The sequence below is a fragment of the Exiguobacterium sp. s21 genome, assembly GCF_018617975.1.
Lineage (GTDB): Bacteria > Bacillota > Bacilli > Exiguobacteriales > Exiguobacteriaceae > Exiguobacterium > Exiguobacterium mexicanum_A.
In genome coordinates, this window is record NZ_JACSLF010000008.1 from 1 (window position 1) to 115,343 (window position 115,343).

114 protein-coding genes, 1 riboswitch and 2 other annotated features (1 of these 117 running past the window's edge) are annotated in these 115,343 nt (G+C 52.3%); of the genes, 28 read left to right on the forward strand and 86 right to left on the reverse strand.

What is annotated here, in order from left to right; translation table 11 throughout:
- The first annotated feature begins 399 nt into the window (after window positions 1-399).
- Window positions 400-1,422 (forward strand): PTS sugar transporter subunit IIC, encoded by a 1,023-nt coding sequence (locus tag KNP06_RS10060; protein WP_034778182.1) that lies wholly within the window; start codon window positions 400-402, stop codon window positions 1,420-1,422.
- Window positions 1,423-1,464: 42 nt separating this feature from the next.
- On the opposite strand, the gene pheT is transcribed toward KNP06_RS10060, so the two are convergent.
- The 9 genes from pheT to infC form a co-directional block, all read right to left on the reverse strand.
- Entirely contained in the window at window positions 1,465-3,840 is a 2,376-nt protein-coding gene (pheT, locus tag KNP06_RS10065) for a phenylalanine--tRNA ligase subunit beta (protein ID WP_214763246.1), read from the reverse strand.
- A 12-nt stretch (window positions 3,841-3,852) separates the two neighbouring features.
- Complete coding sequence (gene pheS / locus KNP06_RS10070) at window positions 3,853-4,875, reverse strand: phenylalanine--tRNA ligase subunit alpha (RefSeq protein WP_034778187.1); 1,023 nt, start codon at window positions 4,873-4,875, stop codon at window positions 3,853-3,855.
- Window positions 4,876-5,176: 301 nt separating this feature from the next.
- A complete protein-coding gene (locus tag KNP06_RS10075; RefSeq protein ID WP_214788772.1) occupies window positions 5,177-5,923 on the reverse strand; it encodes a TrmH family RNA methyltransferase in 747 nt (248 codons plus the stop codon).
- Between the two features lies 1 nt (window position 5,924).
- On the reverse strand, window positions 5,925-7,004 hold the full coding sequence (locus KNP06_RS10080) for a M42 family metallopeptidase (protein WP_034778191.1): 1,080 nt from the start codon (window positions 7,002-7,004) through the stop codon (window positions 5,925-5,927).
- A gap of 25 nt (window positions 7,005-7,029) precedes the next feature.
- Window positions 7,030-7,512, reverse strand: a complete 483-nt coding sequence (locus tag KNP06_RS10085) for a dUTP diphosphatase (RefSeq protein WP_138859204.1) — start codon at window positions 7,510-7,512, stop codon at window positions 7,030-7,032.
- Window positions 7,513-7,535: 23 nt separating this feature from the next.
- Entirely contained in the window at window positions 7,536-7,790 is a 255-nt protein-coding gene (locus tag KNP06_RS10090; protein ID WP_034778195.1) for a hypothetical protein, read from the reverse strand.
- Window positions 7,791-7,876: 86 nt separating this feature from the next.
- On the reverse strand, window positions 7,877-8,236 hold the full coding sequence (gene rplT, locus KNP06_RS10095) for a 50S ribosomal protein L20 (RefSeq protein ID WP_021065642.1): 360 nt from the start codon (window positions 8,234-8,236) through the stop codon (window positions 7,877-7,879).
- A 28-nt stretch (window positions 8,237-8,264) separates the two neighbouring features.
- Window positions 8,265-8,459, reverse strand: a complete 195-nt coding sequence (gene rpmI / locus KNP06_RS10100; RefSeq protein WP_021065641.1) for a 50S ribosomal protein L35 — start codon at window positions 8,457-8,459, stop codon at window positions 8,265-8,267.
- Between the two features lie 30 nt (window positions 8,460-8,489).
- Window positions 8,490-9,020: a translation initiation factor IF-3 gene (infC, locus tag KNP06_RS10105; protein ID WP_021065640.1), complete on the reverse strand. Its 531-nt coding sequence runs from the start codon at window positions 9,018-9,020 to the stop codon at window positions 8,490-8,492.
- Between the two features lie 338 nt (window positions 9,021-9,358).
- On the opposite strand from infC, the gene KNP06_RS10110 reads away from it, so the two are divergent.
- Window positions 9,359-9,568 carry a hypothetical protein gene (locus KNP06_RS10110; RefSeq protein ID WP_034778198.1) on the forward strand — a complete coding sequence of 70 codons (210 nt, stop codon included), beginning with the start codon at window positions 9,359-9,361 and terminating at the stop codon, window positions 9,566-9,568.
- 53 nt (window positions 9,569-9,621) lie between these two features.
- Here KNP06_RS10110 and KNP06_RS10115 read toward each other — a convergent pair whose 3' ends face one another.
- From KNP06_RS10115 to KNP06_RS10150, 8 genes are all read right to left on the reverse strand, one after another.
- On the reverse strand, window positions 9,622-10,485 hold the full coding sequence (locus KNP06_RS10115) for a DUF1002 domain-containing protein (protein ID WP_034779979.1): 864 nt from the start codon (window positions 10,483-10,485) through the stop codon (window positions 9,622-9,624).
- A 113-nt stretch (window positions 10,486-10,598) separates the two neighbouring features.
- Window positions 10,599-12,536, reverse strand: coding sequence for a threonine--tRNA ligase (gene thrS / locus KNP06_RS10120; RefSeq protein ID WP_034778201.1), 1,938 nt, complete (start codon window positions 12,534-12,536; stop codon window positions 10,599-10,601).
- 312 nt (window positions 12,537-12,848) lie between these two features.
- Complete coding sequence (gene dnaI / locus KNP06_RS10125) at window positions 12,849-13,763, reverse strand: primosomal protein DnaI (protein WP_214788775.1); 915 nt, start codon at window positions 13,761-13,763, stop codon at window positions 12,849-12,851.
- A gap of 5 nt (window positions 13,764-13,768) precedes the next feature.
- On the reverse strand, window positions 13,769-15,121 hold the full coding sequence (locus tag KNP06_RS10130) for a DnaD domain protein (RefSeq protein ID WP_214788778.1): 1,353 nt from the start codon (window positions 15,119-15,121) through the stop codon (window positions 13,769-13,771).
- A gap of 42 nt (window positions 15,122-15,163) precedes the next feature.
- The gene (gene nrdR / locus KNP06_RS10135; RefSeq protein ID WP_214788781.1) at window positions 15,164-15,631 is read right to left on the reverse strand and encodes a transcriptional regulator NrdR; all 468 of its coding nucleotides are present in this window, start codon (window positions 15,629-15,631) and stop codon (window positions 15,164-15,166) included.
- Between the two features lie 12 nt (window positions 15,632-15,643).
- Complete coding sequence (locus tag KNP06_RS10140) at window positions 15,644-16,015, reverse strand: hypothetical protein (protein ID WP_034778204.1); 372 nt, start codon at window positions 16,013-16,015, stop codon at window positions 15,644-15,646.
- A gap of 111 nt (window positions 16,016-16,126) precedes the next feature.
- Window positions 16,127-16,513, reverse strand: a complete 387-nt coding sequence (gene speD / locus KNP06_RS10145; protein WP_029595188.1) for an adenosylmethionine decarboxylase — start codon at window positions 16,511-16,513, stop codon at window positions 16,127-16,129.
- 231 nt (window positions 16,514-16,744) lie between these two features.
- Entirely contained in the window at window positions 16,745-17,776 is a 1,032-nt protein-coding gene (locus KNP06_RS10150; protein ID WP_214788784.1) for a glyceraldehyde-3-phosphate dehydrogenase, read from the reverse strand.
- A gap of 156 nt (window positions 17,777-17,932) precedes the next feature.
- On the opposite strand from KNP06_RS10150, the gene KNP06_RS10155 reads away from it, so the two are divergent.
- A complete protein-coding gene (locus KNP06_RS10155; RefSeq protein WP_138859201.1) occupies window positions 17,933-18,415 on the forward strand; it encodes a site-2 protease family protein in 483 nt (160 codons plus the stop codon).
- 20 nt (window positions 18,416-18,435) lie between these two features.
- On the opposite strand, the gene coaE is transcribed toward KNP06_RS10155, so the two are convergent.
- The 15 genes from coaE to dnaE all read right to left on the reverse strand — a co-directional run bounded on the left by coaE (window position 18,436) and on the right by dnaE (window position 38,075).
- Window positions 18,436-19,041: a dephospho-CoA kinase gene (gene coaE / locus KNP06_RS10160; RefSeq protein ID WP_138859200.1), complete on the reverse strand. Its 606-nt coding sequence runs from the start codon at window positions 19,039-19,041 to the stop codon at window positions 18,436-18,438.
- Between the two features lie 12 nt (window positions 19,042-19,053).
- Window positions 19,054-19,878 (reverse strand): DNA-formamidopyrimidine glycosylase, encoded by an 825-nt coding sequence (mutM, locus tag KNP06_RS10165; protein ID WP_138859199.1) that lies wholly within the window; start codon window positions 19,876-19,878, stop codon window positions 19,054-19,056.
- 20 nt (window positions 19,879-19,898) lie between these two features.
- On the reverse strand, window positions 19,899-22,496 hold the full coding sequence (gene polA, locus KNP06_RS10170) for a DNA polymerase I (RefSeq protein ID WP_214711703.1): 2,598 nt from the start codon (window positions 22,494-22,496) through the stop codon (window positions 19,899-19,901).
- A 208-nt stretch (window positions 22,497-22,704) separates the two neighbouring features.
- The gene (gene pnpS / locus KNP06_RS10175; protein WP_214711705.1) at window positions 22,705-24,432 is read right to left on the reverse strand and encodes a two-component system histidine kinase PnpS; all 1,728 of its coding nucleotides are present in this window, start codon (window positions 24,430-24,432) and stop codon (window positions 22,705-22,707) included.
- Entirely contained in the window at window positions 24,429-25,133 is a 705-nt protein-coding gene (locus tag KNP06_RS10180; protein ID WP_034778217.1) for a response regulator transcription factor, read from the reverse strand. Before KNP06_RS10180 ends, pnpS begins: the two co-directional genes overlap by 4 nt.
- 195 nt (window positions 25,134-25,328) lie before the next feature.
- On the reverse strand, window positions 25,329-26,264 hold the full coding sequence (gene mdh, locus KNP06_RS10185; protein WP_214711707.1) for a malate dehydrogenase: 936 nt from the start codon (window positions 26,262-26,264) through the stop codon (window positions 25,329-25,331).
- A gap of 30 nt (window positions 26,265-26,294) precedes the next feature.
- Window positions 26,295-27,563 (reverse strand): NADP-dependent isocitrate dehydrogenase, encoded by a 1,269-nt coding sequence (gene icd / locus KNP06_RS10190; RefSeq protein WP_034779982.1) that lies wholly within the window; start codon window positions 27,561-27,563, stop codon window positions 26,295-26,297.
- A 118-nt stretch (window positions 27,564-27,681) separates the two neighbouring features.
- Complete coding sequence (gene citZ, locus KNP06_RS10195; protein WP_214711709.1) at window positions 27,682-28,794, reverse strand: citrate synthase; 1,113 nt, start codon at window positions 28,792-28,794, stop codon at window positions 27,682-27,684.
- A gap of 185 nt (window positions 28,795-28,979) precedes the next feature.
- Window positions 28,980-29,444, reverse strand: a complete 465-nt coding sequence (locus KNP06_RS10200; protein WP_214711711.1) for a DUF441 domain-containing protein — start codon at window positions 29,442-29,444, stop codon at window positions 28,980-28,982.
- 66 nt (window positions 29,445-29,510) lie between these two features.
- A complete protein-coding gene (gene pyk, locus KNP06_RS10205; RefSeq protein WP_138859194.1) occupies window positions 29,511-31,253 on the reverse strand; it encodes a pyruvate kinase in 1,743 nt (580 codons plus the stop codon).
- A gap of 95 nt (window positions 31,254-31,348) precedes the next feature.
- Window positions 31,349-32,317 (reverse strand): 6-phosphofructokinase, encoded by a 969-nt coding sequence (gene pfkA / locus KNP06_RS10210; RefSeq protein WP_214706362.1) that lies wholly within the window; start codon window positions 32,315-32,317, stop codon window positions 31,349-31,351.
- 160 nt (window positions 32,318-32,477) lie between these two features.
- Window positions 32,478-33,413: an acetyl-CoA carboxylase carboxyltransferase subunit alpha gene (locus KNP06_RS10215; RefSeq protein ID WP_214711713.1), complete on the reverse strand. Its 936-nt coding sequence runs from the start codon at window positions 33,411-33,413 to the stop codon at window positions 32,478-32,480.
- Window positions 33,406-34,260 (reverse strand): acetyl-CoA carboxylase, carboxyltransferase subunit beta, encoded by an 855-nt coding sequence (accD, locus tag KNP06_RS10220; protein WP_214711715.1) that lies wholly within the window; start codon window positions 34,258-34,260, stop codon window positions 33,406-33,408. Before accD ends, KNP06_RS10215 begins: the two co-directional genes overlap by 8 nt.
- Before the next feature lie 14 nt (window positions 34,261-34,274).
- Window positions 34,275-34,829, reverse strand: coding sequence for a FadR/GntR family transcriptional regulator (locus KNP06_RS10225; protein WP_214711717.1), 555 nt, complete (start codon window positions 34,827-34,829; stop codon window positions 34,275-34,277).
- 75 nt (window positions 34,830-34,904) lie between these two features.
- A complete protein-coding gene (gene dnaE, locus KNP06_RS10230) occupies window positions 34,905-38,075 on the reverse strand; it encodes a DNA polymerase III subunit alpha (RefSeq protein ID WP_214788787.1) in 3,171 nt (1,056 codons plus the stop codon).
- Window positions 38,076-38,178: 103 nt separating this feature from the next.
- On the opposite strand from dnaE, the gene KNP06_RS10235 reads away from it, so the two are divergent.
- Window positions 38,179-38,370, forward strand: a complete 192-nt coding sequence (locus KNP06_RS10235) for a YtzJ family protein (RefSeq protein ID WP_034778236.1) — start codon at window positions 38,179-38,181, stop codon at window positions 38,368-38,370.
- Between the two features lie 18 nt (window positions 38,371-38,388).
- Here KNP06_RS10235 and KNP06_RS10240 read toward each other — a convergent pair whose 3' ends face one another.
- Window positions 38,389-39,354: a DHH family phosphoesterase gene (locus KNP06_RS10240; RefSeq protein WP_214711722.1), complete on the reverse strand. Its 966-nt coding sequence runs from the start codon at window positions 39,352-39,354 to the stop codon at window positions 38,389-38,391.
- A gap of 77 nt (window positions 39,355-39,431) precedes the next feature.
- On the opposite strand from KNP06_RS10240, the gene KNP06_RS10245 reads away from it, so the two are divergent.
- Window positions 39,432-39,746, forward strand: coding sequence for a YtpI family protein (locus tag KNP06_RS10245; protein ID WP_233004412.1), 315 nt, complete (start codon window positions 39,432-39,434; stop codon window positions 39,744-39,746).
- A gap of 46 nt (window positions 39,747-39,792) precedes the next feature.
- Here the strand turns inward: KNP06_RS10245 and KNP06_RS10250 are convergent, their stop codons facing one another.
- Window positions 39,793-41,103, reverse strand: a complete 1,311-nt coding sequence (locus KNP06_RS10250) for a DRTGG domain-containing protein (protein ID WP_214711724.1) — start codon at window positions 41,101-41,103, stop codon at window positions 39,793-39,795.
- A gap of 161 nt (window positions 41,104-41,264) precedes the next feature.
- Between KNP06_RS10250 and KNP06_RS10255 the strand changes: the two genes are divergently transcribed.
- Complete coding sequence (locus KNP06_RS10255) at window positions 41,265-42,362, forward strand: M24 family metallopeptidase (protein WP_138859189.1); 1,098 nt, start codon at window positions 41,265-41,267, stop codon at window positions 42,360-42,362.
- Between the two features lie 44 nt (window positions 42,363-42,406).
- On the opposite strand, the gene KNP06_RS10260 is transcribed toward KNP06_RS10255, so the two are convergent.
- Both KNP06_RS10260 and KNP06_RS10265 read right to left on the reverse strand, forming a co-directional pair.
- Window positions 42,407-43,129 carry a metallophosphoesterase family protein gene (locus tag KNP06_RS10260; protein ID WP_138859188.1) on the reverse strand — a complete coding sequence of 241 codons (723 nt, stop codon included), beginning with the start codon at window positions 43,127-43,129 and terminating at the stop codon, window positions 42,407-42,409.
- A 12-nt stretch (window positions 43,130-43,141) separates the two neighbouring features.
- The gene (locus tag KNP06_RS10265) at window positions 43,142-43,867 is read right to left on the reverse strand and encodes an SDR family oxidoreductase (RefSeq protein WP_138859187.1); all 726 of its coding nucleotides are present in this window, start codon (window positions 43,865-43,867) and stop codon (window positions 43,142-43,144) included.
- A 183-nt stretch (window positions 43,868-44,050) separates the two neighbouring features.
- On the opposite strand from KNP06_RS10265, the gene KNP06_RS10270 reads away from it, so the two are divergent.
- A complete protein-coding gene (locus tag KNP06_RS10270) occupies window positions 44,051-44,488 on the forward strand; it encodes a universal stress protein (protein ID WP_021065608.1) in 438 nt (145 codons plus the stop codon).
- A 159-nt stretch (window positions 44,489-44,647) separates the two neighbouring features.
- Here the strand turns inward: KNP06_RS10270 and KNP06_RS10275 are convergent, their stop codons facing one another.
- From KNP06_RS10275 to tpx, 4 genes are all read right to left on the reverse strand, one after another.
- On the reverse strand, window positions 44,648-45,256 hold the full coding sequence (locus KNP06_RS10275) for a 3D domain-containing protein (protein ID WP_214706393.1): 609 nt from the start codon (window positions 45,254-45,256) through the stop codon (window positions 44,648-44,650).
- Window positions 45,257-45,687: 431 nt separating this feature from the next.
- Window positions 45,688-46,899: an acetate kinase gene (locus KNP06_RS10280; protein WP_214706401.1), complete on the reverse strand. Its 1,212-nt coding sequence runs from the start codon at window positions 46,897-46,899 to the stop codon at window positions 45,688-45,690.
- Window positions 46,900-47,025: 126 nt separating this feature from the next.
- Window positions 47,026-47,913 (reverse strand): class I SAM-dependent methyltransferase, encoded by an 888-nt coding sequence (locus KNP06_RS10285; protein ID WP_214706403.1) that lies wholly within the window; start codon window positions 47,911-47,913, stop codon window positions 47,026-47,028.
- Window positions 47,914-48,012: 99 nt separating this feature from the next.
- Window positions 48,013-48,501, reverse strand: coding sequence for a thiol peroxidase (gene tpx, locus KNP06_RS10290; RefSeq protein ID WP_214706405.1), 489 nt, complete (start codon window positions 48,499-48,501; stop codon window positions 48,013-48,015).
- A 155-nt stretch (window positions 48,502-48,656) separates the two neighbouring features.
- Here tpx and KNP06_RS10295 point away from each other — a divergent pair, with 155 nt between their 5' ends.
- Complete coding sequence (locus KNP06_RS10295) at window positions 48,657-49,475, forward strand: NAD kinase (RefSeq protein WP_034778250.1); 819 nt, start codon at window positions 48,657-48,659, stop codon at window positions 49,473-49,475.
- Window positions 49,476-49,523: 48 nt separating this feature from the next.
- Here KNP06_RS10295 and KNP06_RS10300 read toward each other — a convergent pair whose 3' ends face one another.
- Window positions 49,524-51,104, reverse strand: coding sequence for an amidohydrolase (locus tag KNP06_RS10300; protein WP_214711726.1), 1,581 nt, complete (start codon window positions 51,102-51,104; stop codon window positions 49,524-49,526).
- 74 nt (window positions 51,105-51,178) lie between these two features.
- Window positions 51,179-52,909: a septation ring formation regulator EzrA gene (gene ezrA / locus KNP06_RS10305; RefSeq protein ID WP_214711728.1), complete on the reverse strand. Its 1,731-nt coding sequence runs from the start codon at window positions 52,907-52,909 to the stop codon at window positions 51,179-51,181.
- Window positions 52,910-53,146: 237 nt separating this feature from the next.
- Between ezrA and KNP06_RS10310 the strand changes: the two genes are divergently transcribed.
- Together KNP06_RS10310 and rpsD are read left to right on the forward strand one after the other, a co-directional pair.
- Window positions 53,147-53,629 (forward strand): GAF domain-containing protein, encoded by a 483-nt coding sequence (locus KNP06_RS10310; RefSeq protein ID WP_138859180.1) that lies wholly within the window; start codon window positions 53,147-53,149, stop codon window positions 53,627-53,629.
- Window positions 53,630-53,852: 223 nt separating this feature from the next.
- The gene (gene rpsD / locus KNP06_RS10315; protein ID WP_029595169.1) at window positions 53,853-54,452 is read left to right on the forward strand and encodes a 30S ribosomal protein S4; all 600 of its coding nucleotides are present in this window, start codon (window positions 53,853-53,855) and stop codon (window positions 54,450-54,452) included.
- 45 nt (window positions 54,453-54,497) lie between these two features.
- Here rpsD and KNP06_RS10320 read toward each other — a convergent pair whose 3' ends face one another.
- Entirely contained in the window at window positions 54,498-55,121 is a 624-nt protein-coding gene (locus KNP06_RS10320; protein ID WP_214711730.1) for a GTP pyrophosphokinase, read from the reverse strand.
- A gap of 107 nt (window positions 55,122-55,228) precedes the next feature.
- The gene (tyrS, locus tag KNP06_RS10325) at window positions 55,229-56,476 is read right to left on the reverse strand and encodes a tyrosine--tRNA ligase (RefSeq protein ID WP_214711732.1); all 1,248 of its coding nucleotides are present in this window, start codon (window positions 56,474-56,476) and stop codon (window positions 55,229-55,231) included.
- Window positions 56,477-56,523: 47 nt separating this feature from the next.
- Window positions 56,524-56,721 (reverse strand) — a binding site (T-box leader).
- A 168-nt stretch (window positions 56,722-56,889) separates the two neighbouring features.
- On the opposite strand from tyrS, the gene KNP06_RS10330 reads away from it, so the two are divergent.
- Window positions 56,890-59,412, forward strand: a complete 2,523-nt coding sequence (locus KNP06_RS10330; protein ID WP_214788789.1) for a transglycosylase domain-containing protein — start codon at window positions 56,890-56,892, stop codon at window positions 59,410-59,412.
- 44 nt (window positions 59,413-59,456) lie between these two features.
- On the opposite strand, the gene acsA is transcribed toward KNP06_RS10330, so the two are convergent.
- Complete coding sequence (gene acsA, locus KNP06_RS10335; RefSeq protein WP_214711736.1) at window positions 59,457-61,163, reverse strand: acetate--CoA ligase; 1,707 nt, start codon at window positions 61,161-61,163, stop codon at window positions 59,457-59,459.
- Between the two features lie 155 nt (window positions 61,164-61,318).
- Here acsA and KNP06_RS10340 point away from each other — a divergent pair, with 155 nt between their 5' ends.
- Genes KNP06_RS10340 through KNP06_RS10350 form a run of 3 tightly spaced genes read left to right on the forward strand, consistent with a single transcriptional unit; the run spans window position 61,319 to window position 63,759 of the window.
- Window positions 61,319-61,948 (forward strand): GNAT family N-acetyltransferase, encoded by a 630-nt coding sequence (locus KNP06_RS10340; RefSeq protein ID WP_214706431.1) that lies wholly within the window; start codon window positions 61,319-61,321, stop codon window positions 61,946-61,948.
- Window positions 61,949-61,960: 12 nt separating this feature from the next.
- Window positions 61,961-62,593, forward strand: coding sequence for an acetoin utilization AcuB family protein (locus KNP06_RS10345; RefSeq protein WP_138859175.1), 633 nt, complete (start codon window positions 61,961-61,963; stop codon window positions 62,591-62,593).
- Entirely contained in the window at window positions 62,590-63,759 is a 1,170-nt protein-coding gene (locus KNP06_RS10350; protein ID WP_214788791.1) for an acetoin utilization protein AcuC, read from the forward strand. Before KNP06_RS10345 ends, KNP06_RS10350 begins: the two co-directional genes overlap by 4 nt.
- Window positions 63,760-63,809: 50 nt before the next feature.
- Here KNP06_RS10350 and ccpA read toward each other — a convergent pair whose 3' ends face one another.
- From ccpA to KNP06_RS10370, 4 genes are all read right to left on the reverse strand, one after another.
- The gene (gene ccpA, locus KNP06_RS10355; protein ID WP_034778263.1) at window positions 63,810-64,823 is read right to left on the reverse strand and encodes a catabolite control protein A; all 1,014 of its coding nucleotides are present in this window, start codon (window positions 64,821-64,823) and stop codon (window positions 63,810-63,812) included.
- A 126-nt stretch (window positions 64,824-64,949) separates the two neighbouring features.
- Window positions 64,950-66,041, reverse strand: a complete 1,092-nt coding sequence (locus KNP06_RS10360) for a bifunctional 3-deoxy-7-phosphoheptulonate synthase/chorismate mutase (RefSeq protein WP_214788794.1) — start codon at window positions 66,039-66,041, stop codon at window positions 64,950-64,952.
- Between the two features lie 137 nt (window positions 66,042-66,178).
- The gene (locus KNP06_RS10365; RefSeq protein ID WP_214788797.1) at window positions 66,179-66,889 is read right to left on the reverse strand and encodes a YtxH domain-containing protein; all 711 of its coding nucleotides are present in this window, start codon (window positions 66,887-66,889) and stop codon (window positions 66,179-66,181) included.
- 22 nt (window positions 66,890-66,911) lie between these two features.
- Complete coding sequence (locus tag KNP06_RS10370) at window positions 66,912-67,436, reverse strand: DUF948 domain-containing protein (protein ID WP_034778266.1); 525 nt, start codon at window positions 67,434-67,436, stop codon at window positions 66,912-66,914.
- A 172-nt stretch (window positions 67,437-67,608) separates the two neighbouring features.
- Between KNP06_RS10370 and KNP06_RS10375 the strand changes: the two genes are divergently transcribed.
- Entirely contained in the window at window positions 67,609-68,721 is a 1,113-nt protein-coding gene (locus KNP06_RS10375) for an aminopeptidase (RefSeq protein ID WP_214788800.1), read from the forward strand.
- Window positions 68,722-68,760: 39 nt separating this feature from the next.
- On the opposite strand, the gene KNP06_RS10380 is transcribed toward KNP06_RS10375, so the two are convergent.
- From KNP06_RS10380 to KNP06_RS10405, 6 genes are all read right to left on the reverse strand, one after another.
- Complete coding sequence (locus tag KNP06_RS10380; protein ID WP_034778268.1) at window positions 68,761-69,213, reverse strand: Dps family protein; 453 nt, start codon at window positions 69,211-69,213, stop codon at window positions 68,761-68,763.
- Between the two features lie 102 nt (window positions 69,214-69,315).
- Entirely contained in the window at window positions 69,316-70,623 is a 1,308-nt protein-coding gene (gene murC / locus KNP06_RS10385; protein WP_214711755.1) for a UDP-N-acetylmuramate--L-alanine ligase, read from the reverse strand.
- A gap of 88 nt (window positions 70,624-70,711) precedes the next feature.
- Window positions 70,712-71,662 (reverse strand): hypothetical protein, encoded by a 951-nt coding sequence (locus tag KNP06_RS10390; RefSeq protein ID WP_214788803.1) that lies wholly within the window; start codon window positions 71,660-71,662, stop codon window positions 70,712-70,714.
- Between the two features lie 53 nt (window positions 71,663-71,715).
- Window positions 71,716-72,336, reverse strand: a complete 621-nt coding sequence (gene ytpR / locus KNP06_RS10395) for a YtpR family tRNA-binding protein (protein WP_214788806.1) — start codon at window positions 72,334-72,336, stop codon at window positions 71,716-71,718.
- A 48-nt stretch (window positions 72,337-72,384) separates the two neighbouring features.
- The gene (locus KNP06_RS10400; RefSeq protein WP_138859167.1) at window positions 72,385-73,176 is read right to left on the reverse strand and encodes a DUF1444 family protein; all 792 of its coding nucleotides are present in this window, start codon (window positions 73,174-73,176) and stop codon (window positions 72,385-72,387) included.
- A gap of 5 nt (window positions 73,177-73,181) precedes the next feature.
- On the reverse strand, window positions 73,182-73,493 hold the full coding sequence (locus KNP06_RS10405) for a thioredoxin family protein (RefSeq protein ID WP_034778277.1): 312 nt from the start codon (window positions 73,491-73,493) through the stop codon (window positions 73,182-73,184).
- A 114-nt stretch (window positions 73,494-73,607) separates the two neighbouring features.
- Between KNP06_RS10405 and KNP06_RS10410 the strand changes: the two genes are divergently transcribed.
- A complete protein-coding gene (locus KNP06_RS10410) occupies window positions 73,608-73,940 on the forward strand; it encodes a hypothetical protein (protein WP_138859166.1) in 333 nt (110 codons plus the stop codon).
- A 50-nt stretch (window positions 73,941-73,990) separates the two neighbouring features.
- On the opposite strand, the gene KNP06_RS10415 is transcribed toward KNP06_RS10410, so the two are convergent.
- Window positions 73,991-75,007, reverse strand: a complete 1,017-nt coding sequence (locus KNP06_RS10415; protein ID WP_214788808.1) for a PTS sugar transporter subunit IIC — start codon at window positions 75,005-75,007, stop codon at window positions 73,991-73,993.
- 125 nt (window positions 75,008-75,132) lie between these two features.
- Window positions 75,133-76,206, reverse strand: a complete 1,074-nt coding sequence (locus KNP06_RS10420; protein ID WP_214788811.1) for a M42 family metallopeptidase — start codon at window positions 76,204-76,206, stop codon at window positions 75,133-75,135.
- A gap of 136 nt (window positions 76,207-76,342) precedes the next feature.
- Here KNP06_RS10420 and KNP06_RS10425 point away from each other — a divergent pair, with 136 nt between their 5' ends.
- The 4 genes from KNP06_RS10425 (at window position 76,343) to dhaM (ending at window position 78,703) form a co-directional block, all read left to right on the forward strand.
- On the forward strand, window positions 76,343-76,645 hold the full coding sequence (locus KNP06_RS10425; protein ID WP_214706457.1) for a PepSY domain-containing protein: 303 nt from the start codon (window positions 76,343-76,345) through the stop codon (window positions 76,643-76,645).
- 104 nt (window positions 76,646-76,749) lie between these two features.
- A complete protein-coding gene (dhaK, locus tag KNP06_RS10430) occupies window positions 76,750-77,727 on the forward strand; it encodes a dihydroxyacetone kinase subunit DhaK (RefSeq protein ID WP_214788814.1) in 978 nt (325 codons plus the stop codon).
- A gap of 24 nt (window positions 77,728-77,751) precedes the next feature.
- Window positions 77,752-78,342 carry a dihydroxyacetone kinase subunit DhaL gene (gene dhaL / locus KNP06_RS10435; RefSeq protein ID WP_214788817.1) on the forward strand — a complete coding sequence of 197 codons (591 nt, stop codon included), beginning with the start codon at window positions 77,752-77,754 and terminating at the stop codon, window positions 78,340-78,342.
- A complete protein-coding gene (gene dhaM / locus KNP06_RS10440) occupies window positions 78,335-78,703 on the forward strand; it encodes a dihydroxyacetone kinase phosphoryl donor subunit DhaM (protein ID WP_256440833.1) in 369 nt (122 codons plus the stop codon). Before dhaL ends, dhaM begins: the two co-directional genes overlap by 8 nt.
- Window positions 78,704-78,727: 24 nt before the next feature.
- On the opposite strand, the gene KNP06_RS10445 is transcribed toward dhaM, so the two are convergent.
- A complete protein-coding gene (locus KNP06_RS10445) occupies window positions 78,728-79,237 on the reverse strand; it encodes a hypothetical protein (protein ID WP_233004420.1) in 510 nt (169 codons plus the stop codon).
- Between the two features lie 105 nt (window positions 79,238-79,342).
- Complete coding sequence (gene trmB, locus KNP06_RS10450) at window positions 79,343-79,990, reverse strand: tRNA (guanosine(46)-N7)-methyltransferase TrmB (RefSeq protein WP_138859161.1); 648 nt, start codon at window positions 79,988-79,990, stop codon at window positions 79,343-79,345.
- Between the two features lie 135 nt (window positions 79,991-80,125).
- On the opposite strand from trmB, the gene cydS reads away from it, so the two are divergent.
- Window positions 80,126-80,236, forward strand: coding sequence for a cytochrome bd oxidase small subunit CydS family protein (gene cydS / locus KNP06_RS15520; RefSeq protein ID WP_021065570.1), 111 nt, complete (start codon window positions 80,126-80,128; stop codon window positions 80,234-80,236).
- A gap of 45 nt (window positions 80,237-80,281) precedes the next feature.
- Here cydS and KNP06_RS10455 read toward each other — a convergent pair whose 3' ends face one another.
- Genes KNP06_RS10455 through pepV form a run of 6 tightly spaced genes read right to left on the reverse strand, consistent with a single transcriptional unit; the run spans window position 80,282 to window position 87,300 of the window.
- Window positions 80,282-81,076 (reverse strand): phosphotransferase family protein, encoded by a 795-nt coding sequence (locus KNP06_RS10455; protein WP_034779996.1) that lies wholly within the window; start codon window positions 81,074-81,076, stop codon window positions 80,282-80,284.
- A 50-nt stretch (window positions 81,077-81,126) separates the two neighbouring features.
- Window positions 81,127-83,292 carry a type I pullulanase gene (gene pulA / locus KNP06_RS10460; RefSeq protein ID WP_214706461.1) on the reverse strand — a complete coding sequence of 722 codons (2,166 nt, stop codon included), beginning with the start codon at window positions 83,290-83,292 and terminating at the stop codon, window positions 81,127-81,129.
- Window positions 83,293-83,313: 21 nt separating this feature from the next.
- On the reverse strand, window positions 83,314-84,153 hold the full coding sequence (locus KNP06_RS10465; RefSeq protein WP_214706463.1) for an NERD domain-containing protein: 840 nt from the start codon (window positions 84,151-84,153) through the stop codon (window positions 83,314-83,316).
- Window positions 84,123-84,698 carry an RNA 2',3'-cyclic phosphodiesterase gene (gene thpR / locus KNP06_RS10470; RefSeq protein WP_214706465.1) on the reverse strand — a complete coding sequence of 192 codons (576 nt, stop codon included), beginning with the start codon at window positions 84,696-84,698 and terminating at the stop codon, window positions 84,123-84,125. The genes KNP06_RS10465 and thpR overlap by 31 nt, the downstream gene beginning before the upstream one ends.
- 5 nt (window positions 84,699-84,703) lie before the next feature.
- Window positions 84,704-85,855 carry an MFS transporter gene (locus KNP06_RS10475; RefSeq protein ID WP_084592834.1) on the reverse strand — a complete coding sequence of 384 codons (1,152 nt, stop codon included), beginning with the start codon at window positions 85,853-85,855 and terminating at the stop codon, window positions 84,704-84,706.
- A 59-nt stretch (window positions 85,856-85,914) separates the two neighbouring features.
- Window positions 85,915-87,300 carry a dipeptidase PepV gene (pepV, locus tag KNP06_RS10480; protein WP_138859158.1) on the reverse strand — a complete coding sequence of 462 codons (1,386 nt, stop codon included), beginning with the start codon at window positions 87,298-87,300 and terminating at the stop codon, window positions 85,915-85,917.
- 306 nt (window positions 87,301-87,606) lie between these two features.
- Between pepV and KNP06_RS10485 the strand changes: the two genes are divergently transcribed.
- Window positions 87,607-87,828, forward strand: a complete 222-nt coding sequence (locus tag KNP06_RS10485; RefSeq protein WP_081637897.1) for a DeoR family transcriptional regulator — start codon at window positions 87,607-87,609, stop codon at window positions 87,826-87,828.
- 82 nt (window positions 87,829-87,910) lie between these two features.
- Here KNP06_RS10485 and KNP06_RS10490 read toward each other — a convergent pair whose 3' ends face one another.
- Together KNP06_RS10490 and KNP06_RS10495 are read right to left on the reverse strand one after the other, a co-directional pair.
- Entirely contained in the window at window positions 87,911-88,621 is a 711-nt protein-coding gene (locus KNP06_RS10490; protein ID WP_214788820.1) for a pseudouridine synthase, read from the reverse strand.
- Complete coding sequence (locus tag KNP06_RS10495) at window positions 88,621-90,318, reverse strand: putative polysaccharide biosynthesis protein (RefSeq protein ID WP_214763271.1); 1,698 nt, start codon at window positions 90,316-90,318, stop codon at window positions 88,621-88,623. The genes KNP06_RS10490 and KNP06_RS10495 overlap by 1 nt, the downstream gene beginning before the upstream one ends.
- A 138-nt stretch (window positions 90,319-90,456) precedes the next feature.
- On the opposite strand from KNP06_RS10495, the gene KNP06_RS10500 reads away from it, so the two are divergent.
- The gene (locus KNP06_RS10500; RefSeq protein WP_034778302.1) at window positions 90,457-91,731 is read left to right on the forward strand and encodes a BaiN/RdsA family NAD(P)/FAD-dependent oxidoreductase; all 1,275 of its coding nucleotides are present in this window, start codon (window positions 90,457-90,459) and stop codon (window positions 91,729-91,731) included.
- A gap of 41 nt (window positions 91,732-91,772) precedes the next feature.
- Here KNP06_RS10500 and KNP06_RS10505 read toward each other — a convergent pair whose 3' ends face one another.
- The 4 genes from KNP06_RS10505 to KNP06_RS10520 all read right to left on the reverse strand — a co-directional run bounded on the left by KNP06_RS10505 (window position 91,773) and on the right by KNP06_RS10520 (window position 97,386).
- A complete protein-coding gene (locus KNP06_RS10505; RefSeq protein WP_214706495.1) occupies window positions 91,773-92,285 on the reverse strand; it encodes a pyrophosphohydrolase domain-containing protein in 513 nt (170 codons plus the stop codon).
- A 14-nt stretch (window positions 92,286-92,299) separates the two neighbouring features.
- Window positions 92,300-93,373: a hypothetical protein gene (locus tag KNP06_RS10510; RefSeq protein WP_214788823.1), complete on the reverse strand. Its 1,074-nt coding sequence runs from the start codon at window positions 93,371-93,373 to the stop codon at window positions 92,300-92,302.
- 117 nt (window positions 93,374-93,490) lie between these two features.
- Window positions 93,491-95,893 carry a leucine--tRNA ligase gene (gene leuS, locus KNP06_RS10515; RefSeq protein WP_214788826.1) on the reverse strand — a complete coding sequence of 801 codons (2,403 nt, stop codon included), beginning with the start codon at window positions 95,891-95,893 and terminating at the stop codon, window positions 93,491-93,493.
- 41 nt (window positions 95,894-95,934) lie between these two features.
- Window positions 95,935-96,153, reverse strand: a binding site (T-box leader).
- A 42-nt stretch (window positions 96,154-96,195) separates the two neighbouring features.
- The gene (locus KNP06_RS10520) at window positions 96,196-97,386 is read right to left on the reverse strand and encodes an MDR family MFS transporter (protein ID WP_052090142.1); all 1,191 of its coding nucleotides are present in this window, start codon (window positions 97,384-97,386) and stop codon (window positions 96,196-96,198) included.
- Window positions 97,387-97,562: 176 nt separating this feature from the next.
- Between KNP06_RS10520 and mnmL the strand changes: the two genes are divergently transcribed.
- Both mnmL and mnmM read left to right on the forward strand, forming a co-directional pair.
- Window positions 97,563-98,540, forward strand: a complete 978-nt coding sequence (mnmL, locus tag KNP06_RS10525) for a tRNA modification radical SAM protein MnmL/YtqA (protein WP_138859150.1) — start codon at window positions 97,563-97,565, stop codon at window positions 98,538-98,540.
- Window positions 98,494-99,066 (forward strand): tRNA 5-(aminomethyl)-2-thiouridylate-methyltransferase MnmM, encoded by a 573-nt coding sequence (mnmM, locus tag KNP06_RS10530; protein ID WP_034778311.1) that lies wholly within the window; start codon window positions 98,494-98,496, stop codon window positions 99,064-99,066. Before mnmL ends, mnmM begins: the two co-directional genes overlap by 47 nt.
- A 32-nt stretch (window positions 99,067-99,098) precedes the next feature.
- Here the strand turns inward: mnmM and KNP06_RS10535 are convergent, their stop codons facing one another.
- Together KNP06_RS10535 and KNP06_RS10540 are read right to left on the reverse strand one after the other, a co-directional pair.
- The gene (locus KNP06_RS10535) at window positions 99,099-99,815 is read right to left on the reverse strand and encodes an alpha/beta fold hydrolase (RefSeq protein WP_034778316.1); all 717 of its coding nucleotides are present in this window, start codon (window positions 99,813-99,815) and stop codon (window positions 99,099-99,101) included.
- 90 nt (window positions 99,816-99,905) lie between these two features.
- The gene (locus KNP06_RS10540) at window positions 99,906-100,376 is read right to left on the reverse strand and encodes a GNAT family N-acetyltransferase (protein WP_214788829.1); all 471 of its coding nucleotides are present in this window, start codon (window positions 100,374-100,376) and stop codon (window positions 99,906-99,908) included.
- A gap of 165 nt (window positions 100,377-100,541) precedes the next feature.
- Between KNP06_RS10540 and KNP06_RS10545 the strand changes: the two genes are divergently transcribed.
- Window positions 100,542-101,078, forward strand: a complete 537-nt coding sequence (locus KNP06_RS10545; RefSeq protein WP_214788830.1) for a hypothetical protein — start codon at window positions 100,542-100,544, stop codon at window positions 101,076-101,078.
- A 44-nt stretch (window positions 101,079-101,122) separates the two neighbouring features.
- On the opposite strand, the gene metK is transcribed toward KNP06_RS10545, so the two are convergent.
- Entirely contained in the window at window positions 101,123-102,331 is a 1,209-nt protein-coding gene (gene metK / locus KNP06_RS10550; protein ID WP_138859148.1) for a methionine adenosyltransferase, read from the reverse strand.
- A gap of 130 nt (window positions 102,332-102,461) precedes the next feature.
- Window positions 102,462-102,581: riboswitch (SAM riboswitch) on the reverse strand.
- Between the two features lie 314 nt (window positions 102,582-102,895).
- Here metK and pckA point away from each other — a divergent pair.
- A complete protein-coding gene (gene pckA / locus KNP06_RS10555) occupies window positions 102,896-104,467 on the forward strand; it encodes a phosphoenolpyruvate carboxykinase (ATP) (RefSeq protein WP_214788833.1) in 1,572 nt (523 codons plus the stop codon).
- Window positions 104,468-104,496: 29 nt separating this feature from the next.
- Here pckA and KNP06_RS10560 read toward each other — a convergent pair whose 3' ends face one another.
- The 12 genes from KNP06_RS10560 to KNP06_RS10615 form a co-directional block, all read right to left on the reverse strand.
- Entirely contained in the window at window positions 104,497-105,258 is a 762-nt protein-coding gene (locus KNP06_RS10560) for an alpha/beta hydrolase family protein (protein WP_214788836.1), read from the reverse strand.
- A complete protein-coding gene (ytkD, locus tag KNP06_RS10565; protein ID WP_034778327.1) occupies window positions 105,239-105,712 on the reverse strand; it encodes an RNA deprotection pyrophosphohydrolase in 474 nt (157 codons plus the stop codon). The genes KNP06_RS10560 and ytkD overlap by 20 nt, the downstream gene beginning before the upstream one ends.
- Window positions 105,713-105,810: 98 nt before the next feature.
- Window positions 105,811-107,163: a glucose-6-phosphate isomerase gene (locus tag KNP06_RS10570; protein WP_214788839.1), complete on the reverse strand. Its 1,353-nt coding sequence runs from the start codon at window positions 107,161-107,163 to the stop codon at window positions 105,811-105,813.
- A 106-nt stretch (window positions 107,164-107,269) separates the two neighbouring features.
- Window positions 107,270-108,433: an iron-containing alcohol dehydrogenase gene (locus KNP06_RS10575; RefSeq protein WP_214706507.1), complete on the reverse strand. Its 1,164-nt coding sequence runs from the start codon at window positions 108,431-108,433 to the stop codon at window positions 107,270-107,272.
- A 68-nt stretch (window positions 108,434-108,501) separates the two neighbouring features.
- Complete coding sequence (locus tag KNP06_RS10580) at window positions 108,502-109,500, reverse strand: Gfo/Idh/MocA family protein (protein WP_214788842.1); 999 nt, start codon at window positions 109,498-109,500, stop codon at window positions 108,502-108,504.
- A 95-nt stretch (window positions 109,501-109,595) separates the two neighbouring features.
- Window positions 109,596-109,988 (reverse strand): S1 domain-containing post-transcriptional regulator GSP13, encoded by a 393-nt coding sequence (gene yugI / locus KNP06_RS10585; RefSeq protein WP_214788845.1) that lies wholly within the window; start codon window positions 109,986-109,988, stop codon window positions 109,596-109,598.
- 194 nt (window positions 109,989-110,182) lie between these two features.
- The gene (locus tag KNP06_RS10590) at window positions 110,183-111,418 is read right to left on the reverse strand and encodes a lysine N(6)-hydroxylase/L-ornithine N(5)-oxygenase family protein (RefSeq protein WP_353048609.1); all 1,236 of its coding nucleotides are present in this window, start codon (window positions 111,416-111,418) and stop codon (window positions 110,183-110,185) included.
- Between the two features lie 68 nt (window positions 111,419-111,486).
- Window positions 111,487-112,674 (reverse strand): aminotransferase, encoded by a 1,188-nt coding sequence (locus KNP06_RS10595; protein ID WP_214711818.1) that lies wholly within the window; start codon window positions 112,672-112,674, stop codon window positions 111,487-111,489.
- A complete protein-coding gene (locus KNP06_RS10600) occupies window positions 112,671-113,165 on the reverse strand; it encodes an Lrp/AsnC family transcriptional regulator (RefSeq protein WP_214711820.1) in 495 nt (164 codons plus the stop codon). Before KNP06_RS10600 ends, KNP06_RS10595 begins: the two co-directional genes overlap by 4 nt.
- A 2-nt stretch (window positions 113,166-113,167) precedes the next feature.
- The gene (locus KNP06_RS10605) at window positions 113,168-113,968 is read right to left on the reverse strand and encodes a glycosyltransferase family 2 protein (RefSeq protein WP_214788851.1); all 801 of its coding nucleotides are present in this window, start codon (window positions 113,966-113,968) and stop codon (window positions 113,168-113,170) included.
- Window positions 113,965-114,213, reverse strand: coding sequence for a NifU N-terminal domain-containing protein (locus KNP06_RS10610; RefSeq protein WP_034778343.1), 249 nt, complete (start codon window positions 114,211-114,213; stop codon window positions 113,965-113,967). The genes KNP06_RS10605 and KNP06_RS10610 overlap by 4 nt, the downstream gene beginning before the upstream one ends.
- Window positions 114,214-114,225: 12 nt before the next feature.
- Window positions 114,226-114,459, reverse strand: a complete 234-nt coding sequence (locus KNP06_RS10615) for a DUF1871 family protein (RefSeq protein ID WP_034778345.1) — start codon at window positions 114,457-114,459, stop codon at window positions 114,226-114,228.
- A 508-nt stretch (window positions 114,460-114,967) separates the two neighbouring features.
- On the opposite strand from KNP06_RS10615, the gene KNP06_RS10620 reads away from it, so the two are divergent.
- Window positions 114,968-115,343: the start of a ribonucleoside-diphosphate reductase subunit alpha gene (locus tag KNP06_RS10620; protein WP_214788854.1), read on the forward strand. The gene runs 1,892 nt beyond the window's last position; only the first 376 of its 2,268 coding nucleotides appear in the window; the start codon lies at window positions 114,968-114,970; the stop codon falls past the right edge of the window.

Here is a 115,343-nt window from a genome sequence, read left to right on the forward strand (position 1 = left end):
ATTCACTCCCAATATGATTTAGTCCAGTGTACACAAAAACCCTGAGCAGTAGACTTTTTTTTAGTGTCTACTACTCAGGGTACAGTTTAAGGGGCCGTCTTTCTTTTTGAGCGGTTTTCAATTTTTTTCAAATGAATTTTCAGAAAATATTGATTATTGAAAAATATCATGTTACTCTTAGACAAATCTTAACAAACGGAGGAGCTGGCACTGATGAAAACCCATGCACAACACGGCCTACTGATTATTATTCGACTGAGGGACTGAAAATCGACTCGATGACCGAGACGAATTTTTGGGCCCTTGTTTCGATGGTTTCGGACGAGGCGCTCATGGTTTGACCGACGCGCCTATCCAATCTGGATAGGTTTTTTTATTGGAACGATACACATAGAGGAGATGATGGAAGTGAAACAGTACGCAATGGATCGGATGATCAAAATATCAGCAGGAATGGCAAGCGCCGTCCTTGTCACGCTCGGGGTCGGCCTCTTGATTGAAACGATTGGGAAGATGGCCGGAATCGAGACACTCGTCTTGATCGGCCAAGTCGCGAAATCGTTGCTCGCCCCGGCACTCGGTGCCGGTGTCGCCTACCAGCTCGGCGGCAATACCCTCGTTTTGTTCAGTGCGATGATTGCGGCAACCGTCGGTGGTGCAGCGCTCCAACCGACCGAGAGCGGGCTCGTGCTCGTACCTGGTCAACCGATCAGTGCTTTAATCGCGGCCGCGGCTGCAGTTTGGCTTGGTAAACGTGTCCTCGGCAAGACGAAGTTCGACATGATGGTCGTCCCGGTCACAGCCGTCCTCGGCGGCGGGATCGTCGGGGTCGGGGCAGCAGCCGTCACGACACCGCTCATCAACTCGATTAGTGCGAGCATCACCGCTTCGGTCAATACATCGCCAATCGCGACATCGCTCGTCATCGCGCTCGTCTTCAGTGTCATGCTCATGTCTCCGGCTTCATCGGCCGCACTCGCCATCGCGCTCCAGCTCGACCCGGTCGCCAGCGCCGCCGCGTTGATTGGATGTACGGCCCAGTTCGTCGGCTTCACCCTCATGGCGTATCGCCAAACGGATCCGGGCGGGTTGGTCGCCTCGTTTTTCGTCACACCGAAAGTGCAGTTCCCGAACGTCGTCAAAAACCCTCGCGTCGTCATGCCACCTTTTATCGCGGCGATGATCAGCGCTCCGATCGCGACGCTCGTCTTCTCGCTCGAGGTCCCATATGAGATCGCAGGGCTCGGCCTCAACTCGTTGATCGCCCCGCTCAACATCCTTGCCGCGCAAGGAATGGACGCGTTCCTCATCTTCGTCGGAACGGGTGTCGTCCTCCCGGCCGTCATCACGCTCCTGTTGTATAAAGTGACATGCCTCGTCGGTTGGACGAAGTTCGGCGACTTGGCTCTCGAGGTCCAGTAAACTCAAAAAAGGTGTCCACACGGGGTGGACACCTTTTTTAGGTTAGGCGCGAACTTCTGCGCCGTGGGCCGCTTGAACGGCCGCAAGGATTGCTTCATACGACGCGGTCACTTCTTCATCCTGAAGCGTGCGCGTCGGGTCTTGATATTTGAGCGAGAAGGCGATCGATTTTTCATCGTCTCCTACGTTCTCCCCGACATAGACATCGAACACGGCGAGGTCGATCAAGAGCGGTCCGGCAGCCTGTTTGATCGTTGCTTCGACTTGCCCCGCCGGGATATCCCGCTTCAAGACGAGTGCCAAGTCGCGTGAGATCGATGGGAAACGTGGCACATCTTCGTAGACGAGTTGTGCCGTCTGATGCAACACATCCAAGTCGAGCTCGAATACGTACACTTCTTTCAAACCGTACGCTTCTTTTGACACGCCCGGATGGACTTGTCCGACATAGCCGATGACGCGTCCGTCCACGAGGACGTTCGCAGTCCGGCCCGGATGCATATCCGCAATCGTCGCCGCCTCATACGTCGCGTCGATGCGAAGTGCATGCAACAGCGTATCGACGATGCCTTTGGCGACAAAATAGTCGACCGGGACACGTGTGCCTTGCGAGCGATGGTCGTACCAAAGCCCCGTCAATACACCGGCGACGCGTTCCGTTTCGCGTGGTAACGTCTCGCCTTCTTCCACGTAGACGCGCCCTGTTTCATACAAGCGCACATTCGCTTGTTGGCGTGACGTGTTGTATCGCGCCGCTTCGAGGAGACCTGGGACGAGTGAGGTCCGGAGCACTGAGCGCTCTTCGCTCATCGGCATCGCCAAGTTAACTTTGTCCGAGCCTTCCCCACTGAAGCGTGCGGCGTGTCCGACGCTCGTGAGCGAGTACGTGATCGCTTGCGACAATCCTGTCCCTTGAAGGACACGACGAACTCGGCGACGTAACACGTTCTCTCGTGGGAGGTACCCTTTTGAACGCGACGCCGGGAGTGTCGACGGCAGACTGTCATACCCATAGAGGCGCGCCACTTCTTCCGTGATGTCGGCCGGTAGTTCCAAGTCAGGCCGGCGTGACGGTACGTGGACCGTCAACGTCTCGTCTCCGGTCACGTCGAGACCGAGCCGCTCCAAAATGCGGACGATCGTCGCTTGTTCAAGGTCCATCCCGAGGCGATGGTTGATATAGGCGACCGAGACATCGATCGTCCGGGCCGCTGAAGCTTTGTCCCCAGCGACGACGATGTCGCTGATCGTGCCACCGCTCACTTCGACGATGAGCTCGGCGGCACGGTCGAGGGCCAGTTGCAACCGTTCCGGGTCGACTCCTTTTTCAAAGCGGGCACTCGAATCCGAACGCAATCCGAGCGTACGGCTCGTCTTCCGGACCGATGCCGGTGCGAAGTAGGCCGACTCGAGGATGATACTCGACGTCGTCGCATCGACTTCTGTGTTTGCACCGCCCATGACGCCGGCAATGGCGACAGGACGTTCACCGTCCGTGATGACCATCATCGAGGCATCGAGCGTGCGCGTCACGTCATCGAGCGTGACGATTTCTTCGCCGTCATGCGCTTGACGGACAGCAATCGTCGTCCCGAGTTTTGCCGTATCGAACGCATGTAGCGGCTGGCCGAGCTCGAGCATGACATAGTTCGTCACATCGACGACGTTGTTGATCGGCCGGACACCTTCGGCAATCAAGACGTTCTTCAGCCATTGTGGCGAATCTCCGATTGTGACACCATCGACGCAACGTGTCGCGTAGTACGGGCAGTTGTCTGTCTCGAGACGGACACTGACCGCGTTTGGTGCGTCAGTCGTCACATCTGCCGACGGAAGCGTGTAAGGGCGCTCGAGAATGGCCGCGACTTCATGGATGATTCCGTATAGGCTCAAGCAATCCGAGCGGTTCGGTGTCAACCCGAGCTCGATCACTTCGTCGTCAAGGTCGAGTAAGCTGATGACGTCCGCACCGACCTCGACCGATTCACGGAACGTATGGATGCCGTCCTGTTCATCTTCACGAATCTGCTTCTTCTCAAAACCGAGTTCCTCGAGTGAGCAGATCATGCCTTGTGACTCGACACCACGAAGTTTCGCTTTCTTAATTTTGAGTCCTGGGAGACGAGCTCCGACCGTCGCCACGATGACGTGCTGTCCGGTCGCGACGTTCGGTGCGCCGCAGACGATTTGCACCGGGCTGTCCGCACCGATATCGACCGTCGTCACGTTCAACTTGTCCGCTTCGGGATGCTTCTCGCACGAGAGGACGTGACCGACGACGAGTCCTGACAATCCTTCAGCGCGGCTGATGACGCTCTCGACTTCGATTCCGTTCTTCGTGATCAAGTCTCCGAGTTCTTGCCCGCTCAAGTCTGATACATCAATATATTGATTCAACCATTTTTTCGATAATAACATATGTGTTCCCCCTTAGAATTGCTCGATGAAACGTAGATCGTTTGTATAGAAGTGACGGATATCGTCTACTCCATGTTTTAACATCGCCATCCGTTCGACGCCGATCCCGAATGCGAATCCAGACATCTTCGTGGCGTCATAGCCAGCCATCTCGAGTACGCGTGGATGGACCATGCCGCCTCCGAGAATCTCGATCCAGCCTGTTCCCTTACAGACGTTGCAGCCTTTGCCTCCGCATTTGAAGCAAGAGATATCAACTTCGACTGATGGTTCCGTGAACGGGAAGAAGCTCGGGCGAAGACGAATCTCACGCGTCTCACCGAACAATTGCTTGACGAACACTTCGAGTGTGCCTTTCAAATCAGCCATCGAGATGTGCTCATCGACGACAAGCCCCTCGATTTGCATGAACTGGTGTGAGTGTGTCGCGTCGTCTTCGTCGCGGCGGTACACTTTCCCCGGGCAGATGATTCGAATCGGTTTCCCGTCGGCTTGGAGCATCGTCCGGGCCTGAACTGGTGACGTGTGTGTCCGGAGAAGCGTCTCATCCGTGATATAGAACGAGTCTTGCATATCACGTGCCGGATGGTCTTTCGGCAAGTTGAGCATCTCAAAGTTGTACAGGTCTGTCTCGACTTCCGGGCCTTCGGCGATTGTATAGCCGAGCCCGACGAACAAGTCTTCCATCTCATCGACGATTTGTTGAAGTAAATGGGTATGGCCCGGCAGCGCCGTCCGACCCGGTAGTGTGACGTCGATTGTCTCAGCCGCGAGTTTCGCTTCAAGTTCGACCGCCTTCACTTCCTCGATCCGTGCCTCTAACGTGTCTTGGATCGTCGTCCGGACCGTGTTGACCAACTCTCCGACGACCGGACGTTCTTCAGGAGAAAGTTTCCCCATCCCACGAAGCACCTCGGTCATCGGACCTTTCTTCCCTAAATATTTGATGCGGACATCGTTCAATTCTTTTTGCGACGAAGCCGCCTGAATCTCATGCAATGCCTCTTGCTGTAATTGTTCTAACTGTTCTTTCATCCTTATTTCCTCCTCTACAAAAAAAGTCCCTCCAGTCAATGACTGAAGGGACGAATAATCGCGGTACCACCCTACTTGGCCGAAATCGGCCCACTTGAGAGCATCGATATCGGGATGCTACCCCGGTGTTGTCTCCAACACGACTCGAGAGTGAATTCGGCGCCGACCAAGGCATCGGCTCGCAGTCTCGGCCCATGCTCCCTGTACTCGTTCGGTAGTTCGCGTACTATGCTCTTTCAACGTCTATTCGGTATGTTGTTCGATGTTATAAACCTATCACGATTTTTCAGTGCTGACAAGATTATTGTAATGCGATCCGGTACATGAGGATGCCCGCCGCAACAGCCGCGTTCAATGATTCGGCATCACCGAGAACCGGGATATGAACGCACGTGTCACATAAATCAAGTACGTCGTTATGGACGCCTTGCGCCTCATTGCCGATGACGAGCGCGACTTTGTCCTTGAAGTCGACTTGTTCGTAAGACGTCGCTTTCGCGAGTGCGGTCCCATACACATGGAAGCCTTCGCTCTTCAGTTCTGGCAGCGTCTCGAGCAAATCGACCGAGCGCACGTTCACGTGGAACAACGAACCTTGCGTCGCCCGGACGACCTTGGCGTTGAACGGGTCGACCGTCCCTTTGCCGAGGAGGACCGTGTCAAATCCGGCCGCATCGGCCGTGCGAATCATCGTCCCGAGGTTACCCGGGTCTTGAATCCGGTCGAGGATGAGGACGTGCTTCATCTTCCGTTCGACCGGGGCCATCTTGACGACGGCGAAGACGCCTTGCGTCTTCTCCGTTTCAGATAACAGGTCGGCCACATGGTCCGATAGTTCGAGGACCGGCATCTCATCGAGGCGCCACGATCCTTTCGGGGTATACGATTCCCCCATAATCAGCTGAACGAGTCGTCCGGCACGAATCGCCTCGTCGACCAAATGCTCCCCTTCGACTAAAAATTGCCCGGACTCTTGTCTGCCTTTTTTTGTCATCAATCGCTTTAAGCGTTTGATCGTCTCACTTTTCGTAGACGTGATTTTCGTCATATTATCCCTCTTTCAACCATTGAACCGTTTCTTGGTCGAGTCGTTTCGTGAGCGCTACGACCAAATCGACGGCTGCTTCATAATCTGCTTTGTGAATGATCGAGACATTCGTATGCAAATAACGGACCGGCACCGTGAGCGCGACGGCCGGCATCCCGACTCCAGACAAATGGAACCGACCTGCGTCTGTCCCGCCGCCCGGCGTCAAATCCAATTGGTACTTGATGTCGTTCTCTTTGGCCACGTCGACAATCAAATCGATGAGGCGTGGGTTCGTGACGGTCGTCGCATCAAAGAAGATGACTTGGACCCCTTCCCCGAGTTTCGACAATCCTTCTGCCGGTGTCATTCCTGGCGTATCTCCAGGAATGCCTGTATCGACGGCGATGGCGACGTCTGGTTTGACCAAGTTGGCGGCCGTGACGGCGCCACGCAACCCGACTTCTTCTTGGACCGTCGCTCCAGTGTAGACGACACCTGGTACTTGTTCGTTCTTCAAACGTTTCGCCGCCTCGATCGCGATGGCACAACCGATTCGGTTATCCCATGCTTTCGCCATCAAGAAATCTTCGTTCTTCATGACCGTGAACTCACAATGCGGGACGACCGTATCGCCCGGACGAATGCCCCACTCGGCCACTTGTTCTTTCGACGTTGCACCGATATCAAGGAACATGTCTTTGATCTCAACCGGCTTCTTGCGTGCCTCGACCGGAAGGACGTGAGGTGGTTTGGCACCGATGACGCCTGGGATTTTCTCTCCCGAGCGTGTGACGACGTCCATGCGCTGTGCGAGGAGAACTTGGTTCCACCAGCCGCCGAGTGCTTGGAAGCGGAGGAAACCGCCCTCTTCAACGCGCGTGACCATGAACCCGACTTCGTCCATATGACCGGCAATCATGACACGCGGACCTTCCGCATCGCCCGTCACTCGACCAAACAGACTGCCGAGCCCATCCTGTTCGAATGTTTCGACGTGAGGTTCTAAATACTCACGCATGAGTGAGCGGACTTCACCTTCATTTCCAGGGACACCTGTGGCATCCGTCAAGCGTTTCAACATATGTAATGATTCGTTCATGGGGCATCGCTCCTTCGATTTTTGATTAGTAACCTTGATTTTGTCGCTCATGGTTCTTTTCATTTTTCGCCATATACGCCATCGCCATCAACTCTTCATTGATCCCGAGCGTATAGCCAAGTTCGAGATAAGCCGCCATCAGCGTCTCGTACATCGGTTCCGTTTTCGACAAACCAAAGTTCGTCACTTTGCGGAACACGTCTAAAAAAGCGTCAGTCGCGTCAAGATACGAGCTACCTGCCGGGAACGAATCACGTTCATACCCGAGGGCAAGTCCGAGCGACAATAAGAAATGAATGCCGTCGACATACTCTTCTAAGATCACGTCTTGAGGCGACGGGCCCTTCGTTGACCAAAATTTAAAACTACGGGTCTCATTGGCGAGTTCACCAAGCTCGACGAGCAAAGCAAGCAAACGCTCATCAAATTGGTTCCCGGATAATTGATGTTCTTCTTTGATCCGCTCATCTAATTCACGCTGCCGATCAAACAATGTTGTCCAGTTCACCGGTTGCTCCTCCTATTCTCCATTCAAAGCAGTACTAAAATCATTAAAGACCAGCCGACTGCCAAAATCAATACTTGTATTTGAACACGTTTTGGGGCATGAACCGCCTTTTTACGCGTCAAATGAAGTCCGAACAGAGCACCGATCGCACCGCCTGCGTACGCGTACAAGACGTTAAAATCACCTTCTCCGAGCGTATAACGTTTCGCCTGCAAATAGGTGTAGACGTTCAAGACGATGAGCGCCAATGCGACGATGGCTAAGACTGATTGATCCATGGGACGTCCTCCTTATCTTAAGTTTAAGGAATAAATCAGAAAAAAGAAAGCGCCGAGATAAGGTCTCGGCGCTGTCGATTGAACGATTACGCGTTCAATTTTGATTTAGCTGTATCAGCAAGTGACGCGAATGCTTGTGCATCTGTCACAGCAAGCTCAGCAAGCATCTTACGGTTGATGTCGATCCCTGCGAGCTTGAGTCCGTGCATCATACGGCTGTATGAGAGGCCGTTTGTGCGTGCTGCCGCATTGATACGTGTGATCCAAAGACGACGGAAATCACGTTTCTTTTGACGACGGTCACGGTAAGCGTACATGAGTGACTTCATGACTTGTTGTTTTGCTACTTTAAATAGAATGTGTTTCGAGCCAAAATAACCTTTGGCAAGCTTGATTTGCTTTTTACGACGTTGACGAGTCGTATAACCGCCTTTTACGCGTGGCATATGGTTTCCCTCCTAAATTCTTTCTGTATTACTTCGCGATCATGTTGCGAATGCGTTTGAAGTCTCCAGCTGATACGATAGCACCTTTACGGAGCTTACGTTTCGCTTTAGTCGATTTGTTACCAAACAAGTGACTTGTGTAAGCGTGTGAACGCTTGAGTTTACCTGATGCAGTACGTTTGAAACGTTTAGAAGCACCACGGTGCGATTTCATTTTCGGCATGAGTATTTCCTCCCCACTATGACTCGATGATTAATCTTCTTTCTTCGGAGCCAGCACTAAGAACATGCTGCGTCCTTCCATCTTCGGCTTTTGCTCAACTGTTGCCAAGTCGGCACATTCCGCCGCCAATTTTTCCATAACGCGTCGGCCGATTTCCGAGTGTGTGATGGCGCGTCCGCGGAAACGGATCGACGCTTTCACTTTGTTTCCATTTTCAAGGAATTTGCGAGCGTTACGCAATTTCGTTTGGAAATCGTTTTCCTCGATTGTCGGGCTGAGGCGTACTTCTTTCAATTGGATGACTTTTTGGTTTTTACGCGCTTCTTTCTCCTTTTTCTGGAGTTCGAAACGGTATTTCCCATAGTCCATGATTTTAGCGACCGGTGGGTTAGCTTTATCGGCGACCAAGACGAGATCGAGTTCAGCCTCTTCTGCTAAACGTAATGCTTCATTACGCGATTGCACACCGAGTTGTGCACCGTCCGCTCCAATTAAGCGAACTTCACGGGCACGAATGTTTTCGTTGATAAAGAGCTCTTTGCTAATGGTTAGCACCTCCATCGTGCGATTGCACGAGTTTTAGATTGATAAGACAACATGGCAATAAAAAAAGCGTCGGCAGTTTCCCGCCCACACATCATTTCGGAGTCAGCAGAGACCAAGGCTCGACTGCTTCACGTACATGATGGACCTGACCGAAGCTGTTCGGACGAGGTGAGAAGCGGGCGCTTCTGCTTTGTTGTATTTAATCACTATGTCATCTTAACACCAATAGGATTAAGATGTCAAGAATTCGCGCATGAATAATTGGTAGCTCACACTTTTATGATGATAACAGTCATTTCGTTGTTTCGCAATACCTTTTCCGAGGGAATAAAATAAAAAAGGAGGGATGGGCCGTGTCTTGGAGACAGCAAGTGAAAGGTGACCATGATTATCACGACCAAATCAAACACATCGTACAAGAGACGATGCGCCACCATGACGTGAGTGATGCCAAGCTCGAAGCGGTATTGACAGACCTTTTAGAAGAGATGAACCGAATCACGTTGAAGATTGTGGACGACCACGAGTCTGCTCGCGACTATATCCATAAACGATGGTATTGAAAAAGGGCCGAGGCCCTTTTTTCAATACCATTTGTCATGTACTCAAAGCCCGTTCAATTCGTCAACGACTTGAAGAAGTTGCTGAGCGCTTCGAACAAACGGGCGAAGAAGCCTTGGACTTCCTCGGTCTCGAGAAACGCCTGAACGTCTTGACCGGCCCCTTGTAACCCATTGCTGATTGCACCCCAGTCGAGGTTCGCCTGCTGCATGTTCTCGAACAACGTCGTCAATTGCGTCAACTGCGTATCAGACAGTTGGACGTTGTTTTGATTCAACACTTGGATGACGATATCTCGAATCTCGATGTTCGTCTCCGGTGCCTTATTCGCAATTTCTGCTTTGATCTCGTTCATGAGTCCGGCCACATCTTCTTGCCCGACCGTCTTCCCGATCTCAGACGTGACCGCGAGCTCTTCTTGCGCCAAGTCTTTCCGTTCCTCGCTCAATTGAATGCCCGTCTCCGCGGCCGTCTGATCATAGGCTTTCATGATGCCCGTCAAAGCCGACGTCCCGGTGACGCGAATCGGCGACGTGATATAAATATCGGCATCCGTGACGCCTGCCGTCACGAGAGCATTCGCATACATATCTTCGGTCACCCATGTGACATTCTCCGTTTTGATATCGAGCCCGGTCCCGTCGGTCAGTTTGATGCGGGCTGATGAATACATCCCCCCGCCGCGCTGCGCTTGCGGGACGGCATCCCCTAAGTATTTATCTTCATCGGCTGCGGTCGTGATGATCGGCTCAATCCCCGCCGGTGCCTCAACCCGTTCGAGCACCCAGTCCCGTTGGCTCGCCGATAACGACTCTCCGAGTGTGACAATCGTATCATCGACGATGGCTTCTGCGTTTACTTTTGGAATCATGCTTGTCGCGACGACCGAACCGATCGTCAACGCCACTAATGGTTTCATATAATTCAAAATGAATCACTCCTTTCTTCTACCATACGTGTTTGATGAAGTCTTCCGCATCCGTCTCAAGACCGAAAAAACGACCACCCTTCCAATGAAGGATGGTCGACATATTAACGTGAACGGTTGGCGATCTCTGCTGTAAGTGACGACAAGAATTCATCGAGCGTGGCCGATACTTGTTCTTGTTGTCCATAACGACGGATGTTGACTGCACGCTCATCACGTTCTTTATCTCCGAGGACAAGCGTCATCGGGATTTTCTTCATCTGTGCTTCCCGAATCTTGTAGCCGAGTTTCTCGTCCCGAAGGTCCGTTTCGACGCGGACACCGCGCTTGACGAGCTCTGCTTTCACTTCCGCGACGTATTCGTCGTGGACGTGTGAGACCGGGATCAATTTGACTTGGACCGGGGCGAGCCATGTCGGGAACGCGCCTTTATATTCTTCAATCAAGTATGCGACGAAACGCTCCATCGTCGAGACGACCCCACGGTGAAGGACGATTGGGCGATGGTCTTTGCCGTCTGGTCCTGTGTACGTCAAGTCGAACCGCTCAGGGAGCAAGAAGTCGAGTTGGACCGTCGACAACGTCTCTTCTTTGCCGAGCGCCGTCCGGACTTGGACGTCGAGTTTCGGTCCGTAAAATGCCGCTTCACCTTCCGCTTCGAAATACGGGAGACCGAGCTCATCCATCGTCTCTTTCAACTGGCGTTGGGCTGTTTCCCAAATTGCGTCGTTGTCGAAGTATTTCTCTTTGTCGGCCGGGTCACGGTACGACAAGCGGAAACGATAGTCTTTGATGCCGAAGTCAGCGTACACTTCTTGAATCAAGTGGACGATATCTTTGAACTCTTGCTTCATCTGTTCCGGTGTGACGAACGTGTGCCCGTCGTTCAACACCATGTAACGGACGCGTTGGAGGCCTGTGAGCGCACCTGACATCTCGTAACGGTGCATACCGCCGAGCTCGGCGATGCGAAGCGGGAGTTCGCGATATGAGCGCGGCTCATGTTTATAAATCGTCATGTGGTGCGGACAGTTCATCGGACGAAGGACGAGTTCCTCGTTGTCCATCTCCATTTTCGGGAACATGTCGTCTTGATAGTGATCCCAGTGACCAGACGTCTTATACAAGTCGACCGAACCGAGGACCGGTGTGTAGACGTGCTGATACCCGAGCTCGAGCTCTTTGTCGACGATATAACGTTCGACCGTCCGACGGATCGAGGCACCTTTCGGGAGCCACATCGGCAAACCTTGGCCGACTTCTTGCGACACGAAGAAGAGATCGAGTTCTTTCCCGAGCTTGCGGTGATCGCGCTCTTTCGCTTCTTCCAATAGACGCAAGTGTTCCGCGAGTTGTTCTTTCGTCGCGAACGCCGTTCCGTAAATGCGTTGGAGCATCTTATTGTCCGAGTCGCCGCGCCAGTATGCCCCGGCCACGCTCATCAACTTGAACACTTTCAACTTCGATGTCGACGGAACGTGCGGCCCACGGCATAAGTCGAAAAATTCGCCTTGATGGTAAATCGTGAGCGTCTCGCTCGACGGGATATCTTCAATCAATTCGATTTTGAGCGGGTCTCCGAGCGCCTTGTAGCGTTCGAGCGCCTCGTCGCGCGACACGACTTCACGTGTGATGTCCAAGTTCTCGTCGACGATCCGCTTCATCATTTTCTCGATTTCAGGGAGATCTTCTTCGTTGATGCGGCGATCCATCTCGATATCATAATAAAAACCGTTCTCGATCGTCGGTCCGATCCCGAGGTAGATGCTGCCTTCTTCCCCGTATAACCGTTTGATGGCTTGGGCCATCAAGTGGGCTGACGAGTGGCGCATCAAATCGATGCCCTCTTCCGAATCCGGCATGACGAGCTCGATTTTACCGTCCTGTTCAATCGGACGACGATAATCGATCATCTCACCATCGATTTTGGCGGCGATTGCTTTTTTTCGGAGTCCTGGACTAATCGAACCTGCTACTTCTTCTGCTGTGATGCCGGCCTCAAACTCTTTGACGGCCCCATCTGGAAATGTCAATTGAATCATGTGTCAACTTCCCCTCTCTACATTTAAAAATAAATAAAAAAAGCCCATCCCTATGAAAGGGACGAGCTTTGATTCTCGTGGTACCACCCTCGTTCCCAAGCGTAACGCTTGGCTCGAACACACGATAACGAGTGTGAATCGCCGCACGATTGGCCCGTACGGTGCTCTGAGGGAGTAAGGCGATCGGCGTGTTTAGGAAGCTCTCACCAGTCTTCCCTCGCTTTGAAACCCGTGACGACGTCTCATGTCCTCTTCGATGCATCGGTTATATGATTATTAGTATAGTCAACTCGTTCAAGAAATACAATCCCTTTACCGACGTCGGTTCTCACCTTTTAATTCGATTTGTGTCGTCGTCGTCGAGATGCGCTGCATGAGCCGCTGGGCTTTCATTTTGTTCTGAGGCGAACCGTCGATCGAGAAGTGCGTCTCGAGCTCTTCTCCGCTAAAGTTCGAGCTGTAAAGCGTCGGCAAGCGATGCATCATGCGATATTGTAAGATGATTCCGAACAGTTCGTCCCGTACCCATGGACTGATCGCCTCGGCCCCAATGTCATCAATCAACAAGACGGGCACGTGTTGGAACGACGTCAGAAACGAATCGAACGAGTCGGTCCGGATCTTCCGTTTCGCTTCCGAGACAAATCCCGGGGCGTGGACGAGAATCGTCTCGATGTCCGCCACTTTCAGTTCGTTGGCGATCGCCGCAAGTAAATACGTCTTCCCGACCCCGAAGCTGCCGTGAAGGTATAAGCCGTTCACTTTTTGCTTCGTCTTCATGCCTGAGACGAACCGCATCGATTCACGGAGTGCGATTTTACGGGCGTCATCCGACCAGTCGAACGATTCAAAGCTCGCCTCTCGCACTTCTTCCGGCAAGAATAAGCTCTTAAACTTCCGGTCCATCTCTTTTTGGCGCCGTGATTGACGATGCTTGACCGTCTCTTCATAACGGATCGCGATTTGACCGAGGTCGACATAGAGTACCGGCTGATGGCCCGGGATGACGGCTTGCTCCTCGACGAGCTTCTTGCCGTCCATCTGTTCTGCATATTCACTGAGCTTCGTAAAGCCGACCTCGACCGCCGTCTCGTCTAACTCCGGATGCGCCTTTAAAAAGGCGACGACTTCTGGATGTTCAAGGGTGCGCCGGCGAATCGATTCGTACGCTTCCCGCACTTCTTTCCGGTTCATCATTTGGGCGAGCGTTTGATTGATGCGTTCCATGTCCCTCATCCTTTCTCTTTCAATTCATTCAACAGCTTGACGAGTTCCGCGTCGTCTGGAACCGATGCCTCGAGCTCTTGTTTTCGTTTTTGATCGTACGTCCGTTGCTCTTTCGCCTCGTCCTCGAGCCATTTTGGCATCTCGGTCTTGTCTTTGCGTCTCGAGCCGACGGTCGTCCGCTGTTGCACGTTCTCCCGCTTCTGCTGTTTCTTCTCGATGAGCGCGTCTTGTGTCGCTTCTTGTTCCAACGCGTCTTTGGCGTTCAAATAGCCTGCCGTCTTCCAACTCGTCGCGATCCGCATGACGTAGTTCTCACTGAGCCGGGTCTGCTTCTTCACTTCGATACAGTAATAGAACAATGCGTTAATGACACTTGGCGCGAGTCCGAGCGTATCGACGAGGTCGATGATGAGTTGCTCGTCGCTCTTCGACAGTTGTAGCGTCTTCCGTAACGTCGACACGTACTGATGCGGATGCGCTTCTTCCATGACTGTCACGTCATGCAAATCACCGATTTCTGCCTTCTCCGACTCATCCGACTTCACTTTCCGATGGCGCGTCTGTTTTTTCTTCAACTGCAACACCATCTGACGGCAGCCGTCGCGTTTCTCTTGCTCGCTGAGCGGTAGATACGCCTCGTGGACGAAGTACTCCTTCAACATCTCGGCCATCGTCTCTTCATCGATTTGGGAGACGTAGGCAAGCTTCGTGATCGTCTCATCGAGTTTCTTCGTGAAGAAGCCGACGGGAAAGTTCGTCAACTTTTTGACGATTTCCATATCGAACGTATAGTTGATCTCGATTTTGGCGCGGTCAGGTTTCTCGTAGTTCTTTTGTGTGAACGCCATATGATTGACCCCTTTGACGTCGAACACTTCATTAAAGTCTTTCGTCACTTCAATGATTCCGGCCGGCAACGGATCAATCGTGAATCGACCTTGTAACTGTTTGAAGCGGACTTCTCCGACTTTATAGAAGAGAAAACTTGACAATAGTCCGTCGTTCAAGAACGTATGGGGTGCGAGCGGGACCCGCAGTTGATACACGTACTGGGTCAAGCGCTCGTCTTTCGTCTTATACGTCCGGACGAGACCGATCGCTTCGAGCCGGAACAGACAGTCCGTCAGCTCGTTGATCGAGTAATCGAGCATCTCACAAAGCGCGCTGTGTGACATATAGTTCGATTTCATTTTCCCGGGCTTCAGCTCGCTCCAAAGCGTCTGATACATCGCGAGCGCCTTCACTCCGATGACCGGCTGATATAAATGGTACAACGACTGATATGACTCACGATCGATGAGTCCGGTGCTCATGATCAACAGTTCATCAGTCCCGTACAGAATTCGTTCTTTTTCCATGATAGGTCTCCCTTGAAAAAAGGCGACCAGTAGGCCGCCCGTTTAGTTGGTCGAATTTTCTTGCTTCATTAAATCTTCTAGTTCTTTAAAGAACACAGAGATATCTTTGAACTGGCGATAGACGGACGCGAAGCGGACGTATGCCACTTCGTCGACCCGCGCGAGCTCGTTCATGACGAGCTCCCCAACCTGTTCACTCGGAATCTCGGACTGGCCGAGGGCGCGTAACTGTTGTTCGACTTTCGTGACCACACCTTCAAGTTGCTCCAGCGTGACCGGACGTTTCTCGCACGCCCGAATAATCCCGCGAAGCACTTTCTCACGGCTGAACTCTTCCCGATTCCCGTCTTTTTTGACGATGATGAGCGGTGTCTGTTCGACCGTTTCAAACGTGGTGAAGCGATAGCCGCACTCCTCGCATTCGCGACGGCGACGAATCGAATAGAAATCTTGTACTGGCCGGGAGTCGAGCACTCTCGTTCCATTATGATCGCATTTAGGACAACGCATGCTCAGCCCTCCTTATCGTTCGACAGATTGATTCCCGATGGCGCGGAGCGGGAACTTCACGGATAGCGCCTCATAATATGTGGTGACGATTTGACCGAGGTCTGGTCCGAGCATCTGGTCACGGTTCAATGTAAAATCGACGGCCGTGCGTCCGCCGTCCACTTGGACGATGGTCGCCAATGCGTCCCATCCGTCTCCATGAAACGCCACTTCGCCCCGGTCTGCATCGACCCGGCGAACCGTTTGACCTTCTGCTTGAATCCGTTCGCGGAGCCATGTGAGCACGGCGCTTGGCGATGCCGCCACGTAACGCGTCCGTAACGCCTCATTTTTATGCGAATCGTCCGTTTGGACATGTGTTTGAAACTTATCAAATAATCCCATTATCCACCTCGACACCTTATTTATATAGGTTAAGCATATCAAAATTAAGCGGTTAACAAAACAATTAAAAGGGCTGACCGAAAATCGGCCAGCCTCATAAGGTCAATCTGATTATTTGCTGATTGCCACTTGCGCTTCAGGAACACGAATCGGTCCCATCCCACGGTCAAGTTTCACATCTTCACGAACTTTTGCTTCCAAGCCTTCTGCAATGTATTGCGAGGCTGTAGCTGGATCGATTCGATCCCCACATGTGAACACATCGACTGATGCGTAGCCATGCTCTGGGAAACTGTGAATCGTTAAGTGTGATTCTGAAATGATAACGACTCCACTTACACCGTGCGGCGCAAATTTGTGGAAAGCGACTTCGCGGACTTCAGCGCCCGAACGAAGTGCTGCATCGACGAACAAGCGCTCGATGTAGTCGATATCGTTTAATTTGTCGGGATTGCACTCCCAAAGTTCTGTAATAATGTGACGTCCCATAGTATCCATATTAGTGGATCCCCCTTTACATCAATGGTCTCAAAGTAGTTGATGATCACTCACTTTGTGCCTGAATCGCCCACAACCACGGGGGCAAGTTAGTCCTAAGAGGTCCTAACCCTTTAAGTTGCGTTTGTCAGACCAATTGAAGTTCACGAGTTAGAGTGTATCTTGTTTAGGACGTCGTTACAAGACATTTGTTTCAATTCTTTAAAAATATTTTTAGATAAATATATTTTTTCAGACGTGGGTTTCTTGTTGTCCGATTTGCAGGTAGCTCGCGACCATGTCCAACAAGTCGACGACGCGGCACGAATAGCCCCATTCGTTGTCGTACCAAGCGAGCACTTTGACATGGTTGCCCCCGAGCACCATCGTCGAATCGGCATCGATGATTGACGAACGCTCATCTCCATTGAAGTCGATCGAGACGAGCGGTTCGTTCGAGACGCCGAGAACGCCCGTCATTTCCCCGTGTGCAGCACGCTCGAACGCCTGATTCACTTCATCGACCGTCACATCTAGACGCAACTCGACGACGAGATCGACGAGCGAGACGTTCGGCGTCGGCACTCGTAGCGCCATCCCGTTCAATTTGCCCTGAAGTTCCGGCAAGACGAGCCCGATGGCTTTCGCAGCACCAGTCGAAGTCGGTATAATGGAACTGCCACAAGCACGGGCACGACGCAAATCTTTATGCGGATTGTCGATATTGTTTTGATCGTTCGTATAGGCATGCACCGTCGTCACGAGCCCCGTTTCAATCCCGAACGTCGAATCCAATACTTTGACGACCGGGCCGAGACAGTTCGTCGTACACGAGGCGTTCGAAATGACGTGATCGTGCTCCGGTAAATAATCCCGATCGTTCACCCCCATGACAATCGTCCGCAACTCGCCTTTTCCCGGTGCCGTCAAAATGACTTTTTTCGCACCGGCCGTCAAATGTTTTTTCGCCCCGACATCAGAATTGAATTTCCCCGTCGCCTCGATGACGATCTCGACACCGAGTTCAGCCCACGGCAACCGCTCCGGGTCTCGCTCGGATACGATCATGATGCGTTTACCATCGACTTCGAGTGCATCCCCATGCGCTCGGACCGTCAGTGTGAACGGTCCGTGGACCGTGTCGTGTTTGATCAAGTGCGCGAGCGTTTCCGCCGGATAACTCGCATTGATGGCGACCACGTCGTGACGCCCTTCGAGCATCAACTTCCGAAATACCATTCTGCCGATTCGACCAAATCCATTGATTGCAACTTTCGTCCCCATTCTGAATCCCCCTTTTTTCTGCGTTACGACACCATTATAACGGAAAAATGGAAGCGTTTTCACTATGAATCGTCACATTTTTTTCACTTTTTTTACAGTTTCAGATTTGAAAAAGAGGGAAATTTGGTGTAGAGCTTGGAAAGGAGCTAAGACCATATGTTTGATTGGACAGACCTAGATAAATTTGTCATCTCATTTTTCATCATCTTACCGATTGTGACGATTATCCATCAATTCGGTCATTTCTTCTTCGCGAAATTATTTGGGGGTTCGCTCGACATGGAGATTGGGACCGGGAAAAAATTGTTTAAAATCGGACGCCTTCAATTTAACCGCGTTTATTTTTATGACGCCTGGTGCCAATTCAGTGACTTGAAGTACAGCAATCGCCTGACGCGGAGTCTCGTCTACGCGGGCGGTTCAATTTTTAACTTATCGAGCATCTTGCTCGTGAACGCCTTCATCTTGATGCGAGAGATCGAGCCGACAATTTACACGTATCAGTTTGCATACTTCTCGTTCTATTATGTCTTCTTCTCACTCTATCCGATTTACTATTCGAACGGCCATCCGAGCGACGGACGCGCCATCTTCGACACGTGGAAAAAAGGGAAGCCTGACTCAGACCCACTCAACTGAACAAAAAAAAGAAGGCGTCGTCAGTCGCCTTCTTTTTTCATGTCTTCAAATTGTTCGACGAGGCGGATCACTTGGGCCGACAAGTCGCCTAACGCACCGTTGTTGTTGATTAAAAAATCAGCCTGTTGTTTCTTCTCCTCGATTGGCATTTGCGCATGAATCCGAGCGAGCGCTTCTTCTTTCGTCAACCCGTTGCGCTCCATGAGACGCATCAGCTGAATCTCTTCACGGCAATAGACGACGACCGTATAATCGACGAGGTCCCGCATCGTTCCCTCGAACAAGAGCGGGATATCGAATATGACGACCGTCTCCCCTGCAGCCTCGTATCCGTGCATCTCCTCGAGCATCTCTTCTCGGATGGCCGGATGCATGAGCTGATTCAGTAACTGACGTTTTGTGTCATCATGAAAGATTTCTCGTCCGAGCGCCTGCCGGTTCAACTCGTCGCCCGTGAAACATTGCGGGAACGCCTCGCGGACGCCCGCGAACGCTTTGCCGCCAGGCTCGATGACGATCCGTGCCATCTTGTCGGCGTCGATGATCGGGATGCCCTGCTTTCGAAACAGTCTGGATACGGTCGACTTCCCTGTCGCAATCCCACCTGTCAAACCAATTTTCAACATCATGTCCACCTCTTACTGTTGGCAGTGCGGACAGTAATGTGTGCCCCGTCCGCCTAATTTCATCTTTTCAATCGGTCGGCCGCATCGCTTACACGGCTCCCCGGTCTGTCCATATACGTACAGTGTCTCTTGATACGTCCCGCTCGCCCCATCCGGATTCGTATAGCTCCGAATCGTGCTTCCGCCTCGTTCAATCGCTTCCGTCAATACGGCCACAGCCTCTTGATGCACCCGACGGACCTCGTCAAGCGAGAGTGTCGCTGCCGGACGGGTCGGATGGACACCGGACCGATATAACGTCTCATCGACATAAATATTGCCGAGCCCGACGAAAATCGATTGATCGAGCAGCGCCGTCTTGATTGCACGAACGTTCATCCGCTTCAGACGGCTGTGAAGCGTCTCCGCTGTCACTTCAGGATCGAACGGTTCGAGGGCGAGCAGCGACAATGGCGGTGTCACAAACAACTCTTCATTCGTCTTCAACTCCATCGTCCCGAACTTCCTGACATCGTTATAATGAAGCGTAGTCCCGTCCGTGAAGGTGAAGACGACATGCGTATGCTTGACCGGACTGACCATTTCGTCATGCGGGAAGAATTTTCCTTCCATTCGCAGATGCGAAACGAGATAGCCGTTCGTCAATTTGAACAAAATGAACTTACCGCGTCGCTCCACGTCTTGAATCGTCTCGTCGAGCAACTGTTGTTTCCAAATCTCCGGTTCGTGACCTCGAATGATTTTTGCGTCGAGCACCTCGACATTTGCAATTGTTTTTCCCGAGACGAATGGCCGCAATCGGCGACAGACCGTCTCCACTTCTGGTAATTCTGGCATATCAAGTTCCTTTCTCGTCTTTATTTCGTATCAAACCATGTCTCACCGAACGAACCGTCCGCGCGAAGCGGCACGTCCAAGGTGACCGTGTGTTCCATCGCTTGTTTGACGATCGTCTCGAGCGAGTCCATTTCTTCTTTAGGTCCTTCAAAGATAAGTTCGTCGTGGACTTGAAGCAATAACTTCGACTGAAGTCCTGACTCACGGAGTGCCACGTCGACATCAATCATCGCTTTTTTGATAATATCGGCGGCCGTCCCTTGAATCGGCGTGTTGATCGCTGTGCGTTCCGCAAAACCGCGCAAGTTGAAGTTTCGAGAATGGATGTCCGGGATATTGCGGCGACGCTTCAGCATCGTTTCAACATAGCCGTGTTCCCGCGCTCGTTCGATCGCGGCATCCATGAACCGTTTCACACCCGGGAACTGCTCGAAATACGTATCGATGAACGTCTGTGCTTCTTTTCGGCTAATGCCGAGGTTTTGCGACAGCCCATAGTCGCTAATGCCGTAAATGATGCCGAAGTTGACGGCTTTGGCTTGGCGACGCATGAGCGATGTCACTTCTTCTTTCGCGACTCGGAACACGTTGGCAGCCGTCGACGTATGGATATCCTCATCATGGAGGAACGCCTCGAGCATCTTCTCATCTTGCGACATGTGGGCCATGATCCGAAGCTCGATTTGCGAATAGTCGACCGCATACAGCATCCAGTCGGCCTCACTCGCGGTGAACGCCTTGCGAATGCGCCGCCCTTCTTCCAAGCGGATCGGGATGTTCTGTAAGTTCGGGTTGACCGAGGACAACCGTCCGGTCTGCGTCAACGTCTGCGTATAGCGGGTATGGATCTTCCCGTCGTCTTTGATGACTTTTTGCAAGCCTTCGACATATGTCGATTGCAACTTGCCGAGCTCACGGTAATGCATAATATGTTCGACGATCGGATGCAGCGGCGCGAGTTTCTCGAGCACGTCCGCTGCCGTCGAGTAACCGGTCTTCGTCTTTTTGACCGGTGGCAACGCCAACTTCTCGAATAGAATGACGCCGAGCTGTTTCGGCGAGTTGATATTGAACGTCTCACCGGCGAGACTATGAATCTCCGCCTCGAGTTGAAGCAACCGTTCCCGCAAATCGTCTTCCATCACTTTCAGCGTCGCCACGTCGACGTGAATCCCGGCCCACTCCATCTCTGCAAGCACCGAGGCGAGCGGACGTTCCAAATCTTCATAGAGCGACGTCTGTTCGTTTTGGTCGAGTTCTTTGCCGACGTTTACGAACAGCGTCAAGATCGCCATCGCCTTCTCGCCGAGATGTTGCTCGAGCACGTCCTGTTCCGGGACGTGCAGCTTCGCACCCTTGCCATAAACCGCCTCGTCTTCCGGTAACGTGTAATCGAAATGAGCGGCAATCGAATCGAGTGTCGTCCCGCCCGACAGGTTCAGCAAATATCCGGCGACGAGCAAATCGTCATAGCCTCGGAGCGTCACACCATGTCGCTTCAATTGGACGATCGTCTGTTTCGCATCGAGACAAATCGTGGCTCGGTTCTCGTCGGCCAACCAGTCTCGTACTGCCGGGACGTCTAAAAGCGACACATCGCCGACCGTCACGCCGGCTTTCGAGGCGATGGCCACACCGATGACCGGTTCTTCGAAATAGTCGTCACGGAGTTGCTCGAGGATGAGGACCGCTTCTGTCAAATCTTGCTTGTCGATCGCGATATGATTCACCTCACGCGCTTCGACCGCTTCCTCGCTCGACGCTTCAAGGTTCAGTTTGCTCAGAAGCGATTTGAACTGAAGGCTCATGAACAACGACTTCACTTTTCCAGCGTCATACGGATGGAACGTAAGGTCGTCCGTGCTTATATCGATTGGGACGTCCGTATAGATCGTCGCCAATTGTTTCGACATGAGTGCTTCCCGCTCGTTCGCCTCGACTTTCTCTTTTTGTTTCCCTTTTAATTCATGCGTATGTTCATATAGTCCTTCGACAGATCCGTAAGCCGTGAGCAGTTTAAGCGCCGTCTTCTCACCAACCCCCGGGATTCCGGGGATATTATCGGACTTATCCCCCATTAAGCCTTTCAAATCGATCATTTGGAGCGGGGTGAGACCGTCATAGCGCTCTTTGAACGCCTTCGCGTCCATCGTCTCCACATCGGTGATCCCACGCTTCGTCAAATAGACGGTGACGCGATCGTCAATCAGTTGCAGTAAATCTTTATCCCCAGTGACGACCGTCACTTGATCGAACGCCTCATTTTTTGAGAGCGTCCCGATAATATCGTCGGCCTCGTACTGGTCGAGTTCGAGCACTTTGATCCCGAACGCCTCACAAATCTCGCGGACAATCGGGAATTGCTCCCGGAGTTCCCCTGGGGTCTTCTGCCGTCCCCCCTTATAGTCAGCATACGTGTCGTGCCGGAACGTCTTCTTCGACGCATCAAATGCGACCGCGAAATGCGTCGGTTGCTCGTCTTCCATCAATTTTAACAACATCATGGTGAACCCGTACACGGCGTTCGTATTTCGACCGCTCGCATCCGTCATCGGAGGCAGCGCGAAAAACGCACGATATGTGAGTGAGTTTCCATCAAGAAGTAGTAGTTTATTCATTGGTCAACCTCCATTCTATCTGATTCCATCATATCATACGGGCACATGCGTTCGAAAAAAAAGACCCTTTTCTAGTAGCTAGAAAAAGGGTCAATCTTCCTGACCGAGTGGAGATGAGCACCGGCCGGGACACGAGATGATGAAGAGGTCTCATCTATAGAGTAGCATCGCTTTGTAAAGCCGGTATGAACCCGACATGAATTCCATGTTAAGCGATTGGGAATTTGATTGTGAACATTGTCCCAGCACCTTCGACACTATCCACGTGAATCGTCGCGTGATGAAGGTCGATGATATGTTTGACGATGGCAAGACCGAGACCTGTCCCGCCGGAGTTCCGGCTCCGCGCTTTATCGACCCGGTAGAATCGTTCAAAGATTCGGCTCACTTCTTTCGGCGCGATGCCAATCCCGTTGTCTTTGACAATCAAATATGATCCGTCCGTTCTCTTTTCGACCGCGATTTCGACACGGCTGTCTTCCGGCGAGTAGTTGATGGCGTTGGCGACAAGGTTCAAGATGACTTGCTTGATTCGGTTCATGTCCGCCTGCAAGATGACTTCCCCGTCGTGGCGCGACTCCAAATGAATCGATTTCTGCTCCGCTTTCTGGCTCAACACGAGACACACTTCCTCAACGAGATGATTGAGCTGGACCGGGGTGAAGTCCAAATGGAAATCTTCACGTTCAAGCCGTGACAGCTCGAGTAAGTCCTCAACGAGCATTTGCATGCGCGTCGCTTCTTTTTGAATGATATCCAAAAATTGATCGCGCAACTCGGGCACTTCTTTTGCCCCGTCAAGGAGTGTCTCACTGAAACCTCGGATCGATGTGAGCGGCGTCTTCAACTCATGGCTGACGTTCGCGACGAAATCTTTCCGCATCTTCTCGAGTCTTTTCAATTCCGAAATATCGTTAAACAGGAGCGTCGTCCCGCGCAACATGCCTGTATCACTGAAGATCGGTGCGGCCGACACCATATACGTCTTTTGGTTGAATCCAGTTCGAATCGACAATTGACGACGGTGGGGTTCTTCGGTCAAATAGACGTCCTCGATCAACGTCTCGACGTCCGGACTCGGTAAAATGCCGTGATAAAATTGACCAATCATCAAGTCGTCGTATTGGAACATGTCACGATACGAGCGGTTGACGAGCGTCACGATGCCACGTTCGTCGACCAAAAGCAACCCTGCCCCCATGTATTCGATGAGTGACTCGAGCCTTGCCCGTTGCACGGATTCACCAAGTGAGATCGTCTCCAAGTTACGGGCGAGAACGTTGATCGACCCGGCCAGACTGCCCGTTTCTTCATCATTGCGCAATTCGTACACACGGGCCCGATAGTTTCCGTCGGCAAGTTCACGTAATACAATCGTCGCCTCATCGATTGGTCGGATAAACTGATTCGTCAAATTATGCAACACGAACAAAATCAAGAAGAATGAGAAAATCAAGGCCAAGGCAATCGTCAGCCAAATCCGGTCATATACCCCTTCTAGATCGGAGACGTAGCGGATGAAACTGAGATACACCGTATCACCCGAGGAGAGTTCGATCGGTTTTGTGAACTGAATCAAATCATCGCGCGTCTCGTTCCCAAACGTCCCGTCGTCTGGGATTGAAGCAGCGTCCATCCGAAAATCGAACGAACCGACCCGAAACGGTGTCCCGGCAATCACTTCCATCCGGCGATTGAGGAGCAGAATGTCGAAACTGCTCTCGTCATCGATTTGCCGGACATAGTCTTGAATCGCCTCGAGGTCGCCCCCTTCTAAATATAAGGCGGCGAGCTCCGTGTCCTCTTTCAAACGATCGCGTTCGGAGTCCAAATAGAAGTCTTTGAACAATTGACCAAGCACGATCCCGAGGGTCAACAAGACGCCCGTCACGAGCAGGATGAGCGTCGTCAAAAAACGCGAGCGGTACGTCTTCATTCGGGCATCGGCTCTTCCATCTTATAGCCGAGACCGCGAATCGTTTTGATATATGTCGGTTTTTTCGTCACCGGTTCAATCTTTTCCCGAAGGTGGCTAATATGGACATCGACGATGCGCGTATCGCCGACGAAATCGTAATTCCAAATAGCCGATAAGAGTTGATCACGCGTCAAGACACGGCCTTTGTTTTTAGCAAGATAGGCCAACAGTTCGAACTCTTTTGGGGTCAACTCAAGCCGCTCCCCGTTTTTGAACACTTCATAGTTCGAAGCGATAATTTTCACGTCACCGATTTCAATGACGTCCGCGTCCACCGCCGGCACCTCTTGTGGAGCCGAACGCCGTAAGATCGCTTTGACCCGGGCCACAACTTCACGCGGACTGAACGGTTTCGTCAAATAATCATCTGCCCCTAGTTCGAGTCCGAGCACTTTATCGAACTCATCGTCTTTTGCCGTCAACATCAGGATCGGCGTGTTCACTTTCTGTTGGCGGAGTCGCTTACAAACTTCGAGACCATCCATCTCGGGCAACATCAAATCGAGGACGATCAATACCGCATCCTGCTTCTCGGCGAGTTCGAGACCGGTCTTCCCATCATGGGCCGTCTCAACCTCAAAACCGGCTTGCTCCAAATTGAATTTCAATAACGTCGCAATCGACACCTCGTCATCGACAACAATCACTTTTTCGGCCACGCTTAGTTCCTCCTCTAATCTATCTGTTCTGTCACGTACACTACCTATTTTACAAATCAATGCCACGTCCGACCAACATCAAAGCAAATCTTTACAAAAACAAAACAAATCCACGTTCTTCTTTCAGTGTAGCACGCGACCCTCAAAAACCAAGCGTACAAAAAACCTCGCCTGCTCAGCAGACGAGGTGACGAATCAGTTAAGGACGTTCAAGACGGAGCGGACCGATTCAGCCGAGCGCTCAAGCGCGGCCGTCTCCTCTTCCGTCAATTCAAGTTCGAGCACACGTTCAATCCCGTTCGCGCCAAGTATCGTCGGGACACCGAGATACAAGTCGTGGAAGCCGTACTCACCGTCGAGATACGCGATGGCCGGTAAAATACGTCGTTGATCTTTCAAGATCGCTTCAACCATCTCGACGATGGCCGCTGCCGGCGCATAGTAGGCCGATCCGTTCCCGAGTAGCTGGACGATTTCGCCGCCACCTTTACGGGTCCGATTGACGATCGCATCGATTCGGTCGCTCGGCAATAGCTTCTCGAGTGGGATGCCTCCCGCGTACGAGTAACGAATGAGCGGGACCATGTCATCCCCGTGCCCGCCGAGCACGAATCCAGAGACGTCCTTCACGGAGATATTCAACTCCGCAGCGACGAACGTCCGGAACCGGGCCGTATCAAGCACGCCGGATTGACCAATGACCCGCTCTTTCGGGAAGCCTGACTCTTTGAAGGCGGTATATGTCATCGCATCGACCGGGTTCGTCAAGACGATTAAAATCGCATCGGGTGAATAGCGGGCCACTTCTTTCGTGACGGCCCGCATCACTTTGGCGTTCGTCGAGACGAGGTCGTCCCGGCTCATGCCAGGTTTCCGGGCAATCCCGGCCGTGATAACGACGATATCCGAATCAGCCGTGTCGGCGTAATCCGACGTCCCCGTGATCCACGAGTCAAACCCTTGAATCGGCGCCGTCTCTTGCATATCGAGCGCTTTCCCTTTCGTCGGGCTCTCGTTTTCTTTGATATCGAGCAGGACGACGTTACCGAGCTCTTTTTGAGCCAGATACAGTGCAGTCGTGGCTCCCGTGAATCCGCTACCGATCACCGAAATTTTATTGCGACGAATCATTGTGCTCTCCCCCTTGGTTTAACTGATGAATTACATGTTTTTGATTAGTTCATCTGCAAACTCTGAACACTTCACTTCTGTCGCGCCGTCCATAAGGCGGGCGAAATCGTATGTGACGACTTTCGAGGCAATCGTCTTCTCCATCGAGTTGATGATGAGGTCAGCCGCTTCGTTCCAGTTCATATGACGAAGCATCATCTCACCTGACAAGATGACTGATGACGGGTTGACCTTGTCAAGACCTGCATATTTTGGTGCCGTACCGTGTGTCGCTTCAAAGATCGCATGGCCCGTCACGTAGTTGATGTTCGCTCCTGGCGCGATCCCGATTCCGCCGACTTGGGCAGCGAGTGCATCCGAGATGTAGTCCCCGTTCAAGTTCATTGTTGCCACGACATCGAATTCACGTGGACGTGTCAAAATCTGTTGCAAGAAGATATCGGCGATCGAATCTTTTACGATGATTTTGCCTTCCGCTTCTGCTTTCGATTGAGCTTCGTTTGCAGCCGCTTCGCCTGACTCTTCTTTGATGCGGTCGTACTGTGCCCATGTGAAGACTTTGTCGCCGTATTCTTCTTCTGCGAGCTCATAACCCCAGTTTTTGAAGGCGCCTTCTGTGAACTTCATGATGTTCCCTTTATGGACGAGCGTGAGCGATTTACGGTTGTTCGCGATCGCGTACTCGAGAGCCGCGCGAACAAGGCGTTTTGTTCCTTCAGACGAGATCGGTTTGATGCCGATTCCAGACGTTTCTGGGAAACGGATTTTGTTGACGTTCATCTCTTCTTTTAAGAATGAGATCAATTTTTTCACTTCGTCGCTGCCTGACGCGTACTCAATCCCAGCGTAGATATCTTCTGTGTTCTCACGGAAAATGACCATGTCTGTATCTTCTGGGCGCTTGACCGGTGATGGGACGCCTGTGAAGTAACGGACCGGACGCAAGCACGTGTACAAGTCAAGTTCTTGACGGAGTGCTACGTTGAGTGAACGGATTCCGCCGCCGACCGGTGTCGTCAATGGACCTTTGATGGCAATCAAATATTCACGGATTTGATCGAGTGTCTCGTTTGGAAGCCATTCGCCTTTTTGGTTGAAGGCCTTCTCCCCAGCGTACACTTCCATCCATTCGATTTTCTTCTCGCCGCCGTATGCTTTTTCGACAGCCGCATCAAAGACGCGCACCGATGCGTTCCAGATGTCTGGTCCTGTGCCGTCACCGATGATAAATGGAATCGTCGGTACGTTCGGTACGTTTAATACACCGTTTTCAACTGTGATTTTTTCGTTTTGTGTCAACATAATGAATCCCCCTAAGTACATTTATGTAGGCCGACGCGAACGCCGACCTACGTCAATTGTTAGTTTACCAAAGTTTATGTCTAAATTGTGACTCGATCTTCTCGTGTCGCGTCAATTAACGCTCATTCACCGGGACGTATGACCGGTTCGTCTCGCCAACGTACTCGGCGCGCGGACGAATCAAGCGGTTGTCCGCATACTGTTCGAGAATGTGGGCGATCCAGCCCGACATGCGTGAGACGGCGAAAATCGGTGTGAACAACTCTTCATCGAGACCGAGCGCATAATAAGTCGATGCTGAATAGAAATCAACGTTCGGCTTCAAGCCTTTCTCTGTCTCGACGAGGTGATCGATCTTCTCAGACATCTCGTACCATTCCGGCTCGCCGATTTGGGCCGTCAGTTGGCGGCTCATCTCTTTCAAATGTTTCGCACGCGGGTCGCCGTCCTTATAGACACGGTGACCGAAGCCCATGATCTTCTCACGACGCTCGAACTTGCCGCGAACGTACTCTTCGACTTTGTCGACCGAACCGATCTCGTGGAGCATTTTCATGACCGCCTCATTCGCACCGCCGTGAAGCGGGCCTTTGAGCGCTCCCATCGCTGCCGTCACGCCTGAGTAAATATCAGACAACGTGGCAACGCAGACGCGGGCCGTGAACGTCGAAGCGTTCAATTCATGGTCGGCGTGAAGGATGAGTGCCTTATCAATCGTCTTCTCGGCTACCTCACTTGGTTCTTCTCCGTTCAACATGTATAGGAAATTGGCCGCATACGACAAGCCAGGTTTCGGCGCAACCGGTTGTTCGCCTTTACGAAGACGAGCGAACGCCGTTACAATCGTAGCAATTTGAGCTTGGAGACGAATCGCTTTGCGCATGTTCGCTTCTGTACTCATATCTTCAGCCTCTTCATCATAAAGCGCGAGCTGTGAAAGGGCCGTCCGAATCGTCGCCATCGCATTGGCCGATTTCGGCGCCCGTTCGAGCGTCGTGATGACTTCTTCTGGTAATTTGGCTTCTTTCACGAGCGCTTCAGAGAGCTCAGTTAATTCATCTGCTTTTGGAAGACGGTCGTTCCATAATAGGAAAACAACCTCTTCAAAAGTGGCGTGGTCCGCCAAATCGTCGATTGTGTATCCTCCGTAAGTCAATTGTCCGTCGATGATCGAACTGACTTTTGAGGCCGCTGCCACAATTCCTTCTAATCCTTTTGTCGTTGACATCAATAACTCCCCCTCAGTCTTTAAAAGTGATCGACCGCATCATACAGTCTGTTGTGTAGGGAATAAGGGCGGGAAGTCGAACACTTTCCCCAATCCGTTTCGAGCTCGCTCCACCCTGTCCTTTATCTAGTATAAACAATTTACTGAAAAAAAGAAATGTAAGCGTATCCATCCGTCAAAAAATGTCAGAACCATTTTTCTAACAGGCTAAATCCACCTAAAATCAAAGCGGCGATCCCGGCTCCAATCAGCGGTCCAACCGGCACACCTTTCATGAAACCGACGGCTAGGATGGTGCCCGCGAGGAGTGCCGTCGTCACGACAGGGTCCACACGCATCAGTTGAACGCCTTGCGCCGCGGCGAGCGCGACGAAGATTCCTGACCCGAAAGCGATGATGCCGACCGGCCCTTTAATACTATTCCACAATTCCCTAAACCCGATGTCACCGGTCGCAATCGGGACGAGCACGGCAATCGTGATAATCGTCACGCCCCAATGGATGCCTTTTGAGGCGAGCGTTGGAAACAGTTGATCACCGAATCCGATTGCTTTAATAATCAATAGGACGCTGCTGGCGATGATGATCGATTGGTTATGGGCAATGACACCGATCAACACGAGCAGCAATAAGAATAAATACGCACTCATCATAGACTCTCTTTCTGAATGGAAAAAGAACCGACTCATGAGAGAGTCGGTTCGATTGGCATTCGATTACGCGTTGTAGATTTTACCAGTAAGTGGGTCGATCGAAATCATCTGTCCGTCACGGAACGTTGATGTCGCTGATTCGACACCGACGATGACCGGTTTACGGAGTGATGGCCCGACGATACCAGCATGGCTCGTCAATCCGCCGTCTTCAGTGATGATTCCAGCCGCTTTTTCAATCGCTGGCATCATTTCTTTATCTGTGAATGGTGCGACGAGGATCATGCCGTCTTTCGCTTTCGCATTCGCTTCGTCTGCATTGTTCGCAATGACGACTTCACCGACGAGACCGCGCTCACCGATCCCGCGTCCGTTTGCGAGGGCGTGACCGACGATATGAACTTTCATCATGTTTGTCGTACCCGCAGTCGCAGCCGGGATACCTGCCGAGATGACGACGAGGTCACCGTCTGTGACGAATCCAGCGTGACGAGCCGCTTCTGAAGCTTGTACCAACATCTCATCCGTGTTGTTCGGCATTGTGTCAGCGACGATCGGGTACACGCCCCAAACGAGGTTCAATTGACGTGCCACACGCTCTGACTCTGTGACCGCGATGATGTTCGCCTCTGGACGATACTTCGCTGTACGAGCAGCCGTGTAACCTGATTGTGTCGGTGTCAAGATCGCTTTCGCGTTCAAGTTGATTGCCGTGTGGGCAACCGCTTGTGAGATTGCATCCGTTACCGTGTGCTCACTGCGCTTCTGACGATCTTTGAGCAAGTTTTTGTAGTCGAGCATTTGCTCAGTACGAACAGCGATTGCTGCTTGCATTTGAACTGACTCGATTGGGTAGTCCCCTGCTGCCGTCTCACCTGAAAGCATGACCGCATCCGTACCATCGAGGATGGCGTTGGCAACGTCAGATGCTTCCGCACGTGTTGGACGCGGGTTGCGTTGCATTGAATCAAGCATTTGTGTAGCCGTGATGACCGGTTTCCCGAGGTCGTTACACTTCTTGATCAATTCTTTTTGAACTGGTGTGACTTCTTCCGTTGGGATCTCGATTCCGAGGTCACCACGAGCGACCATCAAACCGTCAGAAATCGCCAAGATTTCGTCGATATTGTCGACACCTTCTTGGTTCTCGATTTTCGGATAGATTTTGATGTGTGACGCGTTGTTGCGTTCAAGAAGTTGACGAATCTCAACGACGTCAGACGCACGGCGGACGAACGATGCCGCGATGACATCGATGTCTTGTGAAATCCCGAACTCGATGTCGGCGATGTCTTTGTCTGTAAGGGCAGGAAGGTTTACCTTGACGTTAGGCAAGTTGACACCTTTCTTCGTCTTGATAACGCCTTCGTTTTCGATGACGCAGCGAAGATCACGGTTCGGGAGTTTCTCAACGACAAGGAGACCGATGAGTCCGTCATCGAGCATGATGCGTGACCCGACTTCAACGTCTTCGTAGAGACCTTCGTACGTGACCGAGAAACGATCTTTCGTTCCGACGATTTCTTCTGTCGAGACGATGATGACTTCTTTGCCTTTTTCGAGGAGTGCTTTTCCGTCTTCAAACGTATGTGTACGGATTTCAGGACCTTTCGTGTCAAGAAGAACCGTCACGACTTTGCCGGCAGCTTTTGCTGCTTCGCGGATGTCGCGGATACGTGCGCCGTGCTCTTCATAGTCACCGTGTGAGAAGTTGAGACGGGCGACGTTCATACCGGCTTCAATCATTTCCGGAAGACGTTTCTCTGAAGCTGGTCCAATCGTACATACAATTTTCGTTCTACGCATAAATAAAAACCTCCTAGGGGATGTATTACATTTACACACAGAAAACGGGGGGTCAACCGACCTGATCCCGTCTCTGTGGAGTTCACTGGTACTCGTTAAATCGAAAGTTGGTTCGAAAGATCGATCAACTGCATATCGAGCGTGTGCTTGTTGTGGTCGAGCGCTTCGTCGATATCGAGATCTATCATCTTACCGGCACGAATACCGACGACACGTCCTGCCTTGCCTTCGAGTAAAATCTCGACAGCGTAAGCACCCATGCGGCTCGCAAGCACGCGGTCCGCAGCAGTCGGGGAACCGCCACGTTGAATGTGTCCAAGAATCGTCACGCGTGTATCTGAGTTTGTCTTCTCAGCGATCATTTTTCCGATCTCTTCCGCACTGCCGGCGCCTTCAGCGACGACGACGATCGAGTGTTTCTTACCGCGAGCCACACCATGGTTGATGCGTTCCACGATCGCACTCAAGTCTTCTGGACGTTCTGGGACAAGGATTGACTCGGCACCACCGGCAAGACCGGCATAAAGTGCGATATCACCAGCGTCACGGCCCATCACTTCAATGACATACGTCCGTTCATGCGACGACGCCGTGTCACGGATTTTGTCAATCGCGTCAAGCGCCGTGTTGAGCGCTGTGTCGAATCCGATTGTCGCATCTGTACCCGGGATATCGTTGTCGATCGTTCCCGGCAGACCAATTGTTGGGAAACCGAGTTCTGTCAACTTTTGGGCGCCACGGTATGAACCGTCTCCACCAATTACTACGAGCGCGTCGATGTCGAATTTCTTCAACTGCTCGACCGCTTTCGCACGACCCTCTTCCGTTCTAAACTCAGGGCAACGGGCCGAACGTAAGAATGTTCCTCCGCGTTGAATGATATCGCCGACCGAACCGAGGTTCAATTCGACAAGATCTCCTTCGATTAGACCTTGATAGCCGTTATACACACCGTACACTTCTAGACCTTCGAAAATTGCTTTTCGGGTCACGGCACGGACTGCAGCGTTCATTCCAGGGGCGTCTCCCCCACTTGTCAATACCGCAATACGTTTTAAATTCACGTCACTCACCTCTTATGTGTTTTAACGAAATCTGAAAATAAAATACCATGTATGACCTTTGTTTTACAACACAAGTATGTGAAAAAAAAGCATGGGGTGTGCTCAAAACCAGTCATCTCGTGAGTGAATGAACGTGAACCCGAAGCGGTTGTTAACGTTTTCACGAGCCAATTGTGCCAATTTGATGATATTTGGCGGCCCGCCCTTGCAACAACTCATTTAGAGTCCGGCCTCGCAACTCTGTCATGTGTTGTGCTAATACAGGCTTTAAGAGTGATGACTGTAATGACACATCGATGTGGGCGCCGCCGAATACCTCGGTGACGACTTCATCGACAATCCCTAAATTCAGCAAATCTTGTGCTGTGATCTTCATCGTTTCCGCTGCGCGTTCTGCGAGCTTCGCGTCTTTCCACAAGAGCGCGGCGGCGCCTTCTGGTGAAATGACCGAATACGTGCTGTTCTCTAACATGAGCAGACGGTCACAGACACCAATCCCGAGCGCTCCGCCCGACCCGCCTTCTCCGATGACGATCGAGATAATCGGCACTTTCAACGTCGCCATCTCGAACAAGTTGCGCGCAATCGCCTCGCTTTGTCCACGCTCTTCGGCGGCTTTCCCAGGGTAAGCGCCTTTCGTATCGATGAACGTGATGACAGGACGATTGAACTTTTCCGCTTGCTTCATAAAGCGAAGCGCTTTGCGATAGCCTTCTGGATGCGGCATTCCAAAGTTACGTTTCATGTTCTCTTTCGTGTTACGACCTCGTTGATGGCCGATAATTGTCACCGCTGTCCCGTCGAGTGTGGCCAATCCCGTTACGATGGCAGCATCATCATAGCCGTGACGGTCACCGTGCAACTCGATGAAATCTGGAAACAGTTGGGTGATATAATCGAGCGTCGTCGGCCGTTTCGGGTTACGCGCCAGTTGCACGCGATCCCACGGTTTCATATTCCCATAAATGTCTTTTTCTAATCGATGAAGCTTTGCTTCAAGATTACGGATTTCTCGAGATAAGTCGATGCCTTTCGTCTCTGCCGTCTCGCGCAGCTTCCCGAGCTGTTCGTTTACTTCTTTGATCGGATCAAACATGATGGACCTCCCCGCCGTGTAACTCGATCATCTTCTTCAAGAACGAACGCATCTGTTCACGGTGAACGACGGCGTCTAGTTGCCCCGCTTCTAACAAGAACTCGGCAGTTTGGAAGTTGTCTGGCAATTTCTCACGAATCGTCTGTTCGATGATGCGGCGCCCGGCGAAGCCGATCAACGCCCCAGGTTCGGCGACGTTCACATCCCCGAGCATCGCGAAACTGGCTGATACGCCACCTGTCGTCGGGTGCGTCAAGTAGGCGACGTACAAGAGACCGGCTTCGTCATGTTGTTTCAACGCAATCGACGTATTGGCCATCTGCATCAAGCTGACCATGCCTTCTTGCATGCGCGCTCCGCCTGAAGCGGTGAACAGGACGACCGGCAATCGTTCTTTCGTCGCGGTCCGGACGGCCGAGGCGATCGCTTCTCCGACATACGCCCCCATCGATCCCATACGGAAGCGGGCGTCCATGACGCAGACGACGACCGGGAGCCCATCGATTGTGGCGCGGCCACAGACGATGGCTTCTTCAATCCTAGTTCGCTCCCTGTCTTTTTTCAATTTATCTTCATAATCTGGAAAATCAAGCGGGTTCTCTTTGACGAGCGGTCCCGCAAATTTTTCAAACGATTGACCGTCGACCAACATGTGAATCCGCTCATCTGCACTGAGCGGGAAATGGTAGCCGCAATCACACACTTTATGATTTTCGTTTAACTGTTTCGTGTAATGCATATATTTACAGGATGGACATTTTGTCATCAAGCCTTGTGGTGCGTCAATTTTTGGTTCTCGTTGACGCAAAGGCATATATCGTTTCGGTTTCTTGAAAAAAGCAGTCATCGCTTCCCCCTCGTTCATTCCGGCATCCCCGCCTCACGCCACATCTCCAACAATCGTCTACGTTCATCTTCAGTATACAAGTCGCCCGCGTCCGTCCCGTCATAAAATCGGTTTACTTCACTCCAAATTCGAATGAACAGTTCATTCTTCAACCCGAAGATGAGATGCTGCCGGAAGGCACGGTCCGTCTCCACACTCCCCTCGAGCAACGCGATGCGTTCCGGGGTCGGTTCGACTTCCGTCAACGCCAAGCGTTCGAGCAGTCGCAACATATCGACAATGTTTGACGCCTTCGTCTGTTTCGTGACGATAAATTCAGACAAAATCTCAATATACCGATGGCGATCTTGCTCACATAAAAACGTGCCGCCGCCGTGTCTCGTCTCAACGATTCCAAGGAAGCTGAGTGCCCGTAACGCTTCACGGACCGAGGCACGGCTGATGGATAGCGTCTCGGCGAGTTCCCGTTCTGACGGGAGACGGTCGCCTGGCTCGAGTGAGGCCTGGACGATCAACGTTCTAATTTTAGAAATGTTTTCATGAAATGAGGATGCGTGTTTTCCATGCATCTGACCGTTCAACTCCCTTTTTGGATGGCATTTTCTCTAAAGTGGTCAGACCAATTAATCAGATTATACCACTTTTTATGACTTGGTACTAGTTTTCGTACCGGGCAATTTCGAGTCGACCCGCTTCAACACGACATCCGTTTCACCAAACCGTTGTTTCAACGCCAAGAGCAATGTCTCCGTCGGATTGACCGCATACGCCGAGGCAAGTTGCTTCACTTCCTTTGAATCCGAGAACCGACAAATAACCGGCACATCCCCTTTGGACGTATGGAGCAACTCTTCGAGGTCGGCGAACGACTCTAAGCGCAGACGGACAAAGAGCGCTTGTCCATGGAGCGGCCGGACCCGCTCGACGACGAGTTGACGCCGTCCGTCCCGTTCATTTGGATGCACCTCGAGCAAGAGGACGTTCCCGACGTAAAGCGAGCGCGAAAATTGCGCGAACACCCGCGGGAAGATGACGACCTCATCTTGCGACACACCGTCATCGACCATGACGACACCCATCTCTTCGTTCTTCTTCGTCTTGAACGTACGAATCGCGTCCACATAGACGACGATGAATCCGCGTTCGCCATGGAGCACTTCATCAATCGTCACCGTCTCGATCGAGAGCGGCGCGACCGTCGTCAATGGCGAATGGACGATCCACGTCCCGAGCGCCTCTCGTTCTTCCTCGGACCAATTCGGCTCAATCGGCGCGGATCGTTTTAATCCGAGCGCGGACAATTCGTCCGGGAGCAGATGCGTCTCCGTCTCCTCGCGAAGCCGTTCGACCGCTTCAAAGGCACGTCGACGCTCACCGTGGTACATCCGATCCAACGCCCCAGCACCGAGCAGGCGTCGCAGTTTCATATGGTCTTTCGTTCCCCAGTCCATGAGTTCAAGCAGACGCTTCACATCCGTGAACTCGGCATGATGCTCAATCAACCGCTCGACATCGCGTTTCGTCAACCCTTGGACCGCCTTCAGTCCGAGACGCACGCCGGGCCCTTCTAAAAAGGCGGCGGCTTGTCCGTGCAGAACGTCGGGCGGATAGACAGGGATTTTTCCTTTCCGCAACATGCGGACGAGCTGATTCGTCTTGTCGTACGTCACGAGGTAGAAGATTCGTTCAAAGTGCGCCTTCACATAAGCTAGACGGTAACTGATCAAACTGTAGGCGACGGCGTGGGAACGGTTGAAGCCGTAACCAGCGAACTTCTCGATCCACGAGAACACTTGCCGCATCGAGTCACTGTCGAACCGCTCCGACGAACGTTCTAAGAAGCGGGCTTTCTCGACGTCAATCGCTGCCACGTCTTTTTTAGCGATGGCGCGGCGTATCAAATCCGCCTCGGCGTATGAATACCCCGCAAGCTCCCGCAACAAGCGCATGACTTGTTCCTGATAGACGAGCACGCCGTTCGTCGTCCGCATGATGTCGCCGACGACCGGATGGACCGCTTGATAAGGCATCCCATGCTTGCGCTTCGCATACGTATCGATGAACTGCATCGGCCCCGGACGATAGAGCGACATCGTGACAACGATATCCTCGAACTCGGTCGGCTTCACTTGCCGAAGCGCTTGTTTCATCCCTTCCGACTCAAATTGGAAAATCCCATCCGTGTCACCCCGGGCGAGCACGCGGAACGTCTTGGCGTCATTCAATGGGATCGTCTTCAGCGAAAACAGTTCATCCGTCTCCCGAATCAGCGCCTCCATCTGCCGGAGCCTCGTCAAGTTGCGCAGGCCGAGCAAATCGATTTTCAACAGACCGAGCGCTTCGAGATCCTTCATATTATATTGGGTCACTTGCTCCCCTGTCGTCGGCTGCAACGGTGTGATCGCATCAAGTGCCTCCCGGCTGAGCACAAGGCCGGCCGCATGGACCGAAGCTTGGCGCGGTAACCCTTCCAACTCGGAGGCAATTTTCAAGAGCTGCGAGCGCTTTTGACTGCCGGCGAACCATTTCACTTTCGAAGGGTTGGCCAAAATCCCGGCCAGCCCGTCATCTTTTACTTGTTTGCTGGCCGCTTGTCCTTCTTCAAGCGTCAGACCGAGCGCCCGCGCGACATCCCGTAACGCCGCCTTTGCACCGAACGTGGCGAGCGTACCGATTTGGGCCGCATGATTTTCACCATACTTCTCCAACACGTAGCGAACGACCTCATCGCGTCGTTCATCCTCGAAGTCCAAGTCGATATCCGGCATCGTGATTCGTTCCGGATTCAAAAATCGTTCGAACAAGAGACCGAACCGGACTGGGTCGACCTCGGTGATGTGAAGCGCGAAACTGACGAGCGACCCGGCCGCGGAACCACGACCCGGACCGACCTCGATCCCTTGTTCCTTCGCATAGCGAACGATATCCTCGACGATGAGGAAGTAAGAGGCGAAACCCGTCCGCGCGATGATATCGAGTTCATAGCGGGCCCGTTCGATATAATCTTCTTGGAATAGGTCGAGCGCCTTTAAGCGGTCGGCAACGAGTCGCTTCAACCGGTCGATGGCACCTTCGAATTCTGGGATGGATGTTGTCGCTTGCGGCAACCGAGTGACGGACACGAGAGATTCGAATCGGTCGAGTGCCTCGAGTTCGATCGGTTCAAACCAATCGTTCATCTCACTCGGTAGGCGGACGTATTTCCCTTTCTGGTGAACGTCTTCTTGCGAGGTGAGCTCTCCTTCGCCGATGGCGACGATGGCACGATACGCCTCGAAATCTTCTGGGCGCATGTAACACGTCTCGGGGGCCGGCACGAGCTTCGTGCCGAGCTCCTCCCGCATCTCGCGGAGCTGTCTGAGCATCAACGTCTGCTCCGTCGTTTGGGGCGCCGGCAATCCGAGCCATAGTTTCTCCTCGTTCACGTAACCGAGCAGATGGTTATACAAGCGCCTGCGGTGAACTGGGTCGTTCGTCTTCCAATTCTCCGGTAAGACGACTACCGCCAGTTCGGTCGTCTCGGTCACTCCATCGGCCTGCACAAGGCGATACAGTTCCGGCAACTGCTCCTCGGTCAACGCGTAGACGAGGACAGACACGTCAAACCCGTCCATCCGCAACGTGGTCCGCAACCCGATGACAGGTTTGACTGCATAGCGTTCGCACAATCGGACGAACTGCGGCAAGCCGTATAATGCATCGTCAGCGAGCGCGACGGCCCGACTCCCTCTCTCAGCCATCAGCGCGACGTATTGTTCAAGTCGAATCGTGCTCTGCATCAAACTAAAAGCCGATCGTACATTCAAGTGGATCACAAGATCCCCCCTTTCTTTTTTTCACAATTGTCAAACTCATTCCGGCACTTGTCTGATACAATAATTATAGACAAAACTTCTCCTAAAAGGGGGTATAAACCGTATGATTATTAATCGGGGCAAAATCGCACGTGACAAGCTCGAAAATTTACAGAACGGCCAGACCGTCTTCGCCGATAGCCCGGAGATTATCGACCGACTCCGCCGCTATATCGCCGAGTATCAACTCGACGTCGTCGAGGACGTGACCGACCGCGGCACATGGTTCATCCCACAAGATCAGGACAAAAGCTGAAGAGAGCTGACCAACGGGTCAGCTCTCTTCTGTTTCGAACGTGAACGGTGCCGCGACTTCATCGAGTGCCGCGATCACTTCGTCCATCTCTTCCCATGTATCGATCGTGGCACCGGCTGCCATCGGATGGCCGCCACCGCGATAGCGTTTCGCCACTTCATTGATAACCGGCCCTTTCGAACGGATTCGCACCCGAATCTCATCTTTGTTCTCGACGAACATGACCCAGCACTTCAATCCTTCGAGTCCTGAGAAACTGTTGACGAGCAACGATGCCGCTTCCGGTGTCGCGTGGAACGTCCGCAAGACGTTCGCATCGATTTTGACGTAGCCGACACCCGCTTCTGTCACGTTGACGTTTTGAAGCACATATCCTTGGAGTTGTAACGTCGCCAAGTTCGTCTTATACATTTGACGATACAACCGATTCGTATCGATGCCGTAGTTGATCAATTCGGCGGCGACCTCAAACGTGCGCGGCGTCGCATTGCGGAACTGGAACCGTCCCGTGTCGCCGACAATCCCGGCGAACAACAAGAATGCGGACGCCTCGTCAAGGGCAAGCCCCCAGATTCCCGCAAGTTCAGCAATCATCTCCGACGTCGAACTGACCGTCGTGTCGACGATTTGATGGGTCGCATACGCGTCCTCATCAGGGTGGTGATCGATTTTGACGACCGTCTTGCCTGTTAAGGCGTGCGGCCCATCGATTCGTTCGTGGTTAGCCGTGTCGAGCACGATGACGAGCGCGTCTTTGTACATGTCGGCTTCAACATGCTCCATCTTGCCTAAAAATTCTAAGTCGTGGACGATGCCGCCGACGACGTAAATCCGTTTTTCCGGATAAGCGACCTCTAACATCCGCTTCAACCCTAGCTGACTGCCGAGCGCGTCAGGGTCAGGACGGACGTGTCGGTGGATCATGATCGTATCCGCCGCTTCAATCAATTTCAATATCGTTGCTGCCTCTGGCCAGTGTGCCATCGCCATTCCTCGCTTTCTTGAACACTATTCTATGGTATGATGATAACAGATTACACGTCTGAAAGGGGTTTCTTCACTTGGGTCAATTAATTATGATCGGACTCATTTTGTTTTCGTTAGGTGCCTATTTCGTTTCTAAACGACGCGCCTATTTGACGAAGACACCATACCGGAAAGCGCTCTTTAACACGCAAGCGCTCATCTGGTTGAGCCTGTTCCTCGCACTTTTCGCCGTCAACCAAATGATCGGCGGCCTCGGGCTCGGCTCGACGATCGGTTGGATCGTCAGCATCGCCATGCTCGTCCTAGGGCTAGGCAATGCCGTCGTCGGGTTCATCCGGTACCGTAAAATCTATCCGCTCGCGAACGAAGAGCCGATCAAACAAGCATAAGGGCAGACAGAAACGAGCTGATGACATCATCAGCTCGTTTTTTTAGTTAACGGTCGATCAATTGCGCCGTAACGAGCGCTTTGGCAACGAGTTGCGTGCCTTGCGTCATCTCGACGTCGACTTTCCCGAACTTCCGGCCAAGGTCGAACACATTGGCCGAGACTCGGATTTGGCTCTCGATTTGAATCGGTTTCATGAAATAGACCGTGATATTCTCGACGACGAGGTCGCCTTTTTTCATATGACGCAGACTCCGGGTCGCCCCTTCGACAAGTAACGTCGTCAAGACACCTGACGACGCCGTCCCCATGTGGCTCGTCATTTGCGGCGCGACCTCGACGGTGAACGCGGTCCCGTTCGAGTTCGGATCTTCTTTCAATTGGTTCGTGATCATATTGTCGAACGTCTCGCCGACTTGCGGTTGGCGGTTGGCGAGTTGGAGCGCCTTCAAGACGTCTTGGCGGCTGATGATTCCGAGCAGACGGCCGTAGTTGTCGACAACCGGCAACATCTCGATACCTTCCCATACCATTTGATGGGCGGCATTGGTGACGCTTGTCTGAACGCCGACCGTGATCGGGTTCTTCGTCATCACTTTCTCGATTTCGGTGTCATGCGGGCGGTCAATCAAGTCTTTCGCCGTGATGACCCCGACGACTTTCATCTGTTCGTCGATGACGGGATAGCGATTATGTTTCGTCCGTTCATTGAGCTCGTGCCAACGTTTGACCGTATCGTCCACTTTTAAATAGAACGTGTCGTGGAGCGGAATGACGATATCCGATACGAGTAGAATCTCTTTTTTGATTAAACGGTCATAGATGGCACGGTTGATCATCGTCGCGACGGTGAAACTATCATAGGAAGTCGAGATGACCGGCATGTGGTATTTATCCGCCATCCGCTTCACTTCGTCGGTCGTATCGAATCCACCTGTGATCAAGACGGCACCGCCAGACTGGAGCACGAGCTCATGCGCCTTTTCCCGGTTTCCGATGATGACGAGCGAGTCGACATCGATGTAACGCATCATCGCTTCGAGCTTCATCGCCCCGATGACGAACTTCGAGAGCGTCTTATGCAGCCCGTCACGGCCGCCGAGCACTTGTCCGTCCACGATATTGACGACTTCAGCGAACGTCAGTTTTTCGATATTCTCTTTGTGCTTACGTTTGATCCGGATCGTCCCGACCCGTTCGATCGTCGACACAAATCCTAAGTTCTCTGCTTCTTTGATGGCCCGATACGCCGTTCCTTCTGATACCGCCAACTCTTTTGCGATTTGGCGGACCGAAATTTTGGACCCGACATCGAGCGACTCGATATGTGCTATGATCTGTTCATGTTTTGTTGTCATGTCACGAGTCCCTTTCCTCAATACATTTTCTGTCATCCTCAGTATACTGTATCAGTCGTTCTTCTTCAAACTGTACTACTGAAATGGTGACATTTCCTTTCCGTTTTGGAAAACGTTATAATGAGAAAGAACGCCAATGAACGAGAAGGAAGGGAAACGAGTTGAATCAACGAACCAACCATATTGCACAATCTTTGGCCACGAAAGGGTTAGACGCCGCTTTCGTCACATCGAAAGCATCGGTCTTCTACTTTTCAGGAGTATACGCCGAGGCTCATGAGCGGCTCATCGCCATTCTTGTCTTGAAGAACGGCACGACCGCGATCGTCTGTCCAGCACTTGAAAAAGGAATCGTCGAAGCGAGCGAGTGGAACGGCGATATCGTCACGTACATGGATCATGAAAACCCATGGGACAAAGTCGTCAAACTGTTCCTCGACCAACAGATCATCCCCGAGCGAATCGGAGTAGAAGGCGAGCATTTGACGTACAATCGCGCCGAGCAACTCCGCGCCGGTTTCGCGGGACTGTCAATCATCGACTTGACGGAAGAGTTGCAGGCACTTCGCATGATCAAGTCACCGGACGAGGTCCGCTTGATGAAGCGCGCCGCCGAACTCGCCGATATGGCGATCGAGGCAGGGATTCGCGCATTGCGTGAAGGCGTGACCGAGCTCGAGGTCATCGCGGAAATCGAGTATGCGATGAAGAAGCACGGCGTCCGGGAGATGTCGTTCGACACACTTGTGTTGTTCGGTGAGAATAGCGCCGACCCGCACGGTGTACCCGGTAACAATCGCTTGAAGAAAGGCGATTTCGCTTTGTTCGACCTCGGTGTCATTTGGCAAGGATACGCCTCTGACATCACTCGCACCGTCGTCTATGGAGAAGCGAGCACGAAACAACGAGAGATTTACGAGACCGTCCTCAAGGCCGAAGAAGCTGCGATCGAGATGGCAAACGTCGGGACGACGCTCGGCTCGATCGATATCGCGGCCCGTCAAGTCATCACGACGGCCGGCTACGGGGAATACTTCACGCATCGTGTCGGACACGGTATCGGCATCGAAGTACACGAATTCCCGTCAATGGCCGCCAATAACGACATGACGGCCCAAGTCGGGATGACGTTCACCGTCGAACCGGGGATTTATCTCCCTGGCGTCGGCGGCGTCCGCATCGAGGACGACATCGTCATGACCGAGAGTGGCCCGATTCTGTTGACGAGTTATCCGAAAACGCTCCAAGAAATCGATTGAGTCACAAAGAAAGACCAGCCGCGCGCGGCTGGTCTTTTTCACGGTCAATAAAAGAGTCGGAACATGACGTCTCGTTGTGGCACGTCACGGCGTTCCATCGTCTCAAGGAACGAGCGTTTGTCATACGGCACGGCTTGTGGGTGAATCGAGAAGCCGGCCTCACCCCACTCGAGGATGCCGTAACGGGCCAAGTCGTCACGGGCGACACCGAGCGCTCCCGGATTGAAATAATGTTTCACGTCATCCCGAAACATGTGCTCCGGATGATGATGCCCGAAGCAGATGACATCCGCCTCATACGCCGCGTAAAGCGACTGCATGTTCGAAAGTGTCGCCTCGACGATGTCGTGGAACGGTTCCTCTGTGATCGGCGTCTCCCGTTTCTCGGTCGGGATATGGTAATGGATGCCGTATACGCGAGTCCCTTCGACAACACGTTCAATCGTGCGCGGCAGCTTGAAGAGCGCCTCCGCATAGGCAGGTTTCAACGTACGCGCCACCCACTCATGATGCGGGCGCGTGTGTGCGTAGCTTTCGGGATGCCCTGTCCCAGCCATGAGCGACAACACGGCCTCGTCATGGTTGCCCGTAATCATGTGCACGCCGCGGTCGAGCAGTCGCGCCATCACTTCGTTCGAATCGGGTCCCATCGCAATCATGTCCCCTAAACTCCAGATTTGATCGATCCCTTGCCGGTCCAGTTCGGCAAGCACCGCATCGAGCGCTTGGACGTTGCCATGGATATCGGTCAATATGGCCAACTTCATGCAGACCCCTCCTTATTTCCGGTATTGATGGACGACGTTGACACCGCCGGTCACATCAATGACAGCACCCGTGACCATGTCAGAATCGTGAGCGAGCAAGAACAGAATCATTCGCGCGATATCTTCACCTGTCCCGTGACGGCCGACCGGTGTCTGGTCATCCGGTTCGGCCGCTTCGATTCGCATCTCTTTTTGTGCCCCGACAATATTGCCTGGATTGATCATATTGGCCGTGATGCCGTAGGCCGCCTCTTCAAGCGCGACCGATTTCGTCAAACTGACAAGTCCCGTTTTCGCTGCCGCGAACGCCGACCGGTGAATCCAGCCTGGTGCCGTCGCACTTTCCGGGAAGCCGTACGTGATGATGCGGCCGAACTGTTTCGACCGCATGCTCGGGATGGCTCGGCGCATCAACCAAAACGAGGCTGACAAGTTACCCGTGATCACCTCGTCCCATTCCTCGTCAGACAAGTCGACGAGACATTTCCGTTCAAAGATATATGGCCCGGCATTCAAGATGAGCGCATCCGGTTCTCCGAACTTGGCCACCGCCTCTTCATAGGCACTCAAGACGGCCTGGCGGTCCGTCAACGGCGTCTCGATCATATGTAACCGCTCGTGGTTCCAATCGATCGGCTTCCGTTGCAATACGCTGACGTGCCAACCTTCTTCTAACAGACGTTCCGTCACAATGCGGCCGATCCCTTTCGCACCGGCCGTGATGACTACGTGTTTCATCGTCATCCCTCCTCTGTATCATCTTACCCGTTCCGTCTGCTCATTTCCAAACTTCAACCTGTTCAGTGAGAAAGTTGTGAATCTTTCACACATTTCTGAAAGAACCGGGCGTGAATTTAGGCAGAAGTGGTATACTATACATGTAAGCCGCACGTACATTTCAAGCGAAAGGTTGGGATTTACATGGCAATTGTCTACAAACATATTCTATCTGCCGTCGACGGCTCGAAAGAGGCGGAACGCGCATTTGAAACAGCAATCGACGTCGCCCTTCGAAACGATGGCAAGCTGTATATCGGTCACGTCATCGATACACGGACGTTCGCCACGGTCGAAGCATATGACCGGACGATTACCGAGCGTGCTGAAACGTATGCGAAGGAATTGCTCGAGGACTACGTCAATCGCGCGAAAGAACGTGGTGTCAAAGAAGTAGAGACGGTCATCGAGTACGGCTCTCCGAAAGTGACGATCGCTAAAAAAATCGCACCGAATCACGACATTGATCTCATCATCTGTGGAGCGACCGGGTTGAACGCCGTCGAACGCTTCTTCATCGGTAGCGTCTCTGAAAGCATCGTCCGCTACTCGAAGTGTGACGTTCTGATCGTCCGCCAATAACGTATTAACCAAGGGCCATCGCAATCGCGGTGGCCCTTGTCTGTGGTTAATTCACTTACGACCTTGATTTGATTGTGGAGCGAACCGTTTAAGCCACCATCGTTTTCATACGCGAACGAAGGGCCACCGCAGATGCGATGGCCCTTTCTCGTTCACCTATTATAACACTTTGACAGTAACCGTTTTGCGGCCAAATTTGAGGGCCGCACTTTGTGAGTACATCAAGATGTCGATTTTGTTGCCTTTGATGGCGCCGCCTGTATCAGCCGCTGTGTATGTGCCCGTCAACTTCCCGCCGACGTACACTTGTACTTTCTTACCGAGCGGGATGACGCGCGGGTCGACAGCGACGACGTTACGTTTTTGGGCCCGGACGTTCCAGCCTAATGCCGTCACACCTGAACATCCTTTGCAATACGGTGTGTAGGCCGAGGCATTCATTTTATAAGTTTTCGCCTTCAAACTTGTTTTTGTTACCGACTTTGAAGCTTTTTTAACTGACTTCAAGTACTTAGCAGCGATCCAACCTGCTTTTCCTTTGTAGTTGACGCGAATCCAAGCCCCTTTTGAGCCGGTACGCTGTAATTGTTGTCCTTTGTTGATCTTGCCGATGACTTTTCCGTTGAGTGAACCTGCCGAGCGGACGTTCAATCCGTTGACTTGGCTTTGAACGTAAACTTTTGAAGATGCCTCAACTTGTTGTTGTGGTAAGAGCATAGCGAGTGTCATGACCGTCAGTAGTAAGACCGTTCCAATTTTTTTGAGCATGTGGTTTGTCCTCTCCTAGTCGGTTTGTGAGTTGTAAGTTCATGGTGTCGAATCTGTGGTGCCGTATTCACTGTCACATTTCGCGTTTATTGCTGAATGTTTCGTCCAGATAACTATATGACGAAACATGACGACGTGCGTTTACAACTAAAATTCATTTGAGTGTCATCAAAGTTACGGTTAGATTACAAAACCGCCATCCTTTAAAGAAAGATGACGGTTTTAATAATAATCTTTAGTTTTTGTCACATTAATTTCCATTTAAAGGAATTAATATATCTGGACTATTACGAAAACCTGCTTTTCTTACGTCGAATGTTACAAACGAGATGGATTCATTCGGTCCATTGTCACAATCCCTTCCCTTTTCATGCGTCAAAAGCACTAAAAAAGTCCGTCTCGCAAGGTTGCGGGACGGACTTTGTAATAACTTAAACGTGTGACTCAAAGAGGTTGGCGATGCGTACGGTATCGCGTGCGATGACCAACTCTTCGTTCGTTGGGATGATGATGACTTTGACTGGTGAGTGCGGGTAGTTGATGAACAACTCTTTACCGCGTGCTCCGTTGTTGAGTGATGGATCCCAGTAGACGCCCATGAACTCAAGGCCACGAAGGATGCGCTCACGGATGACGTCAGAGTTTTCTCCGACACCAGCTGTGAAGATGATCGCATCGACACCGTTCATCTCTGCCGCATATTGACCGATATAACCGTGGATGCGGTTCGAGAAGATTTTGAGCGAGACTTCGGCACGGTGGTTGCCTTCAGCAGCAGCTTGCTCGATGTCACGCAAGTCACTCGAGATACCCGAGAGACCGTAGACGCCTGACTCTTTGTTCATGACGTTCAATACATCTTCAGCCGACTTGCCTGTCTTTTGCATCAAGAACGGGATGAGAGCCGGGTCAAGTGATCCTGAACGTGTGCCCATCGTGATTCCTTCGAGTGGCGTGAAGCCCATCGTCGTGTCGATCGAACGACCGCCGGCAACCGCTGCGATTGATGCACCGCTACCGAGGTGGCACGAGATTAAACGAAGGTCTTCAAGCGGACGACCGAGAAGCTCTGCCGCACGTTGCGTGACGTACTTGTGGCTCGTTCCGTGGAAACCGTACTTCCGGACGCCGTGCTCCGTGTAGTACTCGTACGGAAGGCTGTACAAGAAGTTCTCTTCCGGCATCGACTGGTGGAACGCCGTGTCGAAGACCGCGACTTGCGGTACGTTCGGTAAAATCGTTTGGAACGCACGAATCCCCGTTAAGTTTGGCGGGATGTGGAGCGGTCCGAGTTCGACGAACGATTCGATGTTCTTCATGACTTCATCGTCGATGACGACCGAATCCGCGTACAACTCTTTCCCGTGAAGGACACGGTGACCGACGCCTGCGATTTCGTCGAACGACTGAATGATATCAAGGTCGATCAATTTTTCGAGCGAGAGCTCGACCGCTTCTTTATGTGAATGAAGCGGTGTGACGATATGGAACTTTTGTCCTTCGCCATATTTAATCGTGAAGATCGCATCTTCTTTTCCGACACGCTCGACGAGCCCGACGGCGAGCATCTTCTCAGATGGCATCTCGAGAAGCTGGAACTTTAATGACGAACTACCTGCGTTGACTGCCATAATTTTTGTCATGTCATACACCTCTTACCTTTCGATTTAAACACGAGTCTTTATCTGTTCTCTTAAAAACCGATAACTGTATCATAATGAAGATACTTGATATGGCATATGTTTTTCAAGTCTTTTGCCCAATAAAAATTATGTTGTTTTAAACCAATCGTCAATCTGTTTCACAATATTGGCAACCGCACGTACGTCCGTGAACGACGGCAATTCGACGAGGAGCGCTTGTTTCGGGCGTTTGACGCCTTCCCCGAGCTTTTGTAACATCAATAGGCTCTTCGCATATCGCTCATCTTTGAACATCGTCGTCGGGAGTTGCAGAACTCCTTTGACGACGGCCTCACGGTCCATCCACTGTTTTAATTTCCCTTCGTCATCCTGTTCAAACAAATTGTTCGGGATGACGAAGATGCCATGCGCGCCCGGTTTCAGGTGGCGCATCGCTTGTTCGATCAACAAGAAGTGGGAATAGGAATGGCCTTCCTCACGTTTTAAGGCGTAGCCTGACGCCACCTCATCGTTCGGATAGTAGCCGATCGGCAAATCGACGAGCGCTAAATCGCTCGGCTCGACGAACAACGGTGCGAGCGCGTCCTGGTGGAAATACGACACCGGTTTCCCGAGTAAGTTACTGATCGCGTAAGACAGACGTAGCATCGTCTCATCGACTTCGACGGCTTGTGCGGTGGCGTCTTTCAATTGTGTCAACACGGTATGCACGAGTGTCCCCGTCCCGCTTCCAAGTTCGAGCACGCTCGCCCCGTCTTTGACGAGCTTCGTTGCCAAGTACCCGATGAACAGGCTGACAGCGTCCGGTGTCGGTTGGTGGTTCGGCGGGAGTGTCGTCGTCTCCTCGAGCACGAGCAGACTGACGGCTTTGCGGACATCATCCGTCTTCTCTTGTTCGACATCGACCCGTTCAAATACTTCAATCAACGCCTCGAGCGGTAACAAATCAAGGTCGGTCGTCAGCTTCTTCGCCTCTTTCTTCCAATCCCGATACAATTGTTCAAATCGTTCCATCTTCGATCATCCTTTCCATACAAAACCGGCCCTCTGATGGAGAGCCGGTCGGTTCACTTCTATTAGTGTAAGCGATTCGTGGTCATTTCGCCAAGCGAATCAGTTCGCTTTATCAAACGCCTCGAGCGCCGCATCGAAATCGACCTCGTCTGTCATCTCATCCATGTACTGGACGTATTGGACCGTACCTTCTGAGTCGATGACGAACACCGAGCGTGCGAGGAGACGGAGCTCTTCCATCAACACGCCGTAAGATTTCGCGAACGATTGGTCGCGGTGGTCCGATAACATGATGACGTTATCGAGTCCCGAGGCCGCACACCAGCGACGTTGTGCGAATGGCAAGTCGTTCGACACAGTCAAGATTGTCCCTCCAAGCGTTGCCGCTTTCTCGTTGAACGCACGCGTTTGTGCATCACAGACGCCTGTATCAATCGACGGGACGACACTAATCAATTTTTTCCCTGGGTATGACGCGAGCGTCACCTCTTCAAGTGCCGTCGTGAGCGCTGTAAAGTCCGGTGCAGCATCTCCGACTTTGACCGGATTCCCTTGCAGTGTAACGGTATTGCCTTTAAATGTTGGCATCGTTTCATCCCCTTTGGTTTGATTTATACTTCTTCATCATATCGATGGTGCCGTCTCGATGACAAACTTCCTGCCTCAGACGGCCTGATTGTGATTTTCCCTATATCGAGCGTCTAAAACGCTGTATAATGAAAGAGACTCAATTGACAAAGGGGATGACATGGATGAGAAACAACGTTTATTTGTACCATCGTAACGTCAACGACTTTACTAAAGAGGTAAAGAAACTAATCGAGATCGGTGAGAAGCATGGCTTCAACGTCGTGAATCGTCCGGAAGACGCCAACATCATCGTCGCCATCGGGGGAGATGGCGCGTTCTTACAGGCCGTCCGTTATACAGGCTTCCGTCAAGACGCCATCTACGTCGGGTTCGGACGCGGATTGAATGAGTTTTATTGCGACTTCGACATACATAAGCTCGACGAAGTCGATCGTTTATTCTCAGATAACTCTGCTCGGATCGAAGCCGGGCTCGAGGTACGGAAATATCCGCTCTTATCGGCTTCAATCAATGAATCGACACCGATGCTTTGTTTGAACGAAGCTTCGATCAAATCGAGTATCATCAAATCACTCGCCATTGAGGTATACATCGACGATCTTCACTTCGAGACGTTCCGCGGCGACGGGATGGTCGTCTCGACGCCGACCGGCTCGACGGCTTATAATAAATCACTCGACGGCGCGATCGTCGACCCGCTCATCCCATGCATGCAAGTGAGCGAGATCGCTTCGGTGAACAATAACCGTTACCGTACACTCGGTTCTTCGTTCATCGTCCATGATTCACGCAAACTGTCGCTTCGCATCGTCGAAGACGGGAACGACTATCCGATCATCGGGATGGATAACGAGGCGCTCAGCCTCAAATATACCGATCGAATCGATATCGAGCTCTCTGACCAAGTCGTCAAAACGGTCAAGTTGAAAAACAACTCGTTCTGGCACAAAGTACAACGCTCATTCTTCTAAACGATAAAAGGCTAGCCGTCCATTTTACTTAGACGGCTAGCCTTTTTATTATGCGTTGACGACGTCGGCCTCATACACCGGCGACCCTTCGACGACCGTCATGACGAGTCGGTTGTCGAGGATGTCGCGCCCGCGAAGTTCGAAGAAGTCTTCTTCCCACACCGTGAACGTGGCGTTATAACTTTGAATCAACAAGCCGTCACGTCCGTGCGTGCCTGTGGCGACACGCGGGGCATACGTGAAGCTACGGAGCGCTTCATACATCGACAGGCGTTCCGGCGGATTGAGCGCGCCCGACTCCTCGAACGATTGACGGGTGACGGCACCATACAGGCCTTTTCGCACATCGACCGAAGAAATCGGGGCGTCACTGCCCCCGAGGACGAGCGCTCCCGTGTCGAGCATCGATTTGAAGCGGTAGGCGTTATCGACCCGGTCGTTTCCGAGCCGGTCGAACAACAAGTTCATGTCGTCCGACAAGAAGATCGGCTGCGCATCTATCAATACCGGCAGCGCCTGGATCCGTTTCAACAATGCATCGTTCAAGAGCGAGGCATGGATGATTCGGTCCCGCGTCCCGCGCTTGGCCGGATACTTCTCGAGCAACGTGATGAACTGTTCGGCGGCGGCATCCCCGATGACGTGAGCTGCCACGTTCATACCATACGACCGCGCCTTTTTGACGAGCGCCTCGAGATGGTCTGGACGATGGACCTCGATTCCGCGCTGACCCGGTTCGTCCGTATACGGTTCCGATAAGAGTGCCGTCCGTCCCCCGAACGACCCGTCGACGAACAGTTTCATCGCCCCGAAATCGAAACGTGGTCGTTTCGCGAGCGCATCGTGACGGATTAATTGATCGACGACTTGTTCATGGACGAGCAGATGGGCGTGGAACGGGAGATCTGCTAACACGTCCTCATACGCTTGAATCGTCTCGAGCGGGTCGCCATGATAGAACAGGTCTTCCGTATGGGCGCCGACAATCCCGTGGGCGAAAAGCGAGTCGATGGCCCGGTGGAGTGAGGCGACATTTTTCTCGCGATTCCCACCTAGTTCTTTATGGAGCAAATCGAGCGCCGCATCGTATAGCACCCCGTTCAGTTTTCCTTCCGCGTCGCGTCCGAGCTTTCCGCCTTCGATGACGGTATGGTGAATCAAGCCAAGTCGTTCCAATCCTTTCGAGTTGACGACGGCGACGTGGCGACAGACCCGCTTCAAGACGACGGGCCGGTCCGGAATGACGGCATCGATCATCTCACGCGTCGGCATCTCTCCGAGCAGACGGTCATTGAACCCTTCCGCGACGAGCCAATCGTCACTTCTGTCACTGCCGTCCTTTTGTTTCATCGACTCGAGCAGAGCTTGCAAATCCGTCGTCTCGGTCGCGTCGATGCGGTCGAGCGCTTCCCCGTATCCGATCAAATGGATGTGCGAGTCGGTGAACGCCGGATAAACGCTCTTCCCTTCAAGGTTCACAATCTGTTTGACCCTTCCGGCGTATGTACGACGAAGGTGGCCTTCCTCACCTAGCTTCAGAATGCGACCGTGCTCGACATACATGGCGCGAGCCTGTTCATGCTCTTTATTCATCGTATAGATCTTTCCGTTTACCCATAGCGTTCCCATCACAAAATTCCTCCTCGATTCAAAAAAGATTGACGTCTACGTTAATTCCCGTTTACGTCAATCTTCATGCATCATTATTTTCGTAATAGCTCTTGTTGCTCCAAACCTTTTTCGACACGCTGACGAATCTCGCGGGCCGCGCCTTCATCGAAGCGCCCGAGGACGCGTTCACCGATTTCAACGGCCGTGCCGTACTCTCCGTGTAAAAACTTGTTCTCGGCGAGCGTCAAGGCGATATGGACCTCGTTGTCACGCCGGCGATAGCGGTTCGCGTATTGCAGCAGCTGCTCGGCGTACGTGACTTGGCGTAAGAGCGCTTTGACCCGGTCGCGGAAGTTGTCCATCGTCTCTTCGACGTCGTGGCTGAGTCCGACGATATACGTCATATTGAACGGCGCCTTCTCGAACTGTTCGTCCAACGATTGAACGCCTTTTTGCAATTGGCGCATATCGCTCGTCAAATCCGTCGGGACGACCGGCATGGCGCTCTTCGTAAGGAGTCGGCGATGGGCCGACAATTCTTTCTTCCAAGACTCGAGCTTGTTACGAACCTCGAGCTCTTCTTTACGGAGCGAGTTCGTATTCTCGATGAAGCGTTCATGCATGGCACTAAACTGGTCGAGCGACCGTTTTGCTTCTTGCACTTTCGACTTGATCATGCTGAACGGGATCATCTGGGCGACGAGCGCCTGTTCGATATCGAGTACGTTCGCCGTGAGCGTCGCCCGCTCACGTTCAAGCTGTTCAAATTCTTCACCGACTCGAGCGTTGATCTCATAGTTGCTGACGAGTCGAGTCATCTCTTGATGGAGTCGCGCCATGACTTCGCTCGTCTGGCGGTCACGGTCTTTCACACTCGCGAATTCTTTCTTCACGTATTGGCGCGCGTCGACTTCGGTCCGGAACGCTTCGAACAACTGGTCGATGTCCGAACTGAGCTGTTGCATGTCCATCTCGAAATGATCGAAGTCGAGCTGTTCGATGCGGTCCATAAGAGCCGATCGGCGATCTTCCGCCTGCTCGATTTCTTCCATTAAACCGAGCGGTTCGAGCGCGTAGCCGTCCATTTGCATCTCTTTATGCCCCGAACGCAACTGGTTGAGCTGTTGTTTCAAGTCAACCTGCACCGTGCGGACGAACTGAGGGATGACACTAACGAGTTCACGAATCTTCGTCACTTTCTCAGACAAGACTTGGCCGGCGACGTAAGCCTCCGATACTTGGCCTTCTTGCTTCAACGTGATCATCTCGGTCCGTTTTGCTTCCGCTGCCGCAATCTCAGATTCGACGAGTTCATACGTCGGGCCGAACGCACTGTTTTGCGCGACGAGTGTCTTCCGGAATTGGTACAGCTCTTTCTCGTCTTTTTTGACGATATCGAGCAGCGACGAATGATGCTGATTAAACTCATCCATCTCGTCGAGCATGGCGTGTACCATCGACTCGAGCTCTTCAATCAACTGTTCCGTCGCATTCAAATCCGATTTGACTTTGAGGAAGCGATATTTGTCCAAATCTTCTTCGGCATGATAGAGCGCCTCATCGATTTGCCCGGTATGTACACTGACGAGTTCGTCCCATGACTGATGCCAACGCTCGAACTTTTCTTTCGTCTCGCCCTCCATCGGCCACTGTTTGAACTTCTGCAGTTCGGCCGGGACGCTGGCGCTGAGCACGCTTTGTTTGCGCATGTCTAAATCATCAATTTTCTGGTAAAAATTCCTTCGCACGAGCATGCTTCCCAGCATCGCCCCTAATGCGATGACAATAATTCCAATTAAAATTCCGTAGATTCCGTAATCCATTTCTGTCACAACCTCCAAGCCGCTTTCGTGGACTTATGTATCTGAATGAATAAATGAAGTATTTTATGAGTATAGATAATACTAATCATATTATAGAACCAATGATTTGCATAGGTTTTCCAACGGTTTAGGGAGAGAATGTTATTTTTCACATGAATCTTTTAAGAAGACAAAATAAAAAAATGCGTGTACCATAATGCTAATCAATCTTGCTTTCATTCATTAGGAGGGAATCCCATGTTCCAAACGACTACTTACTCTGGCGACTTGGCCGCCGGTTACGACCTACTAAACAAACAACTCGCCGCGCTACTCGAAGGCGAGACGAACCGTGTCGCGAACCTTTCAAACGCGAGCGCGTTGCTCAACCAATTCCTCGACCGGATCAACTGGGTCGGCTTCTATTTAACAGAAGGCGAAGACGCCCTTATCCTCGGACCGTTCCAAGGTCTGCCGGCTTGCGTCCATATCGCGTTCGGCAAAGGAGTCTGCGGGACAGCCGCCTCGACGCAAGAGACACAACTCATCGCAGACGTTCATCAGTTCCCGGGCCATATCGCTTGTGACGCGGCTTCGAACTCGGAAATCGTCGTCCCGCTCGTCCGTGACGGTAAGACCATCGGCGTACTCGATATCGACAGCCCTGAGTTCGACCGCTTCTCGGATGTCGACCGTCAAGGGTTGGAGCAATTCTGTCAGACATTACTTCGCTTCATCTGATTGACAAGCGAATCATTTCGTCGTATACTGATTTTTGTGCATGAAATGACGATAGCAGTCATTGACAGACGTATCCACCTTTCGGGCCTCGACTGAGTCGGAGGAGCATCTCGTAGCTTCGCTATCAAGTGAAGGTGCTTGAACCTATGAAAGGGGCGTCACCAGTCTTTGACACCGTTGTTCTTTTGTGCAAAATACATGAACAACAAGGAGGAGTCCAAACATGGCTCGTTACACAGGTCCAGCTTGGAAACTCTCGCGTCGCTTAGGCATCTCGCTTAGCGAAACGGGTAAAGAATTAGCAAAACGTCCTTACGCACCAGGTCAACACGGAAATGGTCGTCGTAAAATCTCTGAATACGGTCTTCAGCTTCAAGCGAAGCAAGCACTCCGTCACATGTACGGAATCAACGAGAAGCAATTCCGTCGCATCTTCAACGATGCAGGGAAAATGCAAGGTATCCACGGTGAGAACTTCATGTTCTTGCTCGAGTCACGCCTTGACAACCTCGTTTACCGTATGGGTCTCGCTCGCACACGTCGTGGAGCGCGCCAACTCGTCAACCACGGTCACATCCAAGTTGACGGTTCACGTGTAGACATCGCGTCTTACCGTGTAAAACCAGGCCAAGTCATCTCAGTCCGCGAGAAGTCTAAAAACTTCAAAGCAATCGCTGAAGCTCTCGAAGTAGCACCAGCTACAAAAGACTACGTAACATTCGACGCTGAGAAGCTCGAAGGTACATTCGTACGTCTTCCTGAGCGTGCTGAATTGAACGACCAAATCAAAGAGCAACTCATCGTTGAGTACTACTCACGTTAATGCTTTTATCCCCTTCCCTGCTTTGGCAGGAAAGGGGATTTTTTTTTACTTTAGTATTTGTTCGCGAATCCGGCCCATCTGCGTATCGAGCGCGTCCGCCATCTTGGCCGCTTCGATCAACTCGAGTTTCGACGCCTCTGGGACGACGTGCTGATATTTATAATGAAGCTTATGCTCCGTCGCCGCCCAAAAGTCCATGGCGAGCGTGCGAATTTGAATCTCGGCTGGCACCCAGATGACGCGTTCCGCCAAATACACTTTCGTTCGGACGATGAGATGCAAGCTCCGATAGCCGCTCGGTTTCGGATGTTGGATGTAATCCTTAATCTCATCAATTTCTAAATCGTCCCGTTTTTTCAAATGATCGAGGATGGCGTAGATGTCATCACGAAAACTCGTGACGATCCGCACTCCGGCGACGTCAGATATATTGTCCCACAGCGCTTCCACTTCTAGGGGAAGCCCTTTTTGATTCATCTTCCGAATGATGGACGGCAACGTCTTCATCCTCGTCTTCACGTGTTCAATCGGCGAATAGCCGAGCCGCGTCTGCCAATCGAGGTCGATGATGCCGAGGTCGCTCTCAAGCTCGGTGATCGCCATCTCATAGTAGCGGAACCGTTCCCGCCATTGGTGGAACTGTTCGCCAAAAAACTCTTCAATTTCCATAGGAAAGCCTCCTTATCGTCTATACTTGCCATCGTATCAGACCGAAACCAATTTGAGATATAAAAAAAACGTCCATGTCCGCAACATTTGGGACATGGACGAATGCATCAGACGTGACGGATCACGAAGTATTTTTTCTTGCCTCGGCGGATGACCGTGAACTCACCAAGTGTATCGGCACGTGTCACCGTCTTATCGAGCGCTTGTTCGCGCTCCCCGTTCAAGTAAATCGCCCCGTTTTGAACGTCTTCGCGGGCTTGACGTTTTGATGTCGCAATCTTCGCTTCAACGAGTAGATCGACGAGGTTACGTTCGCCGTCAAGTTCGAACTGAGGCATGCCTTTGAAAGCAGCATCCATATCTTCTGGCTTAAGTGTCTTCAAATCACCGCTGAAGAATGCCGTCGTGATACGGAGCGCTTGCTCGAGACCTGCTTCACCGTGGACGAGTTTCGTCATCTCTTCGGCGAGGCGACGTTGGGCGACACGTTTTTCCGGTGCAGACGCCACTTCGCTTTCAAGCGCCAAGATGTCGTCATGCGACAAGAATGTGAAGTATTTGATGAACTTGATGACGTCGGCGTCGTCGACGTTGATCCAGAACTGGTAGAACTCGTAAGGTGTCGTCTTATCGGCGTCGAGCCAGACCGCACCACCGGCCGTCTTACCGAATTTTTGTCCATCCGACTTCGTCACGAGCGGTACCGTCAAACCGAACGCCTTCTCCGAGTGACCAAAGCGACGAATCAGTTCGAGACCGGCCGTGATGTTGCCCCACTGGTCGCTGCCCCCAACTTGAAGACGGCAGTTCTCATTTTCGTACAACTTCAAGAAGTCGAACGATTGCAAGAGCATGTACGAGAATTCCGTGTACGAGATCCCGTTCTCCAAACGCGAGTCGACCGAGTCTTTGGCGAGCATGTAACTGATTGGGAAGTGTTTGCCGATGTCGCGCAAGAAGTCGATGATTGACAACTCTTCCGTCCACTCGTAGTTGTTGCGGATTGAGATTGGGTTGTCCCCTTCGAGCGGCAAGAAGCGGCTCAATTGGTCTTTGATTCGATCCGAGAATTGTTTGACCGTGTCGAGCGTGTTGAGCGAACGCTCGTCCGAACGTCCTGACGGGTCACCGATCATGCCGGTCGCTCCACCGACGAGCGCGATGACATGGTGCCCCGCCTCTTGGAAACGTTTGAGTGTTAAAATCGGCAGCAAGTGCCCGATGTGGAGCGAGTCCGCCGTCGGGTCGAACCCGGTGTAAAGCGTCGTCGGTTTGTTCAGCTGTTCTTTCAATCCTGCTTCGTCCGTCATTTGGTTGACGAGACCTCGAAATTCTAAATCCTTCAATAATTCCATCTGTTCCACTCCTTCAATTGACATAAAAAAACGTCCCTTCTCATATGAGAAGGGACGGAGATTCCGCGGTACCACCCTAATTGCCACAGCTGTGGCCACTTGTAGCGAGAGATAACGGTCTCGACCCGGCCGAACGGCACGCTCCAAAAGTGTAATTCATCGGCTGACATTGACTAGTTCACAGCACCCACTAGCTTTCTGGACAAGCGGTCAGTCGACTACTTCGCTTTCTTCATAGCATCTTTGTTTATGGACTATGCTTTACATTTTATAAGTTCCATTTCCAAATTGTCAACCGAGAATATGGAAACTTGCATCCGGTAGTCGATTCGGGGTAAGGTCAGGAAGGACTTGTGCTATAATCGTATATATTACTGTCAACAATAGTTTTACATCATATTAAGGAGGCTGTCATGCTGCAAAAGATTCGAGACACATGGAACCAACCAAAGTCCTTGAAAGCCCGCCGTTATGCCAATGTATTTTACGATGTATCGTGGAACGTACTGCTCTTAACGATTATATCGGTCGTTCTCATTGGATTTTTAGGCGCCGGGATCGGAGCGGGTTATTTCGCTTCCCTCGTCAAGGATATGCCGGCACCCGCATATAAGACGATGACGTCGCAAATCAACACCTACTCATCGACTTCTGACATTTATTTCGGAAGCGGTGAACGCATCGGAAACTATACGACGGATGAAGTCCGCGTTCCCGTCGCCGTCGAGAAAGTCTCTCCGTTCGTCGTCGACGCGTTACTCGCCACAGAGGACGTCGAGTTTTACGAACACGATGGTGTCGTGCCGAAAGCGACGCTCCGTGCCATCTTACAGGAAGCGACCGGATCGGAAGACCGGACCGGCGGTTCTACGCTCACACAACAGCTCATCAAAAACCAAATGCTGACGAACGAAGTGTCGTTCGAACGAAAAGCGAAAGAGATTTTACTCGCCCTTCGCCTCGAGAAAGCAATGAACAAAGATGAGATTTTGAACGCGTATTTGAACGTCGTCTCATTCGGACGAAACTCGATGGGACGCAACATCTCAGGGATTGAAGCAGCCGCTCGCGGTGTCTTCAATACATCGGCTGAGAAGTTGACGTTGCCACAAGCCGCTTTCCTCGCCGGGATCCCGAAAAACCCGTTCCTGTATACACCGTATTATCAAGGCGGTGTTATTAAAGAAGACGTGTCACCGGCCATCAACCGAATGAAAACGGTACTCAACCGGATGTACGTTGCTGGGAAAATCACAAAAGAAGACTATGACGCTGCCTATAACTACGATATCACGCAAGACTTCATGAAGACGCAATCGAAGCCGCGTGACCGTTATCCGTATGTTGTGCAAGAAGCTGAACTTCAAGCAAGACAAATTGTCACGAACTACTTGCTCGAACAGGACGGCATCGTCTTGGCAGATTTAAAAACGAAAGAACAAAATGAAATTAGAACAACTTACGCCAAACGCGCCCACAATATGCTGCGCCAGGGCGGATTCAAGATTCATATGACGCTTGATAAAAAAGTTCACGAGGCAATGCAACAACCCGCTAAAAATGCCAATAACTTTGATAAAGACCAATACATCAAAGAAGAAGATCGCACGTTGCCTGAACAGACGGCGTCTATCATGATCGAAAATAAAACCGGACGTATCCTAGGTTTCGTCGGCGGTCGCTATATTAACGGGAAGACCGACGAAGTGAACCGCGCCATGCGTATGGAACGTCAAATCGGGTCGACAGCAAAACCGATCTTGGTTTATGCCAATGCGATTGAAGCACGGATGATTACGCCCGAAACGACGATTTTAGATGAAGAATACTTCTACCGATTCACCGGTCCTGGTCAACCGAAAAAAGAAGTTGAAAACGAGAGTAGAACGCACAGCGGCCCAGTAACGGCTCGCGAAGCGCTGAAACGTTCCCTTAACGTTCCGGCTGTTAAGATCTACGAAGAACGGAACCAAAAACCGGCCGACACGCAAAAACTTGTCGACATGGGCATCGAAGTGTCGGAAGCGAACCGAAACGCTTCATCGATGGCATTAGGGGTCGGAGAAGTCAGCCCGGTCAACTTGGCCGCGTCTTATGCAATGCTCGCGAACTATGGGGAGCATGTGGAACCATACTTTATCGAACGCATTGAATATAACGGTGAAACTATCTTTGAGAAACAACCGAAAAAGACGCGCATCTATACCGATCGTACGTCTTACCTCGTCATCGACATGCTACGTGACGTCTATACGTCAGGAACAGCGACGTACGCTCGATCACTCTTGAACGTCCCTGGCGATTGGATGGGTAAATCTGGTACGACGAACGACCGACGCGACTCGTATTTGGTCGGCTCGAATCCGAACGTCACGCTTGCTGTGTGGTCTGGTTTTGACTCACAATTCGGTGAAATGCAAAACAGTTATGAAGTAGGTCAGTATTATCAACGGACGCAACGGATCTGGTCACAGACGGCCAACCGCGTATACGCCGACAATCCTGAAGTCTTCAACACTGGGGCGCGCTTCAACCAACCTTCTAGCGTTTCTGCCGCTGACTTCAAAGATTCTGGCTCATTCTCTGAGAAGAAGAAAGTCGAAGAGAGGAAGAAGGAAGAGGAAGCCAAGAAGAAAGCCGAAGAAGAGGCGAAGAAGAAAGAAGAAGCTGAAGAGAAGAAACAAGAGGCTGAAGAAAAACAAGAAGCTGACGCTGCTGCGAAAGAAAAGGCAGATGCTGAGGCTAAAGCGAAAGCTGAAGCGGAAGCGAAGAAAAAAGCTGAAGCGGAAGCGAAGAAAAAAGCTGAAGCCGATAAGAAAAAAGCTGAAGCCGACAAGAAGAAAGCTGAAGAAGAAGCTAAAAAGAAAGCCGAGGCTGAGAAAAAGGCTGAGGAAGATAAGAAGAAAGAAGACGCCGAAGCTGCAGACGGCGCCTAAACCGACAAGAAAGGTCGACACATCGCGTGTCGACCTTTTGTCGTTCAATCTTCCATTGTCGATAAGTCACCTGTCTCAAGGTTCAATTCCCAAGCTTTCAAGACGCGACGCATGATCTTCCCGCTTCGTGTTTTCGGCAGCTTGTCTTTGAATTCAATCTCACGCGGGGCCGCATGGGCCGCGAGCCCTTCTTTGACGAACTTTTGAATCTCCGTCTTCAGCTCGTCTGACGGCTCATAGCCTTTACGGAGCGCGATGAACGCCTTGATAATCTCTCCACGGACCGGATCTGGTTTCCCGATGACACCGGCCTCGGCAACTGCCGGGTGCTCGACGAGACGACTCTCGACTTCGAACGGACCGACCCGTTCGCCTGCCGTCATGATGACGTCATCGACGCGGCCTTGGAACCAGAAGTAACCATCCTCGTCCATATAGGCCGAATCGCCTGAGACGTACCAATCGCCCCAGAAATAGCTCTCATACTTGGCGTCGTTCTTCCAAATCTTCCGCATCATCGACGGCCATGGCGTCTTGAGGGCCAAGTTGCCCATCCGATGCGGCGGGAGCGGTTGACCGCGGTCGTCTAAGATGGCCGCTTCACAACCCGGGATGGCTTTCCCCATCGAACCCGGTTTGATATCCATCGTCGGATAGTTACAAATCATCATCGCACCCGTCTCTGTCATCCACCACGTATCATGAATCCGTAACCCAAACGATTCGTTCCCCCAACGAATGACTTCCGGGTTGAGCGGTTCACCGACCGAGAGGATATGGCGGAGAGACGATAGATCATATTTCTCGAACGCTTCTTCGCCGGCACCCATGAGCATCCGGAACGCCGTCGGCGCGCTGTACCAGACGGTGACCCCGAACCGTTCGATGACCGAATACCAGAACTCCGGATTGAATCGTCCCCCGACGATCACATTCGTCGCCCCGTTCAAGAACGGTGCGAAAATCCCGTAGCTCGTGCCCGTCACCCAGCCTGGGTCGGCCGTGCACCAGTAAATATCATCCGGTTGTAAGTCGAGCACCCATTTCCCGGTCATCAAGTGCTGCACCATGGCGTTATGGACATGCAGGACGCCTTTCGGCTTCCCGGTCGACCCTGACGTATAATGCAAGATCATGCCGTCCTCACGGTCAACCCATGTGATGTCGAGGTCAGTCGAAGCTTCAGCCGCCAATTTGCGATAGTCGATGATTTTTCCGGCTTCTTCTACCCCGTCGCCGACGATCAAAATCGTCTCCAAGTGTGGGAGCTGATCGACCGGGATGCGCGGCAAGAGCGCCTCGGTCGTCACGATGACTTTCGCTTCCGAGTCGAGCAGACGGTCGTGAACGGCTTGTTCCATGAACGCCTCGAACAACGGACCGACGATGGCGCCCAATTTAAGTGTGCCGAGCAAAATAAAATAAAGTTCTGGACTCCGCGGCATGAAGATGAAGACGCGGTCGCCTTTCTCCACTCCAACCGATTTCAGAACGTTTCCGGACCGATTGCTCTCTCGTTTCATATCTTCATACGTATAGCGCTCTTCTCGTTCCCCATCGAAATAGAGCAATGCCAGTTTTGTGGCCAGTTCACCTTCGGCGTGACGGTCGATCGCTTCGTACGCCATGTTGATATTCCCCGTCAAATTCCAAGAAAATAGTGCTTCTGCTTGAGTCCACTCGAACGACTGACAAGCCTCTTCATACGACGCCAATTGATGTTCCCCTGATAACGCTTTCAATTTTTCCATCGCTAAAGATTCGCCTCCCCTGTAATGAATGGTATAACCACTTTCAGTATAGTGTTAACATTGTGACAAATCAATGAATTTCCAAAATCTCCAAAAGAGCGTGAAAGAAGTAGAATGAAAGCGCTATAATAGAAGGTGGAAAAGGTGGTGACTCCATGGAAAAACAATATCATTCAAAGGTGTGGGAAACCTCACTCGGAGCCGTAATCATCGATGGACCCATCGAAAGCGATGTACTGGCGACGTATCGCCTCGATGAGGGATTGACCGCATTTCGTGAACCAGAGGACCAACATAAGGCCCTCGTTGAAATCGCTGACTTGAAAGAAGGTCGCATTATCGTGGCCCGCGTCGACGATCTCGTCATCGGCTACGTGACGTATTTATATCCAGACCCGTATGAGCGGTGGAGCGAAGGGAACGACCCTTACATTCTCGAGCTCGGCGCCATCGAAGTGAGTCCGCGCTTCCGCGGTCAACGGATCGGCAAACAGCTGCTCGAAGTGTCGATGATGGATCCACATATGGACGACTTCCTGATTTTGACGACGGAATATTATTGGCACTGGGATCTAAAAGGAAGCGGACTCTCCATTTGGGACTATCGGAAAGTGATGGAGAAGATGATGAACCACGGCGGGCTCGTCTTCTTCCCGACCGACGACCCGGAGATCGCCTCGCACCCGGCCAACTGTCTGATGGCACGGATTGGCAAGAACGTCCGGCAAGAAACGATCGACCACTTCGATTCACTCCGGCTGCGACGCCGGTTCATGTATGACTGAGGAGGGATCAGGATGCTGATTGAACAAATGATGAACCGTCATGTCGTGACGATTCAACCGACCAATACGATTGCCCATGCGGCCAAGCTCATGCGCGACCACAAAGTACGCCATCTCATCGTCACAAATCCGGCCCGTCAAGTCGTCGGAATCGTCGGCCAGTTCGAGATGAGCGGTGCGACGAGTGTGTTCCACCCCGAAAGCGAGAGCGCTGACTTTAAAAACCCTGTCTCGAGCATCATGCGCCAAGATGTAACAACGGCGCACCCGTACGATTTTTTCGAAGACGCGGCCGCCTTGTTTTATGAGTATCGTTTGACATGTCTTCCGATCGTCGAACAAGGAAAGCTCGTCGGCGTGTTGACCGAGACAGATTTATTGCGATATTTCGTCCAATTGACCGGTGCACTCGAGCCGAGTTCACAAATTGAAATCTTAGTCGAGAATACGACCGGCACGCTTGAAAAAGTGACGCGGCTCCTCGCCAAGACGAACGTGAATATCATAAACGTGTTCGTCCACCCGACGGCCGACCCATATAAACGGATCATCTCGTTCCGCGTGCAGACGATGAATCCGCTCCGCATCATCGAACGGTTGAAGCGTGAGGGCTTCGACGTGCTCGGTCCGGAGATGTCCCCATGAGACCGGCCTACATATTCGGCGAGAACGAGAACTCGTACCGCTTTCACGAAGATCATCCGTTCAATCCGATTCGCCTGGAGCTGACGACGTCTCTCCTCATCGCCTCAGGCAAGCTTCAGGCCTCCGAGTGTATCGCTCCTCCCCTCGCATCGGTCGAGTCGCTCGCGCTCGTGCACGACCTCGATTATATCGAGGCGGTCCAAGCGGCCGCCGCAGGTGAGCTGTCGACGTTGAAAGCGAACAAATTTGGGCTCGGTACTGAAGACACTCCGATTTTCCCAACCATCCATGAAGGGGCGGCCCGGCTCGTCGGGGGGACGATGCACGCCCTTGACTTGGTCGCGAGCGGAAAAGTCGAGCGTGCGTTTCACGTCGGGGGCGGTCTGCATCACGGGATGAGACGAAAAGCGTCAGGTTTTTGCGTCTATAACGATGCGGCCGTCGCCATCGCTCACGTCCGTCAGACGTACGGGTCGCGTGTCTTGTACGTCGATACCGATGCCCATCACGGTGACGGCGTCCAATGGCTGTTTTATGACGATGCGGATGTGATGACCTTATCCATCCATGAGACCGGCCGCTACTTGTTTCCTGGGACAGGATCGGTCACGGAGCGTGGTAACGGGAACGGCTATGGATACAGTTGGAACGTCCCGGTCGATGCGTTCACCCAAGATGATTCCTTCCTGCGCTGTTACGAGACCGTGTTCCGGGAAGCGTGCGAGTGGTTCAAACCCGATATCATCCTGACACAGAACGGCGCCGACGCCCATGCGTTCGACCCGCTGACACACCTCGCCTCGACGATTCGGACGTTCGAACAGATTCCACAAATCGCCTCTCGACTCGCCGATGAGTACACGGAAGGTCGCCTCGTCGCCCTTGGCGGCGGCGGGTATGACTGGTATCGGACGGTGCCGCGCGCCTGGTCCCAAGTATGGGCCGGCCTGACGCGTGAGGCACCGTATCGTGGTGACATCCCGGTCGAATGGATTGAACAATGGCAGGCCAAAGCCGATCAAACGTTGCCGACGCGGTGGGATGACCATACGTACACGTTCCAACACATTCCACGAAAGCAACAAATCGAGGAGAAGAATTGGGAAGTGTCGAAACGCGCCTTTTGGCCGTTCATCTCGAACGATCGCAAATCAATATATGTCTAAAAAAATCCCCTCGTCCGCGGAGTGACTCCGACTGGCGAGGGGATTTTTATTCAGTCTTGACGTACCGAATCGCGACGTTCGATGCGGTGCGGCAAGACGACGTTTTTCTCTTCGATTTCTTCGGCGTTCAAGATTTTCGTCAAGAGACGCATGGCAACGGCACCGATATCATACATCGGTTGGACGACCGTCGTCAATTTCGGACGAATCATCGTCGCGAGACGCGTGTTATCATGGCCGACGACTTCAAAATCGTTCGGGACCGAGAAACCGGCGTCTTGAATCGCGTGAATGACACCGAGTGCCATCTCATCCGTACCGGCGAAAATCGCTTTCGGGCAATCGTCACGTTCGAGCATCTTCTGCATCGCCTCAAGGCCTGATGCGTACGTGTAGTTCCCGAGGACGACGTCACTCTCACGGAACGGGAGTCCGGCGTCGTCAAGGGCACGGCGGTAACCAGAGAATTTCTTCTCGCCATTGATTTGTTGCTCGAGTGGTCCTGTGATGAAGCCAACTTGTTTGTGGCCGTGGCCGATCAACATTTCGGTCGCATCGTACGCTGCCTGCTCGTAATCGATGTTGACCGCCGGAAGGTCATATCCTTGGTTGAGCGTCGCCGCAAGGACGATTGGCACCGGCGACTTCTTGAACTCGTTGACGAGATCTTCATGCAGACGTCCACCCATGAAGATGATGCCGTCGACTTGTTTGCCGAGCAACGTGTTCAACAAATGGATCTCTTTGTCACGGTTCGAGTCCGAGTTTCCGAGAATGATGTTGTACTTGTACATCGTCGCCACGTCTTCAATCCCACGCGCGAGGTCTGCGAAAAAGATGTTCGAGATATCAGGGACGATGACGCCGACCGTCGTCGTCTTCTTGCTGGCGAGTCCGCGGGCGACGGCGTTCGGACGATAACCAAGACGGTCGATGGCGTCCTGAACTTTCTTACGGGTCGTCGGTTTGACGTTCGGGTTTCCGTTGACGACGCGTGAGACGGTTGCCATCGACACCCCGGCTTCTCGTGCGACATCATAGATGGTTACATTATTACTATTCATTAAAACTCCTCCTACAAGCAATGATTTTCAAACGATTTTCAAAAAACGTGTCAAAAAAGGAAGACAGGTATCTGTCATCATTTTACCCTGTCTTCACGCTATATAAAACGTTTCCAATTGGAAAGCTTACTTTTTCACCAAATCAAGTTGAGGGAACTGGGCCGTAAGCCCGTCCACGAATTGATCGAATTGGTCGAAATCGAGTTGTTGCTGGGCATCCGACAAGGCAATCGCCGGATTCGGGTGCACTTCGACCATGACGCCATCGGCTCCGACCGCAAGCGCCGCCTTGGCCGCCGGCAGTAACAAATCACGTCGTCCCGTCGAATGGGTGACATCGACCATGACCGGTAAATGCGTCTCTTGCTTCAAAATCGGTACCGCCGTAATATCGAGCGTGTTGCGTGTCGCCCGCTCATACGTCCGAATCCCGCGTTCGCACAAGATGACTTGGCTATTCCCGCTCGCCATGATGTACTCCGCCGCATAGATGAACTCCTCGATTGTCGCCGCGAGACCGCGTTTCAACAAGACCGGTTTCGAGGTCTTCCCGACTTCTTTCAACAAATCGAAGTTTTGCATGTTACGCGCGCCGACTTGGATGATGTCTACATAAGGGAGTGCCGACTCGACCGCACCTGGTGTCATGATTTCCGAGATGACCCGCAAGTCGTGGCGATCCGCTGCTTGTTTCAACAACTGCAATCCATCAAACCCAAGTCCTTGGAAATCATATGGGGAGGTTCGAGGCTTATACGCCCCGCCGCGCAAGATTTTGACACCAGACAACGCTAACTTTTCAGCGACAGCATTCACTTGTTCGAATGATTCAACCGCACACGGTCCCGCAATCAATTGCGGACGTCCGTTACCAATCGTGACATCGTCGAGCGTGACAATCGTATCTTCGGCTTGACGCTTACGCGAGACGAGCAACGTCTTATCACGGTCTTCTCCTTGAAGCTCGGCCGAGGCTTTGAACATTTCTTTGAACAAGTGCTGCAAGCGAGCCGTCTCGAAAGGACCAGGATTCGATGCCGCAATAAACTCTAACATTTCTCGTTCGCGGACTGGGTCGTACCGTTCGACGCCTTGCAGACGTTTCACTTTACCGATCTCGACAGCGAGCGTGCCGCGGCGGCTGAGCAAGTCGAGCATCTCACGATTCAACTCATCCATCTCGCGACGTAAACGATTCAATTGATCTTGTGGACTCATAATTACCCTCTCATTTCTAAGCCGTTCTTTCCAGAAACCTAATTATATCGAACTTTAACCGCTTTGTCATAGGGAAATGGGCTAGCGACACAAAATCAACAAAAAAAAGCGTCCGGATGGTCCGGACGCTCGATGCATTACTTGTTGCCGTTTTTAAGATTGTTTTTCAAGTCCTTTAATTCTTGTTTCGACTCATCGTCGAGCAAGTCTTTTACAGGGGCTTCGAAATCCGATTCATAGTCTTCTGACTGATCACGGCTGCTTGATGCTTCTTGTTTGTTCGCTGCCGATTTGTTTGTGTTTGCTTTGTTCGCGTTCGGCTTGCTTTCTGATGACTTCGGTTTATCAGATGAGGCATCCGTTTTAGCGTCTGCTTTCGATGAATCGTTTGAGTCGTTCGATTTTTTGGTTTCGCTCGACTGATCTTCTGAAGCGCGGTCGAGCTGTTCTTTCACTTCAGCTTCTGCCTCGGCTACGAGTTGATCGGCTTTCTCCATCGCTTCTTCGATTGACAACTCGTCTTCGTCGACTTGTTGCTTCAATTCGGCTGCTTCACGGGCCTTGTCTTTGACGAGGTTCAAGACAGGCGCTGCTTTATCGCTCGCCACTTTGATCCATTCACCAACGACCGGCTCTGCTTTCTCACGTACTTCTTTCGATTTGACCGTCAATCGCTCACGCGACGTCGCCGTCTTCTCGTCTAAATACGTACGCACTTCACGACCGCTCTTCGGTGATGTGAGGAGTGCCACGGCCGCGCCGATTACGCCGCCAAGAACGACACCTGCCAAAAATCCACCGCTCGGTTGTTGTTCGTTGTTATATGTTTTATTCTTGTCGTATGTCATCGTTACTTCCTCCTTATGATGGTTATGATTTGATTGTATCGTCTGTCGCAATCAACCCTGGTGAGACCGTTGTCGGTTCTTGTTCTTGTTTCCGGTCTCGACGTCCGCGACGACGTGATGGTCGTTCGTCAGAAGAGGTCTCTGTTTTATTTTTCTTAAATAATTCTACAGCGACAGATCCCCATCGTACCGCTTGGGCGATCTGTTCTTTATTTTCGTCTGCTGCCACGTGAACAGAAGAAGAAACCGTCCGTACCGACTCCGTCACTTCGTTGAGCGACGTGCCGAGCTCATCAAGCGCGTGAGCCACTGGTGCGAGCAATTCTGTTTTCTCTTCGACGTTATCTACAAGACGGTTCGTCTTATGTAAGAGCGCCGTCACTTCCATTGTGATTCCGTCTAATTGACGTTCTAAGTTTTCAGTCGTGTTGGCGACGCTGCCGAGTGTCCGATTGACGTTCGACAAGACACGTGCCAAGAAAAATACGAGTACGACAAATGCGAGTGCCGCGATGAGCCCTGCAATGCCTCCTAATGTGATTTCCATGCATCCATTCCTCCTGTTCGATAATATGGTGTTTTCATTATAGCACCATTATGACTGAAAAGATTTGTCACAACCTTTTTCGCCATCCGGTCTGATTATTCCTTTACCCGTTTTTATGTTTTCGATTACACTAAAATAGAAATAAATTTAAAAAAGTTAAAGGGGTGGACGTATGAGAGATCCAAGAATCACGCAACTCGCCGACGGATTGATCAATTATTCGGTCGAATTGAAGCCAGGGGAACGCGTTCTAATCGAAAATTTTGGTGTCGAGGAGTCGCTCGTCGAAGCGCTTGTCGAGAAGGCGTACGAAGCCGGGGGGCATCCGTTCGTCTTGTTGAAAGAGAGCCGTATTTTGCGTAAGCTCTACAGCGGAGCAAGCCGAGAGCAACTTGAGCTCATGGCCGACATCGAGCGCAAACAAATGCAAGCCATGGACGCCTATATCGGACTTCGGGCCGGTGACAACATTAACGAGTTATCAGACGTTCCGGCCGAGCAACAAAAACTCGTCGGGGCCACCATCGGTAAAATGCATACCGAGGACCGCGTCAAAGGAACGAAATGGGTCGTGCTGCGTTACCCATCCCCATCGATGGCGCAACTCGCCGGCAAATCGACCGAGGCGTTTGAGGACTTCTACTTCAACGTCTGCACGCTCGATTACGGCAAGATGGACCGGGCCATGGACGCACTCGTCACGCTCATGAACGAGACCGACCGTGTCACGATCAAAGGGCCAGGAACGGATCTCGGCTTCTCGATCAAAGATATCCCGGCCATCAAGTGTTCGGGTCAGATGAACATTCCGGACGGTGAAGTGTTCACTGCGCCGGTCAAAGACTCGATCAACGGCGTCATCACATATAACACGCCATCTCCATATCACGGCTTCACCTTCGAGAACGTGTCGTTGACGTTCCAAGACGGAAAAATTGTCAACGCGACGGCGAATGACACCGACCGAATCAATGACGTGTTCAATACGGATGAAGGCGCACGCTACGTCGGCGAATTCGCCATCGGCGTCAACCCGTACATCCAACACCCGATGAAAGATATCTTGTTCGATGAGAAAATTGACGGCAGCTTCCACTTCACACCAGGCCAGGCATATGACGACGCCTATAACGGGAACGACTCTTCAATCCACTGGGATCTCGTCAACATCCAACGTCCTGATTATGGCGGCGGCGAGATTTGGTTCGATGACGTATTGATTCGCAAGGACGGACGCTTTGTCGTCGACTCGCTCTTGCCACTCAATCCAGAAAATTTAAAATAACAAAAAACAAGCGTGCCGCAATCGGCACGCTTGTTTTCATTATAGCTTCGTCTTTTTGCCGAGCGCTGCCGACATCATCCAAATCTCTTTCTCGAGTCGCTCGATATGAGAGACGAACGTGTCTTCGATTGCTTCGTCCCCGTCTTCGAAGTTTTCCATCGCGTCTTGCATCTCTTGACGGATCTGTTTGAAGTCACTGATCACGTCCTTGATCATTTGATCGGTATCCGCATGGCGATCCCCTTCTTGCAACGTCGAATGTTCGAGATATTCTTTCATCGTCGCATACGGTTCGCCGTCATTCATCAAGAGCCGCTCCGCCACGTCATCGTACAGTTCAGCGACGAGGTTATACAGTTCCTCCAACTTTTCATGGTACGTGAAGAAGTGAGGTCCGCTAATGTACCAGTGGTAGTTATGCAGTTTGACGAATAAGAGGCCATAGTTGGCCACCTCTTTGTTCAATGTACTCAATGCGCCTTGGCTTGCCATCCTTAACATCTCCTTTTCCAAATTCAGTCGCTAATACTATTACCGTCTTGACTTGATGTTAAACACAAAAAAAGCGAACGGCATCAGCCATTCGCTCTCGATTCACGCTTCGAGTTGGACGTGATTCTCGTATTCACGTTGGTACGTTTGAATGTCTCCGGCTCCCATGAACAGGAGAACCGCGTCTTTATGTTGACTTAAGACACTGACCCCGCCCCGCTTCAAAACGTTCGCGCCTTCGATACGCGATTGCAAGTCTTCGATCGTGACAGTACCTTCTTGTTCGCGAGCCGAACCGAAGATGTCACACAAGTACACCACGTCCGCTTCGGCTAATGCCGCAGCAAAATCATCCATGAATGACTTCAGGCGTGTATACGTGTGTGGTTGGAAGATGGCTACAACTTCACGGCCGGCGTATTTTTTACGTGCCGCTTCGACTGTCGCGCTGATTTCCCGTGGATGGTGGGCATAATCATCCACTAACACTTGGTTTCCGAGCGTCGATTCGCTGAAACGACGTTTCACGCCGTTAAACGTCTCGAGGCGGTCTTTAACCAATTCTTTCGGTAAGTTCTCATAGTCACACGTCGCGATGACGGCAAGGGCATTCAAGACGCTGTGGTTGCCATATCCCGGAATGCGGAACGTCCCATAGAAGTCGTCACGCAAGTAAACGTCAAACGTTGTTCCGTTGTCCGTCGAGTTCACGTTCTCGGCACGGAAGTCGTTATGGGCACCGAAACCGTAATAGACGATTGGCACGTTTGCTTGAATGTGTTGCAGGTTCTCATCATCGCCACAAGCGATGATGCCTTTTTTCACTTGCTTCGCCATTTCTTGGAACGCATCGATGACGTCATCGAGACCCGAGAAATAATCCGAGTGATCGAAGTCGATGTTCGTCATGATAGCGTAGTCTGGACGATAGTATAAGAAGTGACGCTTGTACTCACATGCTTCGAAGACAAAATTCTTCGAGTCTTCGACCCCTTCTCCTGTGCCATCGCCAATCAAGAACGACGTCGGCTCGATGCCGCGCATGACGTGAGCCAACAGACCTGTCGTCGATGTCTTACCATGAGATCCCGTAATGGCGACACTCGTGTAGTGGTCGGCCAATTCGCCGAGAAACTCATAGTATTTGTATATCGTCAATCCGAGCTCGCGCGCTCGAACGACTTCAGGGTGATCGTCAGCGAAGGCGTTGCCCTGTACGACGATTTGCCCTTCGGTAATATTTTCAGGATCAAACGGAAGGATTTCAATTCCTTTGCGATTCAATGCTTCTTCAGTAAAAAATGCTTTGTCAACGTCCGAACCTCGGACCTCATTGTTCATGTCATTTAAAATTTGAGCTAAAGGACTCATGCCCGTTCCTTTAATTCCGACGAAGTGATAACGGTTCATCTGTAAATAGCCCCCCTAATTCATTGCGGTCTGTTGAAAAAATGCGACAAACCTTTGTCATTATAGCAAAACTCCAGGAGTCATGCTATTACAGATTATTGTTTTTTTTCGCCAAACGACGACTCTTATACATCGCCATCCGGTCTTGCGGTGTCATCATGACATTGAGCGGAGGGCCTTCCGCTTTATACGAGACGCTCATCGCAGGCGTCAACTCTTCTTCGTCAGACACTTCAATCGGTTCATCAGTCTGTAATGTTTTCGCAACATCTTCGACAACCGGGGCCCCCGTCTCAACCGGCGCATCGAGCGAAACGTCCTCTTCGGTCACGTCTTGCTTTTCTTCCCGGACGGCAATCTTCGATGATTTCAAATCGGTCGAACCCATGAACACAGAGGCGAACCCGCTCTCTACAATCGAGACTTCCCCGAGGAGCGGTTTAGTATCTTGTTCAGCTGTCTCGTCTTCAGAGAGGAGCGGGCTTTCCTCGATCGTTTCCATGGAAATAATCGTCTCTTCGCTTGGCGTATCCGCGTGCTCGGACACCATTTCCTCAAGCGTCTCCGCTGATGGCGATTCGTCCGCTGTGACATCGAGGTCAGGCTGTGACGTCGGCGCATCATCGACGATTGGCACGGATTTGTCTACTGAATCAACTACAGCTTCATCCACTGATTCCATCACGGATTCGTCTACTGACTCCACCACCGGTTCATCTACGGAATCAATTACCGGTTCGGTCTTAGGCTCAGGCTCTTCGATTGGCGGCACCGCTTCTGACACTTCCTCTACCGGGACGGCCACTCGCTTTGCTTGGCGGATCGCTGAATCGTCACGCGTCTCCGGAGAATGTTCAGTCGGCAGAATGATTTTCGGTTTCGGTCGGGCGTATCCATAAATCGGAGATGGCACATCCGACGGTACAAATTCATCCTTCGGCCCGGGCTTCGGTGCAGGCGCACCTTTCTTCCCTTCCTGGGATAGTTCGCGTCGAATTCGGTCTGCTTGTTGTTTTAATGAACGTTCATATGCATCCATACTTGATTCCTCGCTTTTTCACTCAATCCTATTTAGCAAAAAATCGGTCGAATTTAGCGACCGATTTCAAATGCTTTCCCTACTTCATATTCGTCATCCAATACGAGAATCCCTTTTTCTTGCGGTGCATCAGGTAAGTTCAATTCTCGCGCTGAACAAATCATCCCATGTGAACTTTCACCTCGTAACTTCGATGGACGAATGATTAAACCAGACGGCATGACCGCTCCCGGTTTCGCGACGACGACTTTTTGGCCGGCCGCGACGTTCGGTGCGCCGCAGACAATCTGGACATCACCTTGATCGGTCTCAACTTGACAGATCGACAATTTGTCCGCATCCGGGTGCTTCTCAGCTTCTTTGACGTAGCCAACGACAAATTTCGGGGTGAAGTCCACGCCCGAAAGCTCGGCTTCGATATTTTGTTTACGCAAGATGACGCCGAGCGTCTCAATCAACTCGGCCGTCAACTCGACCGGCCCGTGCCAGTCGCTGACGTCAAAATAATTACTGGCATTGAAGATGTTATAGCCATTGACTTTTCCCGTCGTCGATTTGACGATGGCGACATCATCTTTCCGTTCAACGACTTGGTGGTGGCGATCGCCTTCTCTTAACAAGACGATGAGGACATCGCCGATTCCTTCACGGTTATAAAAAGCATTGATTTGCATACGTAAAAACGCCCCTTCTTTCAAACTAGACACAACTAGTTTAGCAGATTATGCGTCCGTTGGTGGGTTCTTTTTTCCGACAATGAAAATTGGTTCGAGAACGCCGTCCTCATAATGGAAAGAAAGAGCCGTCACCGGAATCCGCCCATTCGTGAAAAAGTCGAACATGAGCTGTTGCATCGCATCATAACCTTGATCGTTGCGGATGTCCGCGATGATCATCACGTCCTGGTGCGGTACCCCGACGAGCATATCGCCTTCGATACGGCGCTCCATGACCCGCAAAAACTCATCATTTAAAATCCGTGACGCTTCATACCCGTCCCGAGCAGCCAGAAAATAGAACGTATTCCCGGCCACGGTATCTTCTTTTAAATCGGTCGGCAACTTCTTGACGTTGTCCCGTGCCAATTCGTCAAGACGCGTCAAAGGCATCCCGTCCAAATGCCGCTCTTCGATCAAGCGATAGCCGTTGCCCAAATCGAGTGCATAAAAGACAGCCGTCTCAGCTGTATGTGGCGTCATCGCGAGTGCTTCCCCACGCTTCGTCTCCGTCGAGAACGAGGCCGAACGGATGACAGGATAAATGTTGACTTCATTGCCAGCGAGTGTGACCGCATCGTCGGCCGAGAGCGCTGTCTCGATGTAGTCGACGACCTCTTCAATGGCGACCTCTCCCCGGACTTTCGCTTTCGCTACGAGCGGGGCGAGACGGATGTTGACGCCGAACCGGTCCGTGGACCGCTCGATGCGCAACACCTCGTTCTCACGGTCATACGAGGTCCGGTACCCTTCCGTAAACCGGCGTTCGAGATGGCGACGTAATTCATTCCGTTCCATCTAGCTCACCCTAACCCATGAAGGAAGGCTTCGACTTGCTCAGGCGTCTTCCGTTCGCGTCCGACATAGCGGTCGACTTCTTGTCCGCCATTGAAGGCGACAAAGCTCGGAATCCCAAAAATGTCGAGCTCTTGTGCGAGCTCCATCCAGTCGTCACGATCGACGTAGTAAAACGTCCAATCCTCGAACTTCGCTTCGATGTCTGGCATGAACGGATCGAGGAAACGGCAATCACCGCACCACGTCGCTGAAAACATCAAGATGCTCTTCCCTTGTTTTGCTTCTGTATACTCGTTCATCGTTGTCAATTGTTTCATGTTCACCACTCCTGTTCTTTTTTCCCCATTCATGATAGCATAAGTCCGTTGTCACATTCCGCTCTCATGTTTTATGATCATCGGGAGCGAAGACTACGTGAAAAAGGTGAAGTCATGACAAAATGGACACGTGAACAGTTGAATCCAGAAATGAAACATCCGCTCGAGCAACTCGTCGGCGTCATCGGCATGCTGGCGATTCTGCGCTACGGCTACTTGTTCATCGATACGGACAAGACGCGAGGCGAGATTTTAGTATGGCTCGTCGTCGGGTTCGCCGTGATTTACATACTCGAACGGGTCGGCAAACGTCTTGTGCGCAGGCTGCCCATCATTCGAAAACGGTTTTTACTCCCCGTCTATGTCGTCTTGCTCGTCTTATTCTTGGCGAGCTTCCGCGTCCCTCGTGAAACCGTCGAGACCGTCCGAACTCTTTTCGGTTGGTGAACGAAAGAGAGCGTCCCGCTTATTTGCCGGGACGCTCTCTTTCGTGTCGCTCAATATTCGATTTTCATATCGTTCGGCCGAATCCGATTGATCCGGACCAACACTTGATAGACCGCATAACTGAGCACTGCCGGACCGACAATCAAAAAGCCGAAGACGACGATGAACAAGTGCCAACTGAAGCCCATCGTCTCGAGCATGACAATCGGACCGACGAGTCCGCTTGTCCCCATCCCGGCACCAGCCGCGACGCTCTCGAGCTCGAACAACAGAATCGCGATCGGGGCGAGCACCGCCCCCGCTATCGTCGGCGGCAACAAGATCCAAGGATTCTTCACGATATTGCCGACTTGAAGCATCGAAGTACCAATCCCTTGGGCGATTGCACCGCCGATGCCATTGTCCCGATAACTCGTGATTGCAAAGCCAACCATCTGGGCGGCGCAGCCAACCGTCGCCGCGCCTGCCGCGATGCCACTCAAGCCGAGCATGAGCGCGATGGCCGCACTCGAGATCGGTGCCGTGAGCGCGAGTCCCATCAGTGTCGCGACGACGACGCCCATGAACAAAGGCTGTTGTTCCGTGCCCCACTCGATCCACGTCCCGAGCTGTGTCATGAACAAGCCGACATACTTACCGATATACGTTGCAGCCAAATAACCGACGCCAATGGTCGTGAACGGTGTGACCAAAATATCAAGTTTCGTCGATTTCGAGACGAGTTTGGATACCTCGACAGCGAGCAACGTCGCCACATAACTGCCGGCTGGCCCGAACTCGTAACCGAACGCCCCGACGACGAGCGCCGAGAACAAGATGAGCGGCGGTGCTTGAAGCGCATAGGCGATTGCAACCCCGATGGCCGGACCGGTCAAGCTGATGGCCACATCACCAATCTCGATGAGCGTCGACCCGAAACCGGACAGACTCGTTTCGAGCAATTGCCCACCCGCCGTCTTCATGATCAAGCCGATGATGAGCGTACTGAATAAGCCGAGTGCCATATAACTGAGTGCCGTCACAAAATAAAGCGACGGACTGAGCGTGATCCCTTTTTTCTTAAACATGGAAATCCCTCTTTCCTGTCTTGTCAGTCGTAAAGTTTCTGTCTTCACACTTTTATCAGTATAAGCGTTTCTCGGGAAATTTCAATATAAAAAACGTCACTACACGAGTGACGTTCTCCCTACCTTTAGCGTGAAGCTCGAAGCGTCTCCATCGTCGAACGATCGAGTCGTTTGACGAGCGCCTTGAGTAGCGCTTTCGCCGCATCATAGTCGTCCGTATGCAGAATCGAGGCGTGTGTATGGATGTAACGCGCTGCGACACCGATCACGGCCGTCGGGACCCCTTCCCCGCTCATATGGATGCGGCCTGCGTCCGTTCCACCTGGCGAGACGAAGTACTGCGTTTTGATGTTTTCATCAGACGCCGTGTCGAGTAAGAAGTCACGCATCTCTGGAGACATGACCATGACCCGGTCAAGGATTCGGACGAGCGCCCCTTCCCCGAGTTGGCCGAACTCCGTCTTATTGCCAGACGCATCGTTAGCCGGTGACGCATCGAGAACGAGCGCGACGTCCGGACGAATCATTTCGGCTGCCGTTTGCGCTCCACGGAGTCCGACTTCTTCTTGGACAGTCGCACCCGAGAACAAGATGTTCGGATGATCGGCTTTTGTCGTCTCTTCGAGCAACTCGACCGCCAGACCAACCCCATAACGGTTATCCCATGCTTTGGCCATAATCTTTTTCGGATGTTTGAGCGGCGTGAAGTCGCTTGTCGGCACAGCCGGAAGACCCGGACGGACACCCCATGACTCGGCTTCTTCTTTCGTATCGGCGCCAATGTCGATAAACATCTGTTTCATGTCCATCGGTTTACTCATTGCGTCCGGTCCGAGCAGGTGCGGAGGTGTCGATGCGACGACGCCCGGAATCAATCCATCGTTCGTCACGATATCAAACCGTTGCGCCATGAGCACTTGGCTCCACCATCCACCGAGCGGCTGTATGTATAGCATCCCGTTTTCTGTGATCCGGGTGACCATGAACGCGACTTCGTCCATATGTCCAGCGACCATGATGCGTGGTCCCGCCTCGTCCCCGACCCGTTTCCCAAAGATTGAGCCGATACCGTCCGTCATGACTTCATCGACATGCGGTGTGATTCGGTCACGAACAAACTGACGAACCTCTGATTCGAATCCAGGTGCGCCCGGAAGTTCTGTCAACGTCTTGAATAAGTCTCTCGTTTTTTGTTCCATTTCCATCCATCCCTTCAACCGTTCTTGTTTCATTATATACAGAACTTTTCGGCAGATGCGAATGGTTTTCGTTCCAATGGGGTACAGGTTTTGGTACGATGTACATGATAGCCATAGTTCAAGGGGAGGTAGTCATATGAAGAAAAGGTATTGGTTAATTGGGATCGGGGTTGCCATCGCGGCCGCACTTATGACGAAAAAAGTGTTAGATGAACGAAGCTTATCGGCCGAGGACGCGCTCGAGTACACGAAACGGGCATTCTCAGCCAAAGGTCACGTTCAAGGCGCATGGATCTCGGCATCACCTGAGATTTACACGTATGACGGACGTGAGTATGACGTCTTTAAAGGCGGCATCTCGGTTCTCGAGAACGACGAAGAGAAGACGTACCAATTTACAGTCGATTCAGAGACTGGCGCTTTACTTGAATATGCATGATGTGGGGTCGGCGATGACATTCGCCGACTTTTTTTGTTTAATCTGGGCGAAAGAGTGGAAAATTGAATATGGTACTTTTCAAACTCAAAAAGGAGTGATCCCACGTGAAGAAACTGATCGGTGAAGCAACCGAGCTCGTGTCACAAATGGTCGAAGGAATGGTCCATGCCCATCCTGAACTGTACGGTCGTGTGGAAGGTTTCAACGTCATCTGTCGTGCTGACGGGGCCAAGTCCGGAAAAGTCGGACTCGTCTCGGGTGGAGGCAGCGGTCATGAACCGGCCCACGCTGGTTATGTAGGTGACGGGATGCTCGATGCCGCTGTATGCGGTGAAGTGTTCACTTCCCCGACCCCGGACATGGTGCTCGAAGGCATCAAGGCGGCCGATGGAGGAAACGGGGTATTACTCGTCGTCAAAAACTATGCCGGTGACGTCATGAACTTCGAGCTCGCCGCCGAACTTGCGGACGCCGAAGGAATTAAAGTCGACCACGTCGTCGTCGCAGACGATGTCGCCATCTCGAACAAGGAAGACCGCCGCGGTGTTGCCGGTACCGTGTTTGTGCATAAAATCGCCGGTGCGGCCGCAGCGAGCGGGAAATCACTCGCCGAAGTGAAAGCGCTTGCGGAGAAGGTCGCGGCAAACGTTCGCTCGATGGGTATGGCTGTCGAACCTTGTTACATGCCGGTGAGCGGCAAGCCAGGTTTTGATTTGAATGAAGAAGAGATGGAAATCGGCATCGGGATTCACGGGGAGCGCGGCGTCGAACGGAAGTCGACGACGAACGTCGATGCCATCGTGGATGACCTGCTCGACCACTTGAAAAAAGAAGTGAGTCCTGGCGAAGTTGCCGTTATGGTCAACGGTATGGGCGGTACGCCCTTGTCTGAATTGTACGTGACGTATCACTTTGTCGCGAAAAAATTAGAAGATGCCGGCTACACGTTGAAACGGAAATACGTCGGCAACTATATGACATCCCTCGAGATGCACGGGTTCTCGATCACGCTCTTGCCGCTCGACGAAGAAATGATGGGTTATCTCGATGCACCGTCGGCGGCACTCGGTTTCAAACTCTAATCCAATGAATGAGGTGTTTATGCAATGTTGACGATTGATGGGTTCAAGCATGCATTACGACACGCCCAATCCGAGATTGAGGCGAACAAGGATACACTGACCGACCTCGACCGCGCCATCGGTGACGGAGACCACGGCATCAATATGTCGCGCGGCTTTGAAGCGGTCGTCGCCGTACTCGATGACGACTATGCCAGCCTTGGCGACTTGAGCAAGAAAGTCGGGATGACGCTCATGTCGAAAGTCGGCGGCGCAGCCGGTCCACTATACGGGTCGGCATTCGTCAAGGCTGCACCTAAGTTTGGTGACGCGACTGAGGCCGATTTCACGCTCGTTAAAGAAGCGCTTCTTGAGGCGTCGACAGCGATCAAGGCGCGCGGGAAGTCAGAGGTTGGCCAGAAGACAATGGTCGATGTGTGGGAACCGTTCTTGTCTGACTTGAGCGAGGCTGACGATTTTGATGCCAAACTCGACCGCCTCGTCGGCGAGACCGAAGATATGATCGCCACGAAAGGACGGGCATCTTATTTCGGTGAAAACTCACGCGGCACGGTCGACCCTGGCGCACTCTCGAGTTCCATCGTGTTGAAAGCGATTATGAAGGAGGTTGAGTGACATCGTAGAGCTCATCATCGTATCCCATAGCGCTAAAATCGCTGAAGGGATTCAAGACTTGATGAAAGAGATGGCCCCCGCCGTTCCGATCCATTTAGCGAGCGGGCTTGAGGACGGCAGCATCGGGACAGATGTGACCCGTATCCTCGAGGCAATCGAGGCCGTCGACAAAGAAGCGCTCATCTTATCCGATATCGGTTCGGCCACAATGAACGCAGAACTCGCTGTCGATATGTATGAAGGCGATAAAACGATTCAGTTCTATGACGGTCCGATCGTCGAGAGTGCCTTCGTCGCTTCCGTCTCATCCGGTAACGGCATGGATGTCGCTCAAATCGTCGAACAATTGAAAATGGCATAAAAAAAGAGCCTCGCGGCTCTTTTTTTAACGTGGGTTATCGTTTTTCTCATAAATCGGGTTCATGAACTCGGTCGTCGAGTAGAAACGTGGAACAACCACGAACAAGATGACTACCGGGATCGCGATTAAGAGTAGCAAAATCAACACAGGCAACCAATAGACAATTTGTTGTCCGAGCATGTCGATGTTCGCATCCGCAAATTCAGTCGCGCCTTCGACTTCTGCGAGGTCAGCTGTTGCGAGGATTTTGTTGTCCGTCGCATCATAGTAATGGAACTCGGTCTTACGTGTGATGAAGATGCCGTCACGGACCGTATCAATTTCAACGACCGCCGCAATGACTTCATTGCCATTCGAATGACGGAGCGTCTCTTCTTTTACGATTTCAGCCGTTCCTTCTTTGTAGTCATAATGCGTGGCTTTCAGATCCTCTTCAAGGGCGTCCAAGAACGCCTCGTTTGCCGAGGTATTAAGTGGTGCGATTGTTAGAATGAAGATTAGTGCAAGCAGGCTTGCCCATGCTTTTTTCAACATCCCCATGTTCCCCCTTCTCTAATTCCAGTTTAGCGTCATTCCTATTGTACCAAGAAGAAAGAAAAAAGTGTGAAGAAAATGCTATTAAAATAAGAAAAAAGCGTGTCAAATTTTCGGACGGAAAGCTGCCTCCATCCGGTAAATCGGTTGTCCCATGGCGCTGAAGCGCTCTTCGTACTCGGTGCGCACGTTATCCGCCGGCTCGTTCGCATGAAGATCAAGTGAAATATCTGTGAAGTACATGCCGTATTGGCTCATGCTTTCGAGCGAATATTCGAATAACCCCCGGTTATCCGTCTTGAAATGAATCTCGCCTCCGCGTGGCAACACAGCCTCGTATGTGGCGAGGAACGTTTTATACGTCAAACGACGTTTCGCATGGCGTGTCTTCGGCCATGGATCGGAGAAATTCAAATAGACGCGATCGACTTCACCGGCTTCGAAGTAGTCGACGAGTTGCTTGGCATCAACAGTCAACACGCGGACGTTTGGCATCGGTGTCTCGACAAGCTTTTGCACGATCGATACGGCGACGCTCTCGAATAACTCGATGGCGATGAAGTTGACGTCCGGGAACTGTTGGGCCATCCCTAAAATGAATTGCCCTTTCCCCGAACCGACCTCGATGAAGAGCGGATTGTCGTTCTTAAATTCTGCTTTCCAGTTCCCTTTTAACGTTTCGGGATGAGTGATAAAGACGTGTTCTTGAGCTTCCATATATTCTTTGGCCCAAGGTTTGTGACGTAAACGCATGTTTTTCCAACCTTTCGTTCAAGAAATGTTCAAGTTTATGCTGACTAGCCGCTTCGTGCGAGCAGTCCCCTTGCGATTATACACGAAATCATTGTTTAATGAACATGAATCATCCTTCACAAGGAGGTTATATCGATGAGCACGTTGGATCAATTTTTAATCTTTTATGCGGCCCCGCTGACGTTTTTCGGCGCCGTCATCGCCACGTTCGTTTGGGCGTATTTCATGAAACCTGATGATGTCTAATGCATATGGAAAGGGATGGCTCACACTCGTGATCCATCCCTTTTTTCATTGTGTCCGTTCATCTGCCTCATCGAGCAGTTCACGGAGCACGGTCAATCCTTCTGCCCGGGCGATACCGTTCTGTTCCCCATACAACGTGAGAACCGTCTGGGCAATCGCATACCAGTGCATCCGGTAATGGAGCTCTGACGTGTAACGGATGCCGTAATGGCTAAACCACGTCTCCCACTCCGCCTCATCGACATAACTGTAAACGACCATCGCCAAGTCAAAGGCACGGTCGGCGATGATGGCGTCATCCCAGTCGGTCAAATACAATAGACCCGTCTCGTCCTCGATCCAGTTATTATGGTTAAGGTCCGAATGGCAGACGACAAGTTCACGTTCGTCATCAATCGGTTGATGCATAGTGAGCCAACGGACCGCTTCATCAATCGTCACATCCGCCTCGTCTTGCTCATAGGCGGCACATTGCCGAAGCAATAGCGTCGACGTGACCGGTGTATGATTCAATTGCTGCAGCATGAATAATAGCTCTTTCGAATGATGAATCTTCCCAAGCTGTGCCGCCACATCAGACCGTTTCATATCGGTTGGCGATAGCTCACGACCTTCGATGAACTGTTGGGCACTGAGGACGTCGCCGTTGAACATCCGCTTCGTCCACAGCAATTTGGGGACGATGCCTTCGGCGGAAAGAATGGCTAAAAACGGGGACGAGTTCCGTTTGACAAAGATTTTTTGTTGGCGCGTCGTCGCTACGTACGCTTCGCCTGTAATCCCGCCTGCGGAAGCCACCGTCCACTCTTCACCGAGCGCACCGATTATATCTGAATACATATTCATCACGCTCAAATCTCATTAAGAATTACAAAGATACAATCACCATATTAACACGCGATAATCGTCATTGACAACGACTCGACTTGAATCTCACGCGGATTTCGTGCAATCGGGACGAGGCTCGCCGTTTCCCCTTGCACATAAACGTTCCAGTCTCCGTCGGCATGAAACGTCACGTCACCGAATGTTCCGTTCAAATAGACACGGACGCGTTGCCACGCATCGTAGGAATGGCTCGCCGTTAACTCATAGGCAATCACGCCTGGAGGCGACGGAAGGAACTTGAATTGCTCCACGACTTTCTGCCGACTATCGTAACGGAAACACGTATGACGGCGTCGCAATTTCAACAGCGTCTTCACAAATTCGACTTCACTCTGACGCTCGTCCCGCAAATCCCAATCGAAGTGATTGATTCGGTCCGGTGCGTTGTAACTATTTTCGACCCCTTGTTTCGTCCGACCAAACTCCTGGCCTGCATGGAGGAACGGGACGCCTTGCGACGTGATGACGATGGCCGTGGCGAATCGTTGCATCCGTAATCGCACCACCTCGTCCATATCCTCACACGATAAGAGCAATTTATCGTAGGTCGTGTAATTGTCATGCGCCTCGACGTAATTGATTGTATATTGCGGGCTCGGGAATCGTCCGACGGTGACGTTCGGGATTTGAACCGCTCCCGTGATGCACTCGCGAAGCTCCCATTCCCGCCATTCGTTACCAGAGACGAAACCGCGTTCGCGGTCATTGAACGTCGACCCCTTTAACGCGTCCCGCATCATGTCATTGAAGTGCCCGATTCGAGGCATAAAGGCGGCGTTATGGGACGAGGCTTTCAACGATGGGCTGAGCGGTGTCGCCAAATCCCATCCTTCCCCGTAAATCAAGATTGAACGATCAATCTTATCAAGCGAAGCCCGGACTTGATTCATCGTCTCGACATCATGGATTCCCATCAAGTCGAACCGGAAGCCGTCAACGTGATACGCCTCGGCAAAGAAAGTCACACAATCGACAATCATCCGCCGCATCATGTACCGTTCCGAGGCCGTGTCATTCCCAACCCCAGTCCCGTTCGCGACCGTCCCGTCATGTTCATAACGGAAATAGTAGTAAGGGACGAGCGCTTCGAGCGAGGATTGTTCACGGATAAAGACATGGTTCATGACGACATCGACGACGACCCGCATCCCGTGACGATGCAGTTCCTCGACCATATGAGCATATTCTAGAATTCTCGATAACGGCTCGGCTGGGTCTGAGGCGTAACTCCCTTCTAATCCGAACCAATGAATCGGGTCGTATCCCCAATTGTATGGCATCCGGGTCGCCTCATCGACGCTGCCGAAGTCATGGACAGGCAACAGTTGCAGATGGGTGACCCCGAGTTCTTTCAAATAATCGAAGCCGGCACTGTTTTCGCCGCTCGTTCTCACTCCGGTCTCGACGATGCTACCATACAAACCTCGCATCTGACTCATCGAGGACGGATGGCTCGTGAAGTCCCGGATGTTCAGTTCATAGATGACCGCATCGGTCGCTTTCCGAAGTGGCGGCCGTTCCGTCGGCGTGACATCGGCGGCGACATGCGCCTCGACATCGATCAATACGCCAAATTCGCCATTCAGGCTGACGGCTTTCGCGTAAGGATCGACGACCTCGTTCGTTTCGACCGGCGTCTTGACGTACAGTCGATAATAGTGACCTTCATAAAACCGAGGCACGTCGGCATGCCAGACACCACGGCTCTCTTTAGACATACGAAACCGCTCGATTTCACGATGTGTCGTCGAGTCATGGATGACGAGCCAAATCGAGAACGCGACGGGAGACCAAACGTATGCCTCGATCGAGTGTTCGGAAAAAGTGAGGCCGAGCGGTCCGTCATAGGCATAACGGCGTTCGAACTCGTCCGTATGCACGATTTCACGTGGCACGACGACAATCGTTTTATGTCCGGGGTGAAATACAGTATAGACCGCTTCAAGCGTGACCGGTCGCGCCAATCGGATATCTCGCTCAATCGTACCGGCCTCTGTCGTCCATTCATTGAGCACCACATAGTCGACCGGTCGACCGTTCTGTTCAATCTGTACCGGAACGGATTCATATTCGGCGATGACTTCCAGTCGAATCGTCTCGAACGAGAGCAAAGATGCCCGTTCAATCGTCACATGTGACGTCGTTTGCTGCTCTGGTGTGTGATGCATACGCGTTCCATCCTCTCCAACCTACTGGTCCAAAAATTGTCGAAACGGCATCTGGGCTGTCGCATCTAGTAGTTTCGACACATCTCGAATTTGTTGGGCTTTGACGATCGGTGCCCTCGTGTTCACTTGTTTCAGCCACGACTCATAATCAGAGCGTGAAATGAACTGAGTCGACCGTGTCTCGGGCACGTGATCGAAATAGCCTTCTGGGGCCACCGTGACTTTTTGGATGACCCCGTCATAGGACGGAAGAAACTGTCGAATGATTTCTTCAGTGCGCGTCAATGCAATGAGCGGATTGACTACACGTTTATTTTCCCCTTTGAGCGGTTGATGAATCCATGTCTTCTGCTTTGAGATGTGATAGATGCTCCGATCCCCGTCAAGCCATTCGACCAAATACAGATGTGACGGTCCGATGATAAGATGGCTCAATTCGACAGTTGCCCCGTTCCATTCGACAACTGGACGATACATGAAGAAGTGTTGGTCGTTCCATTCGGTCACCATCTTGCGATAACCGTATTCACGAAGGAACGGCAAGAACGGCATGTCTGCTTCGGTCGCCCCTTCACACGCGAACTGCAACTTCTGGATGTGGCGACGGTTCGCGAGGAGCGCCTGGAACTGCGTTTCCGAGAGCGGGGTCGGTTCGAGCTCGATACGTTCCGTTCGACGCCAAAATTTCCACCACGGGTTCTCAAACTCCATGATCTCGGGTGGATTCAACCGATTGGACTCATGCAGGCGGCGCATACGGGCGATATCGGACTCGACGTATTCTTGGAAACGATTGAACTGATCGAGCATATTTCGTTCATATTTAGATGTCACGTCAAAAATTTTAATCGGGATCGCCATGTGTCCTCCTCTGACCGCTGTAACGGAAATACTTCAACTGCCTCATAGGCAGGGGTGTGGTTCGGATTGATTCGATAAAGGATGACGGCTTCAATCGACTCTTCGATCTTGAACGTCGGGGGAATATATGAACTGATCGACCCGGTGTCCCACTTTTTGGCGAGCGTGACGTGCGGGACGAACGGTTTCCGGTCGAGTGACGCAATCTCTTCAGACAGCTTGCGCCGGAGCGTCCCGGTGAGCGCCGTCAATTCTGCAGACGAGTCCGGGACGATCGTCAACACTCGAGGACGATCTGGTCTCCCGAAGTGATCAATTTGTTGGAACGTCAGTGAAAACGGAGCCGTCACTTCCGTCACGTCACGCGTGATCTCTTTGACCGCCTCGACTTCATCATCGTCCAATGCGCCAAGAAACTGAAGCGTCAAATGGAATTCTTCCGGCCGATACGTCCGGCGATACGAATAAAACGGCAAGATGGCCCGTTGAACGCGTTCGAACTCCGCCTCATCCATCGGTAGCGCTATAAAGTAATGTGTCGACATCGGAATCATCCTTTCTCACGAAACCGTCTCAACCCTAAGAATAAAATCGCGCCAATCACACTGACGACTGTGTACATCCAAAATACACCGATAATGCTGTTCACTTCAATGATGATTCCGCTCAACTGATTGAACGCGGCCGTCGCCAAACCTGAAGTAACTGCCATATAGACGCCAATCGCCGTCGAGGTGACGTTTCGGCTGACAAGGCTTCGCACAAACTGAAGCGCGACCGGAATGAGCAGGCCGACGACGAGCCCTTGGACGATGGCGAGCAGCCAGACGACCCACAGTTCTGGTTCGAGTGCGAGCCAACCGTTGCGGAGCGCTGAAACTAACGCCGCTCCCGCAAGTACGTTGACCGTCCCAAGACGTTCAACGATTTGATACGCCACTTTCATGAACGGGATCTCACAAAGCACGGCCACTAAAAACAACGTCCCGACGAGCGTCGTCGAGCCGCCGATACTCGTCACGTATATCCCGAAGTAATAGTTGTTCGCATAGATTGGACCGAAGACGAGCATGCCCCCAATCAAAAAGGCGATGAACGGGGCGTTCCAGACGGCCGACCAAGCGAACGGGGCGACCGTCGTCGCGCGCGTTGCCACCGGTTCGGCAATCGTCCTTAGCACGATGCTACCGGCCACGAGTACGATGGCGCTGAGCAAAAATGTGCTCGCAAGCCCCCACGTCGTATCCGCGATTCGTCCCATCATGAAAACAGCGATAGCGAAACCGGCCGATCCGAATAGACGGATGGCTCCATAATCAATTTTGACACGGGCCGTATAATCGAGCGTCATCATATCGATAAGCGGGATATGCGCGCATTGGAACACCGACCAGGCGACCATCAAGAGCACGATCCAAACGTAATCGGTCGCGAACAAGAACGTGATGGAAAGGGCGGCCGCCCCGATCATGGCGATACCGAGCCACGCCCGGACACGGCCCGTCCGATCGGCAAGCATGCCCCATAACGGCTGGACACCAATCGAGAGGATCGGCATGATGGCGACAATCGTCCCGACCTGACCCGGAGACAAATCAAAGCGTGCCTGCGAGAAGAAAAGTGCCATGTAAGGAATGAGGGCCCCTTGTGCGAAAAAGATAGCGACATACATTGATTGAAACGATAGTTTTTGTTGGTTCACTGTAAACTTCCTTCCTAACAGACAGAGAGCCGACCGAATCAGTCAGCTCTCACGGATTATTATTTAGCGAGCTCATAAATCGCTTCCGCATAGATGGCGGCGGCGCGAAGTAAATCTTCAATTTCCATGTATTCATCGACTTGGTGCGCGACATCTTTCGCTCCTGGGAACAATGCGCCGAAGGCCACACCAGCCTCGAGCGAACGGGCATACGTTCCTCCGCCGATGGCCATCAAGTGTGCCGATTCGCCGGTTTGACGCTCATACACATCCGCCAACGTTTTCACGAGCGGATGGTCTTCGGCCACGTGGTGCGGCGGCATGTGGTGACGCGTCGACAGTTCGAACCCGAACGACAAGGCGATCTCTTTCAAGTTTTGCAATCGTTCTTCAAACTTCGCGGTATACGGATAACGGATATTGACCGTCGCCGTCCGCTCTTCGCCCTGATAGCGGAACACGCCACCGTTAATCGTCAAGTCACCGGTCTCGTCGGTCGCTTCGATGCCGAGCGAAATCCCGCGTGAGTCAGCAAAGACGTGGCGGATGAACTCGATGTAGCGCTCCCCTTGAATATCGAGTGGAAGCGTCAGTAGGAACCCGGCAAGTACGTAGGCCGCGTTCACACCATTATCCGGCTCCATCGCATGGGCGGCGACACCTTTCATCGTGAACGTATACGTCCCCGCGTCCCATGTGCACGTCCCGTCGGCCTCATATTTCGCAAGGTAGGCCTCAAATTTTTCTTCGAGCACATCTTCTGTCTCGAGTACCGCGGTCGCGAAATCTGGGACCATGTTCGGACGTTCTCCGCTCACGAACGAGACCAAGTGATGTTTCGAGCCGGGTACGCGCTGAATTGGGAGTTGCTTCAAGACACCGTCATACAAACCTTTTTCCGCGTTAATAATCGGGAAATCAGCATCCGGTGCGAAACCGTATGTAGGCATCGCTTCCTGCTTAAAATATTCACGGACACAGCGCCATTCGCTCTCCTCGTCACAACCGGCGATGAGTCGGACACGTTTCGATAGCGGCAACCCGAGTTCTTTCACGATGCGCAACCCGTAATAAGCAGCCATCGTCGGACCCTTATCGTCATTGCTGCCGCGGGCGTACAGTTTCCCGTCCGCGACCGTCGGATTGAACGCCCCATACGTCCATCCGTCTCCGGCCGGCACCACGTCTAAGTGGCAGAGGATCCCAACGATTTCTTCGCCTGACCCGTACTCCAAATGGCCAGCGTAACCGCCGACATCTTTCGTCACGAATCCGTCACGCTCTCCTAACGCAAACATATAATCGAGGGCACGGCGGACTTCAGGACCAAACGGCTCGTTCGGTCCGGCCTTGTCTTCATCGAGGACGCTCGGGATTTGTAACAACCCTTTTAAATCTTCTAAAAACGCGTCTGTTCGTGCGTCGACTTCTTGTCTCCAATTCATCTCAATCTCCCCTTTGCGAATGTTCTCTCCCTTATTAGTATATCCAAATGTTAGAAAGACGAACATTCATTTCGAAATTATTTTTTCGTTCGTCTTTTAGAAGTTTTATTATCCATTTACACGATGTTCATTCGATATTTACGTTCCTAACATGTTCTTTACATTTCGATTGTTCGTTCTTTTCACTTGCAATTCTATTTGAGAGCGGTATACTAAAGGTGTAATTTTAGAAAATAACAATTTCATATTTCATTTGTCGTCCGTAGGTTTTGTCTTTCATCATTCTACGCATTGGGAGGTCATCCAATGAAAGGTTCAACAGATCGTATGCTAACCCGCATCAAGTCCATTTATTTGTTCATTAACGAAAGGGAATGCGTCACCACTTCAGAACTAGTAGAGGAGTTTGGGATCACGTCACGCACCGTACAACGTGATTTGAACGTTCTTGAATACAACAATCTGGTTGAAAGTCCGAGTCGGGGCACGTGGACGTCATCGAAACGTTCGCTCAAGACGGCAAATTGAATAACAAGTTACAAGGGATTCCGCACGCGGGTCCCTTTTTTTGCACAAAAAAAGTACGTGCCGATTGACACGTACTTGCGAATCATATGAGGAACAAGTCGACTTCCGGTGCTGTCAACTCACGGTATGCACCAGGTTCAAGCGTCGGATCGAGTTCGAGGCCACCGATTTGGACGCGCTCGAGCCGTTCCACATGTTTTCCGACCGCGGCGACCATCCGTTTCACTTGATGATACTTCCCTTCCGAGAGCGTCAAGCGAATCGTCGAGCGGCGCCCGGACTTGCTGAGCAGTTCAAGTCGTGCCGGTTTCGTCGTGTAGCCGTCCTCGAGTTCGACGCCTTCGGCGAAGCGACGGACATCATCTGCCGTCATCTCCCCATCGACTTCGGCGATATACACTTTGTCGACGTGTTTACGAGGTGACATGAGCGCGTGATTGAACGCCCCATCGTTCGTCAATAGCAACAGGCCGGTCGTATCTTTGTCGAGGCGTCCGACCGGGAACAAATCGTAATGGGCATAGGCCGGGTCGATTAAATCGACGACCGTCGACTCGACTTTGTCCTCGGTCGCACTGATGACACCAGCCGGCTTGTTCATCATCAAATAGACGAACGGTTTGTACTCGACGACTTCCCCGTGCACGGTCACACGTTCCGCCTCTAAGTTGATTTGTCGTTTCGCATCTTTGACGGGCTGGTCATCGATCCGGACGGCCCCTTGTTTCAATAAAGTCTTGACGTCTTTACGCGAACCATATCCCATGTTCGCCAATAATTTATCAATTCGCATTATGCTTTCCTCCGATATTGGAATCGTTTCCCTAGTAGTTTTCCGGCCAAGTGACTTCTCCAACCGAGATAGCCGTATACGACGAGGCCGATTCCGAAACCGACGACCGTAGCCAATATATCGTTCCCCCAGCTCGGCTCATCTCGGAGCGTGACGAACAACGAGCCGTATACCGCGATAAACATCGCCCCACCCATGGCAAACATGAGCATCGTCCGACGCAACAATTGCTTATACGGGAACTGGAGCGTCCGTTGAATTTTCCACACCATGAGGATGATCGCGACAATATAGCCGGCGATCGTCGCGTAACCGGCGCCGATGCCGCCGAGCGCATAGACGAACGGTACGTTGAGTGCAGCTTTCGTCAATAGTCCCATCGCCGTCGCGAAAATCGTGAAGTACTGACGATTGATCCCTTGCAGGATGGCCGCTGCCACCGAGTAATAGGCCAGGAAGAACGCACTCGGCGCATAGTGGAGCAAGTAGACCCACCCTTCCCGGTCACCCGGGAACAGTGTCCCGAACAACGGCTCGGAAAGGGCGACCAACCCGATGACGGCCGGGATGGTGACAAAGAACGACACTTGGAAGATGTGGTTCACTTGATTACGGACTTTATTCATGTCGCCGTGCGTGAACGATTTCGTGACGAGCGGAATCGTCGCCATCGACACACTTGCCGCGATCGAGACCGGAATCAAGACGATCTTATGGGCGTTCCCGGTCAAGAATCCAAAAGCGGACGTCGCTTCAGCGACTGACTTGCCCGAGTTGAGCAACGTGTTGACCATCGTCAACTGGTCGACGAACTGATAGAGCGGCGTCGACAAGCCGACCATGACGATCGGGATCGAGTAACTGAGCAACTCGAGCAAGAGCGATTTCATCGAACGGACTGGCGTACCGGCCGGATTATCCGTCTGACGATGGATGTCTTTCCGTTTGCGCCAATACATGGCGAGCACGACGATACTTCCGATCGCCCCGATAAAGGCGCTGAACGTCGCGATCGTCACGGCGAGTACTTTCAACCCGTTCAACTCGGTCGTCGCCACGGCAGCGGTCCCACCGAGCGAGTCGGCGAGCGGACGAATGAGTGCCGAGTCCGAGAAGACGAACAAGACGAGCATCGTTCCGCTGAGCAGGAACATGATGCGGACGATCTGTTCGATGACTTGCGAGATGGCCGTCGGGGCCATGTCCTGATGTCCTTGGAAATAGCCGCGCACCATGCTCATCGCTGGGATGAGCAGGAGTGCGAAACTGACGCTACGCGTGACGAGCGTCAACGAGTCGATATATTGCTGATTGTTCTCCGAGTTGCGGACCATGAGTTCTGATAACCACGGTGCTGAGAAAAACAGTAATAAAAAAGCGACGACTCCGGTCACGAGCATCAGCTTCATCCCTTGACGGAACAAGCGCTGACTCGTGCCATATTCACCGAGCGCGTTATACTTGGCGATAAATTTTGAGACGGCGACAGGAATCCCCGCCGTCGAAATGGCGATCATGAGCGCATAATAGGTGTAGGCCGCCTGATACAGCGTGACGCCGGCAATCCCGACCATCGCTTGGAAGGGAAACGTATAGAGCAGTCCGAGCGCACGCGAGATCAAATTTCCGGCTGATAAGAGCAGCGTGCCTTTGACGAAGGACTCCCGTCCTGAATCTTGTTTGACGCTTGATGACATGAGATACCTCCATCTATTCTTTCACAACTAATGTACCTAGTTTTACAAAACAACCGTTTCTCATTATACTCTTACTGTTGCAGATAATAAAGTTACGAACCGTTAAAGTTTAGATTGAGAAGAGAAACGAGGGATACCATGATGAAAGATGTCATCGTCATCGGAGGAGGCCCAAGCGGCCTGATGGCGACCTACGCCGCCGCCAAAGCCGGAGCGAACACGCTCCTGATTGATAAAGGTTCGAAGCTCGGACGCAAGCTCGCCATTTCTGGCGGCGGGCGCTGTAACGTCACGAACCGCAAGCCCGTCGACGAACTGATTCAGTTCATTCCGGGGAACGGACGCTTCTTATATAGCGCCCTCGCCCAGTTCGACAACCAGTCGATTATCGACTTGTTCACCGGGTTCGGCATCCCATTAAAAGAAGAAGACAACGGCCGGATGTTCCCAGTGACGGACAAAGCGCAAGATGTCGTCAACACGCTCCTCGGCGCCATCGACGCACTCGGTGTCGAGATTCGCAAAAACGCGAAAGTGAAGACGCTCCATTTTAATGAAGCAAACGAGTTTGAAGCGGTCGAACTGGAGGACGGCGAACGCATCGAGGCAGGCGCCTGTGTCATCGCTGTCGGCGGACAATCTGTCCCCCACACCGGCTCGACCGGCGACGGATATCCGTGGGCTGAGAAAGCCGGGCACACGATCACGGAACTGTTCCCGACCGAGGTGCCGATTTTGTTGAACGATGCCTTTATCGGCACGAAACAGCTTCAAGGGCTGTCGCTCCGGGACGTCGCCCTCACCGTCCACGGCAAAAAAGGCAAACCGATCAAGACACACCGTGGCGATATGATATTCACGCACTTCGGCATCTCGGGCCCGATCGCCCTCCGGTGCAGCCAATATACGATTAAAGAGCGCAAACGCAGTAAAGAGCGCGTCGTCGCCCTCTCGCTCGACTTGTTCCCGGACATGGCACGTGACGAGCTGTATCAAGAGCTCTGGAACCAAGTCCAAGAACAACCGAAACGGGCCGTCAAGAACGTCTGGAAAGGGTTTATCCCGGAACGGATGCTCGACCTGTTGTTGGCCGACCTCGCTTTCGGTGAAGAAGACGCGAGTCAGTTGAAGAAGCAATCGGTCATCGATTTTGCGACACGACTGAAGACGTTTGAGCTACATGCGACCGGGACGCTCGATTTCGATAAAGCGTTCGTCACGGGCGGCGGCGTCTCTGTCAAAGAGATCGCCCCGCAGACGATGATGTCGAAGAAAGCGGACGGCCTGTTCTTCGCCGGCGAGGTGCTCGACATTCACGGCTATACAGGTGGTTATAACATCACGGCCGCCTTCACGACCGGGCATTGTGCCGGGTCGCACGCCGCAGAATTTGCTGTACGTACAACCGTATAAGAAAGAGAGCCTATCGCGCGCGATAGGCTCTCTTTTTGGTGTCACTGTTTCGCTTCAAGTTGGCGTCGCACTTCCGCCTCGAGCTCTGGCTCGGGTGGCAACCAGCCTTCCGGCTTCATGACCTTATTGTCTGACGCGCGCAGGATCGGCTTACCATCCGGACCGAGCTTCGCCATATTGGCGCGCTGCACGATCTCGAACAACGGCACCGGGTCGAGCCCGAGCTCGACGAAACTGCCCATCACGAAATAGAGGGCGTCCGTGAGCGCATCACCTTGTCCGACGAGTCGCTCGACGTCATTTGTCGGTGGGGCGTCCTGGAGCGATTTCTGAACCGCCTGTTCGAATCCTTGTTGGAACGTGGCGACGGCTTGCAGGAACTCTTCCTCGTTCCGTGCCGATTGATGTAAAAATTCGACGACGGCCTCTTCTGCCGTCCAGACCGAACGTTTGACGGCCCGCTCTAACTCGAGCGGCTGTGGAGCACTTGCTTCCGGGTGCCCGAACGTCTCATGGAATTGGCGAACTTCTTCATAGAAATAGCGTTTGCTCATATGATCCTCTCCTATCAGTCGACCGAGACGAAGTCGTCAAGGTCGAACACATCTGGTCGCACGATGGCGAAAATTTCATTGTCTTGTAAAAACATACCGGTCGACCCGTACACACGAGGAGTGACCATCTGTCCGTTCATCGTCCCTTCATCCGGGTTGATCGTGTAGAGGACGAGTTCTTCTGAATCGAGGACGTAAATGCGTCCCTGGCGTTCGACGAGGCCGACACCGCGGAAGTTCTCGAACTTCTGTTGAATCGAGGCGCTCATCCCTTCGGTCGTGAGCGGTTTTCTCGACTCGATGGCCCACTCCGTCTCAGGTGCTGGCGTTTCTTCGGCGTCTGCCTCATCAGCCGTGGTCGCCGTATCGGCGTCTGAATCCACTTCGGTCGTCGCATCCGTCTCGGTCGCATCGGCTGTTTCTTCTGTCTCTGGCTTCGCTTCAGCGTCGGTGGCCGTCTCATCCTCGAGCGTCCGTTCTTGGACGTATAACAGTTCCACATCCGGCGTGTCCGCCAAACGGCTCATGATGATCAGTCGTTTCGTCTCCTCGTCATAACCGAGGCCGAACAATCGGTCTGTCGAGGCGATTCCTTTAATCAATTTGCGTCGTTGTTCCGTCCACCGGCCTTCTTCACGCTCGATTGTCACGAGAACCCCATTCGCCGTGACGGCATAAATCTTGTCCTCGGAAATCATGCGCATACCGATGAACTCGCCGAACCGGTAGGACTGTCCTTCGTTGCTGAGGATGAGTGACGCGTTCACGCGATTGGCGTTCCCGCTCACTTCGAAAAACTCTTTATTTTTCGTCAAGACGAGATATGACCCGATCGTGTCACTATAGTACACTTCGTCGAGCTGTTGAATCTGTTCGAGGGCATCGGTCGTATCGATATCCTCCTCGTCCGGCGAAGCTTCGACGGGAGGTACAGATGTCGCTTGGTGACTCGTTTGAATCTCTATTTTTTCAAACGTCGAGGCGATTTGGCTTTGAATATCCTCGTCCGAAAAGACGAACACATAGCACAAAATCACGCCGACGACGACGGCAAACAGCGTCGTATATAGTACGTAAGAACGTTTCATGGACGTTTCGTCCCCTTTACATGCAGTATCGCCCTTTAGTGTAACAAACCCGCCCCGAAAAGAAAACGACATCATACAAAAGAAAGGAACGTGTGACAATGTCACACATTCCTTTGCTTATCCAACGACGATATTGACGAGCTTACCTGGAACGACGATCACTTTGCGGACCGTCTTCCCTTCCGTGAACTCTTGAACGCGTTCGTTCGCGAGCGCATCGGCCTCGAGCGCTTCTTTCGAAGCGTCGCGGGCCACGTGCATCTTCGCACGAAGCTTGCCGTTCACTTGGATGACGACTTCAATCGTGTCGCTGACGAGTTTCGACTCATCAAACTTCGGCCATGCCGCATACGTCAAGTCTTCCGTCATGCCGAGACGCTCCCACAACTCTTCGGCCAAGTGTGGCGCGACCGGGGCGAGCATCTTAACAAAGTTGATCATTTCTTGTTTCGGAAGCGTGTCTTGTTTGTACGCTTCGTTGATGAAGACCATGAGTTGCGAAATCGCCGTGTTGAAACGGAGCGCCTCATAATCTTCTGTCACTTTCTTCACCGTCTGATGGTACGTCCGTTCGAAGTCGGCAGTCGGTGCGACGTCTTGAAGCTCTGTCTGATCGAACAAACGCCAGACACGGTCAAGGAAGCGACGAGCGCCGTCGAGACCGTTCGTCGACCAAGCGATGGCCGCATCGAGTGGGCCCATGAACATCTCGTAAAGACGAAGCGTGTCGGCTCCGTGCGACTTGATGATGTCATCCGGGTTGACGACGTTCCCTTTCGATTTCGACATCTTCTCGTTGTTCTCACCAAGGATCATCCCTTGGTTATAGAGTTTTTGGAACGGCTCTTTCGTCGGGACGATGCCGATATCGTAGAGCACTTTGTGCCAGAAACGAGCGTAGAGCAAGTGTAGGACCGCGTGCTCCGTACCACCGATATACAAATCGACCGGAAGCCAACGCTTCAACTTCTCTGGGTCCGCGATCATGTCTTCATTGTGCGGATCGATGAAGCGAATGTAGTACCAGCAGCTGCCGGCCCATTGTGGCATCGTGTTCGTCTCGCGACGACCCTTCTCACCCGTCACTGGATCCGTGTACGTCAACCACTCGTCTGCGTTCGCAAGCGGCGATTCACCCGTACCCGACGGTTTGATTTCATCGATGATCGGGAGTTCGAGCGGGAGGTCTTCGACCGGGACCGTCTTGAGCGTGCCGTCTTCCATATGAACGATTGGAATCGGCTCGCCCCAATAGCGCTGACGGCTGAACAACCAGTCGCGGAGACGATACGTCGTCTTCGCACGGCCAGTGCCGGCAAGTTCAAGCTCTTCGATGATCTTGGCGATCGCGTCGGCTTTATTGAGACCGTCCAAGCTACCTGAGTTGATGTGGACGCCATCCTCGACGTAAGCCGCCTCATCCAAGTTGCCGCCGGTGACGACTTCACGGATTGGAAGGTCAAACGTCTTCGCGAACTCATAGTCGCGCTCATCATGTCCAGGAACGGCCATGACCGCACCTGTACCATACGTTGACAACACGTAGTCAGCAATCCAGATTGGAAGCTTCTCACCATTGACCGGGTTGATCGCGTAAGCGCCAGTAAACACGCCTGTTTTCTCTTTAGCAAGATCGGTCCGTTCGAGATCTGTCTTTTTCGAGACTTCTTCGACGTACGCCTCGATGGCGACGGTTTGTTCCGGTGTCGCGATTGCTTTCACGAACGGGTGCTCCGGTGCGAGCGTGACGTATGTCGCGCCGTAAAGTGTGTCCGGACGTGTCGTGAACACCGTGACGACTTTTTCGTGACCGTCGACTTTGAAATCGACTTCTGCCCCGACCGACTTGCCGATCCAGTTGCGTTGCATCTCTTTGACGCTGTCTGGCCAGTCAAGCCCTTCTAAATCATCGAGCAACCGCTCTGCGTATTCCGTGATGCGGAGCACCCACTGCTTCATCGGGACACGGTAAACCGGATGGCTGCCGCGCTCTGACAAGCCGTCGATGACTTCTTCGTTGGCGAGTACCGTCCCGAGGGCCGGGCACCAGTTGACGGCGACTTCATCGACGTAGGCGAGTCCGCGGTCATGGAGCTGTGTGAAAATCCATTGCGTCCACTTGTAGTATTTCGGGTCGGTCGTGCTGATTTCACGATCCCAATCGTATGAGAAACCGAGCTCTTTCAACTGGCGGCGAAATGTGCCGATGTTGCGCTCTGTGAACTCGCGCGGGTCATTCCCTGTGTCGAGGGCATATTGCTCGGCCGGAAGACCGAACGCGTCCCAACCCATTGGATGGAGAACATTGAAGCCTTGCATCCGTTTCATGCGGGCGATGATGTCCGTCGCCGTGTAACCTTCCGGGTGACCGACGTGAAGGCCGGCTCCTGATGGATATGGGAACATGTCAAGGACGTAGAAACACTCCTTGTCCGGGTCTTCTGTCGTCCGGAATGCATCTTTCTCGTCCCAACGCTTTTGCCATTTCGGCTCGATGTCTTGATGTTTAAAATAATCCAAAATTCATCCCCCTCTGCATAATAAAAAGCCTTCCGCCCCGGTAATGGGACGAAAGGCTTGAAAGCTCTCCGCGGTACCACCCATGTTGCATTTCTGCCACTTGAGACGCCGGTAACGAGGCGTAACTCCGGTTCACCCTACTGTTCGTTCAGGCGAACTGCTCCAAGGCGAGTTCTCGCAGTCCATATACCGGTTCACACCACCCACCGGCTCTCTACAAATACAGACGTCACGATACTATTCCTCTTCTACGCATGTGTATGATCTCACTCGTTCATTTTAGCCCAATCTGTTTTAGAGCGTCAACTTGATTTTTCAGGCACTCGGATGTCTTTCATGAAAATGAAGAACGCGAGCGCGATGGCCGTGAGCAAGAATAGCATTGTGAAGACGGCACCGATGCCGAATACGTCATAGACGAGGCCCGATAAGGTCGGGCCGATCATCCGACCGACCGAGGCCGCGATATTGACGAGTCCTTGGAACTGTCCTGCTTTCCCCGGCGGTGCGAGTTTCGCGGCAATCGTCGGAACGGCCGGCCAAATGAACATCTCCCCGATCGTCATGACGACCATCGCGACCATGAACATCGTAAAGCCCCCCGCGAACGGAACGACCGCGAAGGCGGCGAGGAAAATGACGGCGCCAACGATGAGTTGTTTCTTCAAATCGTCTTCAAAGTAACGAAGTGCCCGGTTGAGGAGCGGTTGAGCGAACACGATCAAGGCGCCGTTCACCGTCCAAAGGAGCGAATACTGGCTGATTGTCACGCCGAGGTCTTTCGAATGGACAGCGATCGTGCCTTGCCACTGCACGTAAACGAACCAAAGGGCCGCGTAACCGATGGCGACGAACCACATCGATTTCATCGTCGCGCCGGACAACGTCGTCGCCGCAGCCTCAAGCTGCGATTGGACGACCGGACGGGCCGGGTCTTTCAAATAACGGAGCCCGAACAAGAGGACGACGACGAACAAGACCGATAAGAAGAAGTTCGCGTAAAAGATCAACTCGATGTCGATGCGCGCGATTTGCCCGCTCATCGCCGTCCCGAGGGCGACCCCCACGTTTTGAGCAACATAGATCGCGTTGAACGAACGGCGTCCGCCTTCCGGCCAGATCAAGCCGGCGAACGCGTACACGGTCGGGAAGACGAGGCCACCCGAAAACCCAATCAACCCAAGCCAGCCCAAGTAACCGAGGAATGTGGCATGAAACAACAAGAAACCGAGCGAGCTCGCGAGCAACAGCCCGACCGCGAGGATGAGCGTCCGTTTTCCGCCGATCCGGTCAAACAGCGTGCCCCCGATATAGTTCCCAGCGATGGCGAGCGCCGAGTTGACGAGGAGGGCAATACCTGCAAGCGTCATCGATTCGCCTAAATATCCATTTATATAGAGTGTGTTAAATGGCCATAAAAAAGACGCCGCCGTTGTATTGAGCGCCATCGCAATGACCAAAATCCATACCGAAATCGGCATTTTATTGTTCATACCAGTTACTCCTTTCATTCCCGTTTAACGATAAAAATTCGGCACGACGGCCGAATCAAGAATAAGTCCTTCTCCAAGCTAACGGAACGCCCCATAACTGTCAAGAAAAATTACTTATTATGAAGTAATCACGAGGAGAGCTTGTGATAGCATGAGCAAAGAAGGAGAGGATATTCATGCAACATCCATTTGGTGATGCCAGATACCATAAATTAAATGAAGCATATCGCCGTGAGTTCGGCGGGAAAGTATTCAAGGTACCGCTCGACGGCGGTTTCACTTGTCCGAACCGGGACGGGCTCGTCTCGAAGGGCGGCTGTACGTTCTGTTCGGACGACGGCAGCGGTGATTTTGCCGGCAACGCCTGCGATCCGATCCCGGTCCAATTTGCCGAAGTGAAGGCACGGTTGCATCGGAAGTGGAAAGAAGCCCGCTACATCGCTTACTTCCAAGCGTTCAGCAACACGTATGCCCCCGTCGCCCGGCTCCGGGAATTGTTCGAGCCTGCCCTTAAAGAGGAAGGTGTCGTCGGTCTATCGATCGCGACCCGACCGGACTGTCTGCCGGACGACGTCGTTGACTATCTCGCCGAGTTGAATGAGCGGACGTCCCTCACGATCGAACTCGGCCTACAGACGATTCACGATGTGACAGCGAAAAAAATCAATCGTGGCCATGACTACAAGACGTTCCTCGAAGGTCTCGCCAAGCTCCGCCGACGCAATATAAACGTGGTTGTCCATATCATTAACGGTCTCCCTGGCGAGACGACAGAGATGATGCTCGACACGGCGCGAGAAGTTGCTAAAATGGACATACAAGGAATCAAGATCCATTTGCTCCACGTCTTGAAGCACACGCCGCTCGCCCGTCAGTACGAAAAAGGATTGCTCGAGCTCATGGACGAGACGACTTACGTCTCCCTCGTCTGCGACCAGCTTGAGACGTTACCGCCCGAGATCGTCATCCATCGGTTGACCGGTGACGGGCCACCGGATCTGTTGATCGGTCCGACGTGGAGCCGGCACAAGATGGCCGTCTTGAACGCCATCGATGCCGAACTGGTGCGTCGTGATTCCTTCCAAGGAAAAAAGAAGGATGAGAGCCATGGGATTAATGAGAGTCTTACCGTTCGCGAAGTACCTACTCCGTGAACACGTCACACCTGGTGCCGTCGCCATCGATATGACGGCCGGCAACGGGCACGATACATTGTTTTTAGCCGAACTCGTCGAGGCGACGGGACACGTCTACGCGTTTGATGTCCAAGCAGCGGCGGTCGAGGCGACACGCATTCGCATCGAGGAAGCAGCATTGACTGACCGCGTCACTGTCATCCACGACAGCCACGACACCGTCCGAGAAATTGTAGCTGACGAGACACGCCCGATCACAGCCGCCGTGTTCAACCTCGGTTATTTACCAGGAAGCGACAAGTCGGTCACGACGACGGGCAATACGACCATCGACGCCCTCGAGCAACTGCTCGACGTCATGGCCGTCGGTGGTGTCATCGTCGTCGTCATCTATCATGGCCATGATAGCGGCAAAATCGAGCGCGATGAGGTGCTCGCCTACGTCGAGGCACTCGATCAAAAGCGGGCCGGCGTCCTCCGTTACGGCTTCATCAATCAAATCAATCATCCCCCGTTCATCGTGGCGATTGAAAAACGTGCATGAAAACAGGCGACTCGAGCGAGTCGCCTGTTTTGTCATTCTCGAATCAATTCATAAAAGGTGATGAGCGTCTCCGCGAACTTCGTGTTCAGTCGTTCATAGCCGAAATGCGGGAAGCCTTCGAGCCGGCGAATGTACACTTGATCGCCGCCAATTTTTCGACAGACGTTGAGCGTCAGTTTCACATCGGCGAAGCGGTCGTCCGGCGCATAGAAGCAAGCGAGTGGAAGGCGCGGCAAATGTTTCTTCTCTTCTTGATGCTCGACGATCTCTTCCTCGATTTCCCGGTATTGCCCGTACGTGATCTCACCGAAGCGGGACGACTCTTCGCCTGCACCCATGAACGTCATCATGCCGAGCGGCAAATCCGGACGGAAACGGTCGACCGCACTCGCGACGACTTGTTTCAATCCGCCGATTTGGCGGGACGGATGCCAATCGAACAAGGGTGAGATATACGTCAAACTGCCGAGCGGCACATCGTATTCCTGGAGCAATCGGTTCGTTAACAATGCCCCGAGACTGAAGGCGATGACGTGAATCGGCAGTTTGTACTGGCTCGCCTCGCGTAGCGTGTTCTTGATTAACAGCTTATGGTCTTCCGCCGTCAAGCCAACCGTCTGTCCGGTCACGACGAGAACTTCATATTCGTCACGTAACCGTCCTAAAAACGCCTCGCTCAAGCGTGACGTGAACTGGAGCGGATAGACGATCACGATAACCCCTTTTCGTGATTCTTCTTCGTATGTCATACTGTCACCTCATTTTATTATGTCCATGTTTTTATACTAACAAAAAACATCAGCCGAGACTGATGTTTGTCAGAAAATCCGTCTAGGGTCTTAGCTCGGGTCATAGCGCAAATGAATCAGTTCCATCGGTTGGTCGTACACTTCCTCTTGTATCCGATTCAATTCGATGAACGCCTCATGGTTCAAAAAGGCGATCGCCTGCTCGTTCGAACTCTCGACGTACAGTTCGATCGGTTGAACTTTAAGTTCGCGCAGATGAGACAATAAGGCCGTTCCGAGACCTTGTCGGTGATGGGTCGGATGAAGATAGAGCCGGAGCACTTCCCACGTATCCCCGCGGTCGATCGCATGATAGAACCCGATGACGTCGCCTTCGGCTTCACCGACAATGAACAACTGCTCTTTCGCTTCCTCGCTTGAACTGATGGCGCGGACGATCTCTTCTTGCTGATAAGCCCGTTCCATTACTTTTGAACGAACCTCGTCTTGTTCACTGACCGTTGCGAGCGCAATATCGCGGATGGTGGCGGCATCTTCTGGTACGGCTTCCCTGATCTTCATAACGGCATCCCCCTTTTGGCCAATCTAGTAGTATCATTCCCCATCAGCAAAAAAATATCCTGCCCGCTCATTACTTTTTGATGTCGAAATGAAAGAAGACGTTATTTTCCATTTTGACTAGGGTATAAGAGTATCAATGCCAACTTACAAAAAAGGAGTGTTATTATGGAACCAAAATTACAACATGATCCACAAGCAGAGCAAGCCAATCATCCGAATCGCCAATTTGACTCTGAAGAGTCAAATGGCCCCCGCATCACATTGATGAAAGGGATTCTTTTAGGGGCTGTAGTTGGAGGTGCTCTTGCTCTCCTGAGTTCATCGAATCGTCAAAATACGAAACAATCCCTCTCTACCGCCAAATCGTCTGTCGGTGGGTTAGTAAGTGAAGTCGCCAAAGATCCAAGTGGAAAAGCATCACAAGTAATCGACCAAGTGAAGTCGGCTTCTGGTATTATCCAAGAGGTGGCCACCGACGTTCAAAATGTCTATGAAAAAGTCGCTGGAGAAGTGGATACGGTGAAACAAGACTTAACGCAAGTTGCCGGCACCGCTATGGAAGCAAAATCAGACTTACAATCGATTGGCGAGAAAGTGGTCGAGGCAAAAGACACCGCGCTAGGCCAAGAAACGTCATCTGATTCTTCTTCTAACGATTCTTCTAACGATGATACATCTAAGCAGGATAAAAACCAATCTTAACAAGAAAAAACGACCTTTCTCAGCGAAAGGTCGTTTTTACTGTCTTATGCGAAGCGTTTCGCGCCTTCTTCAAGCACTGCCGCTTTATCCGTTTGCTCCCATGGGAGTTCAACGTCTGTACGACCGAAGTGGCCGTAAGCTGCTGTCTGCTTGTAGATTGGACGGCGAAGGTCGAGCATCTTGATGATGCCGGCCGGGCGGAGGTCGAAGTTCTCGCGAACGAGTTCGACGAGCTCAGTCTCGCTCAATTTGCCTGTGCCGAACGTGTCGACTGCGATCGATACCGGGTGGGCAACGCCGATCGCGTAAGCAAGTTGAACTTCTGCTTTGTCAGCAAGTCCCGCTGCAACGAGGTTTTTCGCTACGTAACGAGCTGCGTACGCCGCTGAGCGGTCAACTTTGGTTGGATCTTTACCTGAGAACGCGCCGCCGCCGTGGCGAGCGTAACCACCGTACGTATCGACGATGATTTTACGTCCTGTAAGGCCTGCATCCCCTTGTGGTCCACCGATGACGAAACGGCCAGTTGGGTTGATGAAGTATTTTGTATCCGCGTCGATAAGTTCAGACGGGATGACCGCGTCGATGACGTGCTCTTTCAAATCAGCTTGGATTTGTTCGAGTGTGATGTCTTCGGCGTGTTGCGTCGAGATGACGATTGTGTCGATGCGAACTGGGTTGTTCGCTTCGTCGTATTCGACCGTCACTTGTGTCTTACCATCAGGACGAAGGTAAGCGAGCGTGCCGTTCTTACGAACTTCTGCCAAACGACGTGACAATTTGTGCGCGAGTGAAATCGGGAGCGGCATGAGTTCTGGTGTCTCTTTTGTTGCGTAACCGAACATGAGACCTTGGTCACCAGCGCCGATCGCATCGATTTCTTCTTCAGTCATTTGTCCTTCACGAGCTTCAAGCGCTTGGTCGACACCTTGGGCGATGTCTACCGATTGCTCATCAATCGATGTGAGGACAGCACAAGTCTCTGCATCAAAACCATATTTTGCACGTGTGTAGCCGATCTCACGAACTGTTTCACGAACAACTTTCGGGATATCCACGTAAGTTGATGTTGTGATCTCACCTGCTACGAGCACGAGACCTGTCGTGACAGATGTCTCAGCCGCAACGCGGGCGTTTGGATCTTCAGCTAAAATCGCATCCAAAATCGCATCTGAGATTTGGTCACAAATTTTATCCGGATGTCCTTCCGTGACGGACTCCGAAGTGAAAAGTCGACGGTTCAAGTTTGCCATTTCGAAAAACCTCCTATAATAAGGGTGATGTGTGGACGGTACTCGTTCCCCTTACGCGTTGCTTTGGGACGGTAATGAAAAAAACCTTTCGCCATGTTCAATGGGAAAGGTTGAATCGTTCTTCCTTACCCTCTTATCGTTCGAAGCTTGCGCTTCGCTTCAGGATAGCACCTTTTCCGAATAACAATGACAAATCGGACGGTTGCTGGGCTTCGTAGGGCCTTGTTCCCTCCACCGCTCAGAATAAGAGTATCCGTTACGAAGACCATCATATAAATGACACCCCGTTCTGTCAAGCGTATCGACTGAATTCGTAAAACTTTTCACGAACTCGCAATAGTTATGTTTGTGAAATATCAAACATTTTTTTGTCGGTTTTCGATTTTGTACTATGACCTGGTACAGAATATGTTAGAATGACAGTGTAAGAAAGCGCTTACTTTAAAGAGTAAAAAAGGCTTGTTTTTGATTAGTATGTCACATATAATAAAAACGTCATACTAATAAAACACGGAAGTATGCGGATTTCATCCACATCTATTTAGGGGAAAGGTGGGATTCAGGATGGCGACAACGCTCCTGAAAATCGAAGAATTAATTAAAGGTGCCGACATGATGCGGAACTTAACGGTTCCAGAATTGGTGGAAGAAGCCATTCGCAACGGGGAAGGCGTACTGACGAAAGACGGGGCTTTATCGGTCAGTACAGGTAAATTCACAGGACGGTCACCGAAAGACAAATTCGTCGTGCAAGATGAAGTCAGCAATCATTTAGTAAACTGGGGTCCGGTCAACCAACCGATCGCAGAAGAGAAGTTCACGGCACTGCTCGATAAAGTTCTCACGCATCTCGAGACGAAAGACAAGCTCTACTATCTCGAGGCGTCTGCCGGGGCTGACGAGCATTATACGCTTCCAGTGCGGGCCATCACAGAATACGCGTGGCACAACTTGTTCGCGAAACAGTTGTTCTTGCGCGAATGGCCGACACAAGGTGCCTTTGATCCGTTCACGGTCATCTATGCACCGAGCTATAAGGCCGATCCGGAAGTCGACGGGACGAACTCCGAAACGTTCATTCTCGTCTCATTCGCCAAACGGACCATTCTGATCGGGGGAACAGAATACGGCGGCGAAATTAAAAAATCGATTTTTTCAGTCATGAACTTCCTGTTACCGGAACAGCACGTCTTATCGATGCATTGCTCGGCGAACGTATCGGACGCCGGCGAGACGGCTCTCTTCTTCGGGCTATCGGGTACCGGAAAGACGACGCTATCGGCCGACACAGAACGTCATTTAATCGGGGACGACGAGCATGGTTGGTCTCCTGACGGCGTCTTCAACATTGAAGGCGGTTGCTACGCGAAGACGATCAACTTGTCGCGTGAGAACGAACCTCAAATCTACGATGCCATTCGATTTGGCTCGTTGATTGAGAACGTCGTCTTGGACGAGGAACGGGCACCAGACTACAAGAACATCTCACTCACTGAGAACACACGGGCCGCCTACCCGATTCAATTTATCGATAACGCGATGCTTCCGTCACGAGCCGGGCATCCGAACACGATCGTCTTCTTGACGGCCGACGCGTACGGCGTCCTGCCTCCAATCAGCAAATTGACGAAGGAGCAGGCGATGTATCACTTCTTGTCAGGCTATACGTCGAAGCTAGCCGGCACGGAGCGCGGCGTGACGGAGCCGCAGGCGACCTTCTCGACATGTTTCGGGTCACCGTTCTTGCCGCTCGCACCGGAACGCTACGCCGACATGCTCGGCACGTTGATCGAGAAACATGACGTCGACGTCTATCTCGTCAATACCGGTTGGACCGGCGGAGTTTACGGCGAAGGATCGCGGATGAAGCTTGCCTATACACGGGCGATGGTGAACGCGGCCGTCAACGGGAAACTCCGTGACGTCGAGACGACGCGCCATGACATCTTCAACGTCGAGATTCCACGCCACATCGACGGGGTGCCAGACGACGTGCTCAACCCACGGGGCACATGGAAAGACGGGGCCCGCTACGACACCGAGGCGGCAGCGCTCGCCCGTAAGTTCCAAGACAACTTCAAACGATTCACGAAAGCGAGTGAGGCGGTCGTCGCGGCCGGCCCAATCATCGTGTAATAAAAAATGACTAGCGCCTAAAACAGGCGCTAGTCATTTTTTGGTGCGACGGCTAACATCCAGTCCATCGCCTCATCGGTCGTCTTCCACTTTTCCCAAAACGGGAGTTGATGAGCGAACGGGACGATCCAAAGTTCGGCCCGCTCCCCCATCCGTTCGGCCACGGCTGTCGCATGGCGGAGCCGCACTTGCTCGTCGTCTGTCCCGTGAATCAATAACGTCGGGGCCTCCCAGTCCTTGTAGAGGGGTGAACGCTCCACGTACGCCTCACGAGCCGCTTCCGGGTCACCCCCGGTCATACGGCGGAGCATTTTCCGCATCGAGCGTTGCTCTTCGTACGTCCATTCCAAATTGGTGACACCCGCCCACGACGTCACGGACGTGAGCGGCCGCTCCGCAGCGAGCGACAACGCCATCATGCCCCCGCGCGAGAAGCCAAGGGCATGAATGAGCGTATCCGTTCGATGGACGCGATCATAAAGAGACAAGACATCCTCTAAATCGGCCCCGCCGAAGTCTTCTTTCCCGCTCCCCCCATGGTTACCACGGTAAACAGGCGCCACGACGTGGAAGCCTTTAGCCGCGAACTGCATCAACCGGGGCAAGCGCACGTCCCCGATGCGTCCTGTTCCGCCGCGCAAATAAAACAGGACGTGCCCGTTCGGTCGCGTCGGCGTGATCGTATAGGCGACGACATCCTCACCATCGCGTGTCGCGTACCAGCCACGGTGGACCGCATAACCGGCATATGGAGGGAGGACCTCAATCCGGTCAAACCATTCGTTTTTCATGTAACACCTTCATCGTTTCCGGGAGCACCCGGTCTTTCATCATGAAACTGTACCGGTTGTTCCGGAGCAGATTCGTTGGCAGTTCTTTCATGAGCACGGCGCCGTCGGTCTCATCGACGGCCGGATGGTCATCGAAGCGCTCGATCTCGGCGAAGTAAATATTTTTGATGACCGTGTCCCCGCGCCCAAGCACGCGGTATTGTCCGAGATAGTGCAGCGTCTTCACGACACCACCCGTCTCTTCATACACTTCCCGAATCGCGGCATCGTCCTCATGTTCGCCAGGTTCGACTTTTCCACCCGGGAACTCGAGCCCGCGCTGCTTATGCTTCGTCAGCACCCATTGATTCTCGTAGCGGGCGACGACCCAGACGTGGAGCGGCGTATCTGAAAATGGATAGTGCGCAAAGCTCAACTCGACTTTATTGTGATAGTAGTCCGTGAATGTCAACATAGTCCATCCCTTTCTTTCCCCTGTCTACTCTCACTTTACCTTGTCTTCCCCCAGTTTCAAACAAAAAAATAGGCCCGCCGGAGCGGACCTACTCAAAATTATTGGTTCAAGCGCTTTTCAAGCTCAGCTTTTTGTTCTTCGTAACCTGGTTTTCCAAGCAACGCGAACATGTTCGCTTTATACGCTTCGACGCCCGGTTGGTTGAACGGGTTCACCCCGAGAATGTATCCGCTCATCGCGCATGCCTTCTCGAAGAAGTAGAACAAGTAACCGAGGTGGTACGGCGTCATCTCTGGCAATTCGACAACGAGGTTCGGTACTTCTCCGTCCGTGTGGGCAAGAAATGTTCCTTCAGCCGCTTTGTCGTTCACGAATTGGATCGTTTCGCCAGCGAGGAAGTTCAAGCCGTCGAGGTCTTGCGCGTCTTCTGGCACGTTCATCGCGTGACGGACGTTCGTGACACGGATGACCGTCTCGAACAAGTCACGACGACCTTCTTGGATGTATTGTCCCATCGAGTGGAGGTCGGTTGAGAAGTCGACAGCCGCCGGGAAAATCCCTTTGTTGTCTTTTCCTTCTGATTCGCCGTAAAGCTGTTTCCACCACTCCGACACGTAGTGCAAGGCCGGTTCGTAGTTGACGAGCAACTCGATCGACTTGCCTTTCGCATACAAGGCGTTACGGACGACCGCATATTGGTACGCCTCGTTCTCAGAGAGCTCTGGTGACGAATAGGCGTTTTGTGCGTCGCGTGCACCTTCCATGAGGGCATCGATGTCGATGCCTGCCGCAGCGATCGGAAGGAGTCCGACCGGTGTGAGGACCGAGAAGCGGCCTCCGACGTCATCCGGGATGACGAACGTTTCGTAGCCTTCCGCATCCGCAAGCGTCTTCAAGGCGCCACGGGCACGGTCTGTCGTCGCATAAATGCGCTCACGAGCACCGTCTTGACCATACTTTTCTTCCATGAATTGTTTCAAGACACGGAACGCGATCGCCGGCTCTGTCGTCGTTCCCGATTTCGAGATGACGTTGACCGAGACGTCTTTGCCTTCGAGCACCTGGAGCAACTCCGTCAAATAAGTAGACGAGATGTTGTGACCGGCGAAGAAGACTTGTGGCGCGTTGCGCTCTTCTTTTGACAATACGTTGAAGAATGAATGTTGAAGCATCTCGATGGCCGCGCGTGCGCCGAGGTATGATCCACCGATCCCGACGACGACGAGGACGTCCGAGTTCTCACGGATTCGTTCCGCGGCCGCTTTGATGCGGGCAAACTCATCCGTATCGTAGTTTGTTGGGAGGTCGACCCACCCAAGGAAATCGCTACCTGCCCCGCTGCGGTCATGGATGACCGAATGCATTGCTTTCACGGTTTCTTGCAATTGATCGACTTCATGTTCCCCGACGAAAGACAGGGCGTTTGAATAATCGAAACGTACAGTTGACATGTCATTTCCTCCTTTAATTCGCTCATTAAAGAGCCATACATGACCCATCATAAACGGAAACGTCGGATTCGTTCAATCATTATTGCGAAATAGGCATGAAATCGCCTTATTTACTCAGTTCAAGAATGGCAGCCACGTCTTCTCGTTCGAGTGTGCGGAAGCGACCGAACGCCCCGCGTTTCATCGCCGAATCCAAGATGGCGTCGAACGTCGACTCGTCGATGTCATAGTCACGGAGCGAGTTTGGCGCGCCGAGCTCATCGAAGAAGGCACGAACGGCTGCAATCGTACGCTTCGCCGTTTCCAAATCCGTGTCAGCCGGTTCGACGTTGAACACTTCTGTGCCTAAGCGTGCGAAACGTGCTGCATTGTCTTCATCGAGTACATGTTCCATCCAGCGCGGGAACAGGATCGCGAGTCCCCCTGCATGCGGGATGTCATGGACAGCCGAGACCGCATGTTCGATGTTGTGCGATGCCCAGTCGCCCGAGGCACCCATTTGGAGCACACCGTTCAAGGCGATCGTACCTGAGAACAAGATGATGGCGCGCAAGTCGACATTTTCTAAATCGTCGACGAGTTTCGGTGCCGATTCGACGACCGCTTTCAACACGCCTTCCGTCATCCGCTCTTGAACCGGCGCATGGTTCGGGTGGAAGTACTGCTCGAAACAGTGGCTCATCATGTCGACGATGCCGTAAATCGTTTGGTCTTTTGGCACTGATACCGTGTAACGTGGGTCGAGGATCGAGAACGTCGGATAGACGAGCGGGTGACCCCAGCCGTACTTCTCTTGTGTCTCCCAGTTCGTGATGACCGAACCTGAGTTCATCTCAGAACCGGTCGCCGCGAGCGTGAGCACCGTACCGAACGGGATCGCTTCCGTCGGGATGTGGTCACGGAGCACGATGTCCCAAGCGTCGCCTTCATACGGGATGGCCGCCGAGATGAGTTTCGTGCAATCGATGACCGAGCCGCCGCCGACTGCGAGCAATGCGTCGATGTTTTCTTCACGCGCTTGTTTGACGGCACGACGTACCGTCTCGATGCGCGGGTTCGGTTCGACGCCTGAGAAGTCGACGAAATCGATCGAGGCATTGTTCAGTTCCGCCACGACTTCATCGTACGTGCCGTTCTTCTTGATGCTCCCGCCTCCATAGACGAGCATCACTTTCTTGGCGTCAAGCGCCTTCAACTCGCTCGCGAGTTTTTCAATCTGATGTGTCCCGAAAATAAGTTTCGTCGGGTTCTTGTATTCAAAGTTGTGCATGTTTCATCCTCCTTCGAAAATATGTAGCACCTACACTATATACCCTGTTTTTTATGATTGAAAAGCAATCAGGCCTGAGCGTAGATGCGGTCAATGATCGTATGGAGCGTCACCGCCTGTTCCGCTTGCTCGTACGATGGCTCGTGCCGGCACGCCTCGAGGAACGTGCGAATCTGACTGGCGTACGGATCTTCGAGCGTCAGATGGGCCGGTGATTTATCGAATAAGGCGCCATGCTCTTCCGTATGGAGTTGGAGTGGAAAGAGCGATGCGCCACCGTTCGTCCCACGCAGTTCGACCCGCATCGTGTCCGCCGCGTCGACATTGGCCATGAAACTCGCGTCTAAAAACAAAGATGCTCCGTTGTCGAACGTGACCATCGCCCGGGCCGTGTCTTCGACCGAGAATGCCTCCGCGTCCCAATCACCCATCAGCCCGACACCAGGCCGTGTGCCGAGGTATTGACCGACGTGACCGATGACATCGACCGGCTTCGGATAATCCATCAAATACAAGGCGAGGTCGAGCATATGTACCCCGATATCGAGCAGTGCACCGCCTCCTTGCAGTTCCTTATCCGTGAACACGCCCCATCCCGGGATGCCACGACGCCGCAGGGCAAGGGCCGTCGCCGCATAGACGTGACCGAGTTCCCCGGCATCGATCATCCGTTTCAATAGTTGTGTGTCCGACCGGTGCCGGTAATGGAATCCGTAATGCAGCGTCCGCTCTGCCTTCCAGGCCGCTGCTAGCATCTCGTTCGCCTCACGGGCCGAGATGGCCGGCGGCTTCTCACAGAGGACGTGGCATCCTGCCTCGAGTGCGGCGATGACTTGCGCTTTGTGGAGCGCGTTCGGCGTACATACACTGACCGCATCGAGTTGTTCTGTGACGAGCATCTCTTCGACCGTCTCGTACACCCGTTCGATTCCAAACTGTTCAGCCACCGCTTCCCCGCGCTCACGGGTCCGATTCATGACGGCGACGACGTCAGCCCCTGCCGCGATGTATTGCGGGATATGGGCAGTCTTGGCAATCCCACCCGTACCGATGATTCCGATCCTCATGGTCCTCACTCCTTTTCTGTACTGTTCGTGAACGAGCGGGACATTTCCTGTACAAAAAAAAAGACGACCTGCACATGGCAGGTCGTCTCAATCACTTACTTCTTGAAGTTCGTGTTTTTGATCCAGTCTTCGAGCTTGTCCTTGAGGACAGTGAATCCTGGAGCTTCTTCTTGCTTGAAGTTTGAAGCTTCGTTGCGGCGTGGTATGCCACGACGAGCTGGCTTAGCCGACTTCTCGCGTTTTGGAGCTTCTTGTGTCGCTTTCATTGAAAGCTTGATTTTCTTAGATGCTTCATCAACATCAAGAATTTTCACTTCAACTTCTTGACCGACTTGAACGTACTCGTTCACGTCTTTCACGTAGTCGTGTGAGATTTCAGAGATGTGGACAAGACCTTGAGTCTCGTCGTCGAGTGCGACGAATGCACCGAAAGGTTGGATTCCTGTTACTTTACCTTTTAAAACTTGATCTTTTTCGTATTTTGCCATTACAAACACTCCTATGCTAAATTCATCAACTTACTATAACATACTTTTTTCGATAAAGTGTACAAATTAGTAAAAAAGATTATTTGGGATTATTTTCGTGTTTCAAAGTCGACGGGTCGGGTAAATACAAATCAAGCAAGACTTCAAGTATTCCCCCCTGATTCCGCTAGGTTAACGCCTAGCCCTTTTTTTGTTCAAAAGCTTGTAAATGGTCGCTGTGCGGCCACCTCAAACACCGTCTCCCCTACCATTTCATTCAACATAATCGCGTTCCGATACACGGCCATCCCTAAATTCGTTGCCGCCGGCCCGTGCGAATGTTCCAAGTTCGTATGGGTGAACAGACTGCCGGTCAACCGAGTCTCCGTCGCGATTTGATAGCGGTTGTTGACGCGCCATAGTCGTTCCGCTTCCCATTCGATGTCAAATCGTTCGACCCACTCCGGAATCCGCGGTCGATACCCGGTCGCCGCCACGACCGCATCATATTCGTTCGTGAACGATTCACCGCTATGCTGCTGAGTCCCTTCGACCATATAGCTCGATGAGTGCGATACGCGCTCGATTTCAATTTGGGTACACAAGTTCGTCGCTTGGTCCGTCCCGTCCGCCGTCCGATGATATAACGCCCCATAGATGGCACGGAGCGTCTCTGGGTTGACGCCATTGCGGAATCGTTCGAACGACTTCCCAAGTTGCTCACGTTCCGCGTACGGTAATCGATTGAAATACTCGACATACGACAAGCTGAAGATCTCTTCCCCGAGTTTGCCGCTCTCGAGCGACTCGAACACGTCCGAGCGCGTCACCCAATCGATTTGTTGCCGCGTTTTATCGGATCGACTCAATAAATCGAGATACACCTCCGCCGCGCTCTGCCCGCTGCCGATGACGACGATGCGGGCCTTTTCAAGCAATCGTTCCCGCTCCATTCGATACGAACTCGTATGGACGACGTCTTGAAACGCCTCTGGGATGAGCGGTTCTGCCCCCGTCCCGATGACGACGTGTCGCGTCGATAGCGTCTCTTCGCCTTTAGGCGTCGCGACCGTGACGAGGAAGCCGTCCTGTGCCGGACGGACGTCGACGACCCGGTGCGAGAACTTGAATGTGTCGAGCGAGGCAACGATCGCCTGCAAATAGCGATTGAACTCTGTCCGGGGAATCGTCGGACTTTCCTGGACGATGAACGTCTGCAGCCGGCCAACCTGCTTCAAGTAGTTCAAATAGCTGTGCCGGCTCGTCGGGTCGGCGAGCGTCACAAGGTCATATAAATAATGCGTCTGCATCGTCGCCGCTTCGAGCAACATTCCTTCATGCCAATTGAAGTCGGCCCGCTCTTCAAAACATATACCCGTCAATTTGGTCGATTCGCTGAGCGCCATCAAGCCGAGATTGTACGGGCCACATCCGATTGCTACAAAATCCACTCGTTCCAATGACCTCACCTCGCTCGTCTTTTCCCATCTATTATACCACTAAAACGTAAAACAGACCCTCATCGCTGAGAGTCTGTCACTGTCGTCGTCACTTCGAACTGTTTCATGAACCGATCGATGCGACGAATCGCTTCTTGTAATTGTTCGACCGACGTCGCGTAACTAGCCCGGACAAAGCCTTCACCGCTCGCGCCGAAGGCGTTGCCCGGCACGACCGCGACCCGTTCCTCGAGCAAGAGACGCTCGGCGAACTCTTCGCTCGTCAATCCGGTGTGGCGAATCGATGGGAAGGCGTAGAACGCCCCACCCGGTACGTGCGTCGGTAACCCGGCGTCATTGAGGGCCTGGATGAAGTAGTTACGGCGCTGCCGATAGCTCTTCACCATCTTCGGTACATGCTGGTCACGGCTCTTCAGTGCCTCGAGACCGCCGAACTGAACGAGCGTCGGGGCACACATCATGCCGTACTGATGAACTTTGAGCATCTCCCGTGTCACGACTTCCGGCGCACATGTGAACCCGAGCCGCCAGCCTGTCATCGCGAACGCCTTCGAGAACCCGTTGACGACGATCGTCCGCTCGCGCATATCATGAAGCGTCGCAAAGCTTGTGAACGGCTCGTCATATGACAGTTCGGCATAAATTTCATCACTTACGACCCAAAGGTCATGTTTCGTCGCGAGTTCCGCGATCTCGGTGAGTTCTTCACCCGTCATCGTCGCTCCGGTCGGGTTTGACGGGAAGCAGAGGAGCATCACTTTCGTGCGCTCCGTGATCGCCGCTTCGACGTCTTCCCGGTTCAGACGGAACCCGTTCTCCGGACGACAGGCGACCGGGACGACCGTCCCGCCGGCGAGCTCGATGAGCGGCCCGTACGAGACGAAAGCCGGTTCAACGACGATGACCTCGTCACCCGGGTTGAGGAGAGCCCGGAAGGCGATATCGAGCGCCTGCGACGCGCCCGTCGTGACGATCAGTTCCGTCGCCGGGTCATATGTCGCCCCGAACCGGTCCGCCATGTAACCAGCGATTTCTTGACGTAACTCGAGGAGACCGGCGTTCGCGCTATAGGCCGTGTAGCCTTGCTCGAGCGCCGCATAACTCGCCTCGCGCACGTTCCACGGCGTGATGAAATCCGGCTCTCCCACCCCGAGAGAGACGACGTTTTCCATCGTTTGCGCTAAATCGAAGAATCGGCGAATGCCGGACGGCTTCATTGAGACGACTTGTTGGGATAGTGACTTCATGGCGTAATATTCAACCGTTTGTCTTCGACTTGTGGGGTGAATAAAATGCCATCATGCTTATACGTCTTCAATTTGAAGTGCGTCGTCGTCGAGACCACCGAGTCAAGCGGTGACAATTTGTCCGAAACGAACGACGCGACGTCTTGAAGCGAGTTCGCCCGAATGACGACTTGCAGGTCGTAAGCCCCTGACATCAAATAGAGTGCCGTCACTTCCGGGAAGCGATAAATGCGTTCCGCGACCTCATCGAAACCACGACCCCGTTTCGGAGTGACTTTGACGTCGATGAACGCCGTGACATCGTGGCGATTGATTTTTTGCCAGTTGACCATCGCCCGGAAGCCGAGCAAGATGCCGTCCGCCTTGAACTTCTCGAGCATCGCCTCAACGGTTTCCTCGTCGGTCGCGAGCAAGTTCGCCAACAGTTTCGTCTCGAGGTAGCCTTTCTCTTCGAGCAGCTCGAGCAATTCTAGTTCTTTCGATGTATACATAGTTATTCTCCTTCCGTTCTACCGGGGAACGCCCCTGTGAACGTTCTCTCTGTCTGTCTCACATAGTCCCGTCGTTCGGCTTGGACGATATAGAAGTTCTTCATTTTCATATTGACCAAACCGTGCTTGTGACAGAACCGATCAAAGTAACGACGGCGCGTCTCGTCTTGTTTGGCCGACAAGTTGTCGGTGCCATTGAACGCATAGAGCACCGTCGCGCGGGCCGGATGACGAATCGTCCCGACCTCACTGACACGTAGAATGAAATCCCAATCCCAGTAGTTATAAACGTCCTCATCGAACGATCCAATCGTCTCGTGGAGCTGTTTTCGATAGAGCGTACCGGACGGGATAAACGTCGAGTCTTGGCGAAGTCGCTCCAAATCGAGGGCATAGGCGAATGCCTCCCAGTCGGTGACGCGACGGCGCCCATCTTCCCACGTAAAGCGGAACAGTTCCGCGTCCGTGAAGACGAGGTCGGCCGAACGGATGTCCTCGAGCGCTTGTTCGATATGGGTCGGCATGAGCAAATCATCATCGTCGAGCAACAGGATATAGTCGCCGCTCGCTTCCTGCACGCCGCGATTGCGGGCTTTGACGTGATGATTCTCGCCAAGCTCGATATATCGAATCGATAATCGATTCAAAAAAGGCGCCAAAAGATGCTGTTTTGGCGGCCCGTCATTATTGATCACAAGTACTTCGAACTCCCCGAACGTCTGGACGACCAGACATTCGAGCAGTTCCGTCAGTTCCGTCTCCCGCGAATGGACCGGGATGACGATGGAAACGAGCGGGTTCATCCGCGGTAAGCAGTTTCGACGTGCGGCAAGATGGCTTCCCAGCTGACGCCGTTTTCTTTCGATACCGTGACGAAATCGCCATAGGCGAATACGCTCTCGACGCCTTCGATGGCGACGAGTTTCGCGAGAAGCGGTTGGTCCGTCTCTTCGCCGGCTTTCACGCTTTGGCTTTTCGCGCCGAAGACGTTCTCAGGAAGTGTAATTTTCATTGCATTTGGATTCGGTGTTGGATCGATACGTAACATCGTGGTTCCCCCTTATAGTTGACAAGATTCTGAAGACGCGAGTAGTCGTGCCGCCATGGCCCGTGTTTCTGGTTCACTTGGACAGTCGCCAAAAGCGTCTGTTAAGATCTGTCGAATCACGTCATCCAATTGATCGATCGAATCGACGTGAATGAGCGCCAAGGCGATATCGTCAAACTCTGGTCCATACGACCCAAGCCCGTAACCGAGTGGGTCCCATGCTAATAATAAGTCTTCTGCTCTCATTTGTTAAACCCTTCTTTTTACCTTGATTTCAAATCGTACTCCCTCAATCTACCTCACTTTTCAGTTCGATGCTAGTGAGCGTTCGAATTTCCCTCGTTTTGAAAAAGCAGTCGTCACTATATATAGTAATCGCTCAAATCGTAAATTGAATAGAAGATAGGACGAAATCCAATGAATTTATCGTTTATTTGGACATCCGGTTCATGATTGACCGCTTACATAAAATTGCACGCGTTCTCACGCAAACGTCAATTTAATTTTTTTCTATCTCATATCTCATCTCAAATCGGATGATAGCGCCGTTTTTGAGTAAAAGTAATCTAGGCGTCGACAGTTTGCCGAATGTCAAGATTGCAAAACTAAATATAGGTGATTTATGATTAAAAAGACAAGAAAACGTCAATATATAGTTAACGGATATTTATCACGTTCATCCATCATTGACGTCGAATCGGACAAGTTCCGCTATACCTTTATAATATCTACATCCGAAGAAGGAGTGATCGTTTTGACATCCCCTATCCATCACGAGACGATGTTGGCTGCTGCGCCAACACTTACTGACGTCTCGACATTGATCCAATCATTAAAACAACGCTACCCACAGCTTAGTGTCGAACGATACGAAGAACGAGCCGTTCGGGCGCTCGAAGGAAAGACACTGACACAAGATGTAGTATATGAACTCTTGACGATGCACGCCCTCGATATGTTGAAGGCTGAAGAGCCGGACTGGACGTTCGTCGCCACAGAAATGTACTTAAACCGCCTCTATTTAGAAGCGGCCCGTAACCGCGGTTATGACGCCTCGATGCGTTACGGCGCTCTCTATCCAATGATTGAGACGCTCACGACAAAAGGCATCTTCACCTCAGCACTACTCG

Excerpts from the sequence above, each read along its gene's own strand:
- KNP06_RS10060 (WP_034778182.1), top strand. The coding sequence starts at position 400 with ATGATGGAAGTGAAACAGTACGCAATGGATCGGATGATCAAAATATCA.
- pheT (WP_214763246.1), bottom strand. The coding sequence starts at position 3,840 with ATGTTATTATCGAAAAAATGGTTGAATCAATATATTGATGTATCAGAC.
- pheS (WP_034778187.1), bottom strand. The coding sequence starts at position 4,875 with ATGAAAGAACAGTTAGAACAATTACAGCAAGAGGCATTGCATGAGATT.
- KNP06_RS10075 (WP_214788772.1), bottom strand. The coding sequence starts at position 5,923 with ATGACGAAAATCACGTCTACGAAAAGTGAGACGATCAAACGCTTAAAG.
- KNP06_RS10080 (WP_034778191.1), bottom strand. The coding sequence starts at position 7,004 with ATGAACGAATCATTACATATGTTGAAACGCTTGACGGATGCCACAGGT.
- KNP06_RS10090 (WP_034778195.1), bottom strand. The coding sequence starts at position 7,790 with ATGGATCAATCAGTCTTAGCCATCGTCGCATTGGCGCTCATCGTCTTG.
- rplT (WP_021065642.1), bottom strand. The coding sequence starts at position 8,236 with ATGCCACGCGTAAAAGGCGGTTATACGACTCGTCAACGTCGTAAAAAG.
- rpmI (WP_021065641.1), bottom strand. The coding sequence starts at position 8,459 with ATGCCGAAAATGAAATCGCACCGTGGTGCTTCTAAACGTTTCAAACGT.
- infC (WP_021065640.1), bottom strand. The coding sequence starts at position 9,020 with ATGGAGGTGCTAACCATTAGCAAAGAGCTCTTTATCAACGAAAACATT.
- KNP06_RS10115 (WP_034779979.1), bottom strand. The coding sequence starts at position 10,485 with ATGAAACCATTAGTGGCGTTGACGATCGGTTCGGTCGTCGCGACAAGC.
- thrS (WP_034778201.1), bottom strand. The coding sequence starts at position 12,536 with ATGATTCAATTGACATTTCCAGATGGGGCCGTCAAAGAGTTTGAGGCC.
- dnaI (WP_214788775.1), bottom strand. The coding sequence starts at position 13,763 with ATGGAACGCATCAATCAAACGCTCGCCCAAATGATGAACCGGAAAGAA.
- KNP06_RS10130 (WP_214788778.1), bottom strand. The coding sequence starts at position 15,121 with ATGGAAAAAGAACGAATTCTGTACGGGACTGATGAACTGTTGATCATG.
- nrdR (WP_214788781.1), bottom strand. The coding sequence starts at position 15,631 with ATGCGTTGTCCTAAATGCGATCATAATGGAACGAGAGTGCTCGACTCC.
- KNP06_RS10140 (WP_034778204.1), bottom strand. The coding sequence starts at position 16,015 with ATGGGATTATTTGATAAGTTTCAAACACATGTCCAAACGGACGATTCG.
- speD (WP_029595188.1), bottom strand. The coding sequence starts at position 16,513 with ATGGATACTATGGGACGTCACATTATTACAGAACTTTGGGAGTGCAAT.
- KNP06_RS10150 (WP_214788784.1), bottom strand. The coding sequence starts at position 17,776 with ATGGGGACGAAAGTTGCAATCAATGGATTTGGTCGAATCGGCAGAATG.
- KNP06_RS10155 (WP_138859201.1), top strand. The coding sequence starts at position 17,933 with ATGTTTGATTGGACAGACCTAGATAAATTTGTCATCTCATTTTTCATC.
- coaE (WP_138859200.1), bottom strand. The coding sequence starts at position 19,041 with ATGTTGAAAATTGGTTTGACAGGTGGGATTGCGACAGGGAAGTCGACC.
- mutM (WP_138859199.1), bottom strand. The coding sequence starts at position 19,878 with ATGCCAGAATTACCAGAAGTGGAGACGGTCTGTCGCCGATTGCGGCCA.
- polA (WP_214711703.1), bottom strand. The coding sequence starts at position 22,496 with ATGAATAAACTACTACTTCTTGATGGAAACTCACTCACATATCGTGCG.
- pnpS (WP_214711705.1), bottom strand. The coding sequence starts at position 24,432 with ATGAAGACGTACCGCTCGCGTTTTTTGACGACGCTCATCCTGCTCGTG.
- mdh (WP_214711707.1), bottom strand. The coding sequence starts at position 26,264 with ATGATTCGTCGCAATAAAATTTCGGTGATCGGTAGCGGATTCACGGGA.
- citZ (WP_214711709.1), bottom strand. The coding sequence starts at position 28,794 with ATGTCAACGACAAAAGGATTAGAAGGAATTGTGGCAGCGGCCTCAAAA.
- KNP06_RS10200 (WP_214711711.1), bottom strand. The coding sequence starts at position 29,444 with ATGAGTGCGTATTTATTCTTATTGCTGCTCGTGTTGATCGGTGTCATT.
- pyk (WP_138859194.1), bottom strand. The coding sequence starts at position 31,253 with ATGCGTAGAACGAAAATTGTATGTACGATTGGACCAGCTTCAGAGAAA.
- KNP06_RS10215 (WP_214711713.1), bottom strand. The coding sequence starts at position 33,413 with ATGTTTGATCCGATCAAAGAAGTAAACGAACAGCTCGGGAAGCTGCGC.
- accD (WP_214711715.1), bottom strand. The coding sequence starts at position 34,260 with ATGACTGCTTTTTTCAAGAAACCGAAACGATATATGCCTTTGCGTCAA.
- KNP06_RS10225 (WP_214711717.1), bottom strand. The coding sequence starts at position 34,829 with ATGCATGGAAAACACGCATCCTCATTTCATGAAAACATTTCTAAAATT.
- KNP06_RS10235 (WP_034778236.1), top strand. The coding sequence starts at position 38,179 with ATGATTATTAATCGGGGCAAAATCGCACGTGACAAGCTCGAAAATTTA.
- KNP06_RS10240 (WP_214711722.1), bottom strand. The coding sequence starts at position 39,354 with ATGGCACACTGGCCAGAGGCAGCAACGATATTGAAATTGATTGAAGCG.
- KNP06_RS10250 (WP_214711724.1), bottom strand. The coding sequence starts at position 41,103 with ATGACAACAAAACATGAACAGATCATAGCACATATCGAGTCGCTCGAT.
- KNP06_RS10260 (WP_138859188.1), bottom strand. The coding sequence starts at position 43,129 with ATGAAGTTGGCCATATTGACCGATATCCATGGCAACGTCCAAGCGCTC.
- KNP06_RS10265 (WP_138859187.1), bottom strand. The coding sequence starts at position 43,867 with ATGAAACACGTAGTCATCACGGCCGGTGCGAAAGGGATCGGCCGCATT.
- KNP06_RS10270 (WP_021065608.1), top strand. The coding sequence starts at position 44,051 with ATGGCAATTGTCTACAAACATATTCTATCTGCCGTCGACGGCTCGAAA.
- KNP06_RS10275 (WP_214706393.1), bottom strand. The coding sequence starts at position 45,256 with ATGCTCAAAAAAATTGGAACGGTCTTACTACTGACGGTCATGACACTC.
- KNP06_RS10280 (WP_214706401.1), bottom strand. The coding sequence starts at position 46,899 with ATGACAAAAATTATGGCAGTCAACGCAGGTAGTTCGTCATTAAAGTTC.
- KNP06_RS10285 (WP_214706403.1), bottom strand. The coding sequence starts at position 47,913 with ATGGAACGATTTGAACAATTGTATCGGGATTGGAAGAAAGAGGCGAAG.
- tpx (WP_214706405.1), bottom strand. The coding sequence starts at position 48,501 with ATGCCAACATTTAAAGGCAATACCGTTACACTGCAAGGGAATCCGGTC.
- KNP06_RS10295 (WP_034778250.1), top strand. The coding sequence starts at position 48,657 with ATGACATGGATGAGAAACAACGTTTATTTGTACCATCGTAACGTCAAC.
- KNP06_RS10300 (WP_214711726.1), bottom strand. The coding sequence starts at position 51,104 with ATGGGAACGCTATGGGTAAACGGAAAGATCTATACGATGAATAAAGAG.
- ezrA (WP_214711728.1), bottom strand. The coding sequence starts at position 52,909 with ATGGATTACGGAATCTACGGAATTTTAATTGGAATTATTGTCATCGCA.
- KNP06_RS10310 (WP_138859180.1), top strand. The coding sequence starts at position 53,147 with ATGTTCCAAACGACTACTTACTCTGGCGACTTGGCCGCCGGTTACGAC.
- rpsD (WP_029595169.1), top strand. The coding sequence starts at position 53,853 with ATGGCTCGTTACACAGGTCCAGCTTGGAAACTCTCGCGTCGCTTAGGC.
- KNP06_RS10320 (WP_214711730.1), bottom strand. The coding sequence starts at position 55,121 with ATGGAAATTGAAGAGTTTTTTGGCGAACAGTTCCACCAATGGCGGGAA.
- tyrS (WP_214711732.1), bottom strand. The coding sequence starts at position 56,476 with ATGGAATTATTGAAGGATTTAGAATTTCGAGGTCTCGTCAACCAAATG.
- KNP06_RS10330 (WP_214788789.1), top strand. The coding sequence starts at position 56,890 with ATGCTGCAAAAGATTCGAGACACATGGAACCAACCAAAGTCCTTGAAA.
- acsA (WP_214711736.1), bottom strand. The coding sequence starts at position 61,163 with ATGGAAAAATTGAAAGCGTTATCAGGGGAACATCAATTGGCGTCGTAT.
- KNP06_RS10340 (WP_214706431.1), top strand. The coding sequence starts at position 61,319 with ATGGAAAAACAATATCATTCAAAGGTGTGGGAAACCTCACTCGGAGCC.
- KNP06_RS10345 (WP_138859175.1), top strand. The coding sequence starts at position 61,961 with ATGCTGATTGAACAAATGATGAACCGTCATGTCGTGACGATTCAACCG.
- KNP06_RS10350 (WP_214788791.1), top strand. The coding sequence starts at position 62,590 with ATGAGACCGGCCTACATATTCGGCGAGAACGAGAACTCGTACCGCTTT.
- ccpA (WP_034778263.1), bottom strand. The coding sequence starts at position 64,823 with ATGAATAGTAATAATGTAACCATCTATGATGTCGCACGAGAAGCCGGG.
- KNP06_RS10360 (WP_214788794.1), bottom strand. The coding sequence starts at position 66,041 with ATGAGTCCACAAGATCAATTGAATCGTTTACGTCGCGAGATGGATGAG.
- KNP06_RS10365 (WP_214788797.1), bottom strand. The coding sequence starts at position 66,889 with ATGACATACGACAAGAATAAAACATATAACAACGAACAACAACCGAGC.
- KNP06_RS10370 (WP_034778266.1), bottom strand. The coding sequence starts at position 67,436 with ATGGAAATCACATTAGGAGGCATTGCAGGGCTCATCGCGGCACTCGCA.
- KNP06_RS10375 (WP_214788800.1), top strand. The coding sequence starts at position 67,609 with ATGAGAGATCCAAGAATCACGCAACTCGCCGACGGATTGATCAATTAT.
- KNP06_RS10380 (WP_034778268.1), bottom strand. The coding sequence starts at position 69,213 with ATGGCAAGCCAAGGCGCATTGAGTACATTGAACAAAGAGGTGGCCAAC.
- murC (WP_214711755.1), bottom strand. The coding sequence starts at position 70,623 with ATGAACCGTTATCACTTCGTCGGAATTAAAGGAACGGGCATGAGTCCT.
- KNP06_RS10390 (WP_214788803.1), bottom strand. The coding sequence starts at position 71,662 with ATGGATGCATATGAACGTTCATTAAAACAACAAGCAGACCGAATTCGA.
- ytpR (WP_214788806.1), bottom strand. The coding sequence starts at position 72,336 with ATGCAAATCAATGCTTTTTATAACCGTGAAGGAATCGGCGATGTCCTC.
- KNP06_RS10400 (WP_138859167.1), bottom strand. The coding sequence starts at position 73,176 with ATGGAACGGAATGAATTACGTCGCCATCTCGAACGCCGGTTTACGGAA.
- KNP06_RS10405 (WP_034778277.1), bottom strand. The coding sequence starts at position 73,493 with ATGAAACAATTGACAACGATGAACGAGTATACAGAAGCAAAACAAGGG.
- KNP06_RS10410 (WP_138859166.1), top strand. The coding sequence starts at position 73,608 with ATGACAAAATGGACACGTGAACAGTTGAATCCAGAAATGAAACATCCG.
- KNP06_RS10415 (WP_214788808.1), bottom strand. The coding sequence starts at position 75,007 with ATGTTTAAGAAAAAAGGGATCACGCTCAGTCCGTCGCTTTATTTTGTG.
- KNP06_RS10420 (WP_214788811.1), bottom strand. The coding sequence starts at position 76,206 with ATGGAACAAAAAACGAGAGACTTATTCAAGACGTTGACAGAACTTCCG.
- KNP06_RS10425 (WP_214706457.1), top strand. The coding sequence starts at position 76,343 with ATGAAGAAAAGGTATTGGTTAATTGGGATCGGGGTTGCCATCGCGGCC.
- dhaL (WP_214788817.1), top strand. The coding sequence starts at position 77,752 with ATGTTGACGATTGATGGGTTCAAGCATGCATTACGACACGCCCAATCC.
- KNP06_RS10445 (WP_233004420.1), bottom strand. The coding sequence starts at position 79,237 with ATGTTGAAAAAAGCATGGGCAAGCCTGCTTGCACTAATCTTCATTCTA.
- trmB (WP_138859161.1), bottom strand. The coding sequence starts at position 79,990 with ATGCGTTTACGTCACAAACCTTGGGCCAAAGAATATATGGAAGCTCAA.
- cydS (WP_021065570.1), top strand. The coding sequence starts at position 80,126 with ATGAGCACGTTGGATCAATTTTTAATCTTTTATGCGGCCCCGCTGACG.
- KNP06_RS10455 (WP_034779996.1), bottom strand. The coding sequence starts at position 81,076 with ATGTATTCAGATATAATCGGTGCGCTCGGTGAAGAGTGGACGGTGGCT.
- pulA (WP_214706461.1), bottom strand. The coding sequence starts at position 83,292 with ATGCATCACACACCAGAGCAGCAAACGACGTCACATGTGACGATTGAA.
- KNP06_RS10465 (WP_214706463.1), bottom strand. The coding sequence starts at position 84,153 with ATGGCGATCCCGATTAAAATTTTTGACGTGACATCTAAATATGAACGA.
- thpR (WP_214706465.1), bottom strand. The coding sequence starts at position 84,698 with ATGTCGACACATTACTTTATAGCGCTACCGATGGATGAGGCGGAGTTC.
- pepV (WP_138859158.1), bottom strand. The coding sequence starts at position 87,300 with ATGAATTGGAGACAAGAAGTCGACGCACGAACAGACGCGTTTTTAGAA.
- KNP06_RS10485 (WP_081637897.1), top strand. The coding sequence starts at position 87,607 with ATGAAAGGTTCAACAGATCGTATGCTAACCCGCATCAAGTCCATTTAT.
- KNP06_RS10490 (WP_214788820.1), bottom strand. The coding sequence starts at position 88,621 with ATGCGAATTGATAAATTATTGGCGAACATGGGATATGGTTCGCGTAAA.
- KNP06_RS10495 (WP_214763271.1), bottom strand. The coding sequence starts at position 90,318 with ATGTCATCAAGCGTCAAACAAGATTCAGGACGGGAGTCCTTCGTCAAA.
- KNP06_RS10500 (WP_034778302.1), top strand. The coding sequence starts at position 90,457 with ATGATGAAAGATGTCATCGTCATCGGAGGAGGCCCAAGCGGCCTGATG.
- KNP06_RS10505 (WP_214706495.1), bottom strand. The coding sequence starts at position 92,285 with ATGAGCAAACGCTATTTCTATGAAGAAGTTCGCCAATTCCATGAGACG.
- KNP06_RS10510 (WP_214788823.1), bottom strand. The coding sequence starts at position 93,373 with ATGAAACGTTCTTACGTACTATATACGACGCTGTTTGCCGTCGTCGTC.
- KNP06_RS10520 (WP_052090142.1), bottom strand. The coding sequence starts at position 97,386 with ATGAACAATAAAATGCCGATTTCGGTATGGATTTTGGTCATTGCGATG.
- mnmL (WP_138859150.1), top strand. The coding sequence starts at position 97,563 with ATGCAACATCCATTTGGTGATGCCAGATACCATAAATTAAATGAAGCA.
- mnmM (WP_034778311.1), top strand. The coding sequence starts at position 98,494 with ATGGGATTAATGAGAGTCTTACCGTTCGCGAAGTACCTACTCCGTGAA.
- KNP06_RS10535 (WP_034778316.1), bottom strand. The coding sequence starts at position 99,815 with ATGACATACGAAGAAGAATCACGAAAAGGGGTTATCGTGATCGTCTAT.
- KNP06_RS10540 (WP_214788829.1), bottom strand. The coding sequence starts at position 100,376 with ATGAAGATCAGGGAAGCCGTACCAGAAGATGCCGCCACCATCCGCGAT.
- KNP06_RS10545 (WP_214788830.1), top strand. The coding sequence starts at position 100,542 with ATGGAACCAAAATTACAACATGATCCACAAGCAGAGCAAGCCAATCAT.
- metK (WP_138859148.1), bottom strand. The coding sequence starts at position 102,331 with ATGGCAAACTTGAACCGTCGACTTTTCACTTCGGAGTCCGTCACGGAA.
- pckA (WP_214788833.1), top strand. The coding sequence starts at position 102,896 with ATGGCGACAACGCTCCTGAAAATCGAAGAATTAATTAAAGGTGCCGAC.
- KNP06_RS10560 (WP_214788836.1), bottom strand. The coding sequence starts at position 105,258 with ATGAAAAACGAATGGTTTGACCGGATTGAGGTCCTCCCTCCATATGCC.
- ytkD (WP_034778327.1), bottom strand. The coding sequence starts at position 105,712 with ATGTTGACATTCACGGACTACTATCACAATAAAGTCGAGTTGAGCTTT.
- KNP06_RS10570 (WP_214788839.1), bottom strand. The coding sequence starts at position 107,163 with ATGTCAACTGTACGTTTCGATTATTCAAACGCCCTGTCTTTCGTCGGG.
- KNP06_RS10575 (WP_214706507.1), bottom strand. The coding sequence starts at position 108,433 with ATGCACAACTTTGAATACAAGAACCCGACGAAACTTATTTTCGGGACA.
- KNP06_RS10580 (WP_214788842.1), bottom strand. The coding sequence starts at position 109,500 with ATGAGGATCGGAATCATCGGTACGGGTGGGATTGCCAAGACTGCCCAT.
- yugI (WP_214788845.1), bottom strand. The coding sequence starts at position 109,988 with ATGGCAAAATACGAAAAAGATCAAGTTTTAAAAGGTAAAGTAACAGGA.
- KNP06_RS10595 (WP_214711818.1), bottom strand. The coding sequence starts at position 112,674 with ATGAAGTCACTATCCCAACAAGTCGTCTCAATGAAGCCGTCCGGCATT.
- KNP06_RS10600 (WP_214711820.1), bottom strand. The coding sequence starts at position 113,165 with ATGTATACATCGAAAGAACTAGAATTGCTCGAGCTGCTCGAAGAGAAA.
- KNP06_RS10605 (WP_214788851.1), bottom strand. The coding sequence starts at position 113,968 with ATGAACCCGCTCGTTTCCATCGTCATCCCGGTCCATTCGCGGGAGACG.
- KNP06_RS10610 (WP_034778343.1), bottom strand. The coding sequence starts at position 114,213 with ATGTTACGTATCGATCCAACACCGAATCCAAATGCAATGAAAATTACA.
- KNP06_RS10615 (WP_034778345.1), bottom strand. The coding sequence starts at position 114,459 with ATGAGAGCAGAAGACTTATTATTAGCATGGGACCCACTCGGTTACGGG.